This window comes from Burkholderia sp. 9120 (genome assembly GCF_000745015.1).
Lineage (GTDB): Bacteria > Pseudomonadota > Gammaproteobacteria > Burkholderiales > Burkholderiaceae > Paraburkholderia.
Window position 1 is genome coordinate 1 of sequence record NZ_JQNA01000001.1, and the last position, 115343, is coordinate 115343.

Genomic DNA, 115343 nt, shown 5'->3' on the forward strand with positions numbered 1-115343 from the left:
GCCTTCGGTGCGGTATCACGCGGCCGAAGGTGAACTGGCCGCGGGCGATGTGCAGTTGCCGTGGTCGTCGGTGGAACGCGCTGCCGACGCTTCCGAGCCGCCGGTCGTGATCGGCCGTCTCGCGCGCGTGCTCGGCGCTCAGGTGCCGGGACGGCTGGTGGCCAGCGCGAAGAGCTGGCTGTCGCATGCATCAGTTGATCGCGTCGCGCCGATCCTGCCGTGGGGCGCCGCCGACGACGTCCGCAAAGTCTCGCCGGTCGAAGCCAGCGCGAGCTATCTCGCGCATGTGCGCTCGGCGTGGAACCAGCGTTATCCGGATGCGCCGCTCGAACAGCAGGACGTGGTGCTCACGGTCCCCGCTTCGTTCGACGAAGGCGCACGCGCGCTGACCGTGGCCGCGGCGCGCATGGCCGGGCTACCCAAACTGAAACTACTGGAAGAGCCGCAAGCGGCCTTCTACGACTGGCTGTTTCATCATCGCGAACGGCTGGCGGACGAACTCGCGGCGTCCCGTCTCGTGCTGATCTGCGACGTGGGCGGCGGCACGACCGACCTCACGCTGATCGCCGTCGACGTGCGCGACGGCGAACCGCAGTTGACCCGCATCGGCGTGGGCAATCATCTGATGCTCGGCGGCGACAACATGGATCTCGCGCTCGCGCATCTGATGGAAGCGCGGCTGCCGGGCGGTGGCGAACGCGCGCGGCTGTCGGCGGCGAGTTTGTCGCAACTGGTCGAGCGTTGCCGCGCGGCGAAGGAACAGTTGCTCGGGCCGCAGGCGCCCGACTCGGCGTCGATCACGCTGCTCGGCGCGGGCTCGAAGCTGATCGGCGGCGCGCGTAGTGCGCAGGTCACGCGGGACGAAGTGGAGCGGATCATCGTCGATGGCTTCTTTCCGACGGTGGCCTCGCATGAGCGGCCGGGTAGACCGCGTGGCGCGATCGTCGAGTTCGGCTTGCCGTATGCAACCGATGCGGCGGTGACGCGGCATATCGCGGCGTTTTTAAGCCGGTTTGCGGCGCAGTCGCGTCAGGCGTTGGGCGCGGGCGATGCTGCGGAAACTCCGGCAACAGACACGCTCGCCCCATTGCCGATTCCCGACACGCTGCTGCTCAACGGCGGCGTATTCCGCGCCGAAGCCCTCACGCGACGTCTCGCCGACACCCTCGGCGCGTGGCGCGGCGAAGCGCTCAACGTGCTGCACAACGACAACCCCGACGTCGCCGTCGCGCGCGGCGCGGTCGCCTATTCACTGGCGCGTGCGGGCGCCGCGCCGAAAATCGGCGGCGGCTCGCCGCGCAGCTACTTCCTCGTTCTTGAGGAAAGCGGCGAACGCACCGATGCGAACACCGAAACCAACACCGCCGAACCCACGCGACGCGGCATCTGCCTGCTGCCGCGCGGCACCGAGGAAGGCCAGGAAATCCTGATCGCGGACCGCACGTTCGCGTTGCGTCTCGGTCACCCGGTGCGCTTCCACCTGGTGTCGTCGAGTGCGGACACGGTCTATCGCGCTGGCGAGCTGATCGATCTCGCCGATGGCGATTTCGTGCGCCTGCCGCCGATCGCCACCGTCGTTCAACCGCGCGGCGCGAGCACCGCGCGCGAAACCGTCGTGCGGATCGCCACCTCGCTCACCGAAGTCGGCACGCTCGACGTGCACTGCATCGAACTCGACGATCCCGCGCAACGCTGGCTGCTCGAATTCCAGTTGCGCGGCGACACCGCGCAGGTGAATCTCGCCGCCGATCCGGCACAAGCGCGGCATCCGCGGCTTGACGACGCGATCGAACAGATCGACCGCAGCTTCGGCACGCGCGCGCAGAAAATCGACCCGAAAGAAGTCAAGCGGTTGCGCGCGCAACTTGAGCAACTGCTCGGACCGCGCGACGGCTGGAACAGCGCGCTGCTGCGCGAACTGTTCGGCGCGCTGTGGGAACGCGCGCGGCGTCGGCGGCGTTCGGCGGATCACGAGCGGTTGTGGCTGAATCTGGCCGGCTATTGCGTACGCCCCGGCTTCGGCTATCCTCTCGACGCATGGCGCGTCGAACAACTCTGGACTTTGTTCGACGACGGCATTCAATACATCAACGAAAGCCAGGTCTGGTCCGAATGGTGGACGCTGTGGCGGCGCGCGGCCGGCGGTCTCGACGAAAGCGCGCAACTGCGCGTGCTCGACGCGATGGCGTATCTGCAAAACGCCGCGCAATCGCGTCACAAGCTGCCGTTCGACGTCGCGAAAACCGGCATCGCCGATATGGTGCGGCTGAGTGCATCGCTTGAACGGATTCCTGTCGAGCGCAAGATCGAACTCGGCGAATCCGTGCTCGCGCGGCTGCAAAAGGCCACCGAAAATCATCAAAGCTGGTGGGCGGTCGGACGGATCGGCGCGCGGCGACCGTTCTACGGCAGCGCACATAGCGTGGTGCCGCCCGAGATCGCCGCGCAGTGGCTGAACGCGATACTCGCGCTCGACTGGAAGAAGGTCGACCCAGCCGCCTTTGCCGCGACGCAGATCGCCCGCATGACCGGCGACCGCTCGCGCGACCTCGCCGACGATTTACGTCATGTAGTCGTGCGAAGGCTCGAAGCGGCCAACGCGCCGCGCGCGTGGATCACGATGGTGAGCGAGAGCGTCGAACTCGATAACGCCGACGAAGGCCGCGTGTTCGGCGAGTCGCTGCCGGTGGGATTGAAGCTGATCGGGGCTATTGATAGCTCATCGTGAACGTCGCGAGCCCTTTCACCGTGCCGCCACTCACCGGCCCCGTGCGCACATAGCGCGCGCTCAACGGAATGCGGTTCGCCCCGGCGCTCATTTTTCCAACGAACGAAACATTCACGTCGCCGCTGTCCGGATCGTGCGGACCGAACGACAACGCTCTCGACTCCGACATGATCTGCATCCCCACGCCTTTCGCGGTCGACCCCGCGGCGGCGCTCAGGATCGTCGACCGGTTGCCCGGGTTAGACGCGTCGTCGAGCGACAGATAGGCTCTCGCCGGCGCAGCGCAATTGAGCCCGATTGAAAACGGTGCAGCGCCGGCACTCGCCAGGTTCGACGGCGACACGCGCGGCGGCAACGCAACCTGAATCGCCCGGGTCGTGACGCTGCATGTGCCGGCCGTGAACATACTGCCGGGTGTCACGTGCTGCGTCCTGCTGACCGTATCGAAGCAGCGGCCGGCAAAGGTGACGGTGAGGCTCGGAATCGTCGTCAACGTGCCGCCGCCGAGCGGCCCCGTCACCACGAGTTCGGCCATGATGTGGTACTCGGCGGCATGGCTGACAGGTGGGAAAAAAACCGTGGAATACGGCGCGTTCCTGAACTGACCTTTCGATTGACGCTTGATCGAATAGCGCACGCCCAGGCCGGGCACATTGGTCGTGAAGAGTGAGGCAGAACCGGATGCCAACGTCCCGTTCACCGCGACCGTCTCGAAGATCCGGCAGAGAACCCGCGGCGTGCCCAGACCGACCTCATGGGAAGCCGATTGCAACACCTGTCCCACCGATGGGTTGTTCGGAACCCGGATCGTCGGCGCAAACGCGAGGTTGGACAGCGACGTTCCGTTGCCCGGAAATCGGATCGAGCCAGTGAACGCCGCCGCGCCAGTTGCTTGCAGGAGCGCGGCGGCAAGCACGCCTGCACGCGCCGTGGCGAATCGTGTTCTGCACGAGGCCGTATTCGCGCACCTTCCACCGAACCCTCCGGTGCCCCAATTAACCTGATCGAACATCTTGACGCTCCGCGTGACCGCATGGATAGCAGGCGCCCATGCTAGCCACCGCGGCGGCGAAAGACCATGAGACCGATGTTCGCATCCGTTGCCCATAAAAAACCCGTCGTATCGTTGCCGATAGACGGGTTTCTTTTTGCAGCGCCGGGCATTGCGCGGCTAGCGCCGCTGCGTCGCCGCTCGCCTTTACACCTGCGCCATGCCGCCATCCACAAACAATTCGATGCCCGTGATGTAGCTCGCGTCATCGGACGCCAGGAACGATACCGCCTTGGCGATCTCATCGGCTTCGCCGACGCGGCCCAGCGGCGTCGTGTCGCTGACATGCTGGCGATAAGCTTCGATCTGCTCGTCGCTCATCTTCAGTTCGGTTTTATAGGCGGGCGTCACCACCACACCCGGCGCGACCACGTTGACGCGAATGTCGCGCCCCTTCAGATCCGACGCCCACGTCCGCGCAAACGAACGCAACGCCGCCTTGGTCGCGGCATACACGCCAAAAGCCGGCACGCCCTGAATCGACGTGATCGACCCCGTCAGCACGATCGCACTGCCCGGCTTCATCAGCGGCAACGCTTTCTGCACCGTGAACAACGTGCCCTTGACGTTGATATCGAAGTACTTGTCGAACTGCTCCTCGGTAATCGCGCCAAGCGGTGAAAACTCGCCGCCGCCCGCGTTCGCGAACAGGATATCGAGCCGCTGATGCGCGGCCTGTACCGTGCTGAACATGCGGTCGAGGTCGACGGCCGACGCAATATCCGCGCGAATCGCCACGGCGCCGTGACCGATCTGCTCGACCGCGGCGTCGAGTTCGGCCTGGCGGCGGCCGGTGATAAAGACCTTCGCGCCTTCCTGCGCGAAACGCACCGCGGCCGCAAGGCCGATACCGCTGCTGCCGCCGGTCACGAGCGCGATCTTGCCGGCATGTTTGCTGGCGTTGACGTTTTCAAGTGTGGACTGGTTCATGGAAAGCTCCTGGGTGACATCCGTTGAGTTCGTTAAGTTCGCTGAGGTCGCTTGACCCTTGACGTCAGCTTATTTGATGCGTCCATGGAGATAAATAGCTATGCTGTGGTTTCTTTATCCACCGTTGTGGATAATCAATCGGAACTGGACCATGGATCATTTGCAGGCAATCCGCATCTTCGCGCGCGTGGTGGAAACCGGCGGCTTCAGCCGCGCGGCGCAGTCGCTGCAAATGCCCAACGCCACGGTCAGCAAGTGGGTCAAATCGCTCGAAGATCACCTCGGCGTCAAACTCCTGGAACGCAGCACGCGCAGCGTCAACGTCACGACCGAGGGCGCCGCGTATTACGAGCGCACCCGGCATCTGCTCAGCGAACTCGACGATATCGAGGCGACGCTCGGCCGTGACCGCGCGAGTCCACGCGGCGCGTTGCGGGTGGATAGCGGCGGCTCGACCGCGAGCGGCATTCTGATTCCGGCGCTGCCCGAGTTTTGCGCGCGTTATCCGGACATTCAGATGCAGTTGAGCGTGACGGACCGCACGGCGGATCTGATCGCCGAGAACATCGACTGCGCGATCCGCAGCACGGCGAATGACCCGGCGCTGGTCACGCAGGCCATCGGCACGCTGCGCTGGACTACCTGCGCGAGTCCGGCGTATCTGGCCGAACATGGCACACCGTTGCATCCGCAACAGATCGTCGACGACCGTCATGCGGTGGTCAGCTATTTCTCCGCGAGCACGGGGCTCACCCAGCCGCTGCAATTCACAGGCGATGCCGATGCCGATGGCAACGGCGAGCCCATCGTGCTCGAAGGCGTGCGCAGTCCGGTGATGGTGAGCGAAAGCAATGCGCACCTGGCCACCGCGCTAGCGGGCCTGGGCATTGTTCATACGTTGGATTTCATGGTGCGGCCCGCTATCGCGCGAGGCGAGCTGGTGCCGATTCTGGCGGACTACCGGCGTCCGCCGCTGGAGGTGTATCTCGCGTATCCGCCGAGCCGCCGTTACAGCACGAAGCTGCGGGTGTTCGCCGACTGGGTCAAACAGGTTTACGCGAACGTCCGGGAGCGTTGAGCGCGGCGGCGGAGAAGCGCTGCGTTAAGTGCGGATCGGGTTACCCGCGCCGCACGCGTCGCGTTACGTTCGCGTTACGTCTTACGCCATCGTCACCAGATTACGCCCCGCATGCTTCGACCGATACAGCGCCCGGTCGGCGCTCGCAAATCCATCCCGATGTGCAGTTCGCGAGCCTTCGTTGATCCGCGTCATCGCACCGCCCACGCTCACCGTCACCACGCCCAACGGCGACGCGCGATGTTCGATCGCCAGATCGACCACGCCCTGCCGCAACGTTTCCAGCGTGCCCTGTAGCGCCGCCGGTTCCGCGTGCAGCACCAGCAGACCGAATTCCTCGCCGCCCATGCGCCCGGCGATGATGCCTTCGCCATCGGCCGCGGCCTGCATCACCGACGCCACCTTGCGCAGGCAGTGATCGCCCGCCTGGTGACCATACGTGTCGTTGTATTGCTTGAACCAGTCCACGTCGACCACCACCGAACCCATCACGTCGCCGTCGCGCGCTTCTTTCCAGCGGCGCGCAATGCTCTCCAGCAGGAAGCGGCGGTTATACAACTGCGTCAGCGGATCGATCGCGGTGGCCGTGCGCATCTTCAGATCGTTTTCGATCATCGCGCGCAGGTGGTAGAACACGCCGCGCTGACCTTCGTTGAGGCGGCCGGGCGACGGGTCCATCGCGCACAACGCGCCGACGATCTCGCCGTTCGGCGCGCGCAACGCGATCGCCGCGTAAAAGCGCACGAACGGATGACGCTGCACCAGCATGCACTCGCCGAAGCGGGCGTCGTCGTGCGCATCTTCGATCACGAACAGGTCCGCGTCGCGCACCGCGTAGTCCGCGAGCGAGCGCGCGCGCGTGACGAGCGGCATCGCCATGCCGACTTCGGCGCGGTAATGCTGGTGTTCCTCGTCGAGCAGCGTGATCGCGGTAATCGCCGCGCCGGTTACGCTCTTCAGGATTTCCGCGGCGTGCGTGAAGCACTCGCGCATCACCTGATCGTCATGCAACAGCCACTCGATCACCGACGATTCCACCTCGGGTTCGCCCGCGATGGACGGGTCGACCGCCATCCGGCTGGACAAACGGTCGTTACTGTAAGCGAGTTGCACGGCTGGGTTCCCGAATTTGATTTGCATGTGTGTCAACGGCATCGACACGCGAAACTTGAGCGCCTGTAACGGTTTGCAACGGGTTTTCGCGGGTCGGCGGCGAAACCGCCAGGCGGATGGGCCCGCTGCGTCAGGAAGTACAATTCACCCGCCGGACGTGCGCCGCCCGCGCCTGCTCAACAAACAGGCAGCGCACTCTTTCAGCAGACCATTGCTTATCGCCGACGCGCGCCCGGATCACGCGCATCGCAGCCGACCCGCTCTCATGACCACCACCACCCACGCTTTGCTCATCACCAACGTCCGTCTGCCGGACGGCGCCCGCGTCGACGTATCGATCGCCGACGGCCGCATCGCGGCGCTCGGCCCGAACCTGCCGCGCGAGCCCGGCGTGACGCGGGAGGACGGCGCGGGCGCGTTGCTGCTGCCCGGTTTCGTCGAAGGTCATACGCATCTGGACAAGACGCATTGGGGCTTGCCGTGGTATCGCAACGAGGTCGGCCCGAAGCTGACCGACCGGATCGAGAACGAACGGCGGTTTCGCGCGCAAGGCGATCACGATGCGGGCGTGCAGTCGCTCGCGCTCGCCCGTGCGTTCGTGCAGGCAGGCACGACGCGTTTGCGCACGCACGTGGATATCGACACCGACGCGGGGCTGCGTCATCTGGAAGGCGTGCTCGCCACACGCGACGCGTTGCGCGAGGTGCTGGAGATGCAGATCGTCGCGTTTCCGCAGTCGGGCGTGCTCGGGCGTCCCGGCACCGGCGCGTTGCTCGGGCAGGCGCTGGACGCCGGTGCGGACGTGCTGGGCGCGCTCGATCCCGCGTTGATCGACGGCGATCCGGTGGCGTCGCTCGACCTGACGTTCGAACTCGCGCAACGCCACCAGAAGCCGATCGACATTCACCTGCACGAGCCCGGCGAAGTGGGCGCTTTCACGCTCGGGTTGCTGCTCGATCGCGTCGCGGCGCTCGGCATGCAAGGCCGCGTGGTGGTCAGCCATGCGTTCTGTCTCGGCGCGCTGCCCGAACGTGAACGCGACGCATTGCTCGCGCGCCTCGCCGATCTGCGCGTCGCGCTGTTGACCACGGCCCCCGCTTCGACGCCGGTGCCGCCGCTGAAAGCCTGCCTTGAAAAAGGCGTCACGCTGTTCGGCGGCAACGACGGCATACGCGATACGTGGACGCCTTATGGCTCGCCGGACATGCTCGAGCGCGCGATGCTGATCGCGATGCGCTACGGCCTGCGTCGTGACGACGAGTTGGCCATCGCGTTCGATTGCGTCAGCACGACGGCCGCGCGCGCTTGCGGCTTCGCCGACTACGGCCTGTCTGCCGGCGCCCGCGCAGATCTGGTGCTGGTCGACGCGGACACGCTCGCGCAGGCGATCGTCGCGCGGCCCGCTCGCAAACTGGTGGTGGCGAACGGGCGGATCGTCGCCCGCCACCCCACACACGCTTAAACGACACCGCTTTTCGCACTGACATGATCAATCTCTTTCAGGCCATGCAGGCCTTCGTCAAGGTCGCCGAAGCGGGCAGCTTCGCGCAGGCCGCCGAGCAACTCAACGTCTCGACCTCCGTGGTGACGCGCCACGTGTCGAGCCTCGAAAAACATCTCGGTATCCGGCTGTTCCAGCGCACCACGCGCAAGGTCGTGCTGACCGAAGCCGGTGCGGATTACGCTGACGGTTGCCGCGTGGTGATGTCGGAACTGGAAGAGGTCGAATCGCGCGCGACCACCACGTCGAAGGAAGTCGCGGGCGATCTGCGTATCGTGGCGCTCGGCAGCTTCTCGCTGTTCCGGCTCACGCCGCTGTTCGCGGAATATCAGGCAAAGTTTCCGCAGGTGAATCTGCGCGTCACGCTCACCGAGAAACGGGTCGACCTGCTTGAAGGAGGATTCGACGTGGGGATCGTCACCGAACATATGATCCGTTCGGAGTCGCTGGTGGTGCGGCGACTGATCAACTCGCACGCGGTGCCGGTGGCGGCGGCCGCGTATCTGGCGCAGGCCGGCCAGCCGAAAACGCCGGCCGATCTGGCGCGGCATCGCGTGATTGCCGCCGCGCTCGACACCAGTCCGCAGACGTGGGTGTTCAGCCATAGCGGTGACAACGGCAGGCACGGTAACAACGGCACTGCGAACGGCACCGCGAACGGCACGGCGGGCAACGAAGAAAGCATCGCGCTCGACGCCTCGTTCACGGTCAACAGCATGATCATGCAGAAGCAGGCCACGCTAGGCGCGATGGGCATCGCGCTGTTGCCGCTCGAAATGGTCGCCGACGAATTGCGCAGCGGCACGCTCGTGCGCGTTCTCGACGACTATGCGGTCACCAACGGCGACGTGGCCGTGTCGCTCGTGTACCCCAGCCGCGAGTTCGTGCCGCGCAAGATTCGCGAGTTTATCGATCTGGCGGTGGGGTTTTTCAACTGAGCGCCTGACTCACAAAGCCAGACGCTCAAGGACCGCTCAAGGACCGCTTACGGCCGCTCGCCACGCTCCAGGCGCGCTTCGATGTCATACACCACCGGCATCAGATCCGCGACGCTGTCGATCACATAATGCGCGCCGGCCGCCTGCAATTTCTGAATCGCCGCCTTGCGCCGCCGGGCGAACTCGGCCGGCGCCAGGGCCTTGACGTCGTCTTCGGCCATACCGAACGCGTTGCCGCTCACCGCGACGCCGACCGCCCACGTGCCGCCGTTGATGCCTTCTTCAATGCCGACCTCGGTGTCGTCCACCTTGATCGCCTCTTTGGCGCGCCACACGCCGAGCGCCGGCAAGGTCTTGTAGATCATGTACGGTGACGGCCGGCCTTCCGGCGTATCGCCGGTGCAGACGATGCTGTCCGGCGAAAAGCCCTGCTCGGCCGCGCCCGGCACGATCTCGGCCATGATCTCGCGGGTGTAGCCGGTGGTCGTGCCGATGCGGATATCGTCGCCGCGCAGCGCGCTCGCCACGGCCGCGACACCCGGAATCACCGAACTGTAGCTCGCCGCCACCGCGATGTTCTTCGGCACGAAGACGTCGTAGACCGCGTCGATATCCGCTTCGCCCGGCGCGTGGCCATACTTGTCCGCCCACGCCTGCGCGACGCGCGGCAATGCCATCAACGCCGCGATATGCGGGCGCTTGGCCATGCCCATCGGACCGCGCGCTTCGTCGACCGAGATCGACACGCCGAACTGTTCGAAGGTCTCGACGAAGGCGCCCATCGGCGCGAGAGAACCATAGTCGACCACCGTGCCGGCCCAGTCGAAAATCACTGCTTTGACGTGTTTCATTTCACTTCGATCCTTTGATATTGCCCAGCCGCGCGCAGCGTGCCGCGCGGTTGATGACCCGCTATCCTTGCGTGTTCCGCCGACGTCCGGCGCATTCAGTCCGCGTCCGCCAACGCCTTGCGTTCTTCGAGCGCGGCGGCCGGCGGCTCGGCGCCAGGCACGCCCATCTCTCGCAGCGAACTGGCGCAAGCCCGCACCACGGCGCGCATGACGTGCTCATCCACCTGACCGATACAGCCGATGCGAAAGCTGTCCGCCACCGTCAATTTGCCCGGATAGATGATGAAACCCTGGTGCTTCATCGATTCGTAAAAGCGCTCGAAGCGGAACGACGGATGCGCCGGCGCAAAAAACGTCACGATGATCGGCGAGCGCCAGCGCGCGTTCAGCAGCGGCTCGAAACCGAGCTTGCCCATGCCGGCGACCAGCACGTCGCGATTGTTCGCGTAACGCGCGAGACGTCCGGCCTGGCCGCCTTCGAGCTTGTGCAAGCGCAGCGCCTCGATAAACGCAGCCACGGTGTGCGTGGGCGGCGTAAAACGCCACTGCCCGGTGCGGTTCATCACGTCCCACTGATCGTAGACGTCGAGCGCGAGCGAATGGCTGCGGCCCTTCGCTTCCTGCAACGCGCTTTTACGAGCGATCACGAAACCGAACCCCGGCACGCCTTCGATACATTTATTCGCCGACGAAACGAACGCCTCGCACGGAATCTGCCGCACGTCGAGCGGCACCGCGCCGAACGCGCTCATCGAATCGATCAGCAGTTTGCGGCCCTGCTTCGCGGTGGCGGCGGCGATCTCTTCGATCGGATTGAGAATCCCCGAGCTGGTCTCGCAATGCACCGCGACCACATGCGTGATGCTCGGATCGGCGGCCAGCAGACGTTCGACCTCGGCGCCGCGCGGCGGCAGGTAGTCGCCCTTGTCGAGCACGGTGGCGCTGCGGCCGAGATAGCCGAGCGTGGTGGCGATGCGCTTGCCGTACGCGCCGTTGGCGAGCACCAGCGCATGGCCGTCGCGCGGAATCAGGCTGCCGAGCATGGCCTCGACGCAGTAACTGCCGCTGCCCTGCAACGGCACGCAATCGTAGTCGCCGGCCGTATCGCCCGCGATCTCCAGCAGGCTGGCGCGCAGTTGCGCGGTCATGGCGCGGAAATCGCCATCCCACGAGCCCCAGTCGCGCAGCATCGCCTCTTTGGTCGAGAGCGCCGTGGTGAGCGGGCCCGGCGTCAACAGATACGGCTCGCCTTTGGCCGGCGCCGCACACATGAAGGTCTCTGCCGGGGACGCTGCGATGGGACGGTCGATCACGCTGTGCATGGCCGGAATCTCCGATAACGCTGTTTCGATGACTGACACAGTAGCGAAACTTAGTCCATCGGTAAAATCGATATAATCGATGCAGGTATCGCAAAAACTTATCACTCAGCGAGGCACAGGTGCAATACGCGCAATTGCGGGCGTTTCATGCGGTCGCGGAACACGGCGGCTTTTCCAAAGCGGCGCAGGCGCTGTCGCTCACGCAACCGGCGGTGTCGGACCACGTGCGACGGCTGGAGCAGGATTACGGCGTCAAACTGTTCGAGCGCGGGCCGCGCGGTGTCGAAACCACGGAGCTCGGTCTGCGTCTGTTCGCGGTCACGCGGCATATGCTGAGTGGCGAGCGCGACGCGCGGCAACTGCTTGAATCGGCGGGCGGGCTGGAGTCCGGTTCGCTCTCGATCGTGGCCGACGCACCCGATCTGGCGGTCGCGCTGATCGGCGCGTTTCGCAAGCTGCATCCGGGAATCGTCGTGACGCTGTCGATCGCCAACGCGGCGGACTGCATGCAGCGCGTGCTGTCGAGCGCGGTGGACGCCGCCATTACCGCCGCGCCGCAAGTGCACAGCCGGCTGGAGGCGCGGGTGTTGCGGCGCGATCCGCTGGTGGCGATGGTGCCGGCGAATTATCCAGCGGCGAAGAAACGCAAGCTGAGCTACGCGGAACTGGTCCGGCAGCCGATGATTTTTCGCGAGCCGCAATCCGTCACGCAGCAGTTGCTCGAAACCGAGCTAGTGCGCGAGTCCTTGCAGGTCGAACCGGTGATGTATGTGGACGGCCGCGAAGCGCTTGAAGAAGCGGTCGCGCAAGGGCTGGGCGTAGGGGTGATCGCGCGCGCGGAATTCAAGGAGTCGCGGCGGATCCGCATGGTCCCGCTGCAGGATTGCCAGGTGCGGATGATCGAATCGCTGACGCGACTCGCCGAGCGGCCTGGATCGAACCTGCTCGATGCGTTGTTCGCGGTGGAGTTGCCGGAACCGGCGCCGCATGTGGCGGGATAGCGCGATAGCGCTATCGCGGCATAAAACAGCGGCGGCGCCAAGACGTTTAAAAACCTCACGTCTCAGCGCCGCAACCACTTAACGCGAGCCGCCGCTCGCAATCAGGCTTTCGCCCGTCACCCAGCGTGCGTCGTCCGACACGAGGAACGTCACCACGTCGGCGATATCGTCCGGCTGGCCGATGCGGCCAAGCGGCGTCGTGCTGAGCGCCCACGCTTCGAAATCGGAGTCAGCGCCGGTAATGCCCGCGCTATGCGTGCCTTCGGTCGCGACCATGCCCGGATTCACCGAGTTCACGCGGATCTTGCGCGGACCGAGTTCGCGCGCGAGCGCGCCGGTAATGCCGTCCACCGCGCCCTTGGTCGCGGTATAAACCGCGCTGCCTGCCGGCGTGATACGGCTCACCACCGAACTGACGTTGACGATGCTGCCGCCTTCGCCGATATGTTTGACGGCCGCCTGCGTGACCAGCAGCACACCCAGCACGTTGACGTTGAAGTGCTTATGGAAATGCTCTTCGGTGATTGCTTCGATCGGTGCGAACGCGTACACGCCCGAGTTGTTGACCAGAATGTCCAGACGGCCATACGTTTCGACCGCCGCGTCGACGATACCTTGCGCGTCGGCCGCTTTGGACACGTCGCCGCCCACCGCCACCGCCTTGCCGCCCGCCGCAGTAATCGCGGCGACGACGTCGTCGGCACCCGCCTTGCTCGACGCATAGTTGACCACCACCGACGCACCTTGCGCAGCCAGCGCCTTCGCGATGGCCGCGCCGATACCTTTCGATGCGCCGGTTACCACTGCCACCTTACCTGTGAGCTTGCTCATGATCGTTTCCTTTAATGGGGTTTCGCGCCGGCCAGTTGCCGCGAAGAGTCGCGGTACTGACCCCGATGAAGCCGATGAAGCCGGACATGCAATGGCGCTGTCACTGGAAACAATGTAGGCGGATATGCGTTGCGGATAAAGCGGTTGCAAACGAACAGATACGTCGCTTGAGCAGAACAATCGGAAACGGATGGCGCAAGCGTTACGCGTTGCGCCCGGAAAAATGTTATCGATCCGATTACATTAACGCCTCGAAGCAAAGCCGCCGAAGAACGAACGCGCATTCGCATCCAGCGTTTCGATGTGATACCCGCCTTCCTGCACGATCAGCGTGGGTAGTTTCAATCCGCCGAGCTTGCTGCCTAATTCGCCGAAACCTTCGGTCGTCACGGCCACCATCGCTTGCGGGTCGTCCTTGTAGATGTCGAAGCCGAGCGCGACCACCAGCACATCTGGTTGAAAACGCGCGAGCGCGCCCAGCGCGGTATCGAGTTGCTCGAAGAACACCGCTTCCGGCGAACCGTGCGGCATCGGCAGATTGATGTTGTAGCCCTCGCCTTGCGCCGTACCGCGTTCGTCTTCGAAACCTGCGACCACCGGATAAAAATTGGTCGGGTCGCCGTGAATCGACGCATATAGCACGTCGTCGCGGTCGTAGAAAATCTCCTGAATTCCCTGCCCGTGATGCATGTCGGTATCGAGAATCGCCACGCGTCCATACCGCTGGCGCAGCGCCTGCGCGGCGACGGCCGCGTTGTTCAGATAGCAGAAACCGCCGGCCGCTTCGGCGCGCGCATGATGCCCCGGCGGACGGCACAGCGCATACGCTTCGCCCGCGCCGTCGAGCAACGCCTGCGCACCCGCCAGCGCACTTTGTGCGGACCAGTAGGCCGATTCGTAGGTGTGCTCGCCGACCGGGCAACTGCCGTCGGCCAGATAGCGCGCGGCTTGCGCGAGCACGCCGCGCAGCGGATTGTTCTCGCGGATATACACGTTCGACATCACTTCGTCGCCCCACTCCGCGGGCATCTTCTTCCACTCGCGGTGCGCTTCTTCGAGAAAGCGCAGATAGTTCGTGCCATGCACGGCGGCAAGCGGTGCGCTGCCGAAATCGGCCGGCTCGCGCACGTCGAAGCCGAGTTTTTTTGCTGCCTCGACGAGCCGCAACGCGCGCTCGGGGACTTCCTGCGGCGTGCGCATCTGGCCGCGCGACAGATAGCTGCGCGGATGATGCTTCAACTGCGCCGGATGAAAAAACGTCTGCATCGTGAGATTCCTTGGTTCAGGCTGGTTCAGGCATTCAGATGTGTCACGCGAGCACCGGCGCAACCACTTTCGCGCGCGCCAGCACCGCATTGAGCAACACGTTCGCGCCGGCGGTCACATCGGCGGGCAACGCGTCTTCGGCTTCGTTGTGCGAGAGGCCATCCACGCACGGAATGAAGACCATTGCGGTCGGCACATGGCGCGCCAGATGAATCGCATCATGCCCCGCACCGCTGACGATACGCTCATAGGTGTAGCCGAGTTGCCGCGTGGCGTCCTCGACCAGCGCCACGCAGGCCGGATCGAACGGCGTGGCGGGACTCGTCCAGTAGGTCGAGATCGACGCCTGCACACCGCGCTGCGCGGCGACGCGTTCGAAGGCGGCGCGCACGTCGCGCTCCATCGCGTCGATCTTCGTATCGTCGGGATGACGCAGGTCGACGGTGAACGCCGCCTTGCCCGCAATCGTATTGCGCGACGAATTCGGCACGTCGATCTGGCCGATCGTAACGAGTCCGTGCGGCGCGTAACGCCCGGCGACGGCTTCGAGTTCGAGCGCCATCGCCGAGGCCGCGAAGAACGCGTCCTTGCGGTAAGGCATCGGCGTGGTGCCTGCATGCGCCGCCACGCCGCTCACGTCGATATCGAGCCAGCGGATCGATTGCCCGCCGGTCACGACGCCAATCGGATGACCGTGGCTTTCGAGAATCGGCCCCTGTTCGATATGGGCTTCGAAATAGGCTTCGACGTCATTTGTCGTCAATTTTTCGGCATCACTCGTGCAGCCGCACGCTTCGAGCGCGGCGGCGAGCGTCACGCCTTGCGCGTCCTGCGTGCGCAACGCGTCGGTCAACGGCGTCGCGCCGACGAACACCGCGGAGCCCAGCATCGCGGGCGTGAAACGCGCGCCTTCTTCATTCGTCCACGACACGACCTCGATCGGATGATGCGTGTGGATTCCCTGTTCATTCAGCGAGCGCACGACTTCGAGACCGGCCAGCACGCCATACACGCCGTCGAAACGGCCGCCCTCGGGTTGCGTATCCAGATGGCTGCCGATCAGGATCGGCTTCGCATCCGCATCCGTGCCTTCACGGCGCGCGAACAGGTTGCCGACCGCATCGGACCGCATCGTCATACCGGCCGCTTCGCACCATTCGGCGAACAGCGCGCGGCCGCGCCGATCTTCCTCCGTCAGCGCCAGCCGGCGCACGCCGCCACGCGCGGTCACGCCCACTTGCGCCATTGCCATCAAACTCGCCCACAGGCGTTGTCCATCGACTTTCAACATCACGATTGTCCTCTTCGATTCAACGTGCCGGCAGCGCTTCGGGCGCATCGGCGCGGCGGTGCTTGAGCGCATCGAGCGCGACGATGCACGACAGCGAAATGCCCGCGAGACACGTATAAAACACCGCCAGCGGCCACCATTGCCCCACGAACTTGTGCGCGAGCCAGGTGCCCGCGAGCGGCGTCAAACCCCCGGCAATCGCGCCGCACACCTGGTACGACAATGAAATCGCGGAATAGCGCACGCGCACCGGAAACACACCGCTGACAAAGCCCGCGATCACCGAATAAAAGCTCGCCATGCACACCACCGCCAGCGCGATACCGATGATCATCGAGCCGCGATTGCCGCTCTGCACGAGCGTAAACATCGGATACGGCGACAGCATCGCGGCGAACGCGGCGAGTTTCAGAAAACGCGCACTGCCGAGTTTTTCAGCGAGCAAAGCGGCGAGCGGCTGCGCCAGAAACTGGATGATCGCCACCGCGAACAGGCAGTCGAGAATCAGCGACTTCGACACGCCGACGTTCTGCGTGGTGTACGAAATCATGAACGTGTTGGTGAAATACACGCCGGCAATCCCGATCGTATTCGCGCCGATGCACAACGCGACGAGCGCGCCGGACGAGCGGAACACCTCGGCGATCGGCAACTCGACGGTGCGCTTCGCCGCTTTCTCGCGCGCGAATTCCGGCGACTCGTTCACGCCCATCCGGATGAAAATGCCGACCGCGAGCAGCACCGCGCTCGCCAGAAACGGCAGGCGCCAACCGTAAGCCAGGAAATCGTCATGCGGCATGGCGGTCACGGCGCGAAACGCGATCAGCGACAGAATCAGGCCAGCCGGACTGCCTAGTTGCGCGAACGACGCGAAGAACGTGCGCCGCCCTTGCGGCGCGTGCTCGCCCGCCATCAGCACGGCGCCGCCCCATTCGCCGCCGACCGCGATGCCTTGCACCACCCGCAGCAACACCAGCAGCACGGGCGCCAGCATGCCGACCTTCGTGTAGGCCGGCAGCAGGCCGACGCATACGGTTGCCACGCCCATCATCATCAGCGTGGTCATCAGCGCCTTCTTGCGGCCGATCCGGTCGCCCAGGTGGCCGAAAATCACGCCGCCCAGCGGCCGCGCGAAGAAGCCGACCGCGAAGGTCGCGAACGACGCCATCGTGCTGACGAACGGATCGTGCGACGGGAAATACAACTCGCCGAACACCAGCGCGGCGGCCGTGGCGTAGATATAAAAGTCGTACCACTCGATCATGGTGCCGATGAAAGCGGCGCTGGCCGCTCGCACAGGCTGGCGGGTCGGGGCGGTCGAAGTGTTCATGGCGGCTCCTCAGTTGTTATTCCGGATGGATATCTGTCGAGGGCTTTTATCGCCATCCATAAAACATTAGTCAAATTTCGGTTTATTATCTTGACTATAAATCTGGCTAATACCTCAGCCCTACTTTGCCGACCCACCGAGGCGAACCGATGACCCAACTGCGCGCGGACGTCACGCGTTTTCTGAACGACCGGCTCGACTGGAACCTGCTGCGCACCTTTCTCGTGATCATGCAGGAGCGCAGCGTGAGTCGCGCGGCGGCGCGTTTGCATCTCACGCAGCCCGCGGTCAGCCAGGCGCTCAAGCGGCTCGAAGACACGCTCGGGCGCACGCTGATCCAGCGCCGTGGTCCGCACTTCGAACCCACGCGCGCCGGTGAAGAGGTGTATCGCATCGCGAGCGATATCTACGGCCACATGTCGCGGCTCGAAACCGAACTCGACGATCGCAGCGACGACATCACCGGTTCGATCCGGCTGCTGAGCGTGAGCCGGATCGACTCGGGCGTCTACGACGAATTCCTCGCGGAATTCCACAAGACGTATCCGCGGGTGGATTTGCAGATCGAGGTGATGCGTTCGTCGGACATCATCTCGTCGCTGTTGCAGAAGACCGCGACCGCCGGGCTCGGACTGTGCCGCACGCCGGTCGACAAACTCGAACAGCGCTGTTTTCTGCGGCAACGGTATGCGCTTTTCTGCGGCCGGCATCATCGGCTGTTCGGGCGGCATGCGCTGTCGGTCGATCAGTTACTGGCGGAAAATTTCGTGTCGTTCACCAGCGATCAGATCGGCGACAGCCTGTCGCCGCTCACCGTGTTTCGCGATCAGCGCGGTTTTACGGGGCGCATCGTGGCCGCGTCGCCGAGTCTCGACGAAGTGCGGCGGCTGATCTTCGCGGGTTATGGCATCGGCTGTTTGCCGGAGCACATCGTGCGTGACGATCTCGCGCAACAGCGGCTGTGGCGTCTGCCGCCCGATGAAGGTCTGGTCGATGTCGATATCGATCTGCTGTGGCTGCGCGCGCGCAAGATGAATGCGGCCGAGCAGGCGTTTCTCGACGGCATGGAGCGCACGATGCAGCGCTATGCGCTGCCGGAGCGGCTCGCGCCGCGTTGAGCTTTACGGCTTGCCGCGCAGAAACGCGATCTGCGCGGCCACACTGGCCAGCACCGCCAGCGCGCCTAACGTATCCAGAATAGTGGCCCACACGTTCTCACCTCGCCTTCGTTTTGACTGTCGGTTGACTATCGGTCATGGGTTAAACGAGCACACGCGCCATCAGTTGAATGCCGAGCACGAGGAGACAGATAAAGAACCAGCGCCGGAAGGTTTCCGCACCGATGCGCCCGCGTATCCGCTGTCCGATCCACATGCCGAGCAGCGCGGGCACGACCGCGAACAGCGACTCGCGCAGATCGTCGACGGCGAACGCGTGCTCGCGGGCAAGACCGACCGCGAGCGCGATCGTGGACACGGTGAAGGACAGCCCAAGCGCCTGCACCATGTCTTCCTTCTTCAGCGCAAGACCCTGCAGATAAGGCACCGCCGGCACGGCGAACACGCCAGTGCCGCCGGTGATCACGCCCGTCACCACGCCGACTGCAGGCGACAGCCAGCGCTCGTGTCGCGCCGGCACCGAGAACCGCCAGGCCAGCAGACCGGCGGCCGCATAGAGCGATAACGCGGCGCCCAATCCGACGACGGCCCATGCCCCGCCGCCGCCCGCAATGAACGACGCCGCCGCGATCGTGCCGGCGACGATGCCCAGCATCATCGGCCAGAGCCGTCTGAGCAGCGCGCCGACATTCGGCCCCGCGAACAGTTGCCAGACATTCGTGACGAACGACGGCAACAGTAGCATCGCGGCCGCCTGAGCGGGCAGCATCAGCGTGCCGAGCACGGCCATCGCGACGGTCGGCAGTCCCATGCCGGTCACGCCCTTGACGAAGCCGGCCAGCACGAACGTCGCGGCCACCACGCCCGCCCGCATCGCAAACGAAGAGATCATTGGAGAGTTTTAGGGAAGCGATGTCGGCGATTGTCGATTGCGTCAACGCTGCCCACAATGCGTAAGATACGTACCGTGACTTAGGCTAGGGCTAAGGCTGAAACCCAGGCTGAAATTCACGCTAAAACCCAGGCCAAGGCCCAGGGTGAACCTTGGCGGCCTGCCGCCCACTACTACGCCCTCCATGCGCTTCGATCTCGTCGACTTACGGCTGTTTCTCTACATTCTCGAAACCGGCAGCATTACCCACGGCGCGGCACGCGCGAACCTGTCGCTGCCGTCGGCGAGCGCGCGGCTGCGCGGCATGGAAGACACGCTCGGCATGCCCCTGCTCGAACGCGGCCGGCGCGGTGTGGAATCGACGCCGACCGGCGACACGCTCGCGCATCACGCGCGGCTCGTGCTCGGCCAGATCGAACGGATGCAGGGCGAGCTCGGCGAGCATCAGGAAGGCCGTAAAGCCTGCATTCGCCTGTGGACCAATTCCGCGGCGATCACCGAGTTTCTGCCGTCGCCGATCGGCCGCTTTCTGCGCGATCACCCGAACGTGCAGATCGATCTGAAGGAACGCCAGAGCAGCGAAACGGTGAAAGCGGTGCTGACCGGCGCGGCGGAAATCGGCATCATTTCCGATGCGGTCGAACACGGCGCGTTGCAGACGCTACCGTTCGCGGTCGACAGACTGGTGCTGATCGCGAGCCGCGACGACCCGCTCGCGCAGTTGACCCGCACCACGCTGGCGGAGGTTGCCGGGCGGGAATTCATCGGCCTGAGCGCGGACAGCGCGTTGCAGGCCTACCTCGGCGAGCGCGCGCTGATGGCCGGGCGCACGCTCAGTTTCCGCGCCCACATGCGCACCTTCGACGGCGTCTGCTGCATGGTCGAGCAAGGCGCCGGCATCGGCATCGTGTCGGCTGCGGCGGCGCAGCGCTATCGCGGCACGCCCGGCATCGGCACGATCGAACTCGCGGATAGCTGGGCGACCCGCCAGTTGCTGATCTGCATGCGCGACCGGGACGCGATGCCGCGCGCGGAGAAGGCGCTGGTGGAGCATCTGGCGGGAGTTTGACGTTGCACGCTTTGACGTTCCACGCGTTGAGACCTCACGCTTCGAGACCTCACGCGTTGAAGCCTCACGCTTCGGCGCGCACACGCTCCACGTCGGCATCCGGCAGGTTGTCGCGTTCCTTGAACAGCGTGAAGTCGAAATCGATCAGCGCGAACCGACCGTCCACGCCATACGCCTGACCTTCCGCCCCTTCGGCCTGTTTGACGGCCGGCACGAGACCGTCTCGCGTGGCGAACGCGAAGTCGTCCCACAGATACGGATCGCCGTCGATATTGATCTGCGTGGTCAGCTTGCGACAACCGGGCGCGGAAATAAAGAAGTGGATATGCGCCGGACGATGCCCATGCCGGCCCAACTGGTCGAGCAGCAACTGCGTCTGTCCTTGCGGCGGCACGCTATAGCCCACGGGTACGACGCTGCGAAAGCTGTACTTACCCTCGGCATCGGTACGAATGGAGCGGCGCAGATTGAAGGCCGGCTGCGATTTGTCGAAATACGAGTAGTTGCCGAGATGGTTCGCGTGCCACACCTCGACCAGCGCATGAGCCAGCGGCTGGCCGCCCTCGCCGAGCACACGGCCGCGCATCACCAGCGTCTGGCCCGGATCGGTGCCGTCGTCGAGGCGCGCGTGTCCTTCCGACAGCGGCGCGCCCGCCACATACAACGGACCTTCAATCGTGCGCGGCGTGCCGCCCTCGATACCCGCCTTCGCCTCCGCTTCGTCCAGACGCAGATCGAGAAAATGCTCGAAGCCGAGACCCGCTGCAAGCAGACCCACTTCGCCGCTCTTGCCGGCATCGCCGAGATAGTTCAGCGCGGTCCAGAATTCGTCGGGCTGCACGTCGAGGTCTTCGATCGTATGGAACAGATCGCGCACGATCCGGTGGACGATCTGCTTCGCGCGCGGATTGCCCTCGCGGGTGGCGCTGTCGTTGATCTTTTGCAGCAGGGCGTCGATGGTTTGCGGGTTCATGAGGTATCTCCTTCGTTTGATGTTCGGGATGGCTAGCGGATGAGCCTTCCGTGCGTACTGGTGCGGATAAAGCTGCGGGTAATGCCGGGCGAGGCGCTAATGCGTAGCGCGCCGAAGGCGGTCGATCTTGTCCCAGTCGAGCGCGATGCCGAGACCGGGACCGTCAGGCAGATGCAGCGCGAAATTCTCGTAGCGCAGCGGTTCGGTGAGGATTTCTTCGGTGAGCAGCAAGGGGCCGAACAACTCGGTGCCCCACTTCAGCTCGCCGAAGGTGCTGAAGAGTTGCGCGGAGGCCATCGTGCCCACCGCGCCTTCGAGCATGGTGCCGCCGTAGAGATCGAGATGCGCGGCCGATGCGATCGCGGCCACTTGCGCCGCGCCGGCCAGACCGCCCGACTGCGCGATCTTCACCGCGAACACGTCGGCGGCGCGCGCGCTCGCGAGGGCGAACGCATCGGCGGGACCGTGCAGCGCTTCGTCGGCCATGATCGGCACGATGGCGAGGTCGGTCAGGCGTTTGAGGCCCGCGCGGTTGTGCGCCGCGATCGGTTGCTCGATTAGCGTCACGCCCGCGTCGGCGAAACGGCGCGCGGCCCAGATCGCTTCGGTTTCGCTCCACGCCTGGTTCACGTCCACCCGCACTTCGCCACGGCTTTCGAGCGCCCGCCCGATCGCGACCACATGCGCGACGTCGTCGGCCAATGCGCGCGCGCCGATTTTCAGTTTGAAAATGCGATGCCGCTTCGCTTCGTAGACGCGCGCGGCTTCGTCGATATCACGCTGCGTGTCGCCGCTCGCGAGCGTCCAGGCGACCTCGACGGAATCTCGCACGCGGCCGCCGAACAGTTCCGACAAGGGCACGCCGAGGCGCTGCGCCTGCGCGTCGAACAACGCGGTTTCCAGCGCGGATTTCGCAAACCGGTTGCCCTGGAACAATTTGCGCAGCGTCGCCATCGCGGCGCCTGGGCGCGTGGCGTCCCGCCCTTTGAGCAGGGGCGCGAAATAGGTGTCGATATTGATCTTGATGCTCTCGGGGCTCTCCTCGCCATACGCGAGCCCGCCGATGGTGGTGCCTTCACCGACGCCGACGATGCCGTCCGCGCAACGAATGCGCACCAGCACGAGGGTCTGGCAGTTCATCGTCGCGACCGAGAGGCGGTGCGGGCGAATCGTCGGCACGTCGACGAGGATCGTCTCCACGCTGTCGATCTTCACGGGTGCTGCTGTCATGCGTTGTCCTCCTGAACTGCGCGACTGAGGACACCATGGTAGAAACAAACCCGCGAAGCCGTCCAACACCGATTCCGACTACTTTCATACCTTGGCGGTATGGAAGGCGAAGCGTTCAGGGAAGTAGAGCTTCAGGCGGAATCACGCCGCGGCGGCGTAAAAACGGCCAGGATCACGACGCGGCGCTGCGCATTTCCCGATACTCGCGCCGCACGATCTCCATCAGTTCGGCCACCGAGGTACTGGCCGCTTCCCGCTGATAGGTCACGCGGCCGCGCTGCATCAGCATCACGCGATCGGCGATATCGAGCGTCTGCGCGTAGTTGTGCATGATCATGACGATGGAGAGCCCGCCCTTCTCCTTCAACCGTAAAATCAGGTCGATAATCAGCCCGGCCTCGCGAGCACCCATGGCCGCGAGCGGTTCGTCGAGCAGCAGAATCCTGGCATTGGAATTGACCGCGCGCGCCACCGCGATCGCCTGGCGCTGCCCGCCCGACAACTGCTCGACCGGCAGATCCACCGAAGGCACGTGCACGCCGATCTCGTCGAGACACTCCGCGGCGCGAGCGCGCATCGCGCGATTGTTCAGCAGCCGGAACGGACCCCGGCGGATGATCTCGCGATTCAGGAACATGTTGTGATAGATGCTGAGCGAGTTCGCCAGCGCCAGGTCCTGATACACGCATTCAATGCCCAGCGAGCGCGCGTGATCGACCGAGCGAAGCAGCGTTTCCTCGCCATGCACGAAGAGCTTGCCGCTGGTCTGCTGATGAAAGCCCGTCAGAATCTTGATCAGCGTCGACTTGCCCGCGCCGTTGTCGCCCAGCACGCCGAGTATTTCGCCCTGCCTGAGCGTCAGGCCCACGCCGTCGAGCGCCGTGACCGCGCCGAAACGCTTGACGATATCCTCGCCGCGCAGCGCTTCGGGTGGCACCTCGGGTGGCACTTCCCGCAGCGTCGCCATCACAACTCCCCCTTGCGCGCGAGCCGAACCACGTGGATGTTGAAGATCATCGCGGCCAGAATCGCGGCGCCGAGAATCATGTTGAACGTGAACGCGTTGATGCCGATCAGCGTGAACCCATCGTTGAGAATCCCCAGCACCGCCGCGCCGATCAGACCGCCGATGATCGTGCCCGATCCGCCGGCCAGGGGCGTACCGCCAATCACCGCCGCGGCGACCGCGAGGAACATGATCTGGTTGCCGCCCGCCTGCGGATCGATCGAGGTAATCCGGAAGCCTTCGAGAATGCCCGTGAAGCCCGCGAGGACCGCCGCGATCACGAAGTTGCCGAGTTTCAGGCGTCGAACGTGAATGCCGGCCTCGCTCGCGCCGAGCGGATTCGCGCCGCCCGCGATGGTATGCAAGCCCCAGCGCGTATGCCGCAACAACACATGCATGATGGCCGCGATCGCGACCGTCCAGATGATTTCGCTGTAACCCCACGCGCCCATGAAGGCGGCGAAATTCGCATTGTCCGGCGGCGACACCGGCGTGCCGCGCGAGATCGTCAGCGTGAAACCGTTGACGAAAAAGAGCGTACCGAGCGTAGTGACAAACGAAGGAATGCGCAGATACACCGTCACCGCGCCATTGATCAACCCCACCAGCGACGCCGCCAGCAGACCGGCGAGCAACGCGGCCCACACCGGCAGACCGGCTTCGGCCGCGAAATGCATGACGAACGGCGCGAACGCGAACACCATGCCGGCGGACAGATCGATCTCGCCGCCGATCATCAGCATGATTTCGCCGAACGCAATCAGCGCCACCGGCGCGATGAACTGCGACAGGTTTTCCAGGCTCGCGCCCGTCAGCAGGAAGTCATGATTCGCGGTTTCGAAATAGGCGCACAGAATCAGCGCTACCGCGAGAATACGAATCTCGCTGGAACGCCAGATGCGCCTCGACCCGAAGCGCCGGCGTTCGCGCGATGTCGAGGCGTCCGTCACGGAAGACGTCACCCTTTGATCCCACCCGTATGCGGCACGATCTGCGGCTTGGTGCTCTTGCCTTCATACCGCGTCGAGGTGCTCAGATACGGATCGACGCTGCCCTTGGTGACGAATTTCAGACCGGTGTTGACGTTCGCCGGTCCCACCAGCCCGCCGGAAGCGAGAAACACGAAGGCCTGCACCACGGTATAGAAACCTTGCACGTACGGCTGCTGGTCGATCGTGAAGTCGAGAAAGCCGTCGTGGATCAGTTCGACCGTGCGCGGCAACAGATCGAAGCCGCCGCCGTGCACGCCCTTGGACGGCAGGTTCGACGCCTTCATCACTTCGGCCACGCCTTGCGTGCTGCCCGCGTCGACCGCGAACATGCCTTTCAGGTCCTGATGTCCCAGATAGAAGGATTTGATCTTGGAGAGTTCTTCGTTGACCGTCGCGCCGGTCGCGATGGTCTGCACGTCGATCTTCTTGCCGGACTTCCTGATCGCGGCGACCGCGCCGTCGAGTCGCGGCTGAATGTTCAGTTGCCCGGGCGTCGCGATGAAGAGCGCGACCATCCCGCTATCGATCAGGCTCGCAATGCGCTCGCCCATCTGATACCCGGACAGATACAGATCCTGGCCGATGTACGCGAGCCGTGGATTCGACGTGCCTTGCGGCGCATCGGCGTTATAGGCGAACACCGGAATGCCGGCGTCGAGCGCGGCCTGGATCGGTTTGTCGAAGGCTTTCGGATCGACGATCGGCACGGCGATCGCGTCCGCCTTGCCGGCAATGGCCGCGTTGACCGCGTTCACCATCTCGGCGATATCCGCATTCGCGGAGCCGGTCCACTGGTAGTCCATACCGAGTAGAGCCGTGGCGTCCTGAATGCCGTACTGCGTCGGCACGAAGAAAGGATTCGTCGTGACGTGGTTGACGAAGACGATCTTCCAGCGCTTGTGATCCGGAAACGGCCCGCCTTCCGCCGCCTGGGCCACCTGGGTGGCGGCCAGGCCGCCGCCGAGCAGCGCCAGCGCCGCGCCGAGGCCCGCGCCTTGCAGCAGTCCGCGGCGTGTGTGTTGTACGTCGCCCTTGTCTTCCTGTTCGTCCGCCATGTCAGTCTCCAGTCGTTCAGTTATGGAATAACTCGCTGTGTGCATGACGGCGCAGGCCAGGAAAGCGCCGGTGCCGGGCTCCACCACACCCACAAACCCGTGTGCATGCGCGTGCGCCAGACAACCCCGAAGAAAATGCTATATCACGTACTTTTGCCCGCTAATCGATGTATACCCTGGACTCGTTAGAGGATTGCGAAGCACGCTTACCGTTAGCCGACGTCCGCCTCAAACAAACGGGAACAGGCGGTTTAAGCCTGATACCATGAGCACCGCATCAGCGAAGCGGGATGCCCGGCAGAGCCTGCCGCCACGGTGTCCTCCTGACGATCGACCCGGCGTCGCCAAAGCCGGGCTTGCGTGGTCCGATAAAGATGATAAAAACGGAAAACGATCTGCTTGCAAACTTCCGGGGGCTCGTCACACGGAAATTCGCGTCGTCGTCGCTACTCGTTGCGGGATGCGGCGCGGTGATCGCAATCGTCATGGTCGGGTTATGCGGAATCGTGCTTTACCAGAGCCGCCAGGACACGCTCGATCACACCCGCGAAACCTTGCGCGATATCGCGTTGATCGCCGAACGCGACATAGAACGCAATTTCGAGCTTTACGACCTCTCGCTGCAAGCCGTGGTCGACAACGTCAAGGACCCGGAGGTCATGGCGCTGTCGCCGAGAATGCGCCGTGAGGTGCTGTTCGACCGGGCTGCCAGCGCCAAATATCTGGGCTCGATCCTCGTGCTCGATGCCAAGGCCAATATCGTGATCGATTCCGGCGGCGACGTGCCGCGCCACGGCAATTTCGCCGACAGAAAATACTTCACCGTTCACCGCGACAACCCAAATGTTGGTACGTACGTCAGCGATCCTTACGAGTCGCGCCTGAGAGGCGGTTCGCCGAGTATCGCGCTGACCCGGCGCATTTCGAATCCCGACGGCTCGTTCGGCGGCATCGTGCTGCTGGCGGTCAATCTCGAGTATTTCCACGCGCTGTTCGCGGGGCTTTCGCTGGGGCCGCACGGTTCGCTGTCGCTGATCGGCAAAGACGGCGTGATGGTGATGCGACAGCCTTACGATTACAAGATTATCGGCCGCGATATCCGCAAAGCCAGCACCTTCCGTCATTTCATGGCGGCCAACGAAGGCAGTTTCGAAGACACCGCGTCGATCGACGGGGTTCGGCGCCTCTACTGGTTCAGGAATTTCCCCAACACGCCGATGATCATCATGGCCGCCGCCGCGGAAGATGACATCTACGCGAACTGGCGCCGCCGCGCGCTGACGATCGGGTCGCTGATGGTCGTGTTCGGTTCGGTGTTTATCGGCTTGACCTCGCTCCTCGGCATCCAGTTGCGGCGGCGCATGCGCGCGGAGTCGGAATTGCGCCTGCTGGCGCGAACCGACGGTCTGACGGGTTTGAACAATCGCCGCAGCCTCGGCGAGATTCTCGATACGGAATGGCGCCGCGCGAAACGCACTCGCAGCATGGTGTCGCTGCTGTTCGTCGATATCGACCGGTTCAAGTCGTACAACGATACCTACGGCCACCAGGCCGGCGACGATGCGCTAGCCGCCGTGGCGCGCTGCATTACCGACAGCATCCGGCGGCCGGCGGATACCGCCGCGCGTTACGGCGGCGAGGAATTTATCGTCGTGTTGCCCGATACGCCGGCGGAAGGCGCAACGGAAATCGCGGAACGGATTCGCAACGCCATTTCCGAATGCGCGATCGAACACGCCGGCAGCGAATATGGACGCGTGACCGCGAGTATCGGTGCGGTCAGTTGCGAGCCCCAGCGCGACGACGAAGTGACCGCCGTGATCAAAGCCGCGGACGAAGCGCTCTATGACGCCAAAGCGAGCGGGCGCAATAAGGTGTCAATGTCGCGGGTGTAGCGGTCGAATTCGGGCGCGTGCGACGGCGCCCGGCAAGCGCGCATATAGATCATGTTGTGATAGATGGGCCAACGGCTCGCCCTTCGCGAAACGCCAGGCCGCTGCTTAGTGGCCAATAAAGGCCACGACAGGCCCGCCAGCAATTTATATCACATTGACATATAATTGCGGCCACCGCGCCTTCGCGTTGCCGGGTTTTCTTCGGCAATTTCGCGCCCGGCATCGTCTTCAACCTCGCTCGTCCCTACACCGTGTTCCATTCCGTCGCGCTTCGCTGGCTGGCCCGTTTTATCCCCGCACCGGTTTCCGTGCGATGGCAGGAGCGCGTGCGTTCCTGTCTCGGCGCGCTGATCGGCATCGCTTTCACCAGCGGCTCCATGCGCCTGCTGCTCGGGCCCACGGCGAATATTCCGTTGCTGGTCGCGCCAATGGGCGCCTCCGCCGTGCTGCTGTTCGCCGTGCCCGCGAGCCCGCTGGCGCAGCCCTGGTCGCTGATCGGCGGCAATCTCGTTTCTGCCGCAATCGGTGTGACCTGCGCCAGCCTGATCGGCGACCCGACGCTCGCCGCCGCGTTGGCCGTCGCGCTGTCGATCTGCGGCATGTTCGCGCTGCGCTGCGTTCACCCGCCGTCGGGCGCGGTGGCGTTGACGGCAGTGCTGGGCGGCCCCGCCATTCACGCGCTGGGCTACCGCTTCGTGCTGGAGCCAATAGCGATCCAGTCGGCCGCGCTGCTGGCGGCGGCGCTGGTTTATCACGCCGCGACCGGCCACCGCTACCCGCACGCGCACCGGCCAGGCCGCGCCGCGACCGGCAACGCCGTTGGCGAACCGCCGCACGCCGGCTTTACCCGCGCGGATTTCGAAGCGGTGCTGAAGCGTCGCAGCGAAATGCTGGACATCGACCCGGACGATCTCGAAGCGCTGCTGCATGAAGTGGAACTTCAGGCCATGTCGCGCGGTTCCAAAGGCAACGCCCAAAGCATGCAAAGCGCTAACCGAGCGCCCGCGCAAGCCATTGCATCATCTCGTGATACGAATTCCGACCAGCAGACACGCCATGAAAGCACGCACTAACGGCTTGAAAAAAACCGACTTCGAGCAACTGTCGGAGTTTCGCTACCAGATGCGCCGCTTTGAACGCTTCTCCGAACAGGCCGCGCAGAGCGAAGGCATCACGCCGCTGCAGTATCTGCTGCTGCTGCATATCAAGGGCTATCCGGAGCGCGACTGGGCGAGCGTCGGCGAACTGGCGGAACGCTTGCAGTCGCAACATCACGGCGTGGTCGCGCTGGTGTCGCGTTGCGAAGCGCTCAATCTGGTGCGCCGCCAGGTCAGCGAAACCGATCGCCGCCAGGTGGAAGTGCATCTCGAGAAAGCCGGTGAACGGGTGCTGGCGCGACTGGCGGAATTGCACCGGGCGGAGTTGAAATCGCTGCAGGGCGCGTTCCAGGTTCCACAGATCGACTACGAGTAATCATGAGCACAGCCTCACACAAGCGCGATTTTGCAGCCAACGCGCGGCTGCCCGGCATTTTTGCGTTGGCCGCGTGCATCGGCGCGGTCAGTACGCTCGCGGCGTACGCCCTGCTGAATCTGATTCGCCTGTTCACCAATCTGTTCTTCTTCGGCACGCTGTCGTTCGTCGAACGCTCGCCGGCTGGAAATACGCTCGGTCTTTGGGTGATCGGCGTGCCGGCGGTGGGCGGTCTGATCGTCGGTCTGATCGCGCGTTACGGTTCCGAGAAAATTCGCGGCCACGGTATTCCGGAGGCGATCGAAGCCATCCTGTTCGGCAAGAGCCGCATGTCGCCGAAAGTGGCGCTGCTCAAGCCGTTGTCGTCCGGTATCGTGATCGGCAGCGGCGGGCCGTTCGGTGCGGAAGGCCCGATCATCATGACCGGCGGCGCACTCGGCTCGCTGATCGCGCAATGCGTGAAGGTCACCGCGGCGGAGCGCAAGACGCTGCTGGTTGCCGGCGCCGCGGCCGGCATGACCGCCGTGTTCGGCACACCCGTAGCGGCCGTGCTGCTGGCGGTCGAACTGTTGCTGTTCGAATGGCGGCCACGCAGCTTCCTGCCGGTGGCGATCGCCTGCGCGGTGGCCGGTTTCGCTCGCGCGCTGTGCTTCGGCGCGGGCCCGCTCTTTCCGCTTGAAACTGCTGTGCCGGATAGCTGGGCGCTGCTGTCCTGCGTGATTGCCGGCCTGCTGTCGGGCGCGCTCGCGTCCGGACTTTCCGCGGCGTTGTACAAGACCGAAGATCTGTTCGGCAAGCTGCCGGTTCACTGGATGTGGTGGCCCGCGCTCGGTGGGATCGTCGTCGGTATCGGCGGCTGGCTCGAACCGCGTGCGCTCGGTGTCGGTTACGACGTGATCGGCGACCTGCTGCATCAGCACATCGCATTGCAAATCGCCCTGCTGCTGCTCGCCGTGAAGGCGGTGATGTGGGTCGTCGCGCTCGGCTCCGGCACTTCCGGCGGCGTGCTCGCGCCGCTATTGATGCTCGGCGCCGGCCTCGGCACGGTGCTGTCGCACTGGCTGCCGGGCAACCAGCCGGCGCTGTGGCCGCTCGTCTGCATGGCGGCCACGCTGGGCGCGACGCTCGGTGCACCGTTGACGGCGATCGTGTTCGCTTTCGGCCTGACTCATGACAGCAATGCGCTGCTGCCGCTGTTGACGGCCACGCTGATCGCGCATGGCTTTTCGACGGTGGTCATGCGCCGTTCGATCATGACGGAGAAAATCGCCCGGCGCGGGTATCACATCTATCGCGAGTACGGCGTCGATCCGCTCGAACGTCATTACGTCGACGAGGTCATGACGGCCACCGTCGACTCGATCGATGCCACCATGACGGTCGGCGCGGCACTGAACGCGTATTTCGGCGCCGGCCAGTTGCGTCGCGCTTATCCGGTCACACGCGACGGCGCGGTGATCGGTGTGGCCGACCGGGCAACACTCGACCGCTTCTGTCGCGACGATGAAGCTCTTGCACGCGCGGCGACACTCGCCGACGTGTTCGCTCAAACGGCGCCGGTCTTTGCGTTGTCGTCCGAAACCTGCCGGCTCGTCGCCACGCGGCTGGCCGTGCAGGGACTCGAACGGCTGCCCGTGGTGGCCGACGGCAAGACGCTGCGCCTCGTGGGCATCGTGTCGCGCAGCGACCTGGTGAAGCCGTCGTTGAGCCACTTCGAAGAAGAACACAAGCGGGAACGTTTCAGAAGGCTCGTCCCGATGCCGGCCAGGCGACGTTTTGCGGCGGGTCGCAAAGCCGGCTGAAGGCAACCGCCGCCCGCGCCGCGCGAGAATCTGCGTGGCAAACCGCGTGGCAAATTGCGTAACAAACCGCGGCAATCGATCAGCGCACCTCTCCCTCAGGGATTTGCATGGAACTTCGTCAACTGCGTTACTTCATCGCGGTCGCGGAAGAAATGAACATCACGCGGGCGGCGAATCGTCTGCATATGACGCAGCCGCCGCTGAGCCGCCAGATCCAGCAGATCGAGGAAAGCGTCGGCTTGCCACTGTTCGAACGCGGCGCGCGGCCGTTGCGGCTCACGGAAGCCGGGCGGATTTTCTACGCGCAGGCCAGGCGCCTGATCGACGATGCCGACGAACTCGCGCCGCTCACCCGGCGTCTCGCGCAACTGGCCGAACGTATCGTGATCGGCTTCGTGCCGTCGACGCTCTACGGCGCGCTACCCGCCGTGATCCGCGCGTTTCGCGAGGCCGCGCCGCAGATCGAGCTGTCGCTGATCGAGATGTTTACGATCGAACAGCTCGGCGCGCTCAAGGGTGGCCGGATCGATGTGGGCTTCGGCCGCCTGCGTTTCGATGACGCGCAACTGGCGCGCGAGGTGCTCGTCGAAGAACGGATGATCGCCGCGTTGCCGCAAGGCCATCCGCTCGCGAAGCAGAAGAAGGCCGTGACGCTGGCCGCGCTCGCGGCGGAAACCTTGATCGTCTATCCGAGTACGCCGCGGCCGAGCTACGCGGACCAGCAACTCTCCGCGCTGCACGATCATGCGCTGGAGCCGAAAGCGATTCACGAAGTACGGGAATTGCAGACCGCGTTGGGTCTGGTGGCCGCGCAGGTGGGCGTGTGTCTCGTGCCGGAAAGCGTGGAAGGCTTGCGCGCGCATGGCGTGGTGTACCGGCCGATTCCGGCGGCCAACGTGGTCTCGCCGATCATCATGAGCCGCCGTTTGCAGGATGAATCGCCGGCGACCACGCTGCTGTGCTCGCTCGCACGAGAACTGTTCAAAAAGAGCTGACTCGAAGACCTGCCCCAACGACCTGACGCGCCGCGTTTTCAGCGCGCGGCGGCATGCGGCGCGGCGTCCGCCGTCAGCGTGCGCAGCCAGCCGTACCATCCGTCCATGCCCTCGCCCGTCTGCGCCGACACCTGAAGAATCCGCATGCGCGGATTGACGCGTCTGGCGTAGTCGATGCAACGCTCGACATCGAACCGCAGGTGCCGTAACAGATCAATCTTGTTCAACAGCAGTAACGAACAGGCCTGGAACATGTGCGGGTATTTGACCGGCTTGTCCTCGCCTTCCGTCACCGACAGAATCAGCACCTTGGCGGCTTCGCCGAGATCGAACAGCGCCGGGCACACCAGATTGCCGACGTTCTCGATCATCACGACCGAATGCAACGGCGGGTCGAGTTGCGTCAGTGCCCGCGCGGCCATGGCGGCGTCCAGATGGCATCCCGTCCCCGTGTTGATCTGCACCACGCGGGCGCCGGTCGCGCGAATCCGCTCGGCGTCGTTGAGCGTGGCCTGATCGCCTTCGATAACCGACATCGGCAACGTGTCGCCCAGCTCGCGGATCGTCCGTTCGAGCAGCGTGGTTTTGCCCGAACCGGGAGAGCTCATCAGGTTGAGCGCCACGATCGAACGGCCCGCCAGCCAGCCGCGATTGCGTTCGGCCAGTAGCTGGTTTTTCGCCAGGATGCCCTGCTCCAGGGTGATCGTCGCGCCGTGTTCGTCGTGGCGATGCGGCGTGTGGTCGTGCGTGTGGTCGTGCTCGTGCGTGTGCTCATGATCGTGTTCGTGAGGATGCGTGTGCGGATGCTCATGCGCGTGAGCGTGCGGATGAGCATGCCCATGCGCCCCCTCATCCACCCGCCGATAAACCGTCTCAACCGCCCCAGCCGCCCCCACCGCCGCCGGCTTCGTCTGCGCATCCAGATCGGTCACGGCCGCCGCACGCCCCGTCTCCGAGCACCCGCATGTCGTACACATCACACCACCTCCATCTGCCGGATTTTCAACTGCTGGCCGGCGATCAACTCGAGATCCTCGCTACCGCACGCACACTGTCCGAACGGCACGTCGACGACGAGCGTCGCGCCGCAGGCGAGGCACTTCGCCTGCCCCGGAATTTCGACGATCTCCAGCGTGGCGCCTTCGAGCGCCGTATCTTTCGCGCACACGTCGAAACAGAAGCGGATCGCCTCCGGCATCACCGCCGAGAGTTGCCCGATCTCCAGCGTGACCCGTCTGACGCGCGCACCGTGCGCCTGCTCCGCGCAAATCTCGACGACACTGGTGGCGATACTCAACTCGTGCATGAGACGCTCCCGGCGTGTCGTCAGCAGATGCGCGGCAGTTGCTCGCCCACCAGCATATCGACGATACGTTGCCCGCCGAACGTGGTCTGCATCACCACGAGGCCTTCTTCCGCGCTTTCGTCGCACGCTTCGACCGTGCCGATCACCGCCGCCTCGCGGCCGGCCGGATGCACGCGCATCGCCGTCAGCACCTGCTGCGCGGCATCGGCGGGCACCACGGCGACCAGCTTGCCTTCGTTAGCCAGATAGAGCGGGTCCAGACCGAGAATTTCGCACGCGCCCTGCACCGGCTCGCGCAGCGGCAATGCGGTTTCGTCCAGCCGTATCCTCACGCGCGAGCTCTGCGCGAACTCGTTCAACACGGTCGCGACACCGCCGCGCGTCGCATCGCGCAAACAGTGGATTCGCGGGCACGCGTCGAGCATCGTCGCGATCAGTCCGTTGAGGGGACAACAATCGCTTTCAATGTCGGCGTCGAGCGCAAGCTGCTGGCGCGCCACCAGAATCGCGGCGCCATGATCGCCGAGAAAACCGTTGACGATCACCACGTCGCCGGGCCGCGCATTGCGCGCCGAAATCGACACGTCGCGACGCACCACGCCAATCCCCGCCGTGTTGACGAACAGCTTGTCGGCGCAACCCCGCTCCACCACTTTGGTATCGCCCGTGACGATCGCGACGCCGGCTTCGCGCGCGATCCGTTGCATGCTCGCGGCGACGCGTCGTAGTACGTCGACGGCGAGCCCTTCTTCGATTACCACCGCGCACGACAGATACAGCGGCGTGGCCCCGCAGACCGCCAGATCGTTGACCGTACCCGATACGGCGAGCGTGCCGATGTCGCCGCCGGGAAAGAACAGCGGGTCGACGACATAGCTGTCGGTCGTAAAAGCGAGGCGGTCGCCGCGTGTGGCGAGATCGGCCAGCGCGAACACCGCCTGATCTTCGAGCGCGGCCAGCGTCGGATTGTCGAAGGCCGACACGAACACGTCTTCGATCAGATCGCGCATGGCGCGTCCACCGCTGCCGTGCGCGAGATTGACGGCGACGTCGTTCACGCGGCGCCGCTGACGCACGCGCCGCGGCTCGCCCGGTTCAATGGAAACAGCCACCCGGTCGTTCATCACGCGCCTCGCGCGATCGAAGCGGCCAGCGTGTCCGCCGTCAAGACAGGCTCCGCGATCGCGCTAACGGTGTTGCTTGCGGCCCCTGCGCCGACGCATTCCGCCGTGCTCGCAGCGCTCGCACCGAGGCACGCAGCGGCCGCCTCGCCTATCTCGCCCGCAGTCGCCTGCCGCGCACGACGCCGTTCCTCGATCGCCGACACATCGATACGCCCGTAGTTGTAATACGCCGCGCAAGCGCCTTCGCTCGACACCATCAGCGCCCCGAGCGGCGACTCCGGCGTGCACGCGGTGCCGAACACCTTGCATTGATGCGGCCGGATCAAGCCCTTCAGCACTTCGCCGCATTGACACGCCTTCGGATCGGCCACGCTCAGATTCGGCATCGCGAACTTGCGCTCCGCGTCGAAGCCCGCGAACGCCTCGCGCACCCTGACACCCGAACGATCGATCGACCCAAGCCCACGCCACTCGAAGAACTCGCGTGTCTCGAACACCTGATTCACCGCCGACAACGCCTGCGCATTGCCGTCCTCCGGCACGATCCGGCCGTATTGATTCTCGACCTCGCAACGGCCCTCGGCAATCTGCCGGATCACCATCCACATGGATTGCAGGACGTCGAGCGGTTCGAAGCCCGCCACCGTAATCGGCTTGCGATACTCGCGAGCAATGAAATCGTAGGGTCGCGTACCGATCACCATGCTGACGTGTCCCGGTCCGAGAAAACCGTCGAGCTGCAAATCCGGCGCATCGAGAATCGCCTTGATGGTCGGAATGATCGTGATGTGATTGCAGAACAGCGAGAAATTCGTGATCTTGCGCGCGTGCGCCTGCAACACGGTCATCGCGGTGCTCGGCATGGTCGTCTCGAAGCCGAGACCGAAGAAGATCACCTCGCGGTCCGGATTGAGTTGCGCGATTTTCAGCGCATCCAGCGGCGAATAGACCATCCGCACATCGGCGCCGTCGGCCTTTGCTTTGAGCAGGCTCTTCTTCGAACCGGGCACGCGCATCGCGTCGCCGAAGGTCGTGAAAATCACCTCGGGCCGCTCGGCCAGCGCCACGCAGTCATCCACTCGGCCGATCGGCAGCACGCACACCGGACAACCGGGGCCATGCACGAATTCCACCGTGTCGGGCAGCAGTTGCTGGATGCCATAGCGAAAAATCGTATGGGTATGGCCGCCGCACACTTCCATGATCTGCAGCGGCCGCTGCTTCACGCGCTCGATGCGCGACACCAGCGCGCGGATCTCTCTCGCCAGCGTCCGGGCTTTATCCGGATCGCGAAACTCGTCGACGTATTTCATGGCGCGCGACTCCCTTCGGTGCGGAACTCGTCCGTCTGATTCATCTCGTCCATCTCATCCATCTCGCCTTGCGCGACGCCCAGCTCGTGCAGTAACGCGAGCGTGCGGGCCGCTTCCTGCTCGTCGAGCCGGCTCATTGCAAAACCGACATGCACCAGCACCCACTCGCCGACACAGGCACTGGCGGGCCGGTTATCGTCGATCACGAAGGCGATGTTGATCACGCGCCGCACGCCGCCCACATTCACGAGCGCAAGATCGTTCGCCGCGTCCGTCACTTCGACGATCTGCCCTGGGATTCCCAAGCACATGTCCTTCTCCCCTTAGCGCGCTCATGCAGCATCCCGCCAGCGCGATTCAACGCGATTCAACGCCCTCGCGCCGCCGCCACGACCGCCTGCCCAAGCGATAAGCCACCGTCGTTAGCCGGCATCTGCCGATGCGTGAGCACCCGAAACCCGGCCGCGTCGAGGCGCGTCACGACCTGCTCGAACAGCACGCGATTCTGGAACACGCCGCCTGACAGCGCGACGCTGCGGGTATCCGCGGGACCGCTCAGCAGATCGGCCAGACCTTCCACCATCCGTTCGATCGCGATGGCAAGACCCTTGTGAAAACGTACCGCGATCAGCGGCGCCGGCACGCCGCGCAGCAGATCGTCGAGCAGCGCTTCCCACATGGAGCGCGGCTCGATGCAGCGCAAACCGTCCGGCGCGGTGCTGACGATTTCGAACGGGTACGCATGAGCGTCGCTGTCGTCGCGCAGCGCGCGCGGATCGACCAGCGCCTCCAGTTCGATCGCGGCCTGACCTTCGTAAAGCACGCGCTCGCGACAGATCCCCACGGTAGCCGCCACAGCGTCGAACAGGCGCCCCGCGGAACTCGATGGCGGGCTGTTCACGCGCTGCGCGATCATCGTATCGAGCGCGGCGCGGGGACGGCGGCTCAGGAACCGCACGATATCGAGGCCGCCGTATTGCCGTGTCAGACCTTGCCAGTCGAAGGCCGCGCGCAACTGCGCGTACGCGTTGCGCCACGGCTCGTCGATCGCGCGCGTGCCGCCCGGCATCGCCACCGGTTTGAGGCGGCCGAGGCGCGTGTAGCCGCGGTAATCCGCCAGCATGAATTCGCCGCCCCACAACGTGCCGTCGTCGCCGTAACCGAGACCGTCGAGCGCGACGCCGAGCATCGGCAACGCGTCGAACGGCACGCCGTTTTCGGCCATACAGGCCACCAGATGCGCGTGATGATGCTGCACCTCGACCACCGGAACCTGCATGGCTTGCGCGAGCTCGTAGCCGATCTTGCGCGACAGGTACTCGGGGTGAGAATCGAGCGCGATGACTTCCGGCTCATGGTCGAACAGGCGCAGATACTGGGCGATCGCGCGGCGATAGTCCGCATACGTCAACGCGTCGGCCAGATCGCCGAGATGATGCGAGACGATCGCCTGCGTGTCGCGCGCCACGCAGAAGGTGTTCTTCAGTTCGCCGCCCATCGCCAGCACGGCGGGCATGTCGGCGAAACCTTCGGGCAAGAGCAGCGGCGTGGGCGCGTAGCCGCGCGCGCGGCGCACCATGCGCGGCGTCCCCTGCACCACCCGCGCGACCGAATCGTCGACCCGTCTGGCGATGTCGCGATCATGCATCAGAAAGACATCGGCGATACGGCCGAGACGCGCGCGTGCATTGGCATTGTCGACACAGGGCGGCTCGTCGCTGGTGTTGCCGCTCGTCACCACCAGCGCGCCCTCGAGCGATTCCATCAGCAAACGGTGCAGCGGCGTGGACGGCAGCATGAAGCCGAGCGTGCCGACACCCGGCGCGACGCTCGCCGCAACGCATTCGGGGCCATTGGCGCGCAGGATCACGATCGGGCCAGCGGCATTCGCCAGCAGTTCGCGTTCGGTCTGGTTGAGCGTGCAATAGCGGCGCACGGCTTGCAGGTCGCGCGCCATCAGCGCGAACGGTTTGCGCTCGCGGCGTTTGAGGCGCCGCAAACGTGCGACGGCGACTTCGTCGGCGGCGTCGCAGGCCAGTTGAAACCCGCCTAACCCTTTGATCGCGACGATCGAGCCGTGCCGCAGCAGCAGACTGGCCGCGCGGCACGGATCGTCGCCTTCGACGCGGCGGCCGCCGTCGCGCGTTTCCAGCCAGACGCGCGGACCGCACGCCGGGCAGGCCACCGGCTGCGCGTGAAAGCGTCGGTCGGCGGGATCGTCGTATTCCGCGCGGCACGCGTCGCACATCGCGAATGCGGCCATCGTGGTGTTGGCGCGATCGTACGGAATGGCCTGCACGATCGACAGACGCGGCCCGCAATGCGTGCAGTTGGTGAACGGATAACGGTAGCGGCGGTTGGCCGGGTCCGCGATATCCGCCGCGCAGTCGGCGCACACCACCGCGTCCGGCGTCACGCCGGTGTGAACCGGACCACCCTCGCTCGGCACGATCCGGAAGTCGCTCGCCTCGGCCGCCTCGTTCAGTTGATGCCGCTCGATCGCGTCGATACGCGCAAGCGGCGGGCACTCGGTGCTCAGACTTTCGATGAACCGCTGCAGCGTCCACGCGTCGCCCCACGCGTGAATCAGCACGCCGTCGCTGTCGTTGCGCACGTCGCCGACCACGCCGCAAGCGTGCGCGATCCGCCACACGGTAGGCCGGAAGCCGACGCCCTGCACCAGCCCGCGCACGCGGATTTCTTCCCCCGGCGGCCCGCTCAACGGCGGAAGCTGGGTTGAACTGGGTCCAGCAGGCTGTGCATGTGTGCTCATCGCCACCTCCCCGGCAGCTATCGTCTACATGTTGCGGATGCGGATATAGCGCTTGATGTCCTTCATATTCGCCAGCACGCCGACCACCAACGCCGGCAACAACAGGTATTTCAGCAAGCCTTTCATGACGTCTCCCACTCCGGTTACTTCAGCGCCTGTTCACTGGCGTATTCATCAGCTCGCAAGCGCTGCGTGTCGCTCCAATCTCGCCATCACGAGCCGTACCACCGCTTCCGCCGCGGGCTCGACTGCTTGCGCTACCGCGTGACTCAAACCCATACGCCCCTGCTCTCCGTTTTCGCAGCCGAAGTCCTGCGGCTCGCAACCGAGCACGACGATGTCCTCGCAGCCGCCGCCCAGCATCCGCACCGTTTGCAGCACCTTGACCGGGTCCATCTCATGCGGCGACATCAGCACAGGCGTTGCATACGGATCGCCAACGCCGCCAACGCCGCCACCGCTTACGCCGCTTACGCCGCCACGGTCTGCTTCGGACGGCTCGATCACGTACAGCGTGCCGGGCGCGCCGCCGCGCTGCGTCGCGTCGATCAGGATCGCGCTGTCCACGCCGTCGAGCAGCGCATAGCAAAGATCGATGCCGCGAATGCCGAAATCCACGACGCTCACGTCGCTCGCGAGCGTCGGCCATTCGCCCGCGTCCAATCGCTCCCGCAGACGCCGCACGACTTCGACGCCAAAGCCGTCGTCGCCGAGAAACACGTTGCCGATGCCGGCCACCAGAATCGCGCTCATGCGAGACCTCGCCGGCCGTTGGAGGTGGGTTTCTGCAGCTTCAGCGGCTTCAGCGACTTCAGCGACTTCAGCGACTTCAGCGACTTAAGCGACTTGAGCGGCTTCACGGTCTTCACCGGCGTCAGCGGCTCGATCTCGTCCGGGCCGAAAAAGAAGCGATGCCCCGGCATGCGTTGCATGCCGAAGTCCTTACCGGGATCGTCGTCGATCGTGACCGCCACATGCACGTGATCGTCGAAATCGCGTTCGATCGATTCGATCGTCGCGACCATGCCGCTCAGCGCGATATCGAAGATGTCGGCACGGCCACGCGGCCGCAGGCGCACCTGATCGCCGATGCGAATCTCCACGCCCGCCACCCGCACGCAGGCAAGATGCGGCCGCGCGTCGAGTTCGGCCCACGGCGAGACCGGCAGCGCGGCATCTTGCGGTGCCGTGAAAACCGGCACGCTCACGCTCGCGGCGTCGAACGAGCGCACCTGGCGAACCTGACGCAGCGTGCCGTGCAGCTTCTGCATCTGCTCGGCGCCGAGGCCTTCGGTGCGCGTCAGCAACGCGCGCGCGCGTTCGTCGGTCGCGATCATTTCGCGCTTTTCGTCATCCGTCATGGTCAGAATGCGCAGCGTGAGAATCTCGTCGATCTCGGTCGCGTCGAACAGATCGCCGGCGCTTTCCGGCGCGATCTGCGGGAAGTCGTAGAGGATGATCGGCGACGCGAGCATCGTGTCGGGCTGCTGCTCGTCGCCCACCAGCACCGGCCACACGCCGATATTGCGGCACGCGGCGGAGCACGCCGCCAACTCGTCCGGCGGATCGATCGACGAGAGCCACGTACCGCCGTCGACCGTGAGCACGGTGTGGCAGGACACCAGCGCGTACAACGACGCGGCATCGCGCGTCAGGTCGCGGGCGCGGTCGAGCGGCGTTTCGTTGACGATGCGCGTCTTTAATCGGTAAACCCCGGCGCTCACGCTGGCCGCGCTCAGTTCGACCCGCCCTTGCAGCGCCGCGCGGGTGCGACGCAATGCGCCGCACAAGGTCCCCTGGGAGTCCGCGAGCGGTTCGAGATCGCAGGCGGCGTCGAACGAAAAAGCGATCTCTGTTGGGGCTTTCAGCAAGTCGCCGAGCACCAGCACCGGCAAGGCGATGTGACGCTCGGCCGCTTCCTGCCACGGCGTATAGCGGCGCTCGCCGATATCGAGCACGGGCACCGTGCGCCACGTGGGTTCGCCCGATTCCGGCCGCACCGCCGTGTTCTCCGCTTCCAGCACCGTACGGTCGATCACCTGCAGAAAACCGGGGCGCACCGCCACGCGGGTGTGCTCGCCGCCGCGCAGCAGGCACTCGCTCTGCGTCACCCACGGATCGCTGCCGGACGCCTCCGCATAGGCGCGCGGATACACGCCGCCGAAGGTCCAGCGCTGCCGGTTCTTCACCGAAGTCGGCCGGTACGGATACAGCAGGTAGCCTTCGTACAGCACCGCCTGAACGACACTCTCGACCACGTTCACGATAGGTCCTCCTCGAGGCCGTCGAGCAGGCTCGCCACCGCCTGATCCCAACTCGTGAGACCGCGCCGGGTCCTGAAACGCGCGAGGCGGTCGAACACATCCCGGTGCAGGGACAACCATGCGCCGTTCGGGTAGTAACGGCTCATCATGTCGCGCCACAACGCCACCGGCATACGGAACGCCGCGTCCTTGTGCCACGGAATCGGCGCGGCCTGCAACGCGCCGTCGGCTTCGCGGTAGAACACGGTGCCGCTGAATTGCAGGAGCAACGGAATCTCGCCGTCCTCCAGTCCATAGAAATATTTGCTGGCGGCGACGTTGAAGTCGTAGCTGCACGGCACGGGTAGATCGACCGTGCATGCGCCAGTGAACGGCGGCACGACCACGGACGTATGCGTCCACAGCAGCGTGCGCAAGGTATCGCCCCAGCGCGGCGGCGCGCCGAACAGGTCTTCGAGTCCGTACTGCTCGGCCGGCGTGTAGCGGCGCCGGGTGGCTTCGATCTGGATCTGGCATTGCAGCGTGATGCTGGCGACGGCTTCGTGCGCGGACTTGGCGCTCGCCGTGTGCGACGACGTATCGGCAATCCGCAGCCTGAACATGATGAGCGGCGCCGCGGCGAACGGCGCCACCTCGGCGGACTCGACCGTGAACCCGAGATCAGGCATGGAGCAAGCCCTCCGGTACGCGGCCATGGCTCTTTATCGCGGCAAAGAAACGATGAATCGCGTCCCACGCCTGGCGACCGCCCGACACGCCGCGCCAGCGCGCGCGAATCACGCCGGTCAGCGCGTAACACTGGTCGATCGGCACACGGAAGTACTCGCGCGCGCCTTCGCTGCGATTCACCAGCAGCGCTTCGACGTCGGGCTCCAGTTGCGCGAGCAACGGATTGTCGGCAACGAGTTCGTCCCATGCATCTAGTCGCAGCAGCGATTGCGTGCCGCCGGCCGGTCCCGGATACAGCGCTACGACGCGTTGCGCCGAACTGTCGTGAAAGAAGAACGCAATGTCGATCGGAATCGCCAGCGCGCCCCACTGTGCGTCGCTCATGCGAAAGCCCGTGAGCCATTGCGCGTCGCGCGGCACCGGACGATAGCGCGTGTTCTGCTGATTGCCGAACAGCAGCGCGCACGCCCGGCAGCAACAATAAAGCTGCCGTTTGGCGGTTTCGAATAGATGCGGATGATCGGCGAGCAACAACGCGCCGCATAGCTCGCACTGCACGTCGTCGGCACGGCGCACGAAACGCCGCAGGCCCGCGACCCAACCGTGCGTTGGCGATGCGGCGGCGGGTGTCATGGCGCGCTGGCCTCGGTCCGGCGGGTTGGCTCGGGATGCACGGTGCGGTCGGCCTGCCCGCTGCGCTCGGTATGTTCGCTGGGCTCAGCATGTTCGCTGTGCTCGGAATGCTTCGGCACGAAACGCAACTCATGCACGTTGACGTCCTGCAAGCCTTCGATAGCGACGCGCATGGCCTCCGGCGCCGCTTCAAAAATGGCGCGCTCGATTTCCTGCTGCAATTCGCCGATGGAATTGTGCTTGCCCTGCAAACGTCCCGCCACGCGCACGCGCACCGCCTCTTCCGCCGCATCCAGCAAATCGATCTGAATGCCTTGCACGCCGAGCAACGGCCGTAATTTTTCGACTGCCCGCGACGCCCGCGTCGGCAGATCCCGCGGATGCAAACCATGCAGCAACAGCAACGCCGAGACCCCGGCGTCGCGCTCGAACGCTTCGACCATCGCGTCGTCCACCACACCGGCCGCCGCGACGATTTCCATTAGCCGCGCGAGGCCGTTCGTATGCAGATCGAGCACCACCTGCAGCAATTCCTGAGCGCTCTCGCGCGCCTCACGGTCGTCGAGCGTTTCCAGCCTCGCGATCAGTTCGTCGATGCGCTGCTGCTGCGCGGCGACCGCGCGCTGATCGTCGAGCCGTGCGCTCACTTGTGCGCTCCCTGCATCACGCCGAAGGTCGGCGAATGCGAGGTGTCGATCGTCTTGCCGTTGCCGACATACATGTGCACGCCGCACGGCAGGCACGGATCGAAGCTGCGCACCGCGCGCATGATGTCGATGCCCTTGAACTTGTCGGGTCCGTTCTCTTCGAAGATCGGCGTGTTCTGCACCGCGTCCTCATAGGGCCCGGGCGTGCCGTAGATATCGCGCGGATTGGCGTTCCACGGGGTGGGCGGATACGGATGGTAGTTGGCGATCTTGCCGTCGCGAATCACGAGGTGATGCGAGAGCACGCCGCGCACCGCTTCATGAAAGCCGCAGCCGATACCCTCTTCCGGCACGGTGAAATCGCTGAACGTGCGGGTCCGGCCCGCGTGCAATTCGGCGAGCGCCTGCTCGGCGAAATACAGCGCGGCCGCCGCCGCATATGCCTGAAAATAGGTTCGCGCGCGATCGCGTTCGAGCGCATTGCTCCACTTCGGAATCTTCCATTCGAATTCGACTTCGGGCTTCAGCGCGGTTTTCGGCAAATAGATTTTCACGCTATGACCCGTCGCCTTGATATAGCCGATATCGACGAGCCCAGCCAACGCCGTCGCCCAAAGCCGCGCGATCGGACCGCCGCCGGTGTCGAGCGCGAGGTGGTCGCCAGTGCGTTTGTCGAGCCAGCGCGGCGACATGACCCACGTGTAGTTGCCGTCGAATTTGCGCTTCTGCGGATGCGGCAATGTGGTCTGATTCCACGGATGCTTGCGGTCCACCGGATTGCCGAGCGGATCGTTCTTGACGAAGGTCTCTTCGTGATCCCAGTCGTCGTAGTACGAGCTGCCGAGCAGAATGCGAATGTTCAGGTTGATGTCGACCAGGTCCGTGGTCACCAGTTCGCCGTCCACCACCACGCCGGGCGTCACGAACATGCCGCGGCCCCATTGCGTCATGGTGTTGTAGTTGTAGTCGCACACGTTCGGGTCCTGGAACGAACCCCAGCAACCGAGCAGCACGCGGCGCCGGCCCACTTCCTCGTAACCGGGCAGCGCTTCGTAGAAGAAGTCGAACAGATCGTCATGCAGCGGCACGACCTTCTTCATGAACTCCACGTACTTCATCAGCCGCGTGATGTAGTCCGTGAAGAGCTGAATGGTCGGCACCGTGCCCACGCCGCCGGGATAAAGCGTCGACGGGTGGACGTGGCGGCCTTCCATCAGGCAGAACATTTCGCGCGTATAGCGGCTCACCATCAGCGTTTCGCGGTAGAACTCGCCGGTGAACGGATTGAGCGCCGTCATGATGTCGGCAATAGTTTTATAACCGTGCTTGTCCGCATGCGGCGCGGGCGTTTTCTGCGCCTTGGCCCAGACACCCGGATTGGTTTCCTTGACCATCGTCTCGCAGAAGTCCACGCCCACCAGGTTGTCCTGGAAGATGTTGTGGTCGAACATATATTCGGCCGCTTCGCCGAGATTGACGATCCACTCGGCGATCGCGGGCGGCTTCACGCCGTAGGCCATGTTCTGCGCGTAGACCGAACAGGTCGCGTGATTGTCGCCGCAGATTCCGCAGATGCGGCTCGTAATGAAATGCGCGTCGCGCGGGTCCTTGCCCTTCATGAAAATGCTATAGCCACGAAAGATCGACGACGTGCTGTAGCACTCCGCCACGCGGCGGTTCGCAAAATCGATCCTGGTGTAAATCCCCAGACTGCCGACGATCCGCGTAATCGGATCCCAGTTCATTTCGACCAGCTTGCCCGGCGCTGCCTGGGTGCTGTGGGTTGCTTCAGGTGCGGTGCTGACGGCCATGACCTTCTCCCTGCTGACGGTGCGAACCATGCTGGAATGCGGACGAGTCGCGAATGCCGCCTTAGCGGCGATAACCGGTGGTGAGTTTCGCGCCGTTGTGACGCCATTTCGGCTCGTCGTTCAGCGTGTGGTTGGTCAGCTTGCGCAGACTGCGAATCAGCGGGCCATACGTCTTGATGAGATTCGACGACAGCACCGCACCGGGAGGCTCGTCCATGAACGGCATGAACTTGTCGGGAAAGCCCGGCATGGTGCAGCCGATGCAGATGCCGCCCACGTTCGGACAGCCGCCGATCCCCGCCATCCAGCCGCGTTTGGGCACATTGCACTGCACGACCGGCCCCCAGCAGCCGAGTTTGACGATGCAGTTCGGGCTGCCGTATTCGCTCGCGAAGATCGCCTGCTCATACGAACCGGCGCGATCGCAACCGTCGTGGACGGTGCGGGAAAACAGCCACTTGGGGCGCAACGCGTCGTCAAGCGGAATCATCGGCGCGAGGCCCGCGAGTTGATACAGCAGGTACAGTAGCGTCTCCATGAAGTTGTCCGGCTGCACCGGACAACCCGGCACATTCACGATCGGCAGGCCCGCTTTCGACTTCCAGTCCCAGCCGAGATAATCGGCGAGACCCATACAGCCGGTCGGATTGCCTTCCATCGCATGAATGCCGCCGTAGGTCGCGCAGGTGCCCGCGCCGACCACCGCCAGCGCGCGCGGCGCCAGGCGGTCGAGCCACTGCGGAATCGTGATCGGATCGCCCGTATCGGGGTCGGTGCCCAACGCGGCCCAATAGCCTTCGCGATTGATCCGCTCGTTCGGAATCGAGCCTTCCATCACCAGCACGAAGTTCTCCAGCTCGCCGCGCGCGGCCTGATGAAACGGCTTGAGAAACTCGTCGCCGTTTTCATAAGCCAGTACCGGATTGTGCAGATGAACTTTCGGCAAGCCGGGAATCGCGCCGAGAATCACGTCTTCGATACTCGGCTGGGTCGCCGCGGTAATCGATACCGAATCGCCGTCGCAGCCGAGGCCCGCGGTAATCCAGATGATGTGCACTTCGGTGAGAGCGGGCGCGTGCTGAGTCTTGCGCCCATAGGGGACGTTGTCTGCTTCTGCCATGATGTGTCTCCACTGCGTTCACGTTCTTTTGGGCAAACAAAGATACGTGGCGAGTGCCGCACGGCAGTCACGTGTCCAGCAAGCGATCAGTCAAACTACCGCGTGGGAGCGGCTAAAAGATCGTTTTTGCTGCATGTTTTCGTTCGAATGGTGCTCACCGCAATGAGCCCGAAAAACCTTTTGAGTATAGGTCAGCGCTACCAAATAACCCAGTTTTCGCAATGGATTCATGAAGGTGCGTGCGCCGTGAATCGCGAAGCGCGAATTGCGAATTGCGGCTCACTCAGGAGCGAATCTCCAGTTCCTCGAATCGCTTCCATTTGTAGAATGCCGCGGACAGCAGCCAGCTCGCCAGAAACAGTCCAATGATCGCGTAGCCGACCAGGCCGAAGTTGTCGTTGAGCACGCCCACCGCCTGCCAGAATCCGCCGCTCAGGTGCAGCCTGTCGGCCAGCAGGCCGAGCCCTTCGATACCGCCCACCAGCAGCGCCACCGCCACCGAGATCGTCGTGATCGTGATGTTGTAGTAAAGCTTGCGGACCGGCTTCACGAAGGCCCAGCCGTAGGCGCCTAGCATCATGATGCCGTCGGTGGTGTCGACCAGCGTCATGCCCGCCGTGAACAGCACCGGAAACACGAGGATCGACCAGATCGACATGCCCTGCGCGGCGCCGGCGGCGGAAATGCCGAGCAGTCCGACTTCGGTCGCGGTGTCGAAACCCAGGCCGAACAGAAAGCCGAGCGGGTACATGTGCCAGCTTCGTGTGATCAGGCGAAACAGCGGCCGGAAGAGTCGCGCGAGAAAACCGCGATTGGCCAGCAGCATGTCCAGATCTTCATCAACATAGGGTTCACCGCGCTGCACGCGGCGAAACGCGCGCAGCACCGAGCGCAGCACGATCAGGTTCAGCAGCGCGATTGCGAACAGGAAAAACGTCGAGACGAGCGTGCCGATCAGCGCGCCGGTTTCCTTGAAATCGCTCATGCGGCTTTGCAAGGCCATCGCGGTCGCGGCAATGCCGAGCGTCGCCAGCACGACGATGGTGGAATGGCCGAGCGAGAACATCAGCCCGACCGTGACGGGACGCTGGCCGGACTGCATCAGCTTGCGGGTGACGTTGTCGATGGCGGCGATATGGTCCGCGTCCACCGCATGCCTGAGGCCGAACGAATACGCCAGCAGACACGAACCCATCAGCAGCGGATAGCCGCGAAACGCCACGAAGGCGGCGGCCCATGCCGCGAGATTGAATGCGAGAAGCGCCGCGTAGAGCCACACGATCTGCCGACGCTGCCGGCCGCGTGTCCCGGCACCGAGCGCCTTGATGAGCTCCTTCATGGGTTCTTCTCCCTGGCGGCGAAGGACGGTTGCGTTGCACAGCCAGCCGCTTCACGCGTGCTTTCGATAATAGACCGTTTCACACGCCCGCGATGCCCGGCGCTATCGTGCGCTGCGTCATCCACGGCGATGGATCACGCAGCGCTTTACCGCTTGTGCTTACTTCACATTGAAGCCGTAATCGCCATGCGTGCGATGGCCGTCATCGGCCACCGCCACCCAGTGCACCGTGTAGCGACCCGCCGCGAGCGCCGGCAGCGGCACGGCGATCGCGGCGGCCTGCTGCGCGTCGACCGCGGACTTCTCCGTGTTGACCTGCTTGCCGGCCGCGTCGGTGACTGTCAGCGAACTGAAGGCCGGTTCCAGCGGGCCATCGAAAATCACCCGCACCTGCGCGGGCGACGCCACCGTCGCGCCCGCTCCCGGTTCCTGCTTCTGCGGAAATACATGCGCGAACGCGGCGCTTGCGAACACGAGGCAGGCCACGAACGTGGTCAGTTTCGCGGTTGTGTGCAGACTTGCCAGCCGATCGTTTTTCATCGTGCTTCTCCTGCGTGACTGAAGTTATCGAGGTTGCCGAGGTTACTGAAACAGCGGTTTGCCGATCGTGGTCGGCGCAACGTCGTCGAGAAACACATGGGCCTGAACCAGAATGCCCACGTGCGATCCGCTGGCGCGATTGATTGGAATCTGCGCTTCCACGCCGAACTGACCGTAACGGTTGATCCAGATAAAGCCCGGATTGACCGTGCCGGTGGTTTGCCCCTGGCTGCGCGACAGCGGGACTTCCACCAGCGGAATCAGGTTCGACAGCGGCTGCGGCAAGCCGACGTCGTGCACGTGCTGCTGCAGGTACGGCAGGCTGTACTGGAACGTGAAGCCGTAGTTGAACGCGTTCGGCTGGCCCGCGCCGGTGGTGAGCGCCGGGCCCGCTTCGCCAGTGATCGCGATCGGACGCAGATACGCCAGCGCGTCGGGCAGATCGCCCATGCCTTTGCCTGCGTAGATCGTCGGCGAAATGGTCGAGAAGCTGTCGCCGATCGCGCGGCTGCCGGTGCCGCCAAGGTCGGCATCCACGCCGACCGAGGTCATGAACTCGTGCGCGTCGTTGACGTACAGCATGTACTTCAGGCCGACGCCGAAGTTGTCGAAGCCGCGCGCCGTCGGATTGTTCTGCATCACGTAACTGCCGTTGACGGACACCGCAAGCCGCGGCGTGATCAGCTTGTCGTACTCGACGTTGAAGGTGTTGATGCTCTGATCGCCGTTGTCGCCGGGCACGCGTTGATGGCCGTACTGGAAGTCGGCTTCGTCGCCGACGCCGGGATCGTCGACGGCCATCGTCGCCGGAAAGATGCGGTCGCCGGCAATGGCGTGGGCGTGGGCTAGCGAAGGTGCGCCGAGCAGAACGCTCGCGGCGGCCGCAATGAGCGACGCGGCGCGCAGCGGGCGGCCGTTGCGCGTGGTGGGGGTCAGCATGGTTGATCCTGTTTCATGGGTCGTGACGAGGCCGGCGCGCAGCGTCTAACCGACGTGCGGCGGCCGTCGCGCTGCACTTCATGGCATCGCGACGTGATGACTTGAATCAGGCGTTGACCGGCGGGGCGCGAGGTTGCGCGAAGGTGAGCGGCTCGACGCGGCGAACGCTCTCGAAGCGGGTGGCGATGGTGTGCTGGCGAGCCCGTACGGCGACCGTGAAGAGCGTCTCGACGCTCGGCACGGCGGGCATGTGAGCGAGCAGGCTGCAGTAACCGCAGGCGTCGCCGTCGGACATCGACGTGTGCTGGGGGTGTTTGCTGGTGGAGTCGGTCGGGGTGCTGGCGGCGGCGGGATCTTGTTGCATGGAGGGCATCGCATGCATTGAAGCCATCGAGTCCATCGGCATCGACGCCATCGAGTCCATCGAGTCCATCGAGTCCATCGACGGCATCATGCAATGCTCGGGCATTCCGCCTGCCGCTGCGTCGCGAGCGGCGAGCGTATGCGAGATCGTCGGCGCGAGCGTGGCCATCAGGATCGCCAACAATCCCAGCCAACTGCCGATCTTCCGATAGAAACGACTCAAGATACGCCCGGCGACACGATGAGAAGCTGTCGCGGATTATGCCATGGCCTCCCCCGCCTGCCGACCGTCCCAGCCGCCGTTATGCCGAACATTCGCCCGCCCGACAGATTCTTTCGCCCACCGGGTCAATAGAGCAAACTGCCGACGGCAATCCCCCCGCAGACAGTGGACAATGCCGTCATCCCGGCTCCCGGTACGGAGTGTTCATGAAAGCGCAGCGCCCGCCTTCCCCGTCGTTTCCCGACGATCATCCGCACGCCGAGTGGCGCGATCACACGCTGTCTTATGTGATCGTGGCCGCGCTGATCATCCTGCTGGTAACGCTAGGCGTGTGGCTGATCGATCCGGCGCCGCCGAAGACCATCACGATGAGCGCGGGTCCGCACGACAGCTCGTTCGTCGTCGCCGCGGAGCAGTACAAGAAAATCCTCGCCCGCAACGGCATCAAGCTGAACGTGCTGGAGTCGGACGGCTCGGTGCAGAACCTGCAGCGTCTGCTGGACCCGAAGCAGCATGTCGACGTCGCGCTCGTGCAGGGCGGCGTTGCCGATGGCTCCGACATCTCGTCGCTGATGTCGCTCGGCAGCGTGTTCTACATTCCCGTGGTGGTGTTCTATCGCGGCTCGGGAATATCCGAGCTTTCACAACTGGAAGGAAAGCGGATCGCGGTGGGCCGCGAAGGCAGCGGTACGCGCATGCTGGCGCTCAAACTGCTGGACGCGAACGGCATTGAACCCGGCGGCAGCACGGTACTGGTGCCGAGCGACGGCATGCAAGCCGCCACCCAACTGGTGGCGGGCGAGGTCGACGCGGCGATCCTGAACGGCGACTCGGCCACCCGCGGCCTGATGCTGCGCCTGCTGAAAGTGCCCGGCGTGTCGGTGATGGATTTCGACGAGGCCGCCGCCTATACGCGGCTCTTTCCGTATCTGGACGAGATCGATCTGCCGCCCGGCGTGCTGGATCTGAAGCACAGGATTCCGCCCGAAACCGTGCATCTGATCAGCCCGACGGTGGAGCTGGTAGCGCGCACGAGCCTGCATCCGGCGATCTCCGATCTGCTGATCGAAGCCGCGCAGGAAGTGCATGGCATGCCGGGCCTGTTGCAACACGCGGGAGAGTTTCCGAATCCGGTGGCACGCGAGTATCAGATCAGCGACGACGCACAGCGCTACTACAAGACCGGCAAGAGCTTTCTGTACCGCACGTTGCCGTTCTGGCTGGCGAGTATCGGCGATCGCACGCTGGTGTTGCTGCTGCCGATGGCGGTGCTGCTGTTCCCCGCCATGCGGCTGATTCCGGCGCTGTACCGGTGGCGTGTGCGCTCGCGCATCTATCGCTATTACGGGTCGCTGATTGCGATTGAACGCGGCGCGCTCGCCGATTCGACCGATGAGGAACGAAAACGTCTATTCGTTGAGCTGGATCAAATCGAGGCGTCGCTAAACCGGCTGCGTATGCCGCTTGCTTATGCGGATGCGTTTTATGTGCTGCGGGAGCACGTCGGCTTCGTGCGCAGCCGGCTGGCGGCTGCGGCGCGGGAACACAGCCACCCCTAGGCGGGGTGGCGTGGTTTTTTATGCTGCTGGCGTAGCCGGCGGGGTGCCGGCTGGGGTTGCAGCTTCAGGTGTCGGCTCGGCTGCCGTTTCGGCAGCCGCTTCGTGACTGACCGCTGCGTCGGCCGCGTCGGCTGGCGGCGTGCTGTCGGCGCCGGCTTCGGTCAAAGCCGGAGCCTCAGCCGTCGCTTCAGCCGAAGCCTCAGCCGTCACCGCCGCGTTAGCTTCGGTCGAAGCGCCCGCCGCTGCTGCCGCGGTTGCATCAGCCGCACCCGCAGCCGCGGCCGCGGCCTTCTGCGCCCCACGACCCGCGCGATGCGCTTGCAGACGCTGCGCGCCGGCCGCTTCCTGCGCGCTCACCGTGCCCGATTCACCGCCGGTCAGATCCACCCGTGCCGCGCCTTCGACGAGGCACTTCCAGTAGCGGCTGCCACGACACCAGGTCTTGATCGCGTCGCGCAGTTCGGCTTCGCTCAGCGACAGCTCCTTCGCGTGGACCACGAGGTCTTCGAAAATGCCGACCTTCAGCGGCAGCTTCGGCGCCGGGTTCTTCGGGAACGCATTCGGAAAACGCTTCTGCAGTCGGCCGATCGATTTCACCACCGGGTCCACCGGCTTCGCATCCGCCGCCGGCCTGGCGTGCGCGGACGGCCGCGCGCGCGCGGGCGCCTGGGCGTTCGCGTCCGCATTGGCGGTCGGCTTTGCATCGGGCGCGTGACGGCGCGGCGGCTGCGCAGGCTTCGCGCGATGCCGTTCGCCAGCCTGGGCAGCGGGCTTCGCGCCAGGCTTGGAACCACGCTTTGCATCCGGCTTGGCGGCAGGCGCCGCTTCGGCTCGCGCCGCGGCCAGTTGCTTCTTCAGTTCGGCAAGTTGTTCGAAACCCATAGCGCACAATCGATCGAGAAAGACGAGATTGTAGCAGCGTGTGGAAACCCGCTCGTGACAACGCTCAGCGGCGGGTCCACACGGCCTGCGGACCGGTGAATCCGGCGCCGTCAACGACGCGCCGATGTGGCGATTTCGCCCTCGTGCGCAGGCAGTCCGGACACCGCCACGCACAGCCCCGCGCGGCCCGGATTATTGCGCAACGACAGCGCGAGCTGGTGCCGCCCGGCGATGCGCGACACGATCGCGAGCCCCAGCCCGCTCCGGCGCGAAGGCTACCTCGGCAACACATCCGCAAAGCCGCCCAGCCTCGCGCCCGTCGCGCGAATTGCCGCCGCGACTCGTGGCGACAACAGCGCCTGCAGTTCGTCGGCGTGCCGGTAGCCCCGCATGCCGTGACTCAACGCACGGTCGCCGGCCATGGCGGGATGGCAGTAAATCTCGCTCACGCCATCCGGCAAATCGGCGAGCGCCTGGAGCCACACCGCTTCACCCATCCGGCCGCTATCCGCGATTCCCACCACGTAATCGTTGTGCGCAATCCCCGCTCGATCCAGCCGTGCCCGCACCGTTGCGATCCACGGCCTCAGCCAGAGCGGCGCACCCACCTCGAACGGCAGACGCACCGCCCGCATGCCGTACTCGCGGCCAATCTGCAGGATCAAGCCCAGCACCGTGGGATGCAAATGGAAATGCTTGTGCGTGTTGACGTGGTCGAGCGGCAGACCGGTGTTCGCGAACGCGTCGAATTGCGCGCGAATCTCTCGCGCAAGTTGTCGGCGCACATGCGGTAAGAAGAAAAACCGCACGCCGTCCCACGCCATGTTGTCGCCGAAACGGCCGTGCTCGTCGAGCAATGCGGCAATCTCCGCGCGCGGCATGAGCGCGTCGCCATCGGCCAGCACCAGATGCAGGCCGACGCGCAATTGCGGCAACGTCCGCGCGCGCGCCACCGCATCGGCGGCGGCCGGCGCGCCGATCATCAGACTCGCGGCGCTCAGCACGCCATCGCGATGCGCGCGCTCGACCGCCAGATTCACGCGCGGGTGCAAACCGAAGTCGTCGGCGGTCACGATCAGCGCGCGCGGCCGGCTAGCCACCATCGGAAGTCTCCATCACGTCCATCATGCTGAGCGCCGCGTTACGCGCCGTCGACGCGTCGAGCGGCACGCGCGCGCCACGCCACGTGACATGCGAGCCGAACGCGGCCGCGGCCCATTGCAGCGTCAGCAACGTATCGCGCAACGGCACGAGCGGCAGATCGCGCCAGAAGGTCCGCTCATGACGCGCGGCGCGTCCATGCAATAACAAGCGCGCTGCCGCGCCCGCGAGCGTGCCGGCCGCGCAGGCGAACGCCGCCGTGAGGTGCAGGTCGTCCACTGGACCGGTCGCCAGATTAGCCGTGAGCCACACGCCGGCCAGCAACCAGGGCGACGTGAACGTGATAGGCAGCGCGGCAAAGCCCAACAGATTCACCGAGCGGATGGTGCGCAGCCAGCGCGTCTCACGTTGCCACAACGCGGCGAAGATCGGCTCGATCACGTCCGTGGCCACCATCACGCGCGAGAGCACCGTGGGCAGTCCCAGTGCGCGGACGTGTTCGGCCAGCCAGTAATCGTCGGCGAGGCAGTTTTTCAGCGCGGCGAAACCGCCGATGCGGTCGAGCGTCGCGCGCCGCAATGCGAGTGTTGCACCGAAACCGAAGCGGCGCGATCCGGCCGCGTGCGCGACGCGCACCGACGGCGCGAACCACTCGTTGATGAAGAGCGCGCCCAGCCGCGGCCAGAATCCGCCGACGCCCTGCGCGACATAGAGACAGGTGACCACACCGACCCGCGGATCCGCCAGCGGCGCGGCGACGGTGTCGAGATAATCGGCTTCGACGGCGATGTCGCTGTCGGCGATCACGATCACCTCGTGACGCGCGTGCCCCGCCATATTGATCAGGTTGCTGACCTTGAGATTGGTGCCGTGTACGCGCGTGTCGATTGCGAGTTCGATGTCGTGCTGCGGATACGCCGCTTGCAGACGGCGCACCACGGCGATCGCGGGATCGTCCGGCGACGATACGCCGAGCACCAGCTGAAAATGTCCGTGGCGTTGATCGCAGAACGTGCGCAGGTTTTCGTAGAGACGCGGTTCGGCGCCGCACAGCGGCTTGAGCACGCTGACGCCGACGTTGGCGAAGGAATAGCAAGCGGGTGTCGCGTTAGTCGCTGCACTAACGGCTGTATTAGCCGTTGTATTAGCCGTTGTATTAGCCGTTGTATTAGCCGTTGTATTAGCCGTTGTATTAGCCGTTGTTTTAACCGTTGTTTTAACCACCGCATTAACCGCCGAAGCGGATGCCGCACGGCGGCGTCCACCGAAAAACGGCATCGCCACCGCCGCGACCATTGCATACAGCGATGCGCCGGCGCACGCGGCCAACAGAAGCCATTGCCATACCGTCAACGCGTGCGCGGCCACGATGCGGCGCCATCAATGCGCGGCGAGCACGAACGGCCTGCCCGTCAGGCGCAAATGGAGAACGACGAGCCAGCACTGCGGACAGTCGGCGGCGATGGCGACACAGCGCGCGTGGGCGTGAGCGTGAGCGTGAGCCTCGTGCGAGGTGACATGACGGCTTTGCAGCGCGGAGTCGAAGGCGGCCTGCGCGAATTCGCGCGTCACGATCACGCCGCTGACGATCGCGGCAACCGCCAGCAAGCGGAACGGCGTGGAACTGAATAGCTGCTGCGAGACCGGCAACAACAGCAACGCGACGCACGCGAGCAATTGCGCGCACAGGGCCGTGAACGAGGCCACGATCAGATGGGCGCGCAGCATGTCGACGGTAAGTGGCTTCATGGCGTGGTCTCGTGACCTGGCTTCTGGCTAACCTGGTGAAACACACAGCGCCCCCGGCATCGGTGCGCGTTGTCGGCATTAAAACCGACCATGCGTTTCATCGATATGCTTACGATCAAATTGCGACGACGTGGCGGGACAGCGACGACACAGCATGGTGCCGTGCGTTCATGACGGCCACACGACAGTCACCTGTCGAACGGCGATGGTATCGATCCAAGCTGAAGGAAACCTTAAGAAAAAAAACGCCATGAAACACGGTGCAAACGAGCTGGTTACACTTAAGATAAGCGGCTCGTCGGACGCTTAAAAAGCCACGACGTCATGCGGTCCACGTCGAACGGAATCACACCATCATGCGCATCCTTCTCGTAGAAGACGACGATCTGATCGGCTGCGGAATCGAGGCCGGTTTGCGGCAGGCCGGCTTCACCGTCGACTGGGCGCGCGACGGCCACAAAGCCGGTCTCGCGCTCGACACCACCGCGTATGCACTGCTGATACTCGACCTCGGTTTGCCGCGCGTTTCCGGTATGGAATTACTGAAGCGTTTGCGCGGCGCGGGCAAAGACGTGCCGGTGCTGGTGCTGACCGCGAAGGGTACGGTCGTGGACCGCGTGAGCGGTCTCGAAGCCGGCGCCGACGACTACCTCGGCAAGCCCTTCGATCTGACCGAACTGATCGCCCGTTGCCGGGCTTTGCTGCGGCGAGCACAGGGCCGCAGCGTCGAGCTGATCCGTTATCGGGATCTGACCGTCAATCCGAGCGCGCAAACCGTGGAGGTGGGCGCGACGCGCGTGCCGCTCACGTCGCGCGAATGGGCGATCCTGATGCAGTTGCTGACGCACCAGGGCATTCCGCAATCGCGCTCGCGGCTCGAAGAAAGCCTGTACGGCTGGCAGGAGGAAATCGAGAGCAACGCGATCGAAGTTCACGTGTCGAACCTGCGTAAAAAACTGGGCGCCAAGCTGATCCGCACCGTGCGCAATATCGGCTACGTCGTGGAGAAAACGTAATGTCGCCGTCTATCCGCCGGCGCCTCGTTCTGCTGGTGCTCGCCAGCATCGTGCTGGTGTGGGGTGTCGCGCTGATCACCAGTTACGGCCAGGCCAAGCGTGAAGTCAGCGAGTGGGAAGAAGCGCGCCTCGCGGAACTCGCGCAGATTCTCGCGCTGCTCGATCAACGCAATCTGACCACGCTTGCGAATGCGCGCATTGACGTGCGCGAAGAAGAGAAAGGCGGCGAGCCCGGTGCGAACGACGCCGATGACGACGACGCCTTGCCGCGCGACGCCCTCTTCCAGGTACGCAAGGCAAACGGCGACATGCTGGCGGGCAGCCCGCAATTGCATGCGCTCAACGCGTGGGATCTGCCGGTGCCGCCCGCGAGCGGCGCCCAGGACGTCACGCTCGGCGGCCAGCGGTACCACTCGTTCACGTTGCGCGACACCACCCTCGGCCATATCGTGCGCGTGTTCGAACCGGCCAATACGCGCAGCGATCTGGTGAGCGGCGTGGCGAGCCGGATTGCGCGGCCTACGCTGATCGCGCTGCCGGTGCTCGCGCTGCTGGTGTGGTTCAGTATCGGTTTGAGTCTGGCGCCGCTCAAGGTGCTGTCGGGCGCGATCCGTTCGCGCGACGTCAACCGCCTCGAACCGGTCGACATTGGCCGCGCGCCGACCGAGGTGCGCCCGCTCGTCGACGCGATCAATCTGCTGCTGTCGCGCTTGTTGCATTCGCTGGAGCGCGAACGCGCGTTTACCGCCGACGCCGCCCATGAACTGAAAACGCCGCTCGCCGCGATCAAGGTGCAGGCGCAAGTCGCGCTCGCCGAACCGGATACGGCATTGCAGCGGCTCGCGATGGAACGCGTGGTGCAAGGCGTGGACCGCAGCGCGCGGCTCGCGGAGCAACTGTTGCTGCTGGCGCGACTCGACGTGCACGAGAAACTGTCCACGGTGCCGCTCAAGCCCGCTGCGGTCGCGAAAGACGCGCTGCTCGCCAACGAACGCAATGCGCAGCAGAAACATATCCGCGTGACGCTCACCGGCGATCTGCGCGCCGAGATCCATGCGGAGCCGGTGCTGATCGGGATTCTGCTCGACAACCTGCTCGATAACGCGATCAAGTACGGGCAGACCGGCGGCAGCATCGAGGTCGCGGTGGAACACGCGGTCGACCGGGTGCAGTTGACGGTGCGCGACGACGGCCCGGGCGTCGCGCCTGGCGATCTCGACCGTCTGACGAATCGCTTCTTTCGCGCGACCGGCAATCAGGCGACGGGGAGCGGGCTGGGTTTGTCGATCGTCGCGCGGATCGCGGAACATTTCGGCGCGGATTTGCGGCTCGGCCGGGGGATTGGCGAGCGTGGTTTGTCGGTGGAGGTGTCGTTTCCGGCATACGCGGCGGTGCGGTGAAGCGATGTGATGCGGTGCGGTGCGGTGTGATGAAGCAGCAGCCGCGCCCTAACGCTGGCTCGCTTCGCCCGCCACTTGCCGATCGGCGAGCGGGACAGACGGTACAGTCGGCACAAGCCCCATCTGTTCCGAAGCCCCCTCAGGCGCACGCTTAGACGACTCCGCGAACTGCCACGCAATCAGCCCCGGCACGAACATCAACAGATCGCGAATCCGCCGCGCGCCGGCCAGCGCAAGACACAGCGAAGGCTCGAGCCCCAGCGCACCGCCGATCAGAATAAACCCGCCCTCCTGCACTCCCAAACCGCCCGGCACGAAGAACGCCGCGCTGCTGATTGCCTGGATCAGCGACTCGATCACCACCGCCTCGACCAGCGTGATACGCACACCAAGAAAAACCAGCGCGATCCAGATTTCCAGCGACGTCAGCAGACATTGCAGCGGCTGCCAGAAGAACAGATAGCGCAGCACCACGCCGCGCCGCCGCCAGATCAGTTTGATGGTCTGATCGATCCGCGCCGATTGACCGACCAGCGCCGCGAGCTTGCCGCTCGTCATCCGGTCGAGCACGCGGCTCATCCGTTCGAACGGACTCGCATGCTGCACAAGCGCGAACAGCACGAATAGCGGCGTCAGCACCACCACGCCCCACGCGAGTTGAGAGGCCAGCCGCAACGTATCCGAATGCGCATGCGCGAACAGAAAGCCGATGCCCACCATCGTGAACATCAGCTGGCTGATCACCGTGAGTTGCATGTCGACGATGATGCTGCCCACCGCCATCGACGGTCGCACACCCCAGCGCCTGAGCATGCGGAACGACACGACTTCGCCGCCGATCCGCGCGACCGGCAGCATGCAGTTGACCGATTCGCGTACCCACACGAGATGCAGCATCCGGCCGAGGCTCGGCCGGTTCGCGCCGCGAATCAGCGAACGCCAGTCGCAGGCGTTGGCGATCATCGGCAGTATGTGCGCGAGCGCCGCCAGCACCAGACCCGCGCCGGCCGCCCGCAACGCGCCGAGTACGGCGCCGGGATTCTCCCGCCAGACGAGCCACAGCGACACCAGCAAGCCGGCGAGCGCGGCCGCGCGACCGAGGTGCTTGATCACGGCGCCACCTCGCGCGCGCGATTCGGATTCGCCGCGCCGAGCGCGGCATGACGTAGAGGTTCGGGAAAGCCGCGTTTCATGGCCGATCCGGACTGCCGTTGATCCGTCATTCGTGGATGATTCGTTCGTCATTCGTCCGGCTGCGCCGACAACAGGCCGTCGCCGTCCACCTTGAAACTGAAGCCGCGCCAGATCACGCGCGACGACCAGAAACTCGCGACGAAAATCGCAAATGACACGATATCCCATAACGGCAACAACCACAGATCGCGACGCGCTTGCCGCAGCGCACGATCGGACAGCAGCTTCAGCGCAAGCCTTGCGCTCATCGCCAGCAACGCGAGTGCCCACGCCCACGGCGCACCGCCGGAAAACATCACGGTCAGCAACGCGAACGCGAGCGGATGGATCAACGCGGAGCCGAGATGCCCGAGCGGATCGACGCTGCGAATCGTGCGGCTCCAGCGCAGTTCGTGCGCGATCAGTTGCATCGCGCTCGTTTCGACGCACGCGTGCGAAATCGTGAACGGCGGAATCACCACCTTCTCGCCGATCATGCGCACCGCTTCGCCGATTGCGTGATCTTCGGCGAGGTGCCGCACGAACGGCGTGAAGCCGCCGATTTTTTCGAGGGTATCGCGCCGCATCGCGATCGTCTGACCAAAGCACGGACGCGCGAGGCCGAGCGCAAGACCGGTCACGACGCCGGGCAGGAACTGATAATTGGTCGCCTTCGCCGACAGCCTCGGCCAGAAACCCGGATCGGGCGCGCCGCGATACGCGCAGGTCACAAGCCCGACGCCCGGCTTCTGCAATTCGCCGATCACGTTGCGCAGATAATCCGGGCCGACGCTGACGTCGCTATCGGCGAACACCAGCACGTCGTGCCGCGCTTGCGGCAGCATATTGAGGATGTTGCTGATCTTGCGGTTCGGGCCGTAGAGGCGCGTGTCGGCCACCACGGTGATATCCGCGCCGGGATGCAGGCGCCGCAGGTCGTCGACGGTGTGCAGCGCGGGGTCGGCGCAATCGTGCACGCCGAACAGGAATTGCACCGGACCCGGATAGTTCTGCTGGCAAAAGCTCGACAGATTGGCGAGCAACGCCCATTCGTTGCCGTGCAGCGGCTTGACGATCGTGACCGGCGGAAAGCTGCTCGGCTCGGACACCGCTCGCGCGAAGAAGCGCCCGATCAGCGCGCCGGCCAGCACCGTATAGGCGACGCCGAACGCCGCCCCCGCCGCGCACGCACAGGCCAGCGCGGCGGCGACCAGATGCAAGGCGCTCACGCCTCGTGAGCGCGCAGGAAGCGGAAGAATTCGACGCCTTCACGCAGGCGTCGTTTCATCATGTCCCAACTGGTCAGCATCTCGCGCAGGATTTCCCAGATCTTCGAGGGTCGGAAATAGAAGCGCTTGTAGAAGTTCTCGAGCTGATGGAAGATCTCGTCGCGCGACAGATGCGGATAGCCGATCGCCGCCAGCTGCACGCCCGATTTGCTGACGAGGTTGATCACCTTGTTCTCTTCGAGCCAGCCGTTTTCTACCGCCTGGTTGTACAGCGTCGTGCCCGGATACGGCGCTGCAAGCGAGACCTGGATGGTATGAGGATTGATCTCTTTGGCGTACTCGATCGTCTTCTGGATCGTGTCCTGCGTCTCGCCGGGCAGGCCGAGAATGAAGGTGCCGTGAATCTTGATGCCGAGCTTGCGGCAATCGTCGCTGAAACGACGCGCGATATCGGTACGCAAGCCCTTCTTGATGTTCAGCAGAATCTGGTCGTCGCCCGATTCGTAGCCGACCAGCAGCAGGCGCAGGCCGTTTTCCTTCATGATTTTCAGCGTCGCGTAGGGCACGTTCGCCTTCGCGTTGCAGGACCACGTCACGCCGAGTTTGCCCAGACCGCGCGCGATTTCCTCGACGCGCGGCTTGAAGTCGGTGAAGGTGTCGTCGTCGAACATGATCTCTTTCACTTCAGGCATGTTGTCGCGAATCCACTTCACTTCTTCCAGCACGTTCTCCGTGGAGCGCGTGCGGTAGCGATGCCCGCCCACCGTTTGCGGCCATAGGCAGAACGTGCATTTCGAGCGGCAGCCGCGGCCCGTGTAGATCGACACGTACGGATGCTTCAGATAGCCGATGAAATAATTGTCGATCTTCAGATCGCGCTGGTAGATCGGCGCGACGAACGGCAGTTCGTCCATGTTCTCGAGGATCGGACGGGCTTCGTTGTGTTCGATCGAACCGTCGGGCGCGCGGTAGCTCAGCCCCTTGATCTGCGCGAACGGTTTGCCTTCGGCGACTTCCTGGCAGGTGAAATCGAATTCTTCGCGGCAGACGAAATCGATCGCATCACTCGCGATCAGCGAGTTGTGCGGATCGACCGCGACCTTCGCGCCGACCATGCCGATCAGCATCGCGGGCCTGCGCTTTTTCAGGTCTTCGGCGAATAAAGCGTCGGTGGGGAAAGACGGCGTGCTGGTGTGGATCACCACCAGATCGTATTGCTGGGCGATGTCGAGCGTGGCGTCGACGGACAGGCCGTCGGCGGGCGCGTCGAGCACGCGGCTGTCGGGCACCAGCGCGGCGGGCTGGGCGAGCCACGTCGGATACCAGAATGAACGGACTTCACGCTTGGCCTGATAGCGCGAACCCGCGCCACCGTCGAAGCCGTCATACGACGGCGCCTGCAAAAACAGGGTTTTCATTGACGCTCCGGCAAGCCTGGATGGGTGCTTTCAGTTTTCTGTCGGAAAACTATCGGCACACTTACCCGCGGGGAAACGGGTGAATCGCGCTAAATACTACGGAGCGAAGCTGAAGGAAACCTGAAGAAAAAACGTCCGCCGCAGCGCGCGTGGCGCTGACGTGGAAGTCCGCTCGTCGGCCTGGCTCCGACGAGTTTGTACCATCGCTTCCAGGCAAAATTTATTACAGCCGGAAGGCGATTTCGCGGACGATTCGAGACTGCGCCGACGCTACCCGCGACGCATGACCGGCCGCGCACTCACGCGCACGGACCGGCTGCCCGCACCTTCACACCGGCTTGATATCCGCTGCCTGCTTGCCCTTCGGCCCCTGCTTGATTTCAAAGCTGACCTTCTGGTTTTCCTGCAGCGACTTGAAGCCCTCGGAACGAATCTCCGAGAAATGCGCGAACAGATCTTCGCCGCCGTCGTCGGGGGTGATGAAGCCGAAGCCTTTCGCGTCGTTAAACCATTTCACTGTACCGGTTGGCATGTCGATTCCTTGTGCATCGGGTTGATTGGGGCTGCATTTGCCGCCGCGGGGCCGCGCCGGTTCGTGCCACTGCCGTTTGACTTTACGCCTCTTTGCGCGACGCCGCTTCCACTACGTTGCCGCCGTCGCGGCAGCCGTGCCGCAAGCCGCGTGCCGGGCGCCGCGGATGGGCGCGTGGTCGATGCCATCGGCTGCAATCAGATAAGATGATTGGTATCGGCAGTCCATCCCTGGCCGCGCTGTTTCAGCCCAATGTTTCACGACCGCGCGGCCTGTCGTTTTCCCACTTACAGGAACCCCAGCATGGCCATTCCGAGCTATACCGACACCCAACTCCTGATCAACGGCGAGTGGTGCGACGCCGCGAGCGGCAAGACCCTCGACGTCGTCAATCCCGCGACCGGCCAGCCGATCGGCAAAGTGGCCCATGCCGGCATTGCCGATCTCGACCGGGCGCTGGCCGCAGCGCAACGTGGTTTCGAGGCCTGGCGCAAGGTGCCGGCCAACGAGCGCGCCGCGATCATGCGCAAGGCTGCCGGACTGGTACGCACGCGCGCCGCCGACATCGCCCGTCTGATGACGCTGGAACAGGGCAAGCCGCTGGGTGAAGCACGCGTCGAGGTGCTGTCCGCGGCGGACATCATCGAGTGGTTCGCGGACGAAGGCCGCCGCGTCTACGGCCGGGTCGTGCCGCCGCGCAACCTGTCGGTGCAGCAACTGGTGCTGAAGGAGCCGATCGGCCCGGTCGCCGCTTTCACGCCGTGGAATTTCCCGGTCAATCAGGTGGTGCGCAAGCTGAGCGCGGCGCTGGCCTGCGGTTGCTCGTTCCTCGTCAAGGCGCCGGAGGAAACCCCGGCGTCGCCCGCAGCGCTGCTGCAGGCGTTCGTCGAAGCGGGCGTACCGGCTGGTGTGGTCGGCCTCGTGTTCGGCGATCCGGCCGAGATTTCGAGCTATCTGATCCCGCACCCGGTGATCCGCAAGGTCACGTTCACCGGCTCGACGCCGGTCGGCAAGCAACTGGCCGCGCTGGCCGGCGCGCACATGAAGCGCGCCACGATGGAACTGGGCGGTCACGCGCCGGTGATCATCGCCGAAGACGCGGACGTGGCGCTCGCCGTCAAGGCGGCCGGCGCCGCGAAATTCCGCAACGCGGGGCAGGTTTGCATCTCGCCGACGCGTTTCCTGGTGCATAACAGCATCCGCGAGGAATTCGCCGCGGCGCTGGTCAAGCATGCTGAAAGCCTCAAGCTCGGCGACGGTCTGACGGAAGGCACCTCCATCGGGCCACTCGCCAACGCGCGCCGCCTCACGGCCATGAGCAAGGTGCTCGACGACGCACGCAAGACCGGCGCGACGGTGGCAACGGGTGGCGAGCGGATCGGCTCGGAAGGCAACTTCTTCGCGCCGACCGTGCTGACCAACGTGTCGCTCGAAGCGGACGTGTTCAACAACGAGCCGTTCGGCCCGATCGCCGCGATTCGCGGTTTCGACAAGCTCGAAGAAGCGATTGCCGAAGCCAACCGTCTGCCGTTCGGCCTCGCCGGTTATGCGTACACGAAGTCGTTCAGCAACGTGCACATGCTGTCGCAACAGATGGAAGTCGGCATGCTGTGGATCAACCAGCCGGCTACGCCCTGGCCGGAAATGCCGTTCGGCGGCGTGAAGGATTCCGGCTACGGCTCGGAAGGCGGTCCGGAAGCAATGGAAGCCTATCTGGTCACCAAGTCGGTTTCGGTGACGGCGGCTTAAGCGCTCGCTATGGCCGCTGTGGCCTTAAGGTAGTTCGGGAGCGCTTGCTCCCGCTGCCTGGTCAGCAACGTTTACTGTGCCGGGTCCGCGAGGTGTTGCTCGCGGACTTTTTTATTGTGACGACCGTGAACAACGACAACCTGCCCCGACTCATGCAACCCACGCTGACTGGCAAGACCCTCGAACTTCAACCGCTTCAGCCGGAACACGAGCAAGGCCTGCTCGACGCCGCCGCGGACGGCCAATTGTGGAACATGACCGTCACCGTGGTGCCGGGTCCGCAAACCATGGGCGCGTTTATCGCCGCCGCGCTCGAAAGCCGGGCGGGCGGTACGGTGATGCCGTTCGTGATCGTTAAACGCGATACGGGCAAGCTGGTCGGCAGCACGCGGTTCTGGAAAATCGACCGGATCAACCGCAAGCTCGAAATCGGTCACACCTGGTTGAGTCAGTCGATGCAGCGCACGGGCGTGAACACCGAAGCGAAGTATCTGCTGTTGCGCCATGCATTCGAAGCGATGCAGTGCGTGCGCGTGCAACTCACCACCGACGAATCGAACGAGAAATCGCGCGCGGCGATTCTGAGTATCGGCGCGAAACTGGAAGGCATCGTCCGGCATGAACGCATCATGCCGGATGGACGCAAACGGAATTCGGCGCGCTTTAGCATCATCGACGATGAGTGGCTTGAGGTGAAGGCGATGCTGGAGCGGAAGATGGCCCGCTGAGCGAGCCAACGTCCGCCCCACCCTCAAACATGCGCGTCGCGCGGCTCATTCAACGGCGCGGGCGGCGCCTTCCCCGCCTCCAAGCCTTCGCCTGACGACGCGTTCCGCGACTGATGCCGATGCACCCACAGCGCCGTCAGGATCGGCACCAGAATCGCCGTCACCAGACACGCGGTTGCCACCATCGCGGTCGCCGCCGGCACCAGCGGTTTGAAGCGCGGAATCATCTCGCCGATGATCGCCGGATTCGCGACCGCGGCGCCCGCAGTCGACGACGCCGCCAGCCCCGCCGCACCATTGCCTCCCGCAATCCAGCGATCCGCGAGAATCAGCGGAATGCCCGTCACGACGATCACCCCGAGTCCGAGTACGACGCCCGGCAGGCCGCTCGTCACGATCACGTTCAGATCGATGCCGTTGCCGAGCGCGAAGCCGAAGAACGGAATCAGCGGATGCACGCAGCGCCCGAAGAACTCGCGCAACTCGCTATCCAGATTGCCCAGCACGAAGCCGATCAGAAACGGCAGCACCGCGCCGACGAACAGCCGCGGCTCGAAGAACGCCACACCGGTCGCGCCCAGAATGATCATGCTGACGAGCGGCCCCGATTCGACCGACATCAGCACGAATGCGCCGGCCTCCTCTTTCGTGCCGTACTGCTGCATCACCGCCGCGTAGAGGCCGCCGTTGGTCATGTCCATCGACGTGGTGATCGCCAGCACCGAGAGGCCCGCGAATAGCCCCGCCTTGACGCCGTCGATCGGTATGAAACGCGCGGCGATCAGCGTCGCGATCCACGCGACCAGCATCTTGGTGACGAGCAGCGTGCCCGACTTGCGCAGCACCACGCCGGTTGCCCGCAGGTCGATCGTCGCGCCCATGCAGAAGAACCACACGGCCAGAATCGGCACGGTGCCGCTGATCAGACCGTTGGTGAACGACCCGAAATATTTCCCCGCGCCAGGCGCAAAGGTGTGGACACAGGCGCCGAGCAACAACGGCACCAGCATCAGGCCGCCTGGTACGCGGTCGATGGCCTTCTTGAGCTTCATGCCTCCTCCATGGACTTCGCGTCCCGTTGTCGGGTGAATCACCCGGTAAGGTCCCGTTCTTACGCCGGGCTCTCCCTTTCGGCGCAATATATCACCGAGATAGGAACGACGTTCCGATTCTGCTTGCTTTTCTGTTTATCGTTTACCCGCGCCTGCTTCAAAACGCTTGCCAGTGTTGATGTCGCGTCGCAATATTTTCGGACCGATGTTCCGAAATACGAATTTTGCGCTACAGTCGTGGCCAGAACGGCGTCCCGGACCCGACGCGGCCAGGCGCCTCAACCGAGCGGAGAAAGCGAAATCATGGAAGTGAGACAGGCCATCAACAGCGAGTACGCGAAAACGCTCGACACCGCGGGGCTGCGCAAACAGTTCCTCGTCGACCAGGTGTTCGAGCGCGATGCGCTGAAGCTCACGTATAGCCACATCGACCGGATCATTGTTGGTGGGGTGTGGCCGGCGACGCGCGCGGTCGAAGTGCCGGGCTCGCTCGGCAAGGCGATCGGCGTCAACTATCTGCTCGAGCGGCGCGAACTCGGCGCGATCAACATCGGCGGCGACGGCTGGGTCGATGTGGACGGCCAGCGCTATACCGTGCGCAACGAAGAGGCGATCTATATCGGCAAGGGCGCGCAAGCCGTGGCGTTCGGCAGCGACGACGCCGCGCATGCCGCGAAGTTCTACGTGAACTGCGCGCCCGCGCACACGTCGTATCCGACCCGCACGATCACGCTCGCGCAAGCGGCGCCGCAAACGCTCGGCGACCCGGCCACGAGCAACCGTCGCACCATCTACAAGTTCATCGTGCCCGAGGTGCTGCCCACCTGCCAGTTGTCGATGGGCATGACGAAACTCGAAGCGGGCAATCTGTGGAACACCATGCCGTGCCACACGCACGAGCGCCGCATGGAGGTGTATTTCTACTTCAACGTTGCCGACGACGCCGCCGTCTTCCACATGATGGGCGAGCCGCACGAAACGCGGCACATTCTCGTGCACAACGAACAGGCGGTGATCTCGCCGAGCTGGTCGATTCATTCGGGCGTCGGCACGCGCGCGTACACCTTCATCTGGGGCATGGTCGGCGAAAACCAGGTGTTCGGCGACATGGATCATCTCGCGGTCCGCGAGCTGCGTTGATGGAGCGCGTGGATCGCGTGGTCGGCGTGGCTTATATCGCGCAATCTTTGCACACGACATGGGCTTGAATACCGTGAACACTTTCGATCTCAGCGGCCGCGTCGCCATCGTCACCGGCAGCAATACGGGGCTCGGCGCCGGCATGGCGGTCGCGCTCGCCGCCGCGGGTTGCGACATCGTCGGCGTGAGCCGCGCCGATCCCGGCGACACGGCCGCGCGCGTTCAGTCATGCGGCCGGCGTTTCGCCGACGTGCGCGCCGATCTTGCGTCGATCGCGCCGGTCGACGACATCGTGCGCGCCGCGGTAGAAGCGTTCGGCCGCATCGACGTGCTGGTGAACAACGCGGGCATCATCCGCCGCGACGACGCGCTCGAGTTCAGCGTCGACGATTGGGACGCGGTGATGGACGTCAACCTGAAGAGCCTGTTCTTTCTGTCGCAAGCTACGGCGCGGCAGTTCGTCAAGCAGTGCGGCGGCGGCAAGATCATCAACGTCGCTTCGATGCTGTCGTTTCAGGGCGGCATACGGGTCGCTTCGTACACGGCGTCGAAAAGCGGCGTGCTCGGTCTCACGCGCCTGCTCGCCAACGAATGGGCCGCGCAAGGCATCAACGTGAACGCGATCGCGCCCGGCTACATGGCGACCGCGAACACGGCGGCGCTGCGTGACGACGCGCAGCGCAACGACGAAATTCTCGGGCGCATTCCGGCGAGCCGCTGGGGCACGCCGGAGGATCTCGCCGGGCCGGTGGTGTTTCTGGCCTCGTCCGCTTCCGACTATGTGCACGGGCATACACTGGCGGTGGATGGCGGGTGGCTCGCGCGTTAGATCGGCGAATCGCGCCGGACGCGGTATGCTCTCGGCGCCTGCGAAAATGGCCTGGCGTAGCCCAATGAAAAAAGCCACAGTAGCGCGGACGAAGAACATCGAGCCCGGCAGCACGGTATAGCGAGGAAACACGGAAATGGCAGCAATGAGCAAACAGGGCAAAGACGACGACACCGCGCCAATCCAGGACGCGGACAACGCCGACTGCGGCGGCGAGCGCGGCGAATCGGCTTCGTCGGTCGGCCGCGTGTTCGCGATTCTCGGCGCGATCGGCGAGCGTGGACAGATCGGCATCAGCGAACTGTCGCAGCGGCTCGGCATGTCGAAGACCACCGTGCATCGCGTGATCCAGACGTTGAAGGCGCTCGGCTATGTGACGCAGGAAGTCGAAACCGAACGCTACCGGCTGACCATCCGTCTGTTCGAACTCGGCGCGAAGGCGCTGGAAAGCGTCGATCTGGTGCGCGAGGCCGACATCGAAATGCGCCGCATCGGCGCGGTGACGCGCGAAGCGGTCCACCTCGGCGCATTCGACGAAGACGCCATCATCTACATCCACAAGATCGACGCCGACTACGGCCTGCGCATGCAGTCGCGGATCGGCCGACGCAATCCGCTGCACAGCACGGCGATCGGCAAAGTACTGCTGGCGTGGATGGACCCGGCCGACGCGCGCGAAGTGCTCTCGCATGTGGAGTTTCGCAAGTCGACGCAAAAAACGCTCGCGTCCGCCGACGCGGTGTTGAGCATTCTGCCGCGCGTGCGTGAGCAAGGTTACGGCGAAGACAACGAGGAACAGGAAGAAGGTTTGCGCTGTCTCGCCGTGCCGGTGTTCGATCGCTTCGGGCGCGTGATCGCCGGACTGTCGGTTTCGTTTCCGACCATGCGCTGCGGCGCCGATACGAAGTCGCACTATGTCGCGCTGTTGAAGGAGTCGGGTCAGGCGATCTCCGCGCGGCTCGGCTATCGCGACGCGGCGGCGGCCTCTGCTGCCTCTACTGCCTCTGCTGCTGAAGGTCTCGCGGCAGAGCAAGGCTAGAGGTCACCGCGCCCGATGAGGCGACGCTGCGACGCGTCGCAAGGCTGGTGAATGTTGCGTGGCATCCTCAGTCTGCAACTGAATGTATCCGCTTTCGCGGTTCGCGACGAAACACGATGCCGTATAGATAGAGGCCGTTCGTGCGTCGATCGCTTTGCTCGCATCATTCGATTCGCCATCCACGTAGGCGGTTTTTTTCATAGCGCGTTCAATGGCTTGGCCTTCGCTATCGCGCCCGGCCGAGGTCTTCCCGAACCATCCGCTTCCCTCTTTCGCAGCCGCTTCGCGCCGCCACGGCACGAAGCGGCATCGACACGTCCTGTTACACACGAACACATCGGTAATGACGCCGCTCAGTAGAGTTCGGTCACACGCAACAACGGAGCAACGTCATGAAACGAATCCTCGCGCTGGTTATTCTCGCCGTCACGCTCGGCAGTGCTTTAGGCGGTTGCATCGTGGTGCCCGGCGGCGGCTATCACGATCACTACTATCACGATCATTACTAGGCCTTTGCTTGCGCCAGACCCTTCACACTCAATCATAGAAACCGAGAATAAAACATGAGCAATTCACGAAGCCGCTGGTTGTCGATGGCGATCGTTGCAGGGCTGGGAATCGGTGCGTCGTCGGTGGCGCTCGCGCACGTCGACGTAGGTGTGAACATCGGCATTCCGGGCGCGGTGTATGCGCCGCAACCGGTGTATGCCGCGCCACCTCCGCCGCCGGTGTACGCACCCGCTCCGCCGGTCGTGGTGGTGACGCCGGGCTGGTATGGCGAGCGCTATTACGACGGCCATCGCTACTGGCAACGTCGCGAGTGGGAAGCGCGTCATCGCGACGAACGCGAATGGCATGACGCTCGCGGTCCGCACGGCGACTGGCACGGTCCTGATGGACGCGATGGCGGTCATGGCCCGAACGGCGGTTGGCAAGGCAACGCCAACCATTGATGCATCAACCTGGCGGCGTCGCTGACCAGGCCGGACCGCGCAACGCATCGCGCCACACCGATCAAAGGAGCGACGCTTTGCTACGCACCGAACTACGACGCGTCACCGCGCAGATCGACGACAAGGTCGTCTGCGCCGAATACAGCGAACAGACCGGGCAATTGTGTGTGCGTCAGGATGGCGCGCTGCTGCGCGAGTGGTTTCCACCGCATTCGTGGATGGCGATTGCTTCGGTGGCCGGCGCGCGGCATTGGGGCACGCGCCCAACGGATGACGATCTGATCGCGCTACTGCGCAACGAGATGACGTTGATGAGAACGTCTCGGTCTTGAGCTTGAGCGTTAGCTTGAACGTGAATCAAGCGGATTGCGGATTGCACACGGAGGGCCACGGCGAATTCATCGCCGTGGCCCTCATGTCATGCGCTTGCTTGTGTTCGCTTGCGCTTAACGAGCGTTGCGGATCGGCGGCGAATAAGAACTCACCGTGGTGTCGTTGGCATAACCCGCTTGCCACGTACCACGGCTGCCCGAACCATAACCGCTGTTGGCGGCCTGAGTGGCATTTTGCTGATCGGCAGGCGACGCCTGCACCGACTGCGCGTCTTGCGCCGCCGGTTGCATGGACGACTCGGCGAATGAGGCTACCGGCACGGCAAGCACCACAGCGATAGCAACGGCTTGAATGAGCGACTTCATGAAACCACCTCCAGAATTTGTCTCCGCATTTATTTCTAAACGCGCCGTGAATCTGGCTATCACTGCAGCCATATAGACAGTCTAGGTGCCTGGTGGTAGGGGATAAATCCGCTAATCCTGAATACACTGTTGCTTTGCGAACGACAATGAAAAATGGCGGCGCTTCAAACCGCGCAGAGCACCGCGCAGCGTGCCCTGCCCGCTTTGCGCTACGCCACGGCGACCCCGACATAATTTTCAGCCATCGCGGTCGCCGCCGCGCGTGAAGTCGTCACATACTCCAGTTCCGCCACCTGCAACTGCTGCTCGAACGGCGAAGCGCCTTCGATGCGGTGCATCATGCTCGTCATCCAGTAAGAGAAATGCTCGGCGCGCCAGATGCGCTTGAGCGCCGTTTCGCTGTAAGCGTCGAGCAGATCCGACCGATTCTCCGCGTAGAACGCGTTCAATGCGCGCGTCAGGACACGCACGTCGGCAACGGCGAGGTTCATGCCCTTCGCGCCGGTAGGCGGCACGATGTGCGCCGCGTCGCCGGCCAGGAACAGGCGGCCGTGCTGCATCGTCGTGGAAACGAAGCTGCGCATGCCGACAATGTTCTTCTGAAAGATCTTGCCGTCGACGATCTGCTGTCCGTCGTGCGAATCGACACGCGCGTGCAGTTCGGCCCAGATCCGGTCGTCGGACCAGTTGTCGACGGAATCCTTCGGATCGCATTGAAAGTACATCCGCTGCACATTCGGCGAACGTGTGCTAACCAACGCGAAGCCGCGTTCGTGACGCGCGTAGATCAATTCCTCCGACGACGGCACGCCTTCGCACAGAATGCCGAACCAGCCAAACGGATAGACGCGCTCGAAGTCCTGACGCAGCGCCTGCGGAATCGCCGCGCGCGACACGCCTTGCGAGCCATCGCAGCCGATCACGAAATCGCACTGCAGGTCGTGCGTTTCGCCTTCATGCTGGTAGCGGATCGACGGCGAGTCGGTCTCGATGCCGTGAATCGACACATTCGACACGCCGAAGCGCGGCGCGCCGTCCGCGGCCACGCGCGCCGCGACCAGATCCTTGATGACTTCGTGCTGCGCGTACACCGTGATCGAATGGCCGGTGAGTCCGGTCAGATCGATACGCCGGCGCTTGCCTTCGAAAGCCAGTTCGAAGCCGTGATGCAACGCGCCTTCGGCTTGCATGCGCGCGCCAACGCCGGCTTCGGTCAGCAGGTCCATGGTGCCCTGTTCGAGCACGCCGGCGCGGATGGTGGATTCGATCTGTTCGCGTGAGCGCGATTCGAGCACGACGGAGTCGATGCCGCGCAAATGAAGCAGATGGGAAAGCAGCAGGCCCGCGGGCCCGGCGCCGATGATGCCAACTTGAGTGCGCATGAGTTGTCTCCTGTCGACCGGAGTGGGCGCTTTAGCGCTTCCCCGGTCCCATGCAAGGTATGTGCGGGACATGGTGTTCAACTGGCGCTCAGTGTGGCGATCACGGCCGGTATCGCGCAACGCGATATGGCGGATAGGGGATATCTCAATTTGAGATAACGGTAAGGCGTTAGTTCGTGGCGCTAGTGGATCGAAAAGCGCGCTAACGCTGTCCAGACGGAGCTTGTGGCTCATTCGCCGGATCACCGTTGTGGGTTGCGGCGTCGGAAGGGCTCAAGGTAAACCCCGACGCGTTTTACTAGGCGAGAAACAGGCGATAGACGGGGTTGTGCGTCTCTTCCCAGTTCGGATAACCCAGCGTGGCGAGAAACTGGTCGAACGTGGGGTTCTCGCTGTCGGGCACCTGAATGCCGACCAGGATCGAGCTGTAGTCCGCGCCCTGATTGCGGTAATGGAACAGGCTGATATTCCAGTTCGGCGCCATCGACGACAGGAATTTCATCAGCGCGCCCGGCCGTTCGGGAAACTCGAAACGGAACAGACGTTCGTTGTGCGCGAGCGGCGAGCGGCCGCCGACCATGTAGCGGATGTGCTGCTTTGAGAGTTCATCGAAGGTCAAATCCACAGTCGCGAAGCCGTGCGCTTCGAATGCGCCCGCGATCTGCGCCGATTCGCTGCGATTGCGGATCTGCACGCCAACGAAAATGTGCGCGGAATTCGCATCCGCAATCCGGTAGTTGAATTCGGTGACGCTGCGGGTGCCGACCAGCTCGCAGAAACGCCGGAAGCTGCCGCGCTCTTCGGGGATCGTCACCGCAAATACTGCTTCGCGTGCTTCGCCGACTTCGGCGCGCTCGGCGACGAAGCGCATGCGATCGAAGTTCATGTTCGCGCCCGACGTGATCGCGATCAGCGTCTGGTTCTCGATGCCTTCGCGCTCGGCATATTGTTTCGCGCCGGCTACCGCGAGCGAGCCTGCGGGTTCGAGCACGCTGCGTGTGTCCTGGAACACGTCCTTGATCGCGGCGCAGAGGGCGTCGGTGTTCACGAGCAGCACGTCGTCGAGATATTCGCTGCACAGGCGGAAGGTTTCTTCGCCCACCAGTTTCACTGCGGTGCCGTCCGAGAACAGACCCACTTCGCTCAACGTGACGCGCTCACCCGCTTTCAGCGAAACGGCCATCGCGCACGAATCGTCGGTCTGCACGCCGATCACCTTGATCTCCGGGCGCACTGATTTGACGTACGCAGCGACGCCCGCCGCGAGTCCACCGCCGCCGATCGGCACGAAGATCGCGTGAATCGGGCCCTGGTGCTGGCTGAGAATTTCCATCGCGACAGTGCCCTGTCCTGCGATCACATACGGATCGTCGAACGGATGCACGAAGGTCAAGCCGCGCTCTTCCTGCAACTTCACCGCGTGGCCATAGGCGTCGCTGTACGACTCGCCGAACTGCACGATCTCGACGGTCGGGCCGCCATGCGAGCGCACTGCGTCGACCTTCAGTTGCGGCGTGGTCACCGGCACGACGATGATCGCCTTCACGCCCATGCGCGCCGCCGACAGCGCCACACCCTGCGCATGATTGCCCGCCGACGCGGTAATCACCCCACGCTGCAGCGCTTCCGCCGGAATGTGCGCCATCTTGTTGTACGCGCCGCGCACCTTGAACGAGAACACCGGCTGGTTGTCCTCGCGCTTCAGATAGACCGGATTGCGCAGACGCGCCGATAGGTTCGGCGCGTGTTCGAGTTCGGTCTCGCGGGCCACGTCATAAACGCGCGCGGTTAAAGTTTTCTTCAGATAGTCGTGACGAAGCGCGACGCTTTCAGCAGCTTCGGCCACCTGGGTGAGTTCGTGTAACGGCAAGGCAAGCTCCTGTGCGGCAATAACGAATCAGCGGGAAATGCACCAGGAGGCAGGCCAGCGGACATAAAAAAACCCGCCTCGTGGGGCGGGTTAGTTTGTCACTGCAGACCGACGTGCGCTAACCCACCATTCGATGAATGATGCTAATAATCAGCGCAATACGGATGTCGAGGCAGTTCATGTGGTTGATCTTCGTTGACCTGGCACGCTTTGTCAATCCCTCGTCACGACGCTCGACGGCCTGCGTCGAGCGTCGCGGCGATCAATCGCGCACGCCGCTCTGCTTCTTGAACGAACTGAGAATGCGTTGTTCGAGCGCGTTGTAGTCGCGGCCGAAATGATGATCGCCCGAAGTGCGAATCACCTCGACGCCGGTCTTGCCCAGCGCCGGACACAACGTGTCCTTCTCGTCCTCGCCATAGAAGCATTGCATCAGCGAAGGCGGTACGTGAGTCAGCTCCGGCTGCACCTTCAACGCCTTGTCGCTCGCCGGCATGCCGAGCCAGCCGCCCACGCGAATCTGGAAATCGGCGTCCGGCGCGAAGCCGAGCAACGCGATCAGCGACACCTTCGACTTCAGCGTATCGGGCAAGCGGTTATAGGCGAACGGCATCACGTCCGCGCCGAACGAATAGCCGACCAGCGCGATATGCTGGGCGTGCCAGCGCGCGCCATAGGTTTGCATGATGCGCGCGAGGTCGCGGCTGGTTTGCGCGGGCGACTTCTCGCTCCAGAAGTAACGCAGGCTGTCCATGCCGATCACCGACACGCCGTCCTTCTGCAACGCCAGCGCGATGGTCTTGTCGAGATCGCGCCAGCCGCCGTCGCCGGAAATCACGATCGCCATCAGGCCGTTCGGGTGCGCCGCCGGCAACTCGATCAGCGGCAGATCGGAGACGTCGTCGTCGCTGGTCGGCAGCACTTGCAGATGCGGCGTGAGCAGCGCGACGAGGCGCGCGCGATCCGCCGTCCCCGTGGTCGCTTTTTCGACGAAGCCCGGCACCTTGTCGCGAATCACCGTGGGGTCGGGCGGGCACGGCTGAAAGCGCGCGTCGAGCGTGCGCTCGGCATCCACGGAAACGGCGCCGGCAATCGTATTCGACGGTGCCTGTTCGAGCACGTGCATCGCGAGCGTCGCGCCCTGCCCCGTACCGGCGACGATCGGCGCGAAATAACGGGCCGACTGCGATTGCCGCTCAAGTTGATGACTCAACGATTCCGCGTCGCCCACCAGCTTGTGGCAGGTCTCTTTCGTCGCGGCCAGATTCGCCGCATAGCGCGCGCTATCCACGCCGACGGTCAACGCGCCGGCCTTGGCGAGCGCCTCAGCGCTTTGCTGATCCGCCGCGCTCCAGCCGCTCGCCTGCGAATACAGCACGACGAAGCCGCGCAATGGACCCGTGGGTTGCGTCACCGTCACGTCGCCGAAACGGCCGCCCGGCACGGTTGTGGTTGCCGCGTGCGCGAACGCGCTGCCCGTGACGAGGCTCGCCGCAACGGCGAGCCGGAAAAACGATTGCAAGGTCATGAACGCCGGCCTCCTGCCAGCAATGACAGGTCCGCGAGCGTGAAGAACACGCCCACCGAACCCGACGCCGCGAGATAGCGCGGCTCCCAATGCGGCTGGAACTTGCTCTTGAAAGCTCGCAGACCGCGGAAGTTATAGAAGCGGCCGCCGAAGCGCCACACGATGCCGGCAAACCGGTGCCAGCGCGACGCGAGCGGCGTCGGCTGCATGCCGGAAAGCGGCGCGATGCCCAGACTCAGCGAGCGGAAACCCGCCTGCTTCAAATGAAGCGCGAGTTGCGTGAACAGATATTCCATCGCATACGACGACGCGCTTTCCACGTGACGCATCACGCCGACCGTCGCCTCGGTGTTCATATCCGTCGTCATGTAGGTCACGAAGGCGGCCGGTTCGCCGTTCTGGCGCACCAGCATCACCGATTGCGCGGCGAGGTATTCGTCGGTGAACGCGGCCACCGAGAAACTTTTCTCGCGCGCGTCGCGGCTGTCGAGCCAACCGTCGGAAATCTCGCGCAGCGTTTCGAGCGACGCTGGCACGTTGGCCTGATCGATCACTTCGACGCTGAAGCCGTCGCGCTCGCCGCGCTTCAACGCATAGCGAAGATGCGCGCGATGCGAGCCCTTCAGATCGAAATCGTCGAGTACCACGTGCGCTTCCTCGCCGAGCTTCATCAGCGTGAGGCCGGCGTCGAGATACAGCGGCAACGCATTGGCGCGTACCTGATAAAACGCCGCGCGGCCGCCGTGAGTATGGGCGAGCGCAACGAACTTGCTGATCAGCCCCGCCCACTCTTCGCGCGGTCCCACCGGATCGTGCAGCGCGGCCCACGTACGGCCGTATTTCGCGTACATCAGGAAGGCTTCGCGCGACTCGGAAAACAGAAAGCTCTTGTCGCCCATCAGCGCGAGACCGGCGTCGCTGCGCTCCTGCGCGCGCACAATGCGCGCCGCGTCGTGCAGATCTTCCGGCGCCGGTTTGACGAAGCGGCCGGCGGCCGGGCGCAACAACTGCCAGAACGCGAAGATCGCTGCGAACAGACTCGCGGCCAGCGTCGCGCGCAGCGCGCGCGGCGCGCGTTCGTCGAAGGCGAATTGCCACCACAGGTCGCGCGTGTACGGCACGTCGCGGAAGGCGAACAGCATGACCCAGACGGCCAGCATCAGCACCATCGCGATCGACACCAGCCAGCCCGACGTAAAGCGTTCGGCGAACAGCGACGAATGGCGGTTGAAGCGCCGCCGCGTGGACAGGAGCAGCGCGATCAGCGTGCCGAGCACGCCCGCTTCGACGAACGCGAGACCCTTGGTCAACGACAGCCCGAGGCTCAGCACGGCCAGCAGCAGCGTCATCCACCAGGCGGCGTCCAGACGCCGCAGCAATCCGCGTGCGACGAACAGCAGCAGCACGCCGAGGACGCTGCACAGCATCTGCGAACTTTCGAGCACCCACAGCGGCAGCACGTCGCGCAGAATCAGGATGCGTTGCCAGAACGCGGGCGTCGCGCTGGAAATCACCAGCATGCCGCCGACCAGAAACGTGACGAGGCTCAGAAACAGCGGCGCGAGTTTCGACACGCCCGCCGCATGCCGCAACGGCAAACGGCTTTTTAGCGCGCGGCCTTCGAAGCCCGCGAGCAACGCCGCCGACACGATCAGCGGCACGCCGAAGTAAATCGCACGATAGGCGAGCAGCGCGGCGACCATCTGATGGGTCTGCACACTGCCGTTCAGCGCGAACACCATGGCTGCTTCGAACACCCCGACGCCGCCCGGCGTATGACCGATCATGCCGAGCAGCATGGCCGCGGCGTAAATCGTGACGAAGCTCACGAAGCTCACGTCCGCATGCGGCAGCAGTGCCCACAGCGCGAGGCCCGCGGCCACCACGTCGAGCACGGCCAGGGCGATTTGCGCGAGCAGATCGCGGCGCGCCGGAATATCGAACGACAACCACTGCCAGCGCGTGCGCACCGGCCGGGTTTCACGGCGACAGGCAGCCGCCGCCAGTGCGAGCGCGATCAGCAGCGCTGCGCCGATCCAGCGCAACGTGAACGGCGCGAGATGCAGCATCGGCGCGAGCGTATCGGCCGCGCCCACCATGCCGAGCGCGGTCATCAATACCAGCGCGAGCGCCAGCGAGACGCTCGTGAACACCGTCATACGACCGATCTGCGCCGGCGTGACACCCGTCACGCCATAGACGCGCGCGCGCACCGCGCCGCCCGTCAGCGCGCCGAAACCGGTGGCGTTGCCGAGCGCGGAACCGGCGGTGGCGCCGACCCACAGCGCCACACGCGGCACCGCCGTGCCGAGATAGCGCAAGCCGACCGCATCGCGCCCGACCAGTGCGACGTAGCTGAGCGCGGTCGCGCCGAGCGCGGCGCTCCACTCGCCGCCGCTCAGATGACGCAACTGACGCATCACCGACCGGTAGTCGACCGCTTGCGACAGATGTTGCAAGACGACCAGCAGCAGCCCGCAAATGACGAGCGCAAGCACGGGCGAGAGCATGCCCCGGCTGCCGAGCGTCTTCGATGCACGGATCAGCAGCGCGCCGAGCCGGTCGAATTTCTTGTTATATCGGTGGAACATGGTCAATGCGGGCCTTGCGTGGAGCAGTCGCGACGACGGATCGTCGGTCGCGGCGTCGCCTTACTCTGGCGATTACAAATGGATAACGGCACCGAACTGAAAAGGTTGACAGCGTCAGCCAGTTCGCAGGGATTTAACCTGGGTCGCGGATCGAAATGAGGGGCGCTCATGAGCGGCCGGGTACGCCTCAACGCGGGTGAGGCGGTCAAACCGGTCGATCTTGCCGAATGCTGATGGCGGCTGACGAACGCCCTGCGGCCGAAAGGGGCTGAAGTTTAAACGCTAATCGGCGCGACGCGCCGAAAGATTCAATCTTCATGCGGCCTGCATGGCGTGATCGCGTCCGCATTAAACCTGAGCGCGCGGCATCAAGATTCGCGCGTCGCGTGCCGTAATCGAGATTAAGGGCGACGTGCAATGCACTGCACGCACCGAGTGAACTACGGCACTTGAGGCACTAGAGGGAGAACGATGATGGCGGAACAGGATTGGGTGATGGCGGGGATCTATCTGGTCGGACTGGTGTCGATGGCACTGCTGATGAGCGCGCTATCCACGCGCGCAACCAGGGAGCGCCCGGCAGTGTCGACGGTGCGGGCGCAGACCCACCGCGACTAAGGTAACGCGCAACCGGTGCGCGGCGGCGCGGCGCTTCGACGCTTTTGAAAGCGCGGCGCCCTGCGCGGTTGACGCGGGCGCGTTGATGCGCCCCGTTCTGTGGTCCTGCTTTACTACGCGTGACGCTGACCTGACTGACTGCGGCGTTACAGGCGGTACTGCCGCCTTATTGCCGCCTTACTGCGGACGGCGATGCGCTTCGGCCATGATCGCGCACGTTTGCAGATGGATGTTCAGCGCCTGCAGCGCCAAAGCGCGCAGCTTGCCGAGCCAGCTGTTGCTGGTGGTTGCAGTTGCAGTAGCACGGGCGGCGGCGGTGTTGGAAGCGGTGTTCATGGTGGACTCCTGTATAGGGTTTATACCTAGGCAATAACCCGATTATAGTCCACCCGTGCCGCACCGCAACAAATATCAATAATAGTCGCGCGCCTTCTGGCGTCGATTCCACGCGGTAATGGCAAATCTCAAAAAGGGTCACGACAAGGTCGTCCGCTGTTAACAAACCGCACCGTACAGGTGCAATAATGACCCCTTTGCCTGCGACCGTCCGCCGCAGCATCGCCCCATGACCGTCGTTCAGAAAGCCATGATCGCGCCTCTCATCGTCGCTTGTGCGATGTTCATGGAGAGCGTCGACGCAAACGTGATCGTCACCGCACTGCCGGCCATGGCGCGCGACTTCGGGCGCGATCCGGTCACCCTGAAAATCGCCGTGACGAGCTATGTGCTGGGCCTCGGCGTGTTCATCCCCGTGTGCGGCTGGCTGGCCGACCGGTTCGGCGCGCGCACCATCTTTCGCACGGCGATCGGCATTTTCGTGGCCGGCTCGCTGCTGTGCGCGGCCTCGAATTCGCTCGCCACCTTCACGCTCGCGCGCTTCGTGCAAGGCGTCGGCGGCGCGATGATGGTGCCGGTCGGGCGCATCATCATTTTTCGCGTGGTCCACAAGGCCGACTTTATTCGCGCGATGAACTATCTGAGCGTGCCCGCCCTGCTCGGCCCTGCCGCCGGCCCGCTGCTCGGCGGCTTCATCACCACGTATCTGCACTGGCGGCTGATTTTCTTCATCAACGTGCCGATCGGCATTCTTGGCATTTATCTGACCAACCGGCATATCGCCAATACGCGCGAGCCTGACCCCGGCCCGCTCGACTGGATCGGTTTCGTGCTCTCGGCGGCGGGCGCGGTCCTGCTTCTGCTCGGGCTTTCGCTGGTGGGCGGCGAGCTGATATCGAATCAGAACGCGTTCGGCATGTGCGCGAGCGGCGCGGTGCTGCTGCTCGGCTATATCGCCTACGCGCAACGTGTCGAGCATCCGCTGCTGGATCTGCGCTTTTTCAAGGTGCCGACGTTTCAGGCGAGCGTGCTGGGCGGCTCGCTATTTCGCATCGGCCTCGGCGCGCTGCCGTTTCTGTTGCCGCTGATGCTGCAGGAAGGCCACGGCATGAGCGCGTTCGAATCCGGGTTGATTACCTGCGCGTCGGCATTCGGCGGCATGTTCATGCGGGTGATCGCATCGAACGTGTTGCATCGCTTCGGCTTCCGTTCGGTGCTGGTGGTCAACGCCGTGTTGTCGGGCGTCTCGATCGCGGCCTGCGGCCTGTTTTTCCCCGGCTCGCCGGTCTGGATCATCTGGGTTGTCGTGCTGCTCGGCGGCTTCTTCCCGGCCTTGCAGTTCACGAGTCTGAATTCGCTGACCTACGCCGAAATCGCCAGCCGCGACGTGGGCCGCGCGACGAGCCTCGGCAGCGTCGTGCAGCAGATGTCGCTCGGTCTCGGCGTGACGATAGGCGGCATCGTGCTGCAGATTTCGCGCGCGCTGCATGGACATCCGAGCATCATGTGGTCGGATTTCTGGCCGGCGTTTCTGGTGGTGGGGCTGTGCTCGCTCGCGTCGATTCCGGTCACGCTGCGCATGCCGCATCGCGCGGGTGAGGAAATTGCACGCGGCGGGCGTGGTTAATGAGGGAGCGGAAGTGGCGGCACGTAGCGGAATGGGCGGCCAGAAAAAGCGCCCTCTTTCCGGTGATTTACCAGGTGCTTTACCCGGCGAGCCACCCGGTCATTCGCTGAGTCATCCCGCCGCCCACGCCGCGAGCGTATCGCCGAAGCCGCCGCGTGCGCGGGCGACCGCACGCGCACTGGTGATCACGCGCGGGGCGGCGCTCCACGCAATGCGCGCGCCAGTCGCGATCAACCGGTCGACCAGCGCGACGTCCTCGCTGCAGGTCAGCGGCGGAAACCCGCCCGCGCGACGGTATGCGTCCGCGGACACGCCCAGGTTGGCGCCGTGAATATGCCGATGACCATCGGCGTCCACATACGTCTTGCGAAAATACTCGCGCACGCTGAGCGGATGCGTGGTCCAGTCGTCGACCGCAATCGAGCCGCACACGGCATCCGCCTCCAGCGAGAGTTGCGCGACCAGCCAGCCCGCCGACACGCGGCTGTCGGCGTCGGTGAACGCGAGCCAGCGGGCGCCGTCGGCGAGTAAAAAATCCGCGCCCGTCGCGCGCGCGATGCCGACGTTGCGCGCCTTCAACGTCAAGGTCTCGACGCCGTACGCGCGCGCGATCGCGCCGCTGAAGTCGTCGCAGGTATCGAGCACGACGACGATGCGCACGGTCTCGCCCGCCAGGTCCTCGTGCCGCGATGCGCCGAGCAAGGCCGCGAGGCAAGGCGCCAGCAGCGCCTCTTCGTTATGCGCCGGAACGATCACGCCGATCATAGAAGCCCCTCGTGTTGCGCCACCGAACGTGCGTCGCGCGACCAGACGTCGATCAGCAGATCGGCTTCGTCGTGATGCGCGAGACGCGTCAGGCCGCAACGCGCATCGAACAACGCATGCGCGGTGTCGGCGGATTCGAGCGCCTCGGCGAAGGGCCGGCGCCAGTGACAGGCGAGCAGCGTGCCGTCCGGCGTGAGCGACGCGGCGATGCATCCGGCGAGCGCGTCGAGCTCGGCCGCGTGCAGGTAGTAGGCGAATTCGCTGATCACGATCAGATCGAAGGGACCGGCCTCGGTGGGCCAGTCGCGCGGCACGGTGCGTCGTTCGATACGCACTTGGGGGGCGGCAGCCATGCGTTCGCCGGCGAGTTGCACGGCGCGTTCGTGGAGATCGGCGGCGAGTAGCGCGTCGCAGCGTTTGGCCAGTTCGAAGGTCAGCTCGCCGTTGGCGCAGCCGGGTTCGAATGCATTGCGGTAGCGCGGACGCGGTAATAGCGCGAGGGTAAGCGAGCGTTTGCGGCTTTCGTACCAGCCTTCGCGCAGGTTCCAGGGGTCGTCGCTGTGACGGTAGAGGTCGTCGAAATAGGTTGCTGATGAGGTCGATGGTAAGGTCGATGGCGATGGCGTGTCGGCGGGCCGATCATCGGTGTGGGGCGTTAGAGCGTCCATGGCACGGTTCCGGGATCGTTGGGGGCGACGCTGGCGCGCGGGTTTGAGTTGGCGTTCGAGTTGGCGTTCGGGTTGGCGTTGGCGTGCGCATCGATGCCCGTGTTGCTATGCGCGGCTGTCATCAGTGCCCCAAGCGCGGCAAGATCACGCTCCGCGTGGCTTTGCCGCAGAAACACCGGCAAATCCGCCAGCGCGCGCGCAAAACGTGCGTCACGGCACAACGGACCCGCGCCAAGCGCACGGGTCGCGTGGTGCATGACTTGAGTCGCCGCCTCCTCCACGACGAGGCGTGCGCGCAGCGCCACGCGTTGCGCGTCGGCAAGCGGGTTTGCATCGATCCACGCAGCGGTCTCGCGCAACACGGCAGCGGCCGATGCCAACGCGACTTCAATCGCGCCCAGATGCGCCAGACGATGCGCGTCCGCTTGCGGCGACGACATCTCGCGCACCCGTTGACCGATCCGCGCGGCGGCACCGTACCAACACGCGGCGATACCCGCTCCGCCCTGCCAGAAACCTGGCCGGCGCACGTACGCGTGCGCCGTGCCGATCAACGTCGCTGGGGTCTGCGCGAAGCGGACGTCAGCGCTAGCCGTGGCCTGCATGCCGATGGCCTGCCACTTCGACGAATCGATCGTGATCGTCGGATGGTTCATCGCGACGGCGACGAGCACGGGTTCGTCGTCCAGCCACGCGGTCACGAGCGCATGACTGACGACGGCAGCGCCCGAACACCAGGCCTTCGTGCCGGTGAGATGCACTTGGGTGTCTTGAGCGATCCGCCCCGTGAAACTCCGTAGCCCCACTTGATCTGCTTGCCCCACTTGCCCGGCTTGTCCCGCTTGCCCTGGTTGTCCCACTTGTCCCGCGTGTCCCGCTTGTCCTTCACCCCTCTGAGTATTTCCGACCCTCGTCGCCACTACCCGTGCATCCGGCGGCTCCGCCGCCCACACTGCCCAGCGACTCCCCGACGTCACCGTGTGTCCGCCCACCTCAGCAAGGATTGCCAGCGCATCCGTATGGCCTTCGAAGAGTTTGACAAGCCCGAGATCGCATGCGGCCACCGCCGCCAACGCGCGCCACCGCGCCAAAGTCTGACCATGGCCCGGCAGCGTAACAAACGGCGCACGATCACAGCCGTAGTCGACCAGCGCGCGCAACACGTCACCGAGCGAAGCAGAATCGTGAGGATCGAAACGCGTGTTGCGCAAAAAATCTTCCAATGCCGCGGAAGGCGCCACCATGGGTTGCGCGCGCGCTGTCTCACGCTCGCGATGAACCACGTCAGACCTTTGCGGCGGCCGCGCGTTAACGCCGACCGCACGATCTCGCGTATCGAGCATCGTGCCTCCCTGAAGCTGTCGAATGGGTGCCGGCGGAGTTTCAGGCGCCGCCGCGCATGCAAACGGTCAGCAAGCGACGTGCCGCACGCATCACAGCCGTGCGGACAAGGGTTTTGCCAGAAGAAAGTTTGGGCAGCGCGTGCCCGGAGACGCTCGGTTATGAGCGAGGTAGAGTCCGTTTTCGGCGAGGAAATCCGCTATGGGCGAAGCACGTCCACGGTGAGCAAGGCGCGCGCCGTTACAAGCGAGGCAAACTCCGCTACGCACGAAGCACATCCCGCCACAAACGAAGCACTCGCACGAAGCACGCGCCACGCTACAGCACGCCTACCCCGCACCCCGCCCGCCACGCCGCGCCTCGACCTGCGCCAGCAGATCATCGAACAGCGCCAGTTCTACCGGCTTCACCAGATGCGCATCGAACCCGGCTTCGCGCGTACGTTCACGATCGCTCGCATGACCAAACCCGGTCATCGCCGCAAACATCGTGTTACCGAGCTCCGGCATGGCACGCAATCCGGCGATCGTCGCGAAGCCGTCCATTTTCGGCATCGCCAGATCGATCACCGCGAGATGCGGCGCGAAACGCGGTGCGACGTCGAGCGCCTGCTGCCCTTCGTAGGCGATCCGCACCGTGTGGCCCTTGAGTTCGAGCAGCATGGCGAGACTGTCGGCCGAATCGCGATTGTCGTCGACCAGCAGAATACGCAGCGGCGCAACTTCACCGTCCGCCGCGTTCGGCGCGTCGTCCGCCGTCGTGGACGGCGCGGCGGCCAGCGGCAGGCTCACCGTGAAGCTGCTGCCGCATCCCGCGCCTTCGCTGGTCGCGAGAATACTTCCGCCATGCATCTCGACCAGCGATTTGCACAGCGTCAGGCCGATACCGAGGCCACCCGCGCCCACGGTCTGACCGTCCTTCTCCTGCGCGAACAGTTCGAAAATCCGGTCGAGCGAACGCACGGGAATCCCGCATCCCTGATCACGCACTTCAAGCACCGCCATGCGATGCTCGATGCGCCCCTGGACGTCGACGCTGCTGCCCACCGGCGAGAATTTCGACGCGTTGTGCAGCAGGTTCTGCAGCACCTGCACGAGACGCGTCATGTCGCCACGCACCACCACCGGATCGCGCGGCAAATGCACGACGACACGCTGCTCATGCGCGTCGGTAAACGGCCGCGCCGCTTCGATGCCGCGCGCCACCACTTCGGCCAGATCGACATCGGTCACGCGCAACTCGACCTTGTCCGACATGATCCGCCCGACATCGAGCAGATCGTCGACCAGTCGCGTGAGATGCGTTACCTGGCGGTCGATCAGATCGCGCGAACGCGCCAGCGTGGGACTCACGCCGGTCTCCAGTTGCATCACGCCGAGCGCATTGCGCACCGGCGCGAGCGGATTGCGCAACTCATGCGCGAGGGTCGCGAGAAACGTGCGCATGCGGTCGCCCGAGCGCTCCAGCTCTTCGCGTTGACGCCGTTCGGTCAGATCGCGCGTGACCTTGGCGAAGCCGCGCAAGCGCTTTGTCTCGTCGTACACGGCGGTAATGTTGACGTTGGCCCAGAAGGTCGTGCCATCCTTGCGCACGCGCCAGCCTTCGTCCTCGACGTGACCGATCTGCCGGGCGATCGCCAGCTCGCGCGCCGGCTTGCCCGCCGCGACATCCTCCGGCGGGTAGAAGGTCGAGAAATGCCGACCGACGATATCGTCGCGCGAATAGCCTTTGATCCGCGCCGCGCCAGCGTTCCAGCTGATCACATTGCCGTCCGGATCGAGCATGAAGATCGCGTAGTCCTTCACGCTATCCACCAGCAGCCGGAAACGCTCTTCGCTTTGCCGCAACGCTTCCAGATACTCGCGTTGCGCGGTCAGGTCGCGCGTGATCTTGGCGAAGCCCGTGACTTTGCCGTGCTGATCGCGGATCGCCGTGATTACGACGTTCGACCAGAAGGTCGTGCCGTCCTTGCGCACGCGCCAGCCTTCGTCCTCGAAACGGCCGGTTAGCGACGCCTGCTGCAGTTCGTACGCGGGCCAGCCGCGCGCCACGGCTTCGGCGGTGTAGAAGCGCGAAAAGTGTTCGCCGATGATCTCCGTTTCCGTGTACCCCTTCAGCTTCTGCGCGCCGGCGCTCCAACTGACGATGTGGCCGGTCGCGTCCAGCAGGAAGATCGCATAATCTTCGATCGCCTGGACCAGCATGCCGTAATCGACGCCGACGGGCACGCGCTTCGAGGCTGGGAACGGGATCCCGGCCGGTGCGGGTTCGTCATTGTCATCGGCGGGAGGGACGTCGAGCTGGTTCATCGCGGTAAGGAAGGGGAAGTGGGTGACCGTCCAAAAGCATACACCGGCAGGCGGTCGCCGCCGGGCTCATGGTTTCACCTGAGGCGCGTTCGACAGCACCAATGCTGTCGTGCTCAGGCCTCGCAATTGCTGGTCCTGTACGCACTCTCATGAAAACCAGGAGCATCAATTGAAACGAGTCTTTACCACCGTTGCCCTCGCCGCCGTCATGGCGCTCGCTCACACCGCCGCGCACGCCGAGGGTTGTACCAAGGGCGCCGTCGTGGGCGGCGTGGCCGGCCATGTGGCTGGCGACCACGGCGTAGCCGGTGCGGCGGCAGGCTGCGCGATCGGCCATCACGAAGCAAAGAAAAAGGACAAGGCAGCCAGCGCGGCAGCCGCCGCTAGCCAACCGGCGGGGAAATGAAGCGACGTAACGCGTCGCCCCACGCCATAGTTCGCAGGTAAAAAAGAGCCGGTAGGGACGTTTCGTTCCCTACCGGCTCTTTCAGATTGACTGCGCGGAAGCCGCCGAACGGCATGGCGCCATCGCGACGCTCAACCCGCCGCGCCGAGCTTTTCCGCGAGCTTTGCGTCGTAGCTGGAATGCACGTGCATGCGCTTTTTTTCCGGGTACGCATACGAATACGCCTTGCGCAGCGCCAGCGACGCCTCGTGGAAGCCGGACAGAATCAGCTTCTGCTTGTTCGGATAGTTGGCGATGTCGCCGGCCGCGAAAATACCGGGCCGCGAGCTTTCATAGTTCGACGTATCCACGTCGATGCGGCCGCCGTGAATCGACAGTCCCCACTGCGCGATCGGTCCGAGGTCAGCGACGAGTCCGTAGAGCGCGACCAGATGCTCCGCCTCGAGTTGCGTCTCGCCGCCGAGGCCGCGCAACGTGATCGCCTTCAACGCATCGTCTTCAACCGTGAGCCCGGCAATCGCGCCGATCACGAAGTCCATCTCGCCCGCCTCGACCGCGCGCCGCATCAACTCGACGCTCGAATCGGCCGCGCTGAACCCATTGCGCCGATGCACCAGCGTGACGTGCCGTGCGACCTTGCGCAGCGCCAGCACCCAGTCGAGCGCGGAGTCGCCGCCGCCGGCCACGACGACGTTCTTGTCCGCGAAATCGGCGAGGCGCGGCACGCTGTAGTGCACATGGCGCGATTCCAGCGGCACGGCTTCGGCGAGCGCGAGCTTCTGCGGCACGAAAGCGCCGTTGCCCGCAGCCAGCAGAATCGCGGCGACGTCGAATACAAGGCCGCGCTCGGTGCGCACGGTCCAGCGTCCATCGGCGCGCTGCTCCACCGACTCGACGCGCTGCTCCAGATGAATCGGCGCATTGAACGGCTTGCATTGCGCCATCAGACGCTCCACCAGCTCGCGTGCGGTGCACGACGGGATCGCGGGAATATCGTAGATCGGCTTGTCCGGATACAGCTCGATGCATTGACCGCCGATCTTGTCGAGACCGTCGACGATCTCGCAGGTGAGGCCGAGCACGCCCGCTTCGAAAGCGGCAAAAAGTCCCACCGGGCCGGCGCCGACGATCAGAACGTCGGTGCGGACAGGCGGCGTGGGTTGGTCTGCAGCGGAAGTCATGCGGTCTCTCTGTGGAAGGCGATGGCTCACCATACAGAATCGCCCGAAGCGCGGCAACGATGCCATTACGCGCGGTAAGGACGCTCGGCGCAGGGCGCTGCGCCTGATCGACCTGTGTTATCAGGCGGCAAAACAGCCGCCTCGAAGGCCGCCAAAAGTGGTTACCTTGAAATACACAAAATCGGTCATTTTACAAAGCCAATCGAGCGCCTAATCTTCACTCATCGCATCACCGCATGCGTCCAACCCGACTCAGGAGTGAATCATGGAACAACGTCTCGACTTCTACAAAGCCAACCCCGCCGCCGTCAAAGCCCTGCTCGGCGTTGAAGAACGCATCGGCAAATCGGCGCTCGAAAAGCCGCTGGCCGAACTGGTGCGGCTGCGCGCGTCGCAGATCAACGGCTGCGCGTACTGCGTCGACATGCATGTGGCCGACGCCCGCAAGGGCGGCGAAACCGAACGCCGTCTCGCGACCGTGGTGGTATGGCGCGAAACGCCGTTCTTCACCGATCGCGAACGCGCCGCGCTCGAATGGACCGAAGCGGTGACGCTGGTGTCGCACGACCATGTGCCCAACGCGGTGTGGGAAGCGGTACGCCCGCACTTCAGCGACGAAGAACTGGTCGATCTGACGTTGCTGGTGTCCGCGATCAATGCATGGAATCGCTTTGCGATCGCGTTCCGCAAGATGCCGGCTTGAGCATGGTGCTGTAACAAACCGAGCGGCGCGCAAAGCGCTGCGCGGATCGTCAGGCGGGCAACCCGCTCTACGCCGTTTCGTGATTTACGCCGCTTGCATGGTTCGCGTGGGCCGCATCGTTCGATCACCCGCCACCTTGAACGCCGCGGTCAATTCGCTCAATTGCCGCGCCTGATCCGCGAGCGAATTCGCGGTCGCCGCGCTCTCCTCGACGAGCGCGGCGTTGTGCTGCGTGACCTCGTCCATCTGCGTGACGGCGAGGCTCACCTGCTGGATGCCGTCGCTCTGCTCTTTCGACGCCGCCGCGATCTCGCCGACGATCTTCGCCACCCGGCCAATCTCCGCCTCGATCTCCTGCATGGTCGCGCCTGCTTCGTTGACGAGGCCCGCGCCGCTCTCCACGCGCGCGGTCGACTCCGCGATCAGGGCGCCGATTTCCTTCGCCGCCGCCGCGGAGCGCTGCGCGAGACTGCGCACTTCGCCGGCCACCACCGCGAAGCCGCGCCCTTCCTCGCCGGCGCGCGCCGCTTCGACGGCCGCGTTCAGCGCAAGGATATTGGTCTGGAACGCGATCCCCTCGATCGCGGTAATGATGCCGGTCATCTTCGACGAACCCGCGTGAATCACCCGCATCGTCTCGACCATGCTGCCGACCGAGTCGCGCCCGCGCGCGGCCATGGCGGACGCGCGCGAGGCCAGTTCGCTGGCGTGATACGCGTTCTGCGCATTCAACTGCACCGTCGACGTCAACTGCTCCATCGCCGCCGCGGTCTGTTCGAGCGAAGCCGCCTGTTCCTCGGTGCGCTGCGACAGATCGAGATTGCCGGCGGCGATCTGCTGGGTGGACGACGCGATCGAATGCGAACCGGCCCGCACTGTCGTGACGGTCGCGCCGAGCTTGTCCTGCATGGACGCGACGCCGCGCAGCAGCGTCGCCATTTCGTCGTTCGAGCGGATCGTCACGTGCGTGGTCAGCTCGCCGGCGGCGATCGCGTCGAACTGGCGCAGCGCGTCATGCAGCGGCGCCATGATCGCGCGCCGCAACGTGCGCCAACTGATCAACGCGACCGTCAGGCCCACCAGAATGCTGCCGAGGCACGCCACCAGCAGCGTGTGAAACAGCGACGCCGAGCGCTCGCTCGCGTCGCTCGCCTGCTGGTTCAGATAGTCCTCCAGCGCGCCCTGGCTCGTGTTCATCGCGGTGTAGAGGCCGATCAGATGCGCCGCGCGGCTTTCGTCCATCCAGCTCGCGTCGCCGCCGCGGATCGCCGCGATCAACTGGTCGATGCCGTCGTGCCGCACGGCGGTGCGTTTGGCGTCGAGGTCGTCGGTGAGGCGCTGCAATTCAGGCGTTTTCGGCAGCTCGCGGAACGTGTTCCACCACTTGTCCGAATCGCCGAGCAGCATGTGCGCGCGTTCGAGTTGCGCGTTCAGTTGCGGCGAGTGCGGATTGCTCATCGCCCAGTCGAGCCCGAAGCGCGCTCGCGACATCGCCGTGCCCGACTTGCCGAGCGCCACCACCGACGCGAAATGCACCGTGTACGCGTCGCGCTGCGCTTCGTTGTTTTCGTTCATGCCGAGAATGCCGAGCGCGCCGGTCGCGATCAGCAGTGCGCCGAGAAACGCGATGGTGATCGCGATCCGCAGATTGATGGTCAGGTTCCTGGTCATGAAGGGTCTCGTCGCTTTGGTTTGTTTTTGTTCCATATACGGAACTTGTAACCACATATGGAAAGTATAGCGAGTCGGATCAGGTCGAAAAAATAAAATTTGGCCGGCGCGGCAAACGCGCAACACGGCAACGAACCCACGTCGCGCCGCCGGTTCGCCACCAACGCGTTGAATAGATTTAATTTATAGAACTATAAGAAAACAACATTATTTTTATAGCGGATGGCTTCGTATAGTCGAGCCCAGTTCGAATGCGCCGCACGCTCGGCGCCCTCTCTTTCCGCTACTGGACCACGATGAAACTACTCAAGTTCGCCCCTCTCGCGATTGCCGGCGCGCTCTCCAGCGCCGCGCATGCGCAAAGCACCGTCACGCTGTATGGCCTGATTTCGGCGGGCGTCGGCTATGCGACGAACCAGGGCGGCAAGAACGCGTGGCAGGCGCTGTCGGGCACCAACCAGAATCCGCGCTGGGGCCTGAAAGGCGTGGAAGATCTGGGCGGCGGTACGAGCGCGATTTTCCAGCTGGAAAACGGCTTCAACGTGATGACCGGCACCGCGTCGCAAAACGGTCGCGAATTCGGCCGCCAGGCGTTCGTGGGACTCGCCAGCAAACGCTACGGCACGCTGACTTTCGGCCGTCAGTACGACACGGTGCACGACTATATCGGCCCGGTGATCATTGCGAGCAACGGCGTGAACATCGGCGATAACGACAACGGCTATAACGACATCCGTGTGCAGAACGCGGCGAAATACGTGACGCCCGACTATCGCGGCCTGAAGGCCACCGCCGAATACGGCTTCAGCAACGCCACCGGTTTCGCCAACAACAACGCCTACAGCTTCGGCGTCGGTTACGAGCACGGTCCGCTGAAATGGAGCGTGGTCTACGCGCAGTACAACAATCCGTATAGCGCCACCAATCAGGACGGCGCGATCTCGAACGACTACGCCTCGTCGCTGCTGATCTTCGCGAAGAGCGCGCTGCATCCGGCCGCCTTCGCGAGCAAACAGCGCATCTTCGGCACGGGTGGTTTCTATACCGTCGGCGCCGCGCAATTCGCCGCGCTGTTCACGGATGTCCGCTACGATTATCTCGACGGTTCGCATCTGCGTTTGCAGAACTACAACCTGAACGTGAACTATCACGTGACGCCCGCGTTCATTCTCGGCGCCGCGTACGCCTTCACCGACGGCAAATACGATGTGATCAACACGAGGCCCAAATGGCATCAGGTCAATCTGCAGGCCGATTACTTCCTGTCGAAACGCACGGACATCGCGCTGACGGTGATCGCGCAGCAGGCGGCGGGCGATGCGCAACACGCGCAGATCTTTGCTTACGCGCAATCCACCGGCATCCGGCAGATGATTACCACGGTCGGCATGCGCCACGTGTTTTGACGCCAGAGCTGACCATGACGACATTCTTTGATCCGGCCGCCCCGGTCGCTTTATCTGATCCGATCGCTCCGGCACAGCCGCGCCGTAAGTTTTTGCGCACGGCGGTGGGGCTGGCCGCAGGCGCGTCTTCGTGGCCGATGCTGGCGGGCGCGGCGGCGACGACGACTCCGACGACTCCGACGACGATGACCGCGCAGACGACGCCCGCAAATCAAGGCGCCAATGCGGGTGCGGCCGCTGCCTCGTCCAACGCCGCCATGACGCAGGACAACGCGCGCCGCAGCGTGATCATCGACTGCGATCCGGGCCAGGACGACGCGATCGCGATCCTGTTCGCGCTCGGCGCCAGCGACCGGCTCGACCTACGCGCGATCACCACGGTGGCCGGCAACGTGCCGCTCGATCTGACCGAACGCAACGCGCGCATCGTCCGCGACTGGGCTGGGCTTACGCATTCGCTGCCGGTCTATGCCGGCTGCCCGCGGCCGCTCACGCGCGAACTGATCACGGCCGCGAACGTCCACGGCAAGACCGGCCTCGACGGCGTGCCCTTGCACGAACCGCTGGCGCCGCTCGCGCCGCAACACGCGGTGGCGTTCCTGATCGAGACGTTGCGCGCGGCGCCGCCGCACAGCGTGACGCTCTGCGCGCTCGGCCCGCTGACCAACCTCGCTACCGCACTGATCGAAGCGCCCGAGATTCGCAACGGCATTCGCGACATCGTGCTGATGGGCGGCGCGTTCTTCGAACGCGGCAACATCACGCCGGCCGCCGAATTCAATATCTATGTCGATCCGCAAGCCGCGCAGGTGGTGTTCGCGAGCGGCGTACCGATCGTGGTGCTGCCGCGCGACGTCGCCGTGAAAGCGCCGATCACGCCCGCGCGCATCGCACCGATTCGCGCACTCGGCAACCGTTGCGGAACGATGGCGGCCGACATCATGGCTGCGGAAGTCGCGTATCAGAAGGGCCGCCGCGGCGTCGAATCCGCGCCGATGTACGACCCGTGCGCGACCGGTTATCTGATCGACCCGTCGTTGTTCAAGGGACGCGAGGTCAACGTGATGATCGAGACCGTCGGCGAATGGACGCTCGGCGAAACCGTGGTGGACTGGAGCGGCCACAGCGGACGCAAGCCGAACGCAACGTGGATCACCGAGGTGGACGCGGACGGTTTCTACGCCGCGCTGGGCTCACGGCTCGCGACGTTGCCCTGAGCGGGCGCAAGTCGGGATCGCAACGTTGCCTTGACCGGCGTAAGTCGACATCGCAACCTTGCCCTGACCGGCGCAAGTCGAAACTGCGAGCGACCGATAAGCGACAAGCAGGCAGCAAACAACGAGCAACAACCCGGCAACAAGCACGCGATCCGCAAACCCATGCAGCCCCGCCACCCGCCCTCAAATATGCGCGACGATCCACTCGCGGCAAGCCCGCACGTGCGGGCCGCGATCGTCGCCGTCAAGCGAGATCAGGGCAATCGAGCGGGTCACGCGCGGTTTGTCCAGACGCAGCGCGACCAGTTCGGCATCGTGCAGATGCATGGTGTAAAGACTCGGCAGCACGGCAATCGCCAAACGGTTGCGCACCAGTTCGTACAAGGGTTCGGTGTATTCGACGCGATAGGCCACGTTGAGCTGCAAGCCTTCCGCGCCGCCGGTGCGCTGCAACGCCTCGCTGACGCTGCCGCGCACGAACGCGGCGAGGTCGCGCCCCACCAGCTTCGCCCAGGCCAGGCTTTTCTTCTGCGCGAGCGGATCGTCGCGCCGCACCACCACCACGATCTGATCCTCGAACAGATCCTGATAGCGCAACGCGGCGTCGCCGTCGCGTTCGGTGGCGGGCGCGTCGGGCTCATGCACGCCGACGCCGAAGTCGGCCGCACCCTGACGCACCGCGTCGAGCAACGCGGTGTTCGGCATGTCGTTCAGCGTGAAGCGCAGCGACGGCTGTTGCGCGCGCAACGAAGCGAGCGCGGGCAGCAGACGCGCCGCGGCCGACGGAATCAGCCCGATGCGCACCGTCTGCACGCGTTCGGCGAAGGTGCTCGCCATGTCGTCGAACGTGCCGCGCGCCTGGTTGAGCAGGCGTTCGGCGAGCGGCAGCACGCTGGCGCCCGCGTGCGTGAGCGTCAGGCGATGCGCGGACCGCGCGAACAGCGGCCCGCCGAGCAGGAACTCGATCTGCCGGATCGCGGCGGTCAGCGCCGGCTGCGTCAACGCGAGCGATTGCGCGGCCTGCGTGAAGCTGCGCGCATGCGCGAGCGTCACGAAGTACTGGATTTGCCGCAGCGTGAGCGCGGGCAGCAGGGACGAACGGTCGGTCATGGTGAGCGAAGCATCGACGCAATGCGCAGCAGTATAAATGGCACGATTACAGGATGAATCAATTGATCAATAACGAATCTTCAATGCCCAAAGCAGCGTCCGCCGCAGCACCGGCGAGCAGCAGTTGGCTCGAGCGGCGTTTCGCGCTCAGCGAACGCAAGACCAGCGTACGTATCGAAACCATCGCCGGTATCACGTCGTTTCTCGCGGCCGCTTATCTGCTGGTCGTGATCCCTTCGCTGCTGGCGGCGGGCGGCATGGATCGCGGCGCCGCCACCACCGCGACGATTCTCGTGTTCGTGCTCAGCACGGTGCTGATGGCGCTGTATGCCAACCTGCCGTTTCTGGTTGGACCCGGCATCGGCGGCTCGGTGATTCTCGGCGTCACGCTCGCGGGCGAGCATGTCGCGTGGCAAACGGGGCTCGGCATTGCGTGCGTGTCCGGTGTGCTGTTCCTGATCCTGACCCTCGTCGGCGCACGCAGTCTCGTGATGCGATTGATTCCGGCGCAGATCAAGCTCGGGCTCGGCGCGTCGATCGGCCTGTTCATCGCGGTGCTCGGCTTCCGCAATGCGGGCATGGTGATTGCCAACGCGAAAACCAACGCGCTCGCGCTCGGCGATTTCTCGCGGCCGGGCACGCTGGTCGCGCTGATCGGACTCGGCGCGGCCGTGGTGCTGCAAGGCCGCCGCGTGCCCGGCGCGATTCTGTGGGCGATCCTGATCGCGGCCGGCGCAGGCGTGCCGCTCGGCGTCACGCATCTGCCGGCGTCGTTCCTCGCGTGGCCGCACAGCATCGCGCCGATCGCGTTCAAGGTCGACCTGGTCAGCGCGCTGAGCGTGGCGTCGATTCCGTATCTGTTCGTGTTCTTCGCCGCGGAGTTTTTCTCGACGCTCGGCACCACGCTCGCAGTCGGCGCGAAGGCCAATCTGCTCGACGAAAACGCCAATCTGCCCAACATCAACCGGCCGTTTCTGGTCGACTCGATCGCCGCGACGCTCGGGCCCGTGTTCGGTATTCCAGCGCTGACCGCGCTGGTGGAATCGGCGGCGGGTGTCGAAGCGGGCGGCCGCAGCGGCTTGTCATCGCTTGCCGCCGCCGCGATGTTCGCGCTGATGTTGCTGTTCGTGCCGGTCGCGCTGGCGATTCCGAAAGAAGCGACCGCGCCGGCGCTGATCCTGATCGGCCTGTCGATGTTCAGCACGATCCGTCACGCGCATTTCGACGACTTCACCGACTCGTTGCCGGTGCTGTCGATGGTTCTGCTCACGCTGATGTCGAACAGTTTCGGCACCGGCATTGCGGGCGGCCTGCTGTGCTACGTGCTCGTCAAGCTGCTCGCCGGACGCTTCCGCGAAGTGCCGTGGGGTCTGTATGTGCTGGCCGTACCGCTGGGTTACTACTTCTATACCGTGGTGAAGCCGCACTAAGGCGCTTTGACTTTGCGCTGAAGTTGCCTTGAAGCGGCCTTGAAGCCTCACCGATCGCCGCACGTTTTCCAGCCTTTGCATTCGCACTACACTGAGTTTTGCGCACTACCAAAAACCATACCGACATGAAAGAGACACTGGGCAAGCTGCCCGCATCGCGCCTCGGCATCACGCTCACCGACGCGCATCACGCGTTCTTTACCGCGCTGCCGAAGGTCGAGTTGCATTGCCATCTGCTGGGCGCGGTACGTCATGAGACATTCATCGCACTGGCCGAGAAAAGCCAGGCGCCGATCAGCCGCGCGGAAATCGACTCGTTTTATACGCGTGGCGAGAAACCAGTCGGCGTGCTGCGCGTGTTGCGCGCGCTGGACGACTACCTGCTCACGCAGGCCGACGACCTGCATCGCATCGCCTACGAATATCTCGCCGATGCCGCCGCGCATCAGGTGCGTCATAGCGAGTTTTTCTGGAATCCGACCGGTACGGTGCGCGTCTCGAAGATTCCGTATGCGGACGCGCAAGCGGCAATCGTCACTGCGATTCGCGACGCCGCGCGCGACTTCGGTATCAGCGCGCGGCTGATTCCGAGCATCGACCGCGAAGCCGATCCGGACGAAGCCGTCGCGCTGGTGGACTGGATGCGCGCGCACCGGGCGGAGGAAGTGGCGGGTCTAGGTATCGACTACCGCGAGAACGACCGGCCGCCCGAACTATTCTGGAAAGCGTATCGCGACGCGCGCAACGCGGGCTTTAAAGCCACCGCGCACGCGGGCGAATTCGGCATGCCGTGGCGCAATGTCGAGACCGCCGTGGATTTACTGCAATGCGACCGTATCGATCACGGCTACACGATCGTCGACAACCCGGAGTTGGCCGCGCGCTACGCGGAGCGCGGCATTGTCTTTACCGTCGTGCCGACCAATTCCTACTATCTGCGCACGCTCGCGCCGGACGTGTGGGCCGAACAGCATCCCATGCGGCGCATGCCGGGCCTCGGCCTGAAAATCCATCCGAACACCGACGACCCCACGCTGCACAAGGTGAATCCGAGCGAAGCGTGGCAGGTGATGTTCAGTCACTTCGGCTTCAGCATTGCCGACTTGCGGCAGTTCATGCTCAACGGGATCGATGGTGCGTGGGTGGATGACGCCACGCGCAATGCGTGGCGTGCGGCGTGGGCGGTAGAGTTCGATCGGCTGGCGGCCGCGTTGCCGGGTTGAGCGGACTCGCCTCACTCCCCGATCCACGACCCACGCAGATCGCTGTCGTGTAAAAGCTGCATCAGCGTGCCCGCCGGCCGACTCAGCCGCCGGGCCGCCAGCGCGATAAATTCCACCGACGGCAACGCCGGCAGCGCCGCGGCATTCAACGGCGGCGCCAACCCGCGCGCCGCCAGATACTGCGGCCGCACCGTAATCCCCAGCCCACCGCGCGCCGCCGCGATACAGCCCGAATGGCTGCTGCTCGTGCACACCAGTTGCCAGCTAAAACCCGCCTCGGCGAGCGCATCGAGCACGACCGCGCGCGTCACGCTCGGCTCGGCGACCAGAATCAGCGGCAGCGGCTGACTCAGATCGACCATCGTGCCGGGACGCGCGAGCCATTCGAGCCGGCCCGTGAAGAGCGGCACGCCGCGACGATCCCCGAGCCGGCGCTTACCCACCAGCAGATCGATCGACCCTGCTTCCAGCAATTCGTAAAGCTTGCCGGTCATGCCGATGGTGATTTCGAGCTCGACGTCCGGATGGGCGTCGCGAAACGCCGCCAGCACATTGGGCAGCGGCCCGAGCGCGACGTCGTCCGATGAACCGAGCCGCACGCGCCCTTTCAGGCGTGGCGCGCGAAACTGCGATTCGGCCCGCGCAAGCGCCTGCAAGATCACGCTGGCGTGCGCGAGCATGGCCTCACCGTCGGCGGTCATGGCCAGTGAATGGGTGTCGCGCACGAACAGACGACGGCCCACGCTCTCTTCGAGCCGCCGGATGTGTTCGCTGACGCTCGACTGCGTCAGGTCGAGCCGCCGCCCCGCCTCGGTGAAGCTGTGGCAGGCGGCGACCGTCGCGAAGGTCTTGAGCCAGATGGGGTTGAGCATGCTGCATTGTCGCGCTGCTTATCGGCATTGTCGATAACAGTCAGCGTTCTTAGTGGGGTTCCCGATTGACGGGTATGTCAATATCATGACTGCACTCCCCCAATGAATGCCCCGAGTCCGGGCGCCTAGCCGCCCGCCTTGCCGCCCCGTAAAAATGAACAAGGATTCCGCCCAGACCGCGCTGCTGTGGATCGTCGCCGCCGGCTTTTTCATGCAGTCGCTCGACACGACCATCGTCAACACCGCGTTGCCGTCGATCGCGAACAGCCTGCACGTCGCGCCGCTCGCCATGCAGCCGATCATCATCGCGTACACGCTGACCATGGCGATGCTCACGCCCGCGTCCGGCTGGCTCGCGGACCGCTTCGGCACGCGTCGCGTGTACTTCGTGGCGATCCTCATCTTCGTGCTCGGCTCGATCTGCTGCGCGAGCGCGCATACGCTCGGCCAGTTGGTGATCGCGCGGGTGCTGCAAGGCGTCGGCGGTTCGATGCTGCTGCCGATCGGCCGGCTCGCGGTGTTGCGCAGCGTGTCGGGTGAACAATACGTGTCGGCGCTGGCGTTCATTTCGGTCGCGGGTCAGTTGGGACCGATCGCCGGTCCGACGCTCGGCGGCTGGTTCGTGCAGGACATGACGTGGCACTGGATCTTTCTGATCAATGTGCCGATCGGCGCGGTGGGCCTCTACGCGGTGCAGCGCTTTCTGCCGGCGCATGGCGAGACTCAGGCGCCGCCATTCGACTTCGTGGGTTGCGGGCTGCTGTCGCTCTGCATGATCGCGTTTTCGCTGTCGATCGAAGCGCCGTTCTCCACGCATCGGGCGGCCTGGGCGGCGGGGCTGTTCGTGCTCGCCGTGGTCAGCGCCTTCGCCTATATTCCGTACGCGCGGCGTCGCCGCAATCCGTTGTTCAAACTGGCGCTGTTCAGCGAGCCGAATTTCAGTGTCGGTCTGATCGGCAATCTGGTGTGCCGTATCGGCTCCAGCGCGGTGCCGTTTCTCGTGCCCTTGCTGCTGCAATTGCAACTCGGCTATTCGCCGCTGCACTCCGGTCTGATGATGCTGCCCGCGGCGCTCGCCGGCACCGTCGCCAAACGCTGGATCGCGCCGCTGATCCGCCGCTACGGCTACGACACGTTTCTGCTCGTGAACACGCTGATCGTCGGTTCGTCGATCGTTGCGTTTGCATTGATCACGCGCGGCACACCGCTCGCCATCGAAATCGCGATCCTCGCGGTGTTCGGCGCGGCCAACTCCATGCAGTTCGCGGCAATGAACAGCGTCACGCTCAAGGACCTCTCGCATGAAGATGCGGGCAGCGGCAACAGCCTGTTTTCAATGGTGCAGATGCTGGCGATCGGGCTGGGCGTGTCGATCGGCGGCGGGCTCGTGAATCTGTTTTCGGCGCAATGGGGTTCGGCGGCGCTCGGCTTTCGCCTCAGCTTCGCGTGCGTGGGCGTGATCACGCTGGTGTCCGCGTGGATCTTTCGTCAGCTCGATGTCGCGCCGGCGCAACCCAAAGTGCGCGCGCCGGCAACGCACAGCGCGGGACGCTGAACGACGGTATCGGCGGTATCGGCTGTATCCGCCATCAATCCGGCAAACGGATGCCGGACAACCCCGCGCACGCTTCGATCAGGCGCTCCTGAACCGCAACGTCATGTACCGCCGGATGCGTTTCGCGCGGCTTCATGTGATAAAAGTACGCGCCGCTGACGGTGGCCGCCGGTTCATCGCTGACAGCGAGCCACACCTGCGTGGTCGGCGCGGCCGTCAGATCGTCTGGCGCACCCGCCCCGCCCATTTTGGTCGCGACCCAGCCCGGCTCCAACGCATTCGACAACACCTGCGGCCAGCGGCGCGCCATCGCGAACGCCAGCAACGCGTCGTGCAATTTCGAATCCGAATACGCGGCCGTGCCTTGCCACGGCCGACGCTCCCACGCGAGATCGTCGAGACTCGCGTCGCCGCTGCGATGCAGGCCCGAGCTGAGATAGACGAGCCGCTGCGGCTTCCCGATCAGCGCGGTCAGGACATACGGCGCCAGCGTATTGACCGCGAACACATGCGGTAAACCATCGACCGTGGCGATCCGGCGCGGCTCCTGATAACCGACCGCCGCGTTGTGGATGATCGCGTCGAAACGGCCCAGCCGGTTCACCTGCTCCGCGAGCGCCACCGTTTCAGCGAGGCTCGACAGATCGCCGGCCAACGCGTGCTCCGCTTGCGGCACGGCTTTCAAAGCTTCTTCGGCGCGCGCCGCGTTGCGGGCGTGCAAAACCACCTGGTGTCCGGCATCGACAAGCCGTCGCGCAGCCATTTGACCGAGGCCATCGGCGGAACCGGTAATAAATATTCTCGACATGACGCGTTCTCCGTTATTCCACTCGAATATGCCCTGTGCATGACGAGAATCGCATGCCTTCGTCATTCGAGCGAGTTCACGAAGATTAACGCCCACCCCGCGATTGACGCGATAGCTTCGCTGTCATTCCAGTCATGACAAGACATCATTGATCGGCCTTGCTGGGCGGCCTTTGCACAGCCTGTCATGTGAATTCAAACAGATTTTCGCGTTAGCATGTCGTGCATTAATGCATAAGAAAGGAATAACAGATGCCATTTGACGAGCGCATGCTGAACGGCATGGGCGTGTTGACGGCGATCGTCGATTGCGGCAGTTTTGCGGCGGCGGGCGAAGCACTCGACATGTCGCAATCCGGAGTGAGCCGTTCGGTCGCGCGGCTCGAAGCGCGGCTCGGAATCCGGCTGTTCGACCGCACCACGCGCTCGGTCACGCTGACCGACGAAGGCCGGCGCTTCTATGAACAGATCGTGCCGCTGCTGGGCGGCCTCGAAGAAGCGGCCTCGTCGGCGGCGCAAGGCGCGACGGCCGTGCGCGGGCGACTACGCGTGAATATGGATCCGTTCTTTTCGCGGCTGGTGCTCGGGGCCCGGCTAGGCGGGTTCATCGACAAACATCCCGATCTGCAACTCGAGTTGATCACGCGCGATCAATTGGGCGATATGGTCAGCGACGGTTTCGATATCGCGATCCGTTTCGGCGACCCGCCGGTGTCGTCGCTGATCGCGCGCAAGCTGCTGGATACGCGGATTCTGACGGTGGCCGCGCCGTCGTATCTGAAGAAACACGGGCATCCGGCTACGCCCACGGACCTCGAGACGGGCCAGCACATCTGCATCAAATTCCGTGATCCGCTCACCGGTTATCCGTTCGGTTGGGAGTTTCACCGCGGGCGCAAGAAGGTGATGCTGACGCCGCAAGGTCCGCTGACGGTGAACGACGTGGGCACCATGCACAGCGCGTGCGCGGCAGGCCAGGGCGTCGCGCAGATTCTGGCGCTCGGCGCGGAACCGCTGCTGTCTAGCGGCAAGCTCGTCGAACTGTTTCCCGATTGGGGCGATGAGCTTTATCCGCTGTATGCGCTTTATCCTTCGCGGCATCATCCGCCGGCCAAGGTGCGGGCGTTCTTCGACTTCGTGGTGTCGCTGACGGGTGGCGCGGCGCGGGAGCCGGCGGGTTGAGTTTGTGAGGAGCGGCGTGCGGCTTGATGGGTGGTGTGTGGTGTGTGGCGAGTCCGATAGGACGCGGCGAGCGTCATGCTTCACGCTTCATGCGTCACTCGCACGGCCGCGCGTTACCACTCGCTCGGTTGCCAGCTCAATATCGCCAGCTCGCCCGATCAATCGATCAATCGATCAATCAGGAAATCGTATAGCGCGTCTGTGGCCCGGCGACATACACGCCGCGCGCCAGCATCAGGATCTGCTCGCGATGCAGATCGAAGGCCGCTAATACCGCCCGTTCGTCGGAACCGGCCTCGGGACTCAGATTCGAAATCACCGAATCGTTGACCGCGAAGGCGATCTCGCGCGCGTTGTCGTATCCCCAGAAATTGACGCAATGATGGCTCGCGTCATAGCTGCGACTCGGATTCGGGAAGTTGAGTTTCATGTTGTGCTCCTCGGGCGGGTCGAACTTCCTCACGGTGCGCTTTCTGCCGTCGACGGTCAAGGTTTTTGTCGGTCGTAGCGGACGCTTTTCAGCGCCGTTTGATGCAGCGCACCTCATACGGATACCGAATCAGTTCGCGCTGAAAATCCTGCGCTTGCGCTGCACGCGAATCGCGCGAGAGCGGCATGAGACCTGCATGAGCGCGCCGACTCCCCGCACCGGGTCTGCGCCTTGCTGAATAGAAGATGTTTTCCAACCGAGGAGAAAACCATGAGTGCAACTCAAGAGCATACCAACGACAAACCGGCCGACATCGAGCATCCGCAACCGGCTGTTCATAGCGATAACGAGAAGAGCAAGCTCCCCGAGCGCGGCGATCAGGATCGCGATCAGTCGCCCGCCGACCGTCCCGGAAAGCAACCCGGCGAGGGTGAGCCGTCAGTGAGTTGAAATATTGAGCATCAAGCTGCGGGCGGCTTTGCTGCGTTTTGGCGGCAAAGCCGCATGAATTTTTCCCTAACACCCGCTTTCATAAGCCAAACATTTCTTCCTGATTTTTACCGAATATTTTTTCGCCGCAATGGACTATTTTTCTGCCTGCAACGCTGAGCGCGCCAGGCGAATCGGCTGCCGCCCCTTACTGAATAACAACGGCGACGTCCATCATGTCCATCTCATCAGGCTCCCTTCTTTCCACCGTCTCCGTCTGCCTGCCCACCTGCCACCGCCCTGAACTGGTGGTGCAGTGCATCGATTCGTGCCTCGCGCAGAGCTACGGCAATCTGGAAATCGTGATCGGCGACGATTCGAACGACACACGCACCCAGCAGTTGATCGAGGCGCGTTATCGCGACGAGCCGCGCGTGCGCTATACGCTGAACCGGCCGCCGCTTGGCCAGGCGCGCAACGTCGCGAGTCTGTTCGAGCGCGCGACGGGCGACAAGATCCTGCTGATTCACGACGACGACCTGCTCACCACGGACGGCGTCGAGAAACTCGTGTCGTTATGGAAGCAGCATCCGCAACTCGACGCCGCGTTCGGCGATCAATACGAAGCCGATCACGCGGGCGCGATCGACTTCGACGGCAGCCGGCAATTGAATATCGATTTCCGTCGAACCCGCGACGCCGAAGGCCTGCAGCCGTTGCCGGGCCGAACCGGTTTGATCCAGATGTTCCCGAACAACGGCTGGATGGCCGACGCGCAACTCGTGAAGCGCATCGGGTATTCGGAGCAGTACGGCATGTGCTGCGATTTCGTGTTCGGCGCCGAGTTGTGCCTCGCGGCGCGCGAGGTGTTTTACCTGCACGACTATGTGTCGGTGTATCGCAAGACGGCGACATCGATCTCGCATAGCACGCGGGGCACGGCGATCGCCGCGACGGTGAGCGCGTATGCGTTCGTCAAGGCGCTGTCCTTGCCGCCGTCGCTGGAGCCGTCACGCAGGCTGGCGTTGCGCCGCCTCGCGCCGATCGTGGTGTCCGTGCACGCGCGCAATCGCCAGGTGCGGGCGGGTCTGAAGATCCTGTTCGGGCATCTGTTCGCCTACCGTTATGGGCTGAGCAAGCGCTTTTACTACCATCTCGCGATGCTCGCACGCGCGGGGTTCAGCGTGCGGCCGCACGCTGTTGCGGCGGCCGCAGTCGCCGCGGTGGCGGCTGCGCCCGCCGTTGCCGCCGAACCGGTGGCCGCGGTGAAGGAGCTCGTTTCCGAATTGGTCGCGGACCGGTCCGAACCGGTGTGAGGCTGGATTGCTGGCGCTAACCGGCGCTAGCCGGCATGCCGGCATGTCGGTCAGCGCGTTTCCTGCCAAGCATCCCTCTGCTTAGCAAACGCGTATTTGTTGCTTGGTGTGGGATGCCGCGTTGATTACGATGAACCCGATCCATCATCATCAGCCGAGGTGATCCGCCATGTCCGATAGTGCCTGTTTCAAGCCGCGTGTGATCGAGCCGGTCGTCGTCAACCAGCCGGAAGGATTGGGGCTCGCCGTGGAGTTGTGGCTCGCCCATCCTGTTGATGGCATCGCAGGGCGAGCGCTGCAGATTCATTTACGCAGCGATGCGAAGATGGCGCAGGCCGAGGCGCTGCGCGATCTGCTGCATGCATTGGGCACGGATATCGTAGTGGCCTGAGCACGCGGCTCATCAAACGTCGTGCGGTAGAAGCCTGTGACGCTTCACGGCTCGTGGCGCAAATACCCCTCTTTCGACGGATCGCGCATGCGCAGCGAAACAATCCCGGCGATCGCGCACAACGCGGTGACGTACCAGAAGAAGGTCGTCTCGCTGCCGATCGACTTCAGCCATAGCGCCACATATTCCGCCGAGCCGCCGAAGATCGCATTGGCCACCGCGTACGATAAGCCGACGCCGAGCGCGCGCACTTCCGGCGGGAACATCTCGGCCTTGATCAGCCCGCTGATCGACGTATAGAAGCTGACGATCGCCAGCGCCACCACCACCAGACCAAACGCCGCGTACGGGCTCGTCACGTCTTTCAGCGCATGCAGCAGCGGCACCGTGCCGATGGTCGCGAAGAAGCCGAAGAACAGCATGGAGCGACGCCGGCCGATCCGATCCGACAATGCGCCGAACGCGGGCTGCATCAGCATGTAGACGAACAGCGCCGCGGTCATCACATTGCTGGCGGTTTTCGCGTGCATGCCGGCCGTGTTGACCAGGTACTTCTGCATATACGTGGTGAACGTATAGAAGATCAGCGAGCCGCCGGCCGTGAAGCCGAGCACCGTCATAAAGGCGCCCTTGTGCAGCCATAAGCCGCGCAGCGTGCCGGCTTCCTTGCGCTGACGCGTGACGGCCGTCGTGGTTTCCTCGAGCGACTTGCGCAGGTACAGCGCGACCAGCGCCGCCAGCGCGCCGATCACGAACGGCACGCGCCAGCCCCACGCCTTCAGCTCTTCGGTGGACAGGGTTTGTTGCAGGATCACCAGCACCAGCAACGCGCACAACTGGCCGCCGATCAGTGTGACGTACTGGAACGACGCGAAGAAACCGCGCCGGCCTTTCAGCGCGACCTCACTCATATAGGTCGCGCTGGTGCCGTATTCGCCTCCGACGGACAAGCCCTGGAAGAGTCGCGCGACCAGCAGCAAGGCCGGCGCCAGCGCGCCGATCTGTGCATAGGTGGGCAGCACGGCGATCACCAGCGAGCCGCCGCACATCATGAACACCGAGACCATCATCGCAGTGCGGCGACCACGCTTGTCGGCGAGGCGGCCGAAGAACCAGCCGCCGATCGGCCGCATCAGGAAGCCTGCGGCGAACACACCCGCCGTGTTGAGCAACTGCGTGGTGGTGTTGCCGCTCGGGAAGAACGCCGGCGCGAAATACAGCGCGCAGAACGAGTACACGTAAAAGTCGAACCACTCGACGAGATTGCCCGATGAAGCGCCAACGATCGCGAGGATGCGGCGACGCGTGTCGTGAGCCGAGGCTACGGTTTGGTCGGTCAGGTCGGTCATGCTGTTGTCTTTCCTTGTCTGTAAGCGGAAGAGGCGGTCGTAGCGCCGCCTTCACAACGCGCGTGGCGAGGTGCTCATCGCGTGCGTGCGCGAATTTTACAGAAATGCAAGGAGGAGATGGGGGTTTGTCAGGTTCGAAATACCTGCCTGCGGCGACGCTACGCGCCATCGCGAATGCGGATTACCGGAAACCGGTACCTTAGTACCGGTTTCCGGTAACTGGCATAGCGTTCCTGCTGAGTCGTCGCCCTCCAAAAAACAAAGCCAGCTCGAAAGCTGGCTTTGTCTTCAGCAACACTCAAAGGCGCAAACCCTCACACCCGCACCGCCGGCGGCACATAGCGGCACTCATAGCGCTTACGCACCGTGCCGTTTTCATCGACGCTCTCCAGATAGACATCGAATTGCCACAGCCGCGCCATGTGCTTGAGCACTTCCTCGCTATCCCCCGACAGATGCCGGTTGTCGCTCATGAAGTGCCGCAGCGTCAGACTCCGGTCGCCGCGCGTATTAACCGCCCACACCTGAATATTCGGCTCCCGGTGGTGCATGTCGTACTGCCGCGACAACGCCTGACGCACATACTGATAACCACTGTCGTCATGAATCGCCGAGACTTCGAGCGAATCGCGCATGTCGTCGTCGAGCACCGAGAACAAACGCATTTCCCGGATCAGATGCGGCGACAGATACTGCGCGACGAAACTCTCGTCCTTGAAGTTGCGCATCGCGTAGTGCATGGCCGGCAGCCACGGACTGCCCGCCAGCTCCGGAAACCAGCGGCGGTCTTCTTCGGTGGGCGCTTCGCAGATCCGCCGAATGTCGCTCATCATCGAAAAACCGAGCGCGTACGGGTTGATGCCGCTGTAATACTGTTTGGTGACCGGCGGCTGGTAGACCACATTGCTGTGCGAATGGAGAAACTCCATCATGAAGCCGTCTTCCAGCTTGCCCTGCGCGTACATGGTGTTGAGCAACGTGTAGTGCCAGAACGTCGCCCAGCCTTCGTTCATCACCTGGGTCTGCCGCTGCGGGTAGAAATACTGCCCGACCTTGCGCACGATGCGGATCACTTCCCGCTCCCACGGCTCCAGCAGCGGTGCGTTTTTCTCCGCGAAATACAGCAGGTTTTCCTGCGGCTCGGGCGGATAGCGCTCCTCGATTTCCTCCGGCAACGGCGTATGCCGGGTCGGCAAGGTGCGCCACAATTCATTCACCTGCGACTGTAGATACGCCTCGCGTTCGCGCCGCGCCGCGAATTCCTTTTCGAGCGACAGCTTCTGCGGACGCTTGTAACGGTCCACGCCGTAATTCATCAGCGCGTGGCACGAGTCGAGCAACTCCTCGACCCGATCGAGCCCGAAACGCTCCTCGCACTCGGCGATGTAATTCTTCGCGTAGACGAGGTAGTCGATGATCGCGTGCGCATCCGTCCAGAGCTTGAACAGATAGTTGCCCTTGAAGAACGAGTTGTGCCCGTAGGCCGCATGCGCGATAACGAGCGCCTGCATCGTCATCGTGTTCTCTTCCATCAGATACGCGATGCAAGGGTTCGAATTGATGACGATCTCGTACGCCAGCCCCATCTGCCCGCGACGGTAGCTTTTTTCGGTGGAGAGAAAGTGTTTGCCGAACGACCAGTGACGGTAGTTCACCGGCATCCCGACGGACGCGTACGCGTCCATCATCTGTTCGGCGCTGATGAGTTCGAGCTGGATCGGATACACGTCGAGTTCATATTGCTCTGCAACACGGGCAATATGCGAGTCGTACTCTTCGATCAATTCGAAGGTCCAGTCGGACGGGCACGGCAGAGGCCTTCTATCGGCTACGTTCATACGGACTTCCCTTTGCCCCTCAGTGGGCGTTCCGGTGTGTCCCCGTGCTGCAGCGGTATCGACTGCTGCTCCGGCAGTAGCGGAGCCCGGCGGCTGCGCTGCTGCCTCGGCATGCCCCGACGATTGCTGCTGCGGCACGCCTTTCCCGCGCGCCGGCTGATCGCCGCGCGCTTCGTTGTGCAGGCGCTTCGACGTCACGACGACGCAACCTGCTTTTCAAACAGCTCACGAAACACCGGATAGATATCAGCCGCGGTTTCGACCTTCTTCATCGCCATATGCGGTTGGCTTAACGCCAGTTGCGCATATTCGAGCCACAGATTCTGCTCTTCGGGCGTCACCTGAATATACGCAAAATAGCGCACCTTCTCCAGGATGTCATCCGACAGTATCTTGCGGCACTTCGGCGAGTCGTCGGTCCAGTTGTCGCCGTCCGACGCCTGGGCGCCGTAAATATTCCATTCAGTCGGCGAGTAGCGCTCGTCCATCACCTTCTGCATCAGCTCCAGCGCGCTCGACACCACCGTGCCGCCGCTTTCGGTCGAATGGAAGAACGTGTCTTCGTCGACCTCTTCGGCGCGCGTGTGGTGGCGAATGAACACGACTTCGATCTTCTCGTAGTTCCGCTTGAGGAACAGATACAGCAGAATGAAAAAGCGCTTGGCGAGGTCCTTGCGCTGCTCGTCCATCGAGCCGGACACATCCATCAGACAGAACATCACGGCTTGGCTGGACGGCGTGGGCTGCTTCACGCGATTCACATAGCGCAGATCGAACGGATCGATAAACGGAATCCGCCAGATGCGCCCGCGCAAATGGTGGATTTCCTCTTCGAGCAGTTTGATCTCGTCGCGGCGGTCGTCGGGGTCGGCCTTCATGACGTCCAGTTGCCGTTCCATCTCGTGCAACTGGTTGACGAGCGGCGCGCCGAGCGCGATGCGGCGGCCGAGCGCGCTGCGCAGCGAACGGACCACGTCGATGTTGTTCGGCGTGCCTTCCGCGGCCCAACCCGCGCGGATGCTTTTCCACGTCGGCACAGCCATCAGATGAGTTTTGACGAGTCGCGGCAGTTCGAGATCGTCGAAGAAATACTGCATGAATTCTTCGCGGCTCAGCTCGAACACGAAGTCGTCCTGCCCGTCGCCTTCGTTGCTGGCCTGATTGCCGCCGCCTCCACCGCCGCCGCCCTGCGGGCGCTGGATCTTGTCGCCGCGAATGTAGTCGGCGTTACCCGGGTGCACCATCTCCCGCTTGCCGCCAGGACCATGACGGAACGACGGCTCCGCAATGTCCTTGCGCGGGATCGTGATGCTCTGGGTGTTCTGGATGTCTTTGATGCTGCGGTCGCGCACCGCTTCCGAAACGGCGCGACGAATGTAGTTCTTGACGCGACGCAAAAACCGCTCGCGATTCGCAATGCTCTTGTTTTTGCCAGCTAACCTGCGGTCGATAATTTGATGAAGCACGCCCGGTCTCCCTTGTCGGTCCAGGTTAGCGCTTTAGCGTTGACCTGGACCCCATGCAGAGCATGTCGGCCGGCATTGGCGCCTGGTGCCAATGACTTACCCACACACGCCGCACTAATTTCCGGTGCGCGAGACGCACGCTGCCTGATGCAACGCTATGTCCATGCAGCTTGCGCCTCGCAGGGTGCCCGCGCGGTCGGACCACGCGGGCGGCACGCGGTGCATTTCATGACGACTTGCGCACGCGCAGATACCAGTCACACAGCAAGCGCACCTGCTTCGGCGTATAGCCCTTCGTCACCATGCGATTGACGAAGTCTTCGTGCTTGCGTTGCTCTTCCGCCGAACCCTTGGCGTTGAACGAGATCACCGGCAACAACTCTTCCGTGTTCGAGAACATCTTCTTTTCGATCACGACGCGCAGCTTCTCGTAGCTGATCCACGCGGGATTCTTCCCCGCATTCGCAGCACGCGCACGCAGCACGAAGTTCACGATCTCGTTGCGGAAGTCCTTCGGGTTGCTGATGCCCGCGGGTTTCTCGATCTTCTCCAGCTCAGCGTTCAACGCCGCGCGGTCGAAGCTCTCGCCGGTGTCGTGGTCGCGGAATTCCTGATCCTGAATCCAGAAGTCCGCGTACGTCACATAGCGATCGAAGATGTTCTGACCATACTCGGAATACGACTCCAGGTAAGCGGTCTGAATCTCCTTGCCGATGAACTCGGCATAGCGCGACGCGAGCACGTCTTTAATGAACGACAGATACTTCTGTTCGGTTTCCGGCGGGAACTGCTCGCGTTCGATCTGCTGTTCGAGCACGTACATCAGATGCACCGGATTGGCCGCGACCTCGGTCGAATCGAAGTTGAACACCCGCGACATGATCTTGAACGCGAAGCGGGTCGACACACCGGTCATGCCTTCGTCCACGCCCGCGAAATCGCGGTACTCCTGGTACGATTTGGCCTTCGGATCGGTGTCCTTCAGGTTCTCGCCGTCATACACCTGCATCTTCGAGAACAGGCTCGAATTCTCCGGCTCCTGCAGGCGCGTGAGCACCGACATCTGCGCCATCATCTTCAGCGTGCCCGGTGCGCAGACCGCATTCGCCAGCGACGAATTGCGCAGCAGCTTCTCGTAGATCTTGACCTCTTCACCGTAGCGCAGGCAGTACGGCACCTTCACGACGAAGATCCGGTCAAGCAGTGCTTCGTTGTTGCGGTTGTTGCGGAACGCCTTCCATTCCGACTCGTTCGAGTGCGCGAGGATCACGCCGTCGAACGGAATCGCACCGAACCCTTCCGTGCCCTTGAAGTTGCCTTCCTGGGTGGCGGTCAGCAACGGGTGCAGGACCTTGATCGGCGCCTTGAACATTTCGACGAACTCGAGTAGCCCCTGATTGGCGAGACACAGGCCACCGGAGTAGCTGTACGCGTCCGCGTCGTCTTGTGCGTACTGTTCGAGCTTGCGGATGTCGACCTTGCCGACCAGCGACGAAATGTCCTGGTTGTTTTCGTCGCCCGGCTCGGTCTTGGCGATACCGATCTGGCGAAGGATCGACGGGTAGCGGCGCACCACCTTGAACTTGCGGATGTCGCCGTTGTATTCGTGCAGGCGCTTCACCGCCCACGGACTCAGAATGCTTTTCAGGTAGCGGCGTGGAATGCCGAACTGCTCTTCGAGGATCGGACCGTCCTCGTCGTAATCGAACAACCCGAGCGGCGACTCGTTGACGGGCGAACCCTTGATCGAGTAAAAAGGCACGCGCTCCATGAGCTGCTTCAAACGCTCCGCGATCGACGATTTACCACCGCCGACCGGGCCCAACAGATACAGAATCTGTTTCCTTTCCTCGAGCCCCTGGGCCGAGTGCCGGAAGTACGCGACCACCTGCTCGATCACGTCCTCCATTCCGTAGAACTCACGGAACGCGGGGTATACCTTGATGACCTTGTTCGCGAAGATACGCGACGTGCGCGGATCGTTGCGAGTGTCAATCTGTTCCGGTTCCCCGATTGCCGTCAACATGCGTTCGCCAGCAGTGGCGTACGCGGCGGGATTGTCTTTGCAGAGCGCGAGATACTCCTCGAGCGAGAGTTCATCTTCTCGCGTTTTTTCGAAGCGGGTCGCGAAACTGCTGTAGATATCCATGCTACCTCCTCGCCGAAGTCTAGACCGATGTCGTGCGCGGCGCGCTATTCGGAAACGACATCGCTCGAATTCATCCTAAACCCTTTTAAATTTTTTTTCACGAACTACGTTGCGAAAATCGCGCCGCATTCGCCTCCCGACATTCCTCACTTGGAAACACACTTTCCACCACCTACAATCTTGCGCTCACATCGTAGCAATCGATGCGCACGCTTGCTGCCTGTTTTACGGCCTGAATCGCAACCTGGTTCGCGACCTGGCCGTCAACGTTCACACTGTCCGGCTGGTGTCACACCGCTCACCTGGCACTGCTGCTCAGTGCGCGTACAACGTGCCATTGCGCCGCTCGTCCCGTTACATCGAACGATCGCACTGCGATATCGGACGCCCTGTCTGCATGCGCACACTTTGTTGCTGAAAGCGTGGACCGCATGCGCGTTTTCGACACGTCGCTCGAACTTGATCCGCCTCTTTTCCACAACGCGCGACATCGGCATTCCGACTACAACGCGCGCTGCCTGTTACATGTTCATTTGCCATTCCGGTCGATAGCGCGATTGAACACCAGGTCGTGTCGTCAGGCTGTTCGTCACCGTGCGGCCCATTTTGTTCCGCGCTTTCCGTGTTACATGACAAACACGCCATGGTCGTCGCGCGCGTCATGCATGTTTTGCGCGCGGTCCATTGCATGTTTCGTATTAACCGTGTCGTCAACAGGGTTAGCCGCTGCCCTGCCTCGATGCCTCTATAACTGGATGACGGCGACGCGGCCAACGGCTTTCATAGGTGTATACGGCAAAGCCGCCGCGACAGATGCGACAAATGTAAAACGGCCGCCCGTGGGCAGCCGTTTGTTTGAAGCGCGGTCATGAAGAGGGAAAGGTGACGGGCGAATGTGACAAGCGCCGCTGCCCCATGACAAGCCAGGGTGAAAGGTCACCGCAACGAGCGGAAACCCGCGGCATGCTCAGGTCAGTTCAATCTCCACCTCTCCGAGGCCGTCGATGTAACCGCGCACGAGTCCCGGTTCGGCCAGCCTGATGCCGCCGACGTACGAGCCCGTCGTGATCGTCCATTCAGGCTCGATGGTGATGCCCATTGCGGCGCAGTGGTTGATGAACCACACCAGCAGTTCGCGCGGGTCGCCGGCCGGGTTACCGGTGGCCTTCGGCAACAGCGAGTTGCCGTTGAAGCTCAGTGCCAGTTCAGGCGAAACGAAATCGAAGCCGCGCGCGAGGCCCGCATAGGCCACCGCGTGACCGGTGATCAGCGCGCCGTTGTTCTGCGCGTCGGCCAGTTGTGCGAGCGGTGCGACATTCGGCCATTCCGCGAAGCGGCTATCGACGATCTCGATGGCGGGCAGCACGACGCCGACTTTCGACAGCACTTCGTCGCGCGCATAGGCGCGGCCGCGCGGTTCGATCGCTTCGGCGAAACGGAACGCGATCTCCAGTTCCACCAGCACGCGGAAGAAAGCGCCATGCGCGGCCCGCGCCGGCGACGGCAGCACCAGCGCAGCCGGAATCGGCGCGCCCGCGCCGGGGCCGCCCGGCGCTCTCGCGCCGATCTTCCAGGCGCCGGTCACGTCGCCGAGGCCCGCGATAACCGCCTGCTGGATCCCATACGCGGTGGCCGCGTCGGGCGGCAGGCTGTCGGGTGCGGGCGCTTCGATCAGCCGATGCTGCCGGCGTGCTTCGACGAGGCGTTGCGCAAGATCGTATTGCGTCATGTCGGTCCTTTAGGGCTGGCGCGTTGAGCGGTTCGTTAAGCGGTTGACGGCGGCATGCGGTTGAGTGGAGGCCGGGCGCTGCGGCAGAGGCCAGCGGCGCGCGTGCCGTTCGGTTTGACTTCGGCTGACGATTCGCGGCGACGCTAACGCGCGGCGCGGTGCAGTTCGTGGCCGAGCCCGCCCGTCAATGTACCGGATCATGGCGTCCGCCAGGGTGCAGGTTGCAGTCGGGTTGTGATCGTGTCGCAGTCGGGTAGCCATCAGGTTCGCGATCGCGGACCTGATTTGATGCGCCCATCATGAAAAAAACCGCGACTGCAGGCGCAATCGCGGTTTTGGTGTCAACGGGTGGCGATCATCCGCGACGCTACGCTTCGATCTGACGCGCCGCCGGGAATGAATGTTGCAGCGCGCCGGATCGAGCCGGATCAGAAGGTTTCCCAATCCTGGTCGCTGCCGGCGCTGGCCGTCGTCATCGCCTTGGCGGGCGCGCGCGCGGGTGCCGCGGCGGGCGCTTTGGGTGCGGTAGCGGCTTGCGGCGCCGCATGCGCGGGCTGCTGGGCAGCGGCCGGCGCGGCGGACTGTGACGTCGAATGCGACGTCGAATGCGACGCAGCCGCCGGACGCGACGTCTTGCGCGCCGCCGTCGAGCGCACCGGCGCACTCATCCGCTTCGGCGCGCTGACCGGCGCCTTGTAACCGCCTTCGTCGACCTGGAACACCGATACGGCGGTGCGCAGCTTGCCGGCCTGATCTTCGAGCGACGACGCGGCGGCCGCCGCCTCTTCCACCAGCGCGGCATTCTGCTGCGTCACTTCGTCCATCTGCGTGACGGCGCGCGCTACCTGGTCGATGCCGCTGCTCTGCTCTTCCGACGCCGCGGCGATCTCGCCCATGATGTCGGTCACGCGCTGCACCGCACTGATGATCTCGGTCATCGTGCGGCCGGCTTCGTCCACCAGCGCCGAGCCCGACTGCACACGCTCTACCGAGGTGTCGATCAGTTCCTTGATTTCCTTCGCCGCCGCCGACGAGCGCTGCGCGAGGCTGCGCACTTCGCCTGCCACGACCGCGAAGCCGCGCCCTTCTTCGCCGGCCCGCGCCGCTTCCACGGCCGCATTCAGGGCCAGGATGTTGGTCTGGAACGCGATCCCTTCGATGATCGAGATGATGTCGGCAATCTTCGCCGAACTCTGATTGATATCGCCCATCGTGCCGACCACCTGGCCGACCACCGCGCTGCCCTTGTTGGCGATCTCCGACGCATTGGCCGCGAGCGAACTCGCCTGGCGCGCGTTGTCGGCGTTCTGTTTGACCGTGCCGGTCAGCTGTTCCATGCTCGACGCGGTTTCCTGCAGCGCCGAGGCCTGTTCTTCGGTCCGCGACGACAGGTCGATATTGCCGGCCGCGATCTGGCGAGTGGCGGTCGCGATCGATTCGCTGCCGCTGCGCACCGTACGCACCGTTTCGGTGAGGCTGCGCTGCATCTTCGCGATGCCTTCGAGCAACTGCCCCATCTCATCACGCGACGTGACGATCACCGGGCGGCGCAGATCGCCGCCGGCGATCGCGTCGAAGTGGCCGAGCGCTTCGCCGAGCGGCCGGGCGATCGCGCGGCTGAGCGTCAGGTAGGAGAACGCGGCGGCGACCACGCCGAGCAGCAACGCGCCGATGCTGACGAGGCGGAACGTTTCGAAGCTGCCCTGCGCGGAGTCGTAACCGGCCTTCGCCGACGTGAACTGGTATTTGCGCAGCGCGTCGTCGGCGTTGGCGAGGTCGTTGTAGGTCGCCTGCAGGCGCTGGGCGTTGGCCACGACCTTCGGCTGGTCGCTCGCGGCGATCGTCGCCGAGAAGCCGTCCATGGTCTGGTGCAGCGTATCGCGCTTGCTGACCACGTCCTGCGCGAGCCGGTCTTCGTCGGGGTCGCGCGGCAGGTCCATATACTTTTTCCACCACATGTCGGACGTGGCGCGCATCGAGCGCGCCCGCTCCAGCGTCGGCGCCGCGTCGGGCGTGCCGATCATGAACGCGGCGCGATCGAGCGCGAGGCGTTCACGCGCCGCGAACAGCTCGGCGTTGCCGATATCGACGGCGCTCGGCATGGCGTTAGTGAAGGTGTCCTTGTAGGCGTCGTTCGAACGGCTCATGCCGAACAGACCGAAAACACCGATGGCAACCAGCAGCGCGGCGAGAAAAGCCATCGTAAGGCCAATCCGCGCCTTGATCGTGATGCCTTTGTTCAACATGCTTAATCCTGTACTTAGACGAAATGAGAGGCTGCGTACGCAGCGCGGGGTAGCGTGTGGCGTCTGCGTGTGGCGCTTATTGAGAGAGCGCTCTAATAGTCCCGTTTACGGCATTCCGACTGCATACTTGAAGGATTTATATAGTATGAAGAAAGCAGATGAAAGGAATTGGAAGGAATTACAAGAAGCTGACAGCGGCCAGCGTGTCACGGCGTGACGGAGGGAATGCAGAACACGTGAAGGTGTGTCGCTGTGGAGAAATAGGCGGGTTTTGAGCGTGCGGTGAAGGTTGAGCGGCTGACGCCGCCCTCGCTCCGATGCCTGAAGTGGCGCTATCGCCAATGCCGACGCTAACGCCGGCTCAGCCTCAGGCCGCCAGATCGCGCGTGGCCGCGCCGGCCCACGTCGCCGTGGATTCGCGCACGATCAGCCGTGGCGACACCACGCGCCGGCGGCCCGGCGCGCGCGGATTGCCCGCCGAGGTCCCGGCAATGCGTTCGATCAGCGTCTGCGCGGCCATATCGCCGAGCGCGCGCACCGACTGCCCGACCGTCGACAGCGCCGGGTAGGTGAAACGTCCCAACTCGATATCGTCGAAGCCGATGATCGAGCAATCGCGCGGCACGCTGATATTGCGCTCCGCCGCGGCGCGCAACGCGCCGATGCCCATCATGTCGTTACCCGCGAAAATCGCCGACGGCCGGACGGTATCGAACAGTTGCCCAGCCGCGCGATGACCGCCGGTGCCCGAAAAATCGCTCTCGACGATCGCATCGGGCGGAATTTCGATGCCCCGCTCCGTCATCGCGCGGATGAAGCCGTGCACCCGCATCGCGCTGACGGCCGTCTGCACCGGCCCGGTGATACAACCGATCCGCACGTGCCCCAGTTCCAGCAAATGACGGGTGGCCAGATACGCGCCCTTCTCATGGTCGATCTGCACCAGATCGGCGTTCAGACCTTCGATATTGCGGTCCACGATCACCAGCGGCTCGTGCGAGTCGGCTAGCGTCTGCGCGAGCACGGCGTCGTCGCCGGCCGACGCGACGATCAGCCCGTCGATGCGCTTCTCCTGCAGCACGCGCAGATAGTTACGCTGCTTGGCCGGATCGTCGTCGGAATTGCAGAAGAACAGGCAGTAGCCGTTGCGCGAGCAACCGTCTTCGATACCGCGGGCCATTTCCGCGAAATATGGGTTCGTGCTGTTCGGCACCACCAGTCCGATCGTCGCCGTGGCGCGCGCCTTCAGCGAACGGGCCACGGCCGACGGAACATAGTGAAGCTGACGGATCGCGTGTTCGACCTTCGCGCGCACGTCGGCCGACACCGGGCGCGAGTTGTTCACCACGTGCGATACCGTCGTGAAAGACACGCCCGCCACAGCCGCTACATCCTTGATCGTCGCCATAACCTGTTGCTCTCCTGCCTGTAGTTCCCGCGGTCGTTCCCGCCGTCCACGCCGCCTCGCGGCCCACCGGACGTCCTCATCGAAGACCGACCCAACCTATGAAAACCGCTGCCTGACCGCTCATGACACATCGGCTGTCCGGCTCACGCCGCAGCGTCAGCCCATCCGACTCCTGCAATTCACGCCCGCTTGCGGCGGCTGCGGTAGGTATCCAGCACCACCGCCACCACGATCACCGCGCCGGTGATCATCCGCTTGGTCGGCTCGTTCGCGCCGATCTGCGCGAGACCGGCCGCCAGCACCGAAATGATCAACACGCCGAAAAAGGTGCTGATCACCGAGCCGCGTCCGCCCATCAAACTCGTGCCGCCGATCACCACCGCCGCGATCACCTGCAACTCCACGCCGACGCCCGCGTTCGGGTCGGCCGCTTCCAGACGCGAAATCTGGAACAGCGCGGCGAGCCCCGCGAGCGCGCCCATCAGCGCGAACACGATGACCTTGTAGGGCCGCGGATTGACGCCCGCGAGCCGCACCGCTTCCTCATTCGTGCCGATGCCGACCAGATAGCGGCCGAACACCGTGCGCGTGAGCACCAGTTGCGCGACGATCATCACCGCCACCGCGATCAGGAAGGCCGGCGAAATGCCGAGCGCGATCGGGTTCGACAGAAAATCGAACGCGTCGCCGATATACGCGGTGCGCGAGTTCGTCATCTGGTACGCCATGCCGCGCGCTGCTTCGAGCACACCGAGCGACACGATGAACGACGGAATCCGCCAGCCCACCGTCACCGCGCCGGTGATCGTGCCGGTCAGCGCGGCCGCGGCCACGCCGAGCAACGCCGACGGAAACGGCCCCCAGCCCCACTTCAACGCCGCCACGCTCACCACCGACGCGCCCAGCGCCAGCACCGAGCCGACCGACAGATCGATCCCGGCGATGATCAGCACGAAGGTCATGCCCACCGACATCACCACCAGATCCGGAATCTGGTTGGCGATCGTGCTGAAGGTGTCGTACGTGAAGAAGTGCGAACTCAGTACGGAAAACAGCGCAATCATGGCCAGCAACGCGCCGGCCAGACCCAGATAGTTCGACAGGCCCAGCCGCGTACCGGCCGGTTTGCCGCTCGCGAGCGGCGCCGACGGATCGGCCGGCGGCGTCACGTTCGCCGTGCCCTGGCTGCCTTGCTGGCCGCCGCCCTTCTTGTCCGGCAACGATTGATCGTTCATGAGCCACTCCCTGCCTGGTGGGTATCGGGGGCGTGCAGCAACGCTTCGCGGCTGCGGTAGCCGGCAAATGCCGCGGCCAGCAACGCATCCTGCGACCAGCTATCGCGCTCGAACACCCCCGTCATGCTGCCCGCGGACATCACGCCGATCCGGTCGCAGATCAGCATCAGCTCACGCAGGTCGCTCGACACCACGACGAGCGCGCGCCCTTCCCGCGCCAGCGCGCCCATCAAGCCATAAATATCGAACTTCGCGCCGACGTCGATGCCGCGCGTGGGTTCGTCGAATAACAGCACGCGGCAATCGCGCGCCAGCCAGCGGCCGATCACGACCTTCTGCTGATTGCCGCCCGACAGCTCGCCGACAATCTGCGCCGGGCCCGAGCTGCGAATCCGCATCGCGTCGATCTGCCTCTGCGCGAGCGCGTTCTCGCGCTTCGCGTCGACCACGCCATGCCGCGCCACGCTGCCGATGTTGCCGAGCGAAACATTGGCCGCGATCGGCTGCGGCAACAGCA

The 115343-nt window shown here is 64.2% G+C and carries 101 protein-coding genes and 1 pseudogene (1 of these 102 running past the window's edge); 35 read left to right on the forward strand and 67 right to left on the reverse strand.

Annotated features, from left to right (window positions below; all coding sequences use genetic code 11):
- The coding region (locus FA94_RS00005) for an Hsp70 family protein (protein ID WP_035545648.1) at positions 1-2728 on the forward strand (2728 nt) is incomplete at its 5' end.
- Here the strand turns inward: FA94_RS00005 and FA94_RS37125 are convergent.
- A complete protein-coding gene (locus FA94_RS37125) occupies positions 2709-3644 on the reverse strand; it encodes a fimbrial protein (protein WP_051980225.1) in 936 nt (311 codons plus the stop codon). The genes FA94_RS00005 and FA94_RS37125 overlap by 20 nt on opposite strands.
- Positions 3645-3926: 282 nt before the next feature.
- A complete protein-coding gene (locus tag FA94_RS00015) occupies positions 3927-4709 on the reverse strand; it encodes a glucose 1-dehydrogenase (RefSeq protein ID WP_035545650.1) in 783 nt (260 codons plus the stop codon).
- A gap of 151 nt (positions 4710-4860) precedes the next feature.
- Here FA94_RS00015 and FA94_RS00020 point away from each other — a divergent pair, with 151 nt between their 5' ends.
- Complete coding sequence (locus FA94_RS00020; RefSeq protein WP_035548888.1) at positions 4861-5787, forward strand: LysR family transcriptional regulator; 927 nt, start codon at positions 4861-4863, stop codon at positions 5785-5787.
- A gap of 81 nt (positions 5788-5868) precedes the next feature.
- Here FA94_RS00020 and FA94_RS00025 read toward each other — a convergent pair whose 3' ends face one another.
- A complete protein-coding gene (locus FA94_RS00025; protein ID WP_231584811.1) occupies positions 5869-6900 on the reverse strand; it encodes a GGDEF domain-containing protein in 1032 nt (343 codons plus the stop codon).
- Positions 6901-7165: 265 nt separating this feature from the next.
- Here FA94_RS00025 and FA94_RS00030 point away from each other — a divergent pair, with 265 nt between their 5' ends.
- Together FA94_RS00030 and FA94_RS00035 are read left to right on the forward strand one after the other, a co-directional pair.
- Entirely contained in the window at positions 7166-8362 is a 1197-nt protein-coding gene (locus FA94_RS00030) for an amidohydrolase family protein (RefSeq protein WP_035545651.1), read from the forward strand.
- 23 nt (positions 8363-8385) lie between these two features.
- A complete protein-coding gene (locus tag FA94_RS00035; protein WP_035545653.1) occupies positions 8386-9339 on the forward strand; it encodes a LysR family transcriptional regulator in 954 nt (317 codons plus the stop codon).
- Between the two features lie 47 nt (positions 9340-9386).
- Here FA94_RS00035 and phnX read toward each other — a convergent pair whose 3' ends face one another.
- Together phnX and FA94_RS00045 are read right to left on the reverse strand one after the other, a co-directional pair.
- The gene (gene phnX, locus FA94_RS00040; RefSeq protein WP_035545655.1) at positions 9387-10190 is read right to left on the reverse strand and encodes a phosphonoacetaldehyde hydrolase; all 804 of its coding nucleotides are present in this window, start codon (positions 10188-10190) and stop codon (positions 9387-9389) included.
- 95 nt (positions 10191-10285) lie between these two features.
- Complete coding sequence (locus tag FA94_RS00045) at positions 10286-11512, reverse strand: 2-aminoethylphosphonate--pyruvate transaminase (RefSeq protein WP_051980227.1); 1227 nt, start codon at positions 11510-11512, stop codon at positions 10286-10288.
- Between the two features lie 119 nt (positions 11513-11631).
- Between FA94_RS00045 and FA94_RS00050 the strand changes: the two genes are divergently transcribed.
- Positions 11632-12513, forward strand: a complete 882-nt coding sequence (locus tag FA94_RS00050; protein WP_035545657.1) for a LysR substrate-binding domain-containing protein — start codon at positions 11632-11634, stop codon at positions 12511-12513.
- A gap of 78 nt (positions 12514-12591) precedes the next feature.
- On the opposite strand, the gene FA94_RS00055 is transcribed toward FA94_RS00050, so the two are convergent.
- The 4 genes from FA94_RS00055 to FA94_RS00070 all read right to left on the reverse strand — a co-directional run bounded on the left by FA94_RS00055 (position 12592) and on the right by FA94_RS00070 (position 17231).
- The gene (locus tag FA94_RS00055; RefSeq protein WP_035545660.1) at positions 12592-13344 is read right to left on the reverse strand and encodes a glucose 1-dehydrogenase; all 753 of its coding nucleotides are present in this window, start codon (positions 13342-13344) and stop codon (positions 12592-12594) included.
- A gap of 243 nt (positions 13345-13587) precedes the next feature.
- Positions 13588-14610 (reverse strand): histone deacetylase family protein, encoded by a 1023-nt coding sequence (locus FA94_RS00060; RefSeq protein WP_035545663.1) that lies wholly within the window; start codon positions 14608-14610, stop codon positions 13588-13590.
- A 43-nt stretch (positions 14611-14653) separates the two neighbouring features.
- The gene (locus FA94_RS00065; protein ID WP_035545665.1) at positions 14654-15901 is read right to left on the reverse strand and encodes a Zn-dependent hydrolase; all 1248 of its coding nucleotides are present in this window, start codon (positions 15899-15901) and stop codon (positions 14654-14656) included.
- A gap of 19 nt (positions 15902-15920) precedes the next feature.
- Entirely contained in the window at positions 15921-17231 is a 1311-nt protein-coding gene (locus FA94_RS00070) for an MFS transporter (RefSeq protein ID WP_035545668.1), read from the reverse strand.
- 158 nt (positions 17232-17389) lie between these two features.
- On the opposite strand from FA94_RS00070, the gene FA94_RS00075 reads away from it, so the two are divergent.
- Positions 17390-18349 carry a LysR family transcriptional regulator gene (locus FA94_RS00075; RefSeq protein ID WP_035548897.1) on the forward strand — a complete coding sequence of 320 codons (960 nt, stop codon included), beginning with the start codon at positions 17390-17392 and terminating at the stop codon, positions 18347-18349.
- A 142-nt stretch (positions 18350-18491) separates the two neighbouring features.
- Here FA94_RS00075 and FA94_RS00080 read toward each other — a convergent pair whose 3' ends face one another.
- Positions 18492-19241, reverse strand: coding sequence for a sulfite exporter TauE/SafE family protein (locus FA94_RS00080; protein WP_035545670.1), 750 nt, complete (start codon positions 19239-19241; stop codon positions 18492-18494).
- A 184-nt stretch (positions 19242-19425) separates the two neighbouring features.
- Between FA94_RS00080 and FA94_RS00085 the strand changes: the two genes are divergently transcribed.
- Positions 19426-20310: a LysR family transcriptional regulator gene (locus tag FA94_RS00085; protein WP_035545672.1), complete on the forward strand. Its 885-nt coding sequence runs from the start codon at positions 19426-19428 to the stop codon at positions 20308-20310.
- A gap of 64 nt (positions 20311-20374) precedes the next feature.
- Here the strand turns inward: FA94_RS00085 and catA are convergent, their stop codons facing one another.
- From catA to FA94_RS00110, 5 genes are all read right to left on the reverse strand, one after another.
- Entirely contained in the window at positions 20375-21283 is a 909-nt protein-coding gene (catA, locus tag FA94_RS00090) for a catechol 1,2-dioxygenase (protein ID WP_035545674.1), read from the reverse strand.
- Positions 21284-21379: 96 nt separating this feature from the next.
- On the reverse strand, positions 21380-22513 hold the full coding sequence (locus FA94_RS00095) for a muconate/chloromuconate family cycloisomerase (RefSeq protein ID WP_035545676.1): 1134 nt from the start codon (positions 22511-22513) through the stop codon (positions 21380-21382).
- A gap of 172 nt (positions 22514-22685) precedes the next feature.
- Positions 22686-23480: an ATP-binding cassette domain-containing protein gene (locus tag FA94_RS00100; RefSeq protein WP_035545678.1), complete on the reverse strand. Its 795-nt coding sequence runs from the start codon at positions 23478-23480 to the stop codon at positions 22686-22688.
- Positions 23480-24418: an ABC transporter permease gene (locus tag FA94_RS00105; RefSeq protein WP_408304811.1), complete on the reverse strand. Its 939-nt coding sequence runs from the start codon at positions 24416-24418 to the stop codon at positions 23480-23482. The genes FA94_RS00100 and FA94_RS00105 overlap by 1 nt, the downstream gene beginning before the upstream one ends.
- A 59-nt stretch (positions 24419-24477) precedes the next feature.
- On the reverse strand, positions 24478-25566 hold the full coding sequence (locus tag FA94_RS00110; protein ID WP_035545683.1) for a sugar ABC transporter substrate-binding protein: 1089 nt from the start codon (positions 25564-25566) through the stop codon (positions 24478-24480).
- 374 nt (positions 25567-25940) lie between these two features.
- Between FA94_RS00110 and FA94_RS00115 the strand changes: the two genes are divergently transcribed.
- The 5 genes and pseudogenes from FA94_RS00115 (at position 25941) to FA94_RS00135 (ending at position 31731) form a co-directional block, all read left to right on the forward strand.
- The gene (locus FA94_RS00115) at positions 25941-27461 is read left to right on the forward strand and encodes a sensor domain-containing diguanylate cyclase (protein ID WP_035545685.1); all 1521 of its coding nucleotides are present in this window, start codon (positions 25941-25943) and stop codon (positions 27459-27461) included.
- A gap of 251 nt (positions 27462-27712) precedes the next feature.
- Positions 27713-28417: pseudogene (locus tag FA94_RS00120) on the forward strand (HPP family protein); the annotation flags it as partial.
- A 100-nt stretch (positions 28418-28517) separates the two neighbouring features.
- A complete protein-coding gene (locus FA94_RS00125) occupies positions 28518-28934 on the forward strand; it encodes a MarR family winged helix-turn-helix transcriptional regulator (protein WP_035545687.1) in 417 nt (138 codons plus the stop codon).
- A 2-nt stretch (positions 28935-28936) separates the two neighbouring features.
- A complete protein-coding gene (locus tag FA94_RS00130) occupies positions 28937-30736 on the forward strand; it encodes a chloride channel protein (RefSeq protein ID WP_035545689.1) in 1800 nt (599 codons plus the stop codon).
- 107 nt (positions 30737-30843) lie between these two features.
- Entirely contained in the window at positions 30844-31731 is an 888-nt protein-coding gene (locus tag FA94_RS00135) for a LysR family transcriptional regulator (protein WP_035545692.1), read from the forward strand.
- 38 nt (positions 31732-31769) lie between these two features.
- Here the strand turns inward: FA94_RS00135 and hypB are convergent, their stop codons facing one another.
- The 18 genes from hypB to FA94_RS00220 form a co-directional block, all read right to left on the reverse strand.
- Positions 31770-32708: a hydrogenase nickel incorporation protein HypB gene (gene hypB, locus FA94_RS00140; RefSeq protein WP_035545695.1), complete on the reverse strand. Its 939-nt coding sequence runs from the start codon at positions 32706-32708 to the stop codon at positions 31770-31772.
- On the reverse strand, positions 32708-33037 hold the full coding sequence (gene hypA, locus FA94_RS00145; protein WP_035545697.1) for a hydrogenase maturation nickel metallochaperone HypA: 330 nt from the start codon (positions 33035-33037) through the stop codon (positions 32708-32710). Before hypA ends, hypB begins: the two co-directional genes overlap by 1 nt.
- Before the next feature lie 20 nt (positions 33038-33057).
- Complete coding sequence (hypE, locus tag FA94_RS00150; RefSeq protein WP_051980228.1) at positions 33058-34161, reverse strand: hydrogenase expression/formation protein HypE; 1104 nt, start codon at positions 34159-34161, stop codon at positions 33058-33060.
- Positions 34161-35474, reverse strand: a complete 1314-nt coding sequence (gene hypD, locus FA94_RS00155) for a hydrogenase formation protein HypD (RefSeq protein ID WP_081935617.1) — start codon at positions 35472-35474, stop codon at positions 34161-34163. Before hypD ends, hypE begins: the two co-directional genes overlap by 1 nt.
- Positions 35471-35785: a HypC/HybG/HupF family hydrogenase formation chaperone gene (locus FA94_RS00160; RefSeq protein ID WP_051980230.1), complete on the reverse strand. Its 315-nt coding sequence runs from the start codon at positions 35783-35785 to the stop codon at positions 35471-35473. The genes hypD and FA94_RS00160 overlap by 4 nt, the downstream gene beginning before the upstream one ends.
- Before the next feature lie 56 nt (positions 35786-35841).
- Positions 35842-38247 (reverse strand): carbamoyltransferase HypF, encoded by a 2406-nt coding sequence (gene hypF, locus FA94_RS00165; RefSeq protein WP_081935618.1) that lies wholly within the window; start codon positions 38245-38247, stop codon positions 35842-35844.
- 24 nt (positions 38248-38271) lie between these two features.
- Positions 38272-38373, reverse strand: a complete 102-nt coding sequence (locus tag FA94_RS39970; RefSeq protein WP_408304754.1) for a DUF6893 family small protein — start codon at positions 38371-38373, stop codon at positions 38272-38274.
- Between the two features lie 48 nt (positions 38374-38421).
- Positions 38422-39000 carry a hydrogenase maturation protease gene (locus FA94_RS00170; protein WP_035545703.1) on the reverse strand — a complete coding sequence of 193 codons (579 nt, stop codon included), beginning with the start codon at positions 38998-39000 and terminating at the stop codon, positions 38422-38424.
- Positions 38997-40511 carry a hypothetical protein gene (locus FA94_RS00175; RefSeq protein ID WP_051980232.1) on the reverse strand — a complete coding sequence of 505 codons (1515 nt, stop codon included), beginning with the start codon at positions 40509-40511 and terminating at the stop codon, positions 38997-38999. Before FA94_RS00175 ends, FA94_RS00170 begins: the two co-directional genes overlap by 4 nt.
- Complete coding sequence (locus tag FA94_RS00180; RefSeq protein ID WP_035545705.1) at positions 40508-41179, reverse strand: DUF6084 family protein; 672 nt, start codon at positions 41177-41179, stop codon at positions 40508-40510. Before FA94_RS00180 ends, FA94_RS00175 begins: the two co-directional genes overlap by 4 nt.
- The gene (locus FA94_RS00185; RefSeq protein ID WP_035545706.1) at positions 41172-41813 is read right to left on the reverse strand and encodes a DUF5947 family protein; all 642 of its coding nucleotides are present in this window, start codon (positions 41811-41813) and stop codon (positions 41172-41174) included. The genes FA94_RS00180 and FA94_RS00185 overlap by 8 nt, the downstream gene beginning before the upstream one ends.
- Positions 41810-42460 (reverse strand): NifU-related iron-sulfur-binding protein, encoded by a 651-nt coding sequence (locus FA94_RS00190; RefSeq protein ID WP_051980233.1) that lies wholly within the window; start codon positions 42458-42460, stop codon positions 41810-41812. Before FA94_RS00190 ends, FA94_RS00185 begins: the two co-directional genes overlap by 4 nt.
- Positions 42457-44271 carry a nickel-dependent hydrogenase large subunit gene (locus FA94_RS00195; RefSeq protein ID WP_035545708.1) on the reverse strand — a complete coding sequence of 605 codons (1815 nt, stop codon included), beginning with the start codon at positions 44269-44271 and terminating at the stop codon, positions 42457-42459. Before FA94_RS00195 ends, FA94_RS00190 begins: the two co-directional genes overlap by 4 nt.
- A 61-nt stretch (positions 44272-44332) precedes the next feature.
- Positions 44333-45391, reverse strand: a complete 1059-nt coding sequence (locus tag FA94_RS00200) for an NADH-quinone oxidoreductase subunit B family protein (protein WP_035545712.1) — start codon at positions 45389-45391, stop codon at positions 44333-44335.
- Between the two features lie 283 nt (positions 45392-45674).
- The gene (locus FA94_RS00205) at positions 45675-46730 is read right to left on the reverse strand and encodes a HoxN/HupN/NixA family nickel/cobalt transporter (protein ID WP_035545715.1); all 1056 of its coding nucleotides are present in this window, start codon (positions 46728-46730) and stop codon (positions 45675-45677) included.
- 159 nt (positions 46731-46889) lie between these two features.
- A complete protein-coding gene (locus FA94_RS00210) occupies positions 46890-47270 on the reverse strand; it encodes a copper resistance CopC family protein (RefSeq protein WP_051980235.1) in 381 nt (126 codons plus the stop codon).
- 42 nt (positions 47271-47312) lie between these two features.
- Positions 47313-48209 (reverse strand): hypothetical protein, encoded by an 897-nt coding sequence (locus tag FA94_RS00215; protein WP_035545718.1) that lies wholly within the window; start codon positions 48207-48209, stop codon positions 47313-47315.
- Positions 48210-48315: 106 nt separating this feature from the next.
- Positions 48316-48795, reverse strand: a complete 480-nt coding sequence (locus FA94_RS00220) for a DUF2946 domain-containing protein (protein ID WP_502690833.1) — start codon at positions 48793-48795, stop codon at positions 48316-48318.
- 206 nt (positions 48796-49001) lie between these two features.
- Here FA94_RS00220 and FA94_RS00225 point away from each other — a divergent pair, with 206 nt between their 5' ends.
- Positions 49002-50354: a TAXI family TRAP transporter solute-binding subunit gene (locus FA94_RS00225; RefSeq protein ID WP_035545722.1), complete on the forward strand. Its 1353-nt coding sequence runs from the start codon at positions 49002-49004 to the stop codon at positions 50352-50354.
- A gap of 18 nt (positions 50355-50372) precedes the next feature.
- Here the strand turns inward: FA94_RS00225 and FA94_RS00230 are convergent, their stop codons facing one another.
- The 4 genes from FA94_RS00230 to FA94_RS00245 form a co-directional block, all read right to left on the reverse strand.
- Positions 50373-51236, reverse strand: a complete 864-nt coding sequence (locus FA94_RS00230) for a ProQ/FinO family protein (RefSeq protein WP_035545724.1) — start codon at positions 51234-51236, stop codon at positions 50373-50375.
- Positions 51237-51511: 275 nt separating this feature from the next.
- Entirely contained in the window at positions 51512-52339 is an 828-nt protein-coding gene (hpnK, locus tag FA94_RS00235; protein WP_035545726.1) for a hopanoid biosynthesis-associated protein HpnK, read from the reverse strand.
- On the reverse strand, positions 52329-53705 hold the full coding sequence (hpnI, locus tag FA94_RS00240) for a bacteriohopanetetrol glucosamine biosynthesis glycosyltransferase HpnI (RefSeq protein WP_035545728.1): 1377 nt from the start codon (positions 53703-53705) through the stop codon (positions 52329-52331). The genes hpnK and hpnI (FA94_RS00240) overlap by 11 nt, the downstream gene beginning before the upstream one ends.
- A 12-nt stretch (positions 53706-53717) precedes the next feature.
- Complete coding sequence (locus tag FA94_RS00245; RefSeq protein WP_035545730.1) at positions 53718-54086, reverse strand: hypothetical protein; 369 nt, start codon at positions 54084-54086, stop codon at positions 53718-53720.
- A gap of 356 nt (positions 54087-54442) precedes the next feature.
- Between FA94_RS00245 and FA94_RS00250 the strand changes: the two genes are divergently transcribed.
- Positions 54443-55102: a response regulator gene (locus FA94_RS00250; protein ID WP_035545732.1), complete on the forward strand. Its 660-nt coding sequence runs from the start codon at positions 54443-54445 to the stop codon at positions 55100-55102.
- The gene (locus FA94_RS00255) at positions 55102-56502 is read left to right on the forward strand and encodes an ATP-binding protein (RefSeq protein WP_035545734.1); all 1401 of its coding nucleotides are present in this window, start codon (positions 55102-55104) and stop codon (positions 56500-56502) included. The genes FA94_RS00250 and FA94_RS00255 overlap by 1 nt, the downstream gene beginning before the upstream one ends.
- A gap of 48 nt (positions 56503-56550) precedes the next feature.
- On the opposite strand, the gene FA94_RS00260 is transcribed toward FA94_RS00255, so the two are convergent.
- The 4 genes from FA94_RS00260 to FA94_RS00275 all read right to left on the reverse strand — a co-directional run bounded on the left by FA94_RS00260 (position 56551) and on the right by FA94_RS00275 (position 60854).
- Positions 56551-57615, reverse strand: a complete 1065-nt coding sequence (locus FA94_RS00260; RefSeq protein ID WP_035545736.1) for a lysylphosphatidylglycerol synthase domain-containing protein — start codon at positions 57613-57615, stop codon at positions 56551-56553.
- 128 nt (positions 57616-57743) lie between these two features.
- Entirely contained in the window at positions 57744-58904 is a 1161-nt protein-coding gene (gene hpnI / locus FA94_RS00265; protein ID WP_035545738.1) for a bacteriohopanetetrol glucosamine biosynthesis glycosyltransferase HpnI, read from the reverse strand.
- The gene (gene hpnJ / locus FA94_RS00270; protein ID WP_035545741.1) at positions 58901-60322 is read right to left on the reverse strand and encodes a hopanoid biosynthesis associated radical SAM protein HpnJ; all 1422 of its coding nucleotides are present in this window, start codon (positions 60320-60322) and stop codon (positions 58901-58903) included. The genes hpnI (FA94_RS00265) and hpnJ overlap by 4 nt, the downstream gene beginning before the upstream one ends.
- Positions 60323-60650: 328 nt before the next feature.
- Entirely contained in the window at positions 60651-60854 is a 204-nt protein-coding gene (locus tag FA94_RS00275) for a cold-shock protein (RefSeq protein ID WP_007181784.1), read from the reverse strand.
- Positions 60855-61157: 303 nt separating this feature from the next.
- Here FA94_RS00275 and FA94_RS00280 point away from each other — a divergent pair, with 303 nt between their 5' ends.
- Together FA94_RS00280 and FA94_RS00285 are read left to right on the forward strand one after the other, a co-directional pair.
- Complete coding sequence (locus FA94_RS00280; RefSeq protein WP_035545743.1) at positions 61158-62603, forward strand: NAD-dependent succinate-semialdehyde dehydrogenase; 1446 nt, start codon at positions 61158-61160, stop codon at positions 62601-62603.
- Between the two features lie 152 nt (positions 62604-62755).
- Positions 62756-63331: a GNAT family N-acetyltransferase gene (locus FA94_RS00285; protein WP_035548920.1), complete on the forward strand. Its 576-nt coding sequence runs from the start codon at positions 62756-62758 to the stop codon at positions 63329-63331.
- A 23-nt stretch (positions 63332-63354) separates the two neighbouring features.
- Here FA94_RS00285 and kdgT read toward each other — a convergent pair whose 3' ends face one another.
- A complete protein-coding gene (gene kdgT, locus FA94_RS00290) occupies positions 63355-64383 on the reverse strand; it encodes a 2-keto-3-deoxygluconate transporter (protein ID WP_035545747.1) in 1029 nt (342 codons plus the stop codon).
- Between the two features lie 303 nt (positions 64384-64686).
- On the opposite strand from kdgT, the gene kduI reads away from it, so the two are divergent.
- The 5 genes from kduI to FA94_RS00325 all read left to right on the forward strand — a co-directional run bounded on the left by kduI (position 64687) and on the right by FA94_RS00325 (position 68676).
- Positions 64687-65523 (forward strand): 5-dehydro-4-deoxy-D-glucuronate isomerase, encoded by an 837-nt coding sequence (gene kduI / locus FA94_RS00295; protein ID WP_035545749.1) that lies wholly within the window; start codon positions 64687-64689, stop codon positions 65521-65523.
- Between the two features lie 58 nt (positions 65524-65581).
- On the forward strand, positions 65582-66352 hold the full coding sequence (gene kduD, locus FA94_RS00300; RefSeq protein ID WP_035545751.1) for a 2-dehydro-3-deoxy-D-gluconate 5-dehydrogenase KduD: 771 nt from the start codon (positions 65582-65584) through the stop codon (positions 66350-66352).
- Positions 66353-66488: 136 nt separating this feature from the next.
- Positions 66489-67391, forward strand: coding sequence for a DNA-binding transcriptional regulator KdgR (gene kdgR, locus FA94_RS00305; protein WP_051980237.1), 903 nt, complete (start codon positions 66489-66491; stop codon positions 67389-67391).
- A gap of 563 nt (positions 67392-67954) precedes the next feature.
- Positions 67955-68344, forward strand: a complete 390-nt coding sequence (locus FA94_RS00320) for a hypothetical protein (RefSeq protein ID WP_035545756.1) — start codon at positions 67955-67957, stop codon at positions 68342-68344.
- A 77-nt stretch (positions 68345-68421) separates the two neighbouring features.
- A complete protein-coding gene (locus FA94_RS00325; RefSeq protein WP_035548926.1) occupies positions 68422-68676 on the forward strand; it encodes a hypothetical protein in 255 nt (84 codons plus the stop codon).
- A gap of 114 nt (positions 68677-68790) precedes the next feature.
- Here the strand turns inward: FA94_RS00325 and FA94_RS00330 are convergent, their stop codons facing one another.
- From FA94_RS00330 to mprF, 5 genes are all read right to left on the reverse strand, one after another.
- Positions 68791-69042 (reverse strand): hypothetical protein, encoded by a 252-nt coding sequence (locus FA94_RS00330; protein WP_035545758.1) that lies wholly within the window; start codon positions 69040-69042, stop codon positions 68791-68793.
- A gap of 209 nt (positions 69043-69251) precedes the next feature.
- Positions 69252-70424 (reverse strand): 4-hydroxybenzoate 3-monooxygenase, encoded by a 1173-nt coding sequence (locus tag FA94_RS00335; protein WP_035545761.1) that lies wholly within the window; start codon positions 70422-70424, stop codon positions 69252-69254.
- Positions 70425-70722: 298 nt separating this feature from the next.
- Positions 70723-72294, reverse strand: coding sequence for a threonine ammonia-lyase, biosynthetic (ilvA, locus tag FA94_RS00340; protein WP_051980239.1), 1572 nt, complete (start codon positions 72292-72294; stop codon positions 70723-70725).
- Between the two features lie 262 nt (positions 72295-72556).
- Positions 72557-73822 (reverse strand): virulence factor family protein, encoded by a 1266-nt coding sequence (locus tag FA94_RS00345; protein WP_035545763.1) that lies wholly within the window; start codon positions 73820-73822, stop codon positions 72557-72559.
- The gene (gene mprF, locus FA94_RS00350) at positions 73819-76413 is read right to left on the reverse strand and encodes a bifunctional lysylphosphatidylglycerol flippase/synthetase MprF (RefSeq protein ID WP_035545766.1); all 2595 of its coding nucleotides are present in this window, start codon (positions 76411-76413) and stop codon (positions 73819-73821) included. Before mprF ends, FA94_RS00345 begins: the two co-directional genes overlap by 4 nt.
- Before the next feature lie 471 nt (positions 76414-76884).
- Between mprF and FA94_RS39010 the strand changes: the two genes are divergently transcribed.
- Positions 76885-77031 carry a hypothetical protein gene (locus tag FA94_RS39010; RefSeq protein ID WP_197070165.1) on the forward strand — a complete coding sequence of 49 codons (147 nt, stop codon included), beginning with the start codon at positions 76885-76887 and terminating at the stop codon, positions 77029-77031.
- 177 nt (positions 77032-77208) lie between these two features.
- Here FA94_RS39010 and FA94_RS39015 read toward each other — a convergent pair whose 3' ends face one another.
- Positions 77209-77367 carry a hypothetical protein gene (locus FA94_RS39015; RefSeq protein WP_176060896.1) on the reverse strand — a complete coding sequence of 53 codons (159 nt, stop codon included), beginning with the start codon at positions 77365-77367 and terminating at the stop codon, positions 77209-77211.
- 229 nt (positions 77368-77596) lie between these two features.
- Here FA94_RS39015 and FA94_RS00355 point away from each other — a divergent pair, with 229 nt between their 5' ends.
- Positions 77597-78994 carry an MFS transporter gene (locus tag FA94_RS00355; RefSeq protein WP_035545768.1) on the forward strand — a complete coding sequence of 466 codons (1398 nt, stop codon included), beginning with the start codon at positions 77597-77599 and terminating at the stop codon, positions 78992-78994.
- Positions 78995-79105: 111 nt separating this feature from the next.
- Here FA94_RS00355 and FA94_RS00360 read toward each other — a convergent pair whose 3' ends face one another.
- The 4 genes from FA94_RS00360 to FA94_RS00375 form a co-directional block, all read right to left on the reverse strand.
- Positions 79106-79759, reverse strand: coding sequence for a glycosyltransferase family 2 protein (locus FA94_RS00360; protein WP_035545770.1), 654 nt, complete (start codon positions 79757-79759; stop codon positions 79106-79108).
- Positions 79756-80427, reverse strand: a complete 672-nt coding sequence (locus tag FA94_RS00365) for an SAM-dependent methyltransferase (RefSeq protein WP_081935619.1) — start codon at positions 80425-80427, stop codon at positions 79756-79758. The genes FA94_RS00360 and FA94_RS00365 overlap by 4 nt, the downstream gene beginning before the upstream one ends.
- Complete coding sequence (locus tag FA94_RS37635) at positions 80415-81671, reverse strand: acyl-CoA dehydrogenase family protein (RefSeq protein WP_408304730.1); 1257 nt, start codon at positions 81669-81671, stop codon at positions 80415-80417. Before FA94_RS37635 ends, FA94_RS00365 begins: the two co-directional genes overlap by 13 nt.
- A 426-nt stretch (positions 81672-82097) precedes the next feature.
- Complete coding sequence (locus FA94_RS00375) at positions 82098-84077, reverse strand: PAS domain-containing hybrid sensor histidine kinase/response regulator (RefSeq protein ID WP_035545773.1); 1980 nt, start codon at positions 84075-84077, stop codon at positions 82098-82100.
- A 208-nt stretch (positions 84078-84285) separates the two neighbouring features.
- Here FA94_RS00375 and FA94_RS00380 point away from each other — a divergent pair, with 208 nt between their 5' ends.
- Complete coding sequence (locus tag FA94_RS00380) at positions 84286-84483, forward strand: hypothetical protein (protein WP_051980241.1); 198 nt, start codon at positions 84286-84288, stop codon at positions 84481-84483.
- A 131-nt stretch (positions 84484-84614) separates the two neighbouring features.
- Here the strand turns inward: FA94_RS00380 and FA94_RS00385 are convergent, their stop codons facing one another.
- Positions 84615-85664, reverse strand: a complete 1050-nt coding sequence (locus tag FA94_RS00385) for an NAD(P)/FAD-dependent oxidoreductase (RefSeq protein WP_035545777.1) — start codon at positions 85662-85664, stop codon at positions 84615-84617.
- A gap of 265 nt (positions 85665-85929) precedes the next feature.
- Here FA94_RS00385 and FA94_RS00390 point away from each other — a divergent pair, with 265 nt between their 5' ends.
- On the forward strand, positions 85930-86367 hold the full coding sequence (locus FA94_RS00390; RefSeq protein WP_035545779.1) for a carboxymuconolactone decarboxylase family protein: 438 nt from the start codon (positions 85930-85932) through the stop codon (positions 86365-86367).
- Positions 86368-86451: 84 nt separating this feature from the next.
- Here the strand turns inward: FA94_RS00390 and FA94_RS00395 are convergent, their stop codons facing one another.
- Positions 86452-88038, reverse strand: coding sequence for a methyl-accepting chemotaxis protein (locus FA94_RS00395; protein ID WP_051980243.1), 1587 nt, complete (start codon positions 88036-88038; stop codon positions 86452-86454).
- Positions 88039-88334: 296 nt separating this feature from the next.
- Between FA94_RS00395 and FA94_RS00400 the strand changes: the two genes are divergently transcribed.
- Both FA94_RS00400 and FA94_RS00405 read left to right on the forward strand, forming a co-directional pair.
- Positions 88335-89444, forward strand: a complete 1110-nt coding sequence (locus FA94_RS00400) for a porin (RefSeq protein WP_035548939.1) — start codon at positions 88335-88337, stop codon at positions 89442-89444.
- Between the two features lie 185 nt (positions 89445-89629).
- A complete protein-coding gene (locus FA94_RS00405; protein WP_051980430.1) occupies positions 89630-90661 on the forward strand; it encodes a nucleoside hydrolase in 1032 nt (343 codons plus the stop codon).
- A gap of 183 nt (positions 90662-90844) precedes the next feature.
- On the opposite strand, the gene FA94_RS00410 is transcribed toward FA94_RS00405, so the two are convergent.
- Positions 90845-91771 carry a LysR family transcriptional regulator gene (locus FA94_RS00410; protein ID WP_035545781.1) on the reverse strand — a complete coding sequence of 309 codons (927 nt, stop codon included), beginning with the start codon at positions 91769-91771 and terminating at the stop codon, positions 90845-90847.
- Between the two features lie 83 nt (positions 91772-91854).
- Between FA94_RS00410 and FA94_RS00415 the strand changes: the two genes are divergently transcribed.
- Positions 91855-93201: an NCS2 family permease gene (locus FA94_RS00415; RefSeq protein ID WP_035548946.1), complete on the forward strand. Its 1347-nt coding sequence runs from the start codon at positions 91855-91857 to the stop codon at positions 93199-93201.
- A gap of 125 nt (positions 93202-93326) precedes the next feature.
- On the forward strand, positions 93327-94424 hold the full coding sequence (add, locus tag FA94_RS00420) for an adenosine deaminase (RefSeq protein WP_035545784.1): 1098 nt from the start codon (positions 93327-93329) through the stop codon (positions 94422-94424).
- An 11-nt stretch (positions 94425-94435) separates the two neighbouring features.
- On the opposite strand, the gene FA94_RS00425 is transcribed toward add, so the two are convergent.
- Entirely contained in the window at positions 94436-95296 is an 861-nt protein-coding gene (locus tag FA94_RS00425) for a LysR family transcriptional regulator (protein WP_035545785.1), read from the reverse strand.
- A 154-nt stretch (positions 95297-95450) separates the two neighbouring features.
- Between FA94_RS00425 and FA94_RS00430 the strand changes: the two genes are divergently transcribed.
- Positions 95451-96851 (forward strand): DHA2 family efflux MFS transporter permease subunit, encoded by a 1401-nt coding sequence (locus tag FA94_RS00430; protein ID WP_035545786.1) that lies wholly within the window; start codon positions 95451-95453, stop codon positions 96849-96851.
- Positions 96852-96885: 34 nt separating this feature from the next.
- On the opposite strand, the gene FA94_RS00435 is transcribed toward FA94_RS00430, so the two are convergent.
- Positions 96886-97659: an SDR family NAD(P)-dependent oxidoreductase gene (locus FA94_RS00435; RefSeq protein WP_035545789.1), complete on the reverse strand. Its 774-nt coding sequence runs from the start codon at positions 97657-97659 to the stop codon at positions 96886-96888.
- Between the two features lie 251 nt (positions 97660-97910).
- Here FA94_RS00435 and FA94_RS00440 point away from each other — a divergent pair, with 251 nt between their 5' ends.
- Positions 97911-98840, forward strand: a complete 930-nt coding sequence (locus FA94_RS00440) for a LysR family transcriptional regulator (protein ID WP_035545792.1) — start codon at positions 97911-97913, stop codon at positions 98838-98840.
- Between the two features lie 178 nt (positions 98841-99018).
- Here the strand turns inward: FA94_RS00440 and FA94_RS00445 are convergent, their stop codons facing one another.
- Entirely contained in the window at positions 99019-99270 is a 252-nt protein-coding gene (locus FA94_RS00445; protein ID WP_035545794.1) for a DUF1488 family protein, read from the reverse strand.
- Positions 99271-99540: 270 nt separating this feature from the next.
- Here FA94_RS00445 and FA94_RS00450 point away from each other — a divergent pair, with 270 nt between their 5' ends.
- From FA94_RS00450 to FA94_RS00460, 3 genes are all read left to right on the forward strand, one after another.
- Complete coding sequence (locus FA94_RS00450) at positions 99541-99720, forward strand: hypothetical protein (RefSeq protein WP_035545796.1); 180 nt, start codon at positions 99541-99543, stop codon at positions 99718-99720.
- Between the two features lie 215 nt (positions 99721-99935).
- A complete protein-coding gene (locus FA94_RS00455; RefSeq protein ID WP_035545799.1) occupies positions 99936-101015 on the forward strand; it encodes a glycosyltransferase family 2 protein in 1080 nt (359 codons plus the stop codon).
- A gap of 169 nt (positions 101016-101184) precedes the next feature.
- Positions 101185-101406 (forward strand): hypothetical protein, encoded by a 222-nt coding sequence (locus FA94_RS00460; RefSeq protein ID WP_035545800.1) that lies wholly within the window; start codon positions 101185-101187, stop codon positions 101404-101406.
- Positions 101407-101450: 44 nt separating this feature from the next.
- On the opposite strand, the gene FA94_RS00465 is transcribed toward FA94_RS00460, so the two are convergent.
- From FA94_RS00465 to FA94_RS00505, 9 genes are all read right to left on the reverse strand, one after another.
- Complete coding sequence (locus tag FA94_RS00465; RefSeq protein WP_035545804.1) at positions 101451-102755, reverse strand: MFS family transporter; 1305 nt, start codon at positions 102753-102755, stop codon at positions 101451-101453.
- A 314-nt stretch (positions 102756-103069) separates the two neighbouring features.
- Positions 103070-104791 (reverse strand): SpoVR family protein, encoded by a 1722-nt coding sequence (locus FA94_RS00470; RefSeq protein WP_035545806.1) that lies wholly within the window; start codon positions 104789-104791, stop codon positions 103070-103072.
- Positions 104788-106059: a YeaH/YhbH family protein gene (locus FA94_RS00475; protein WP_035545808.1), complete on the reverse strand. Its 1272-nt coding sequence runs from the start codon at positions 106057-106059 to the stop codon at positions 104788-104790. Before FA94_RS00475 ends, FA94_RS00470 begins: the two co-directional genes overlap by 4 nt.
- Positions 106060-106285: 226 nt before the next feature.
- Entirely contained in the window at positions 106286-108208 is a 1923-nt protein-coding gene (locus FA94_RS00480; RefSeq protein WP_035545810.1) for a PrkA family serine protein kinase, read from the reverse strand.
- Between the two features lie 967 nt (positions 108209-109175).
- A complete protein-coding gene (locus FA94_RS00485) occupies positions 109176-109937 on the reverse strand; it encodes a hydratase (protein ID WP_035545812.1) in 762 nt (253 codons plus the stop codon).
- A gap of 428 nt (positions 109938-110365) precedes the next feature.
- Positions 110366-112183 carry a methyl-accepting chemotaxis protein gene (locus FA94_RS00490; protein ID WP_035545815.1) on the reverse strand — a complete coding sequence of 606 codons (1818 nt, stop codon included), beginning with the start codon at positions 112181-112183 and terminating at the stop codon, positions 110366-110368.
- Between the two features lie 367 nt (positions 112184-112550).
- The gene (locus tag FA94_RS00495) at positions 112551-113591 is read right to left on the reverse strand and encodes a LacI family DNA-binding transcriptional regulator (RefSeq protein WP_035545817.1); all 1041 of its coding nucleotides are present in this window, start codon (positions 113589-113591) and stop codon (positions 112551-112553) included.
- A 179-nt stretch (positions 113592-113770) separates the two neighbouring features.
- Entirely contained in the window at positions 113771-114826 is a 1056-nt protein-coding gene (locus tag FA94_RS00500; RefSeq protein WP_035545820.1) for an ABC transporter permease, read from the reverse strand.
- Positions 114823-115343 carry the final stretch of a sugar ABC transporter ATP-binding protein gene (locus FA94_RS00505; protein ID WP_035545823.1) on the reverse strand. Its footprint extends 1075 nt past the window's final position, so only the last 521 of its 1596 coding nucleotides appear in the window; its start codon lies beyond the right edge, outside the window — the gene reads right to left on this strand; it ends in the stop codon at positions 114823-114825. Before FA94_RS00505 ends, FA94_RS00500 begins: the two co-directional genes overlap by 4 nt.

Coding starts and splice junctions, on each gene's coding strand:
- FA94_RS00015 (WP_035545650.1), bottom strand. CDS start 4,709: ATGAACCAGTCCACACTTGAAAACGTCAACGCCAGCAAACATGCCGGC.
- FA94_RS00020 (WP_035548888.1), top strand. CDS start 4,861: ATGGATCATTTGCAGGCAATCCGCATCTTCGCGCGCGTGGTGGAAACC.
- FA94_RS00030 (WP_035545651.1), top strand. CDS start 7,166: ATGACCACCACCACCCACGCTTTGCTCATCACCAACGTCCGTCTGCCG.
- FA94_RS00035 (WP_035545653.1), top strand. CDS start 8,386: ATGATCAATCTCTTTCAGGCCATGCAGGCCTTCGTCAAGGTCGCCGAA.
- phnX (WP_035545655.1), bottom strand. CDS start 10,190: ATGAAACACGTCAAAGCAGTGATTTTCGACTGGGCCGGCACGGTGGTC.
- FA94_RS00045 (WP_051980227.1), bottom strand. CDS start 11,512: ATGCACAGCGTGATCGACCGTCCCATCGCAGCGTCCCCGGCAGAGACC.
- FA94_RS00055 (WP_035545660.1), bottom strand. CDS start 13,344: ATGAGCAAGCTCACAGGTAAGGTGGCAGTGGTAACCGGCGCATCGAAA.
- FA94_RS00060 (WP_035545663.1), bottom strand. CDS start 14,610: ATGCAGACGTTTTTTCATCCGGCGCAGTTGAAGCATCATCCGCGCAGC.
- FA94_RS00065 (WP_035545665.1), bottom strand. CDS start 15,901: ATGTTGAAAGTCGATGGACAACGCCTGTGGGCGAGTTTGATGGCAATG.
- FA94_RS00070 (WP_035545668.1), bottom strand. CDS start 17,231: ATGAACACTTCGACCGCCCCGACCCGCCAGCCTGTGCGAGCGGCCAGC.
- FA94_RS00080 (WP_035545670.1), bottom strand. CDS start 19,241: ATGATCTCTTCGTTTGCGATGCGGGCGGGCGTGGTGGCCGCGACGTTC.
- FA94_RS00085 (WP_035545672.1), top strand. CDS start 19,426: ATGCGCTTCGATCTCGTCGACTTACGGCTGTTTCTCTACATTCTCGAA.
- catA (WP_035545674.1), bottom strand. CDS start 21,283: ATGAACCCGCAAACCATCGACGCCCTGCTGCAAAAGATCAACGACAGC.
- FA94_RS00095 (WP_035545676.1), bottom strand. CDS start 22,513: ATGACAGCAGCACCCGTGAAGATCGACAGCGTGGAGACGATCCTCGTC.
- FA94_RS00100 (WP_035545678.1), bottom strand. CDS start 23,480: ATGGCGACGCTGCGGGAAGTGCCACCCGAGGTGCCACCCGAAGCGCTG.
- FA94_RS00110 (WP_035545683.1), bottom strand. CDS start 25,566: ATGGCGGACGAACAGGAAGACAAGGGCGACGTACAACACACACGCCGC.
- FA94_RS00115 (WP_035545685.1), top strand. CDS start 25,941: ATGATAAAAACGGAAAACGATCTGCTTGCAAACTTCCGGGGGCTCGTC.
- FA94_RS00125 (WP_035545687.1), top strand. CDS start 28,518: ATGAAAGCACGCACTAACGGCTTGAAAAAAACCGACTTCGAGCAACTG.
- FA94_RS00130 (WP_035545689.1), top strand. CDS start 28,937: ATGAGCACAGCCTCACACAAGCGCGATTTTGCAGCCAACGCGCGGCTG.
- FA94_RS00135 (WP_035545692.1), top strand. CDS start 30,844: ATGGAACTTCGTCAACTGCGTTACTTCATCGCGGTCGCGGAAGAAATG.
- hypB (WP_035545695.1), bottom strand. CDS start 32,708: ATGTGTACGACATGCGGGTGCTCGGAGACGGGGCGTGCGGCGGCCGTG.
- hypA (WP_035545697.1), bottom strand. CDS start 33,037: ATGCACGAGTTGAGTATCGCCACCAGTGTCGTCGAGATTTGCGCGGAG.
- hypE (WP_051980228.1), bottom strand. CDS start 34,161: ATGAACGACCGGGTGGCTGTTTCCATTGAACCGGGCGAGCCGCGGCGC.
- hypD (WP_081935617.1), bottom strand. CDS start 35,474: ATGAAATACGTCGACGAGTTTCGCGATCCGGATAAAGCCCGGACGCTG.
- FA94_RS00160 (WP_051980230.1), bottom strand. CDS start 35,785: ATGTGCTTGGGAATCCCAGGGCAGATCGTCGAAGTGACGGACGCGGCG.
- hypF (WP_081935618.1), bottom strand. CDS start 38,247: ATGAGCACACATGCACAGCCTGCTGGACCCAGTTCAACCCAGCTTCCG.
- FA94_RS39970 (WP_408304754.1), bottom strand. CDS start 38,373: ATGAAAGGCTTGCTGAAATACCTGTTGTTGCCGGCGTTGGTGGTCGGC.
- FA94_RS00170 (WP_035545703.1), bottom strand. CDS start 39,000: ATGAGCGCGATTCTGGTGGCCGGCATCGGCAACGTGTTTCTCGGCGAC.
- FA94_RS00180 (WP_035545705.1), bottom strand. CDS start 41,179: ATGCCTGATCTCGGGTTCACGGTCGAGTCCGCCGAGGTGGCGCCGTTC.
- FA94_RS00185 (WP_035545706.1), bottom strand. CDS start 41,813: ATGACACCCGCCGCCGCATCGCCAACGCACGGTTGGGTCGCGGGCCTG.
- FA94_RS00195 (WP_035545708.1), bottom strand. CDS start 44,271: ATGGCCGTCAGCACCGCACCTGAAGCAACCCACAGCACCCAGGCAGCG.
- FA94_RS00200 (WP_035545712.1), bottom strand. CDS start 45,391: ATGGCAGAAGCAGACAACGTCCCCTATGGGCGCAAGACTCAGCACGCG.
- FA94_RS00205 (WP_035545715.1), bottom strand. CDS start 46,730: ATGAAGGAGCTCATCAAGGCGCTCGGTGCCGGGACACGCGGCCGGCAG.
- FA94_RS00210 (WP_051980235.1), bottom strand. CDS start 47,270: ATGAAAAACGATCGGCTGGCAAGTCTGCACACAACCGCGAAACTGACC.
- FA94_RS00215 (WP_035545718.1), bottom strand. CDS start 48,209: ATGCTGACCCCCACCACGCGCAACGGCCGCCCGCTGCGCGCCGCGTCG.
- FA94_RS00225 (WP_035545722.1), top strand. CDS start 49,002: ATGAAAGCGCAGCGCCCGCCTTCCCCGTCGTTTCCCGACGATCATCCG.
- FA94_RS00230 (WP_035545724.1), bottom strand. CDS start 51,236: ATGGGTTTCGAACAACTTGCCGAACTGAAGAAGCAACTGGCCGCGGCG.
- hpnK (WP_035545726.1), bottom strand. CDS start 52,339: ATGGTGGCTAGCCGGCCGCGCGCGCTGATCGTGACCGCCGACGACTTC.
- FA94_RS00245 (WP_035545730.1), bottom strand. CDS start 54,086: ATGAAGCCACTTACCGTCGACATGCTGCGCGCCCATCTGATCGTGGCC.
- FA94_RS00250 (WP_035545732.1), top strand. CDS start 54,443: ATGCGCATCCTTCTCGTAGAAGACGACGATCTGATCGGCTGCGGAATC.
- FA94_RS00255 (WP_035545734.1), top strand. CDS start 55,102: ATGTCGCCGTCTATCCGCCGGCGCCTCGTTCTGCTGGTGCTCGCCAGC.
- hpnJ (WP_035545741.1), bottom strand. CDS start 60,322: ATGAAAACCCTGTTTTTGCAGGCGCCGTCGTATGACGGCTTCGACGGT.
- FA94_RS00275 (WP_007181784.1), bottom strand. CDS start 60,854: ATGCCAACCGGTACAGTGAAATGGTTTAACGACGCGAAAGGCTTCGGC.
- FA94_RS00280 (WP_035545743.1), top strand. CDS start 61,158: ATGGCCATTCCGAGCTATACCGACACCCAACTCCTGATCAACGGCGAG.
- FA94_RS00285 (WP_035548920.1), top strand. CDS start 62,756: ATGCAACCCACGCTGACTGGCAAGACCCTCGAACTTCAACCGCTTCAG.
- kdgT (WP_035545747.1), bottom strand. CDS start 64,383: ATGAAGCTCAAGAAGGCCATCGACCGCGTACCAGGCGGCCTGATGCTG.
- kduI (WP_035545749.1), top strand. CDS start 64,687: ATGGAAGTGAGACAGGCCATCAACAGCGAGTACGCGAAAACGCTCGAC.
- kduD (WP_035545751.1), top strand. CDS start 65,582: ATGGGCTTGAATACCGTGAACACTTTCGATCTCAGCGGCCGCGTCGCC.
- kdgR (WP_051980237.1), top strand. CDS start 66,489: ATGGCAGCAATGAGCAAACAGGGCAAAGACGACGACACCGCGCCAATC.
- FA94_RS00320 (WP_035545756.1), top strand. CDS start 67,955: ATGAGCAATTCACGAAGCCGCTGGTTGTCGATGGCGATCGTTGCAGGG.
- FA94_RS00330 (WP_035545758.1), bottom strand. CDS start 69,042: ATGAAGTCGCTCATTCAAGCCGTTGCTATCGCTGTGGTGCTTGCCGTG.
- FA94_RS00335 (WP_035545761.1), bottom strand. CDS start 70,424: ATGCGCACTCAAGTTGGCATCATCGGCGCCGGGCCCGCGGGCCTGCTG.
- FA94_RS00345 (WP_035545763.1), bottom strand. CDS start 73,822: ATGACCTTGCAATCGTTTTTCCGGCTCGCCGTTGCGGCGAGCCTCGTC.
- mprF (WP_035545766.1), bottom strand. CDS start 76,413: ATGTTCCACCGATATAACAAGAAATTCGACCGGCTCGGCGCGCTGCTG.
- FA94_RS39010 (WP_197070165.1), top strand. CDS start 76,885: ATGATGGCGGAACAGGATTGGGTGATGGCGGGGATCTATCTGGTCGGA.
- FA94_RS39015 (WP_176060896.1), bottom strand. CDS start 77,367: ATGAACACCGCTTCCAACACCGCCGCCGCCCGTGCTACTGCAACTGCA.
- FA94_RS00355 (WP_035545768.1), top strand. CDS start 77,597: ATGACCGTCGTTCAGAAAGCCATGATCGCGCCTCTCATCGTCGCTTGT.
- FA94_RS00360 (WP_035545770.1), bottom strand. CDS start 79,759: ATGATCGGCGTGATCGTTCCGGCGCATAACGAAGAGGCGCTGCTGGCG.
- FA94_RS00365 (WP_081935619.1), bottom strand. CDS start 80,427: ATGGACGCTCTAACGCCCCACACCGATGATCGGCCCGCCGACACGCCA.
- FA94_RS37635 (WP_408304730.1), bottom strand. CDS start 81,671: ATGGTGGCGCCTTCCGCGGCATTGGAAGATTTTTTGCGCAACACGCGT.
- FA94_RS00375 (WP_035545773.1), bottom strand. CDS start 84,077: ATGAACCAGCTCGACGTCCCTCCCGCCGATGACAATGACGAACCCGCA.
- FA94_RS00380 (WP_051980241.1), top strand. CDS start 84,286: ATGGCGCTCGCTCACACCGCCGCGCACGCCGAGGGTTGTACCAAGGGC.
- FA94_RS00385 (WP_035545777.1), bottom strand. CDS start 85,664: ATGACTTCCGCTGCAGACCAACCCACGCCGCCTGTCCGCACCGACGTT.
- FA94_RS00390 (WP_035545779.1), top strand. CDS start 85,930: ATGGAACAACGTCTCGACTTCTACAAAGCCAACCCCGCCGCCGTCAAA.
- FA94_RS00395 (WP_051980243.1), bottom strand. CDS start 88,038: ATGACCAGGAACCTGACCATCAATCTGCGGATCGCGATCACCATCGCG.
- FA94_RS00400 (WP_035548939.1), top strand. CDS start 88,335: ATGAAACTACTCAAGTTCGCCCCTCTCGCGATTGCCGGCGCGCTCTCC.
- FA94_RS00405 (WP_051980430.1), top strand. CDS start 89,630: ATGACCGCGCAGACGACGCCCGCAAATCAAGGCGCCAATGCGGGTGCG.
- FA94_RS00410 (WP_035545781.1), bottom strand. CDS start 91,771: ATGACCGACCGTTCGTCCCTGCTGCCCGCGCTCACGCTGCGGCAAATC.
- FA94_RS00415 (WP_035548946.1), top strand. CDS start 91,855: ATGCCCAAAGCAGCGTCCGCCGCAGCACCGGCGAGCAGCAGTTGGCTC.
- add (WP_035545784.1), top strand. CDS start 93,327: ATGAAAGAGACACTGGGCAAGCTGCCCGCATCGCGCCTCGGCATCACG.
- FA94_RS00425 (WP_035545785.1), bottom strand. CDS start 95,296: ATGCTCAACCCCATCTGGCTCAAGACCTTCGCGACGGTCGCCGCCTGC.
- FA94_RS00430 (WP_035545786.1), top strand. CDS start 95,451: ATGAACAAGGATTCCGCCCAGACCGCGCTGCTGTGGATCGTCGCCGCC.
- FA94_RS00435 (WP_035545789.1), bottom strand. CDS start 97,659: ATGTCGAGAATATTTATTACCGGTTCCGCCGATGGCCTCGGTCAAATG.
- FA94_RS00440 (WP_035545792.1), top strand. CDS start 97,911: ATGCCATTTGACGAGCGCATGCTGAACGGCATGGGCGTGTTGACGGCG.
- FA94_RS00445 (WP_035545794.1), bottom strand. CDS start 99,270: ATGAAACTCAACTTCCCGAATCCGAGTCGCAGCTATGACGCGAGCCAT.
- FA94_RS00450 (WP_035545796.1), top strand. CDS start 99,541: ATGAGTGCAACTCAAGAGCATACCAACGACAAACCGGCCGACATCGAG.
- FA94_RS00455 (WP_035545799.1), top strand. CDS start 99,936: ATGTCCATCTCATCAGGCTCCCTTCTTTCCACCGTCTCCGTCTGCCTG.
- FA94_RS00460 (WP_035545800.1), top strand. CDS start 101,185: ATGTCCGATAGTGCCTGTTTCAAGCCGCGTGTGATCGAGCCGGTCGTC.
- FA94_RS00465 (WP_035545804.1), bottom strand. CDS start 102,755: ATGACCGACCTGACCGACCAAACCGTAGCCTCGGCTCACGACACGCGT.
- FA94_RS00480 (WP_035545810.1), bottom strand. CDS start 108,208: ATGGATATCTACAGCAGTTTCGCGACCCGCTTCGAAAAAACGCGAGAA.
- FA94_RS00485 (WP_035545812.1), bottom strand. CDS start 109,937: ATGACGCAATACGATCTTGCGCAACGCCTCGTCGAAGCACGCCGGCAG.
- FA94_RS00490 (WP_035545815.1), bottom strand. CDS start 112,183: ATGTTGAACAAAGGCATCACGATCAAGGCGCGGATTGGCCTTACGATG.
- FA94_RS00495 (WP_035545817.1), bottom strand. CDS start 113,591: ATGGCGACGATCAAGGATGTAGCGGCTGTGGCGGGCGTGTCTTTCACG.
- FA94_RS00500 (WP_035545820.1), bottom strand. CDS start 114,826: ATGAACGATCAATCGTTGCCGGACAAGAAGGGCGGCGGCCAGCAAGGC.